Genomic DNA, 88253 nt, shown 5'->3' with positions numbered 1-88253 from the left:
CCGGCGCACCGGCTGGTACTGAGCGCCGACCGGGTGAGCACGGATCCGGCGCGGCAGATCCGGCAGCGGATGGATTACCGGGACGGGCACGACCGGGCGTGGCGGACGGTGCAGCTGGTCGAACCGGGAGACGGCTACCGGCTGAGCGAAAACGGCGACTTTGTCTACGACGAAAGCGGGGAAGCGGTCAGCGGACCACTGACGGTGCGCTGGCAGGTGGCGGCGGGAGACGAGTGCAGCGCGGGCGGACTGGCGCTGCTGCAGTATCCGGGCTACTGCGTGGACCGCAGCCGGCCGGCACGCGAGGCACCGCCGCTGCCGTTTGCGCAGCAGTACCGGGATGCGACATTGAAGCCGGTGCTGACCCAGCGTGGCGACGGCAACTACCGGCTGCAGCGGCCGTGCCCGTGGTATGTGGTCGGGCAGGACGAGAACGACAGTTATCAGGGGGAGAGCGAACCGGAGCCTGAGCCGGAGCCGGATCCTGAGCCCGAACCGGACAGCGACGGCCTGCAGGCGCCGGCGGGGAGTGGCGATACCCGGCCAAAGATCGGCATGCATGGCGAGCGCATTGACTGGATTGGCCCGCGCAGTCAGTTGTACCTGCCGAAGGACGGGACATACAGCTACGCACCGGAAATTCAGCTGTATATGCAATTCATCCCGTTCTGGCACTACATGATGCCCTCCCCGTACAGCAGAAAGCCACTCGCCAGCAACAGCACGGTGGGGGTCATTCTGGGCGCTCTTGGCATCGTGCTCACCCTGCTCACCGTCTGCTTTGCCGCACCATTGACGACTGGCCTGGCCCTGTGTCTCGTCGCAACGGGCACGCTGCTGGGACTGGCGGCCGGATCAACCGCCATCGCCTCTGCGCTCCTGGAAAAGTCGGACCCCGAAACCTCACGCATTCTGGGATGGGTCTCGCTGGGACTGGGTATCGGCGCCACGCTGCTTGGTCTCGGCACCCCGCGCATTCTGGCTGCCTATTCCAGCTCCAGACTCACATGGTCGGTATCGGCAAGCGGAAAGATCTACTTGCTTGGCGATATGACCGTGGACCTCACCGACCCCTTGGTCGCGGCAGTCAACGCACACGGCGCACCAGGTACGACCTTGAGTACCAGACTGATTTCGGGTGGCACACTGGGCAGGCAGTTGCAAAATATTCCGCTTTTGCCCGGGCAGAAAATACGTCTGGTGTCCTGCTACAGTGCAGTGGGCGGAAAAATGGGGGCACAGGCACAGCGCCTTGCCAACACGCTGCAACGGCAGGTGACCGGCTATCACTATCGGGTCGCCGCACAGCCCCTGGGACAGAATGTTGCTCCCGGATCCAGCCTGTCAGTCTTCCAGCCCCAGGCCGGTTTCAAGGCGCTGCGGACCACCATTGCCAACAGTTTCATCTCCAGTGCCATCCGCCCGGCCGTGTATCTGAAGCATCCCCACCTCTACTTTTCCTCGTAAGGCAATGTGACCCGCTCCATTTCCACGCGACTCTCCTGCCAGGCAGGAAGGCATTTTTATATATACATACCAGAACGTATATGAAAGAATGACAATACGGCGCTTGCCCGTAATGAACTATTGGCTCGAAACAGACTCGGACAATATGAAGCCGGTGATCGCAACACTGCCAGCAGTGGCAGTGGCCAGAGAGAACAGGAGACGACACGATGAGCACGACAGACATGCTTCGCGCCACCCAGGCCGCCTCGTACATCAATACGGTGCGCAGCAATCTGGTGGCCAATCAGGACAGTGCCCGCTCGGTGGCCGAGGCACTGAATCAGGCTGAAGTGACGGGCAAGCTGCGGCAGGCTGATCGCAGCGACGCCCTGACCGGCACGATCAAGGCCGCCGCCGCCGAACGGATTGCAGAGACGACCGCAACCAGCGTGACCATCTCGACCGCTGCGCGCCAGCTGGAGGACACGCTGACCAGCGGCCTGTACGGGGTGATGGCCTCGGCCCCGCTGCAGCCGGCCGCGCGTGCGGCCGAGCCGATCCATGCCCAGCGCATCCGGGCGGTCAGCGCCTATCAGGCGGCCAGCCGGGTCGGGGTGGAAGATGATGGCCAGCGGCCACGCGCCTGAGCGACGTCAGTCGTCGATATCCCCATCGACATAGACCCAGCGCCCGTCGACGCGGGTGAAGCGGCTTTTTTCGCGGATCTTGCGCGCCCGCCCGCCCAGCTTGTAGCGGGCAACGTAGGTCACGGTACCTTCGCTGTCGTTTTCGCCACCGGCCTCGGTGGACTCGATCTGCAATCCGGTCCACTTCAGCGGTTCATCAAAGTCCAGCGCATCCGGACGGGTATCCGGGTGCCAGCTCAGCAGCAGGTACTCGGCGTGCTCCAGCACATAGGCGGTATAGCGCGAGCGCATCAGCGCTTCGGCGGTCGGTGCGGGCAGCCGGCCGGCCAGGCGCGGCCAGCAGCATTCGACCAGTGCGGCCGGGTGGCCACACGGGCAAGGCGACTCGGGGTCGAAGCGGGGTTCAGAGCGGTGCTTGGTCATAGATCCTTATCAGGAAACGGGTAAAGGCGGCATTGGGCCGCTGCGGCAAGGGCATGGCATTCCAGTTGCGGCGGGCGCGGTCAATTTCCCTGACCAGTCGCGTGCGCAGGTCGGCCTGGGCAATCTGGCCGCGCTGCAGCAGCACGGTCTGATCGCGATAGGCCTTGAACAGCGCATCGTCGATGGCATTGTGACCCACCAGCGCCAGGCGCTTCTGGTCGAGCCGGTCAGCGGCCTGCAGCCGGGTCAGCTGGCCATTGCCGACCTGCCCGGCCAGGGCATTGGCTTCGGCCAGCAACTGGTCTTCTTCATTGTGTCCCAGCCCGCCGAAGGTCGGCAGCGACCAGCCGTCGCCACTCTTGCCGGTGGGACCGGGAGCCACGCAGGCGGTCAGCGACAGTGCCAGCAACAGCGGGGCGGCGAGGGCCGGACGGAAAACGGATCGATTCATGTGCAGTGACTCCGCAGGACAGCTTGACCGGAGTCGGCATTGTCCGGTGTGGATGCGATACTGACAACCTTGTTGCCGCCCTTCTGCCCGTCCATGTCCCGCCCGATCGACTGCCGCATCATCGAAAACGCCCTCCTCGCCCGTCTCGCCGCCCGGGTGCTGGGCGGCCGGGCGGCGGCGATGGTGATTGGCCGTCGCCTGCTGCTGTGGGGGGTGCCGGCACAGGCGTTCCTGGATGACGTGCGCTGGCGCCGGCACGAAGCCTGCCATGTGCTGCAATACCACCGCTACGGCCTGGCCGGCTTTCTGCTGCGCTATGCATGGCAGACCCTGCGCCACGGCTACCGGCACAACGCGCTGGAGGTCGAGGCGCGCGCCGCCAGCGACCAGCCCGGATTCGATGAGCGGGTGCATTTCCATCCCTGACGCGACACAGCCCGCCAGGGGGCCGGCGGGCTGTCTGCACGGAGGAGAAACGCCGGTTCAGTTCTTTTTCATCCCGGCGGACAGCTGTTCGACATTGTGGCGGAACAGGCTGGTATAGCTGCGGGCAGCGGCGTCACGCGACAGGGCGTCCGAGTACAGCTTGCCATCGACGCTGGCACCGCTTTCGCGCGCAATCTGGTCGACCAGACGCCGGTCGGAAATGTTCTCGACGAACACCGCCTTGATGCCGGAGGCCTTGATCTGGCGGATCAGCCCGGCCACCTGCTTCGCCGAGGCTTCCGATTCGGTCGACAGCCCCTGCGGCGCATGGAAGGTGATCTGGTAACGGCGTGCCAGATAGCCGAACGCATCATGGCCGGTAATGACCTTGCGCTTGGCCACCGGCAGCTGGCCGAAGGTCTGCGCGGCCCAGCGGTCGAGGTCGGCCAGTTGCTTGTCGTAGGCGGCAGCGCGCTGCGCATAGTAGTCGCGCCCTTCCGGGTCGAGCTTGCTCAGCGAGGCGGCAATATTGCGCGTCCACACCCGCACGTTCTGCGGGTTGTTCCAGACATGCGGGTCGAAGTTGCCGTGGTCGTGGCCGGCGTGATCATGATCTTTCTCTTCTTCCTCGCTCTTCAGCGGCTTGATGCCCTCACTGGCTACCAGGGTGGTGCCCTTGTAGCCGGTCGCCTTGCTCATGCGCGGCATCCAGCCCTCGAAGCCGAGCCCGTTGACGACGAACAGGCGGGCAGCCGCAAGCGTCTTCACGTCCTGCGGACGCGGCTGGAATACATGGGCGTCCTGGTCCGGACCGACCAGGGTCCTGACCTCGACCCGGTCGCCGCCGATCTGCTGCACGACGTCGCCGAGGATGCTGAAACTCGCGACCACTGGCAGTTTCTGCGCCGCGTGGGCCAGCATCGGCAGCGTCGCCAGCAGGGCGAAAATAAGCTTTTTTTGCATGATTCCGACTCCATGAGGTTGCACGGACCCGGACGCCATCCCGAAGGACGGAGTCAGGGTCGAATTAAGGCAGAAAGGGAAAGGGGGTCAGCCGCTCAGATGGCGACCGCGGATGAAGCGCGGCAGCACGCCGCCCTGCGGCGCGACAAACAGCGACAGCAGATAGATAAGCCCGGCCGACAGCACGATGGCCGGCCCGGACGGCAGGTCCAGATGATAGGACGCCAGCAGCCCGACGTAGCCGGCCAGCATGGCGACGCCGACTGCCACTGCCAGCATGCGGCCGATGGAATTGGCCCACAGCCGCGCGGTCACTGCCGGAATCATCATCAGGCCGACCGCCATCAGCGTACCCAGCGCCTGGAAGCCGGCGACCAGATTCAGCACCACCAGGACCATGAACAGCAGGTAGTACACATTGCTGCGTGCACCTACTGACTGCAGGAACATCGGATCGAAGCTGTCCAGCAGCAGCGGCCGGTAGATGACCGCCAGGCCGAACATCGACAGCGTGGCGATGGCGGTCACCAGCAGCAGCGCACCGTCGTCGACCGCCAGCACACTGCCGAACAGGATGTGGATCAGGTCGATATTGCTGCCGAAGTGCGATACCAGCAGCACGCCAAGGCCGAGCGACATCAGGTAGAACGCGGCCAGGCTCGCATCCTCCTTGATCGTGGTGTAGCGGGTCACCACGCCGGCGGCGATGACCACCAGCACGCCGGCGGCAAAGCCGCCGATCGACATCGCCGGCAGGCTCAGCCCGGCCAGGATAAAGCCCACCGCCGCCCCGGGCAGCACGGCATGGCTCATGGCATCGCCCATCAGGCTCATGCGGCGCATGACCAGGAACAGACCGATCGGGCCGCAGCCCAGCGCAAGGGCAAAGCAGCCCACCAGCGCCCGGCGCATGAAGCCGAATTCGATGAAAGGTGACAACAACAGGCCGGTGACGGTCATGCGGCCTCCTGTTCCGGCACCACGCACACCGGCGGATGAGCCTGCCAGTGGGTGGCGATATGGTTGGCACGCGCCAGATTGGCTTCGGTCAGCACGGTTTCGGTCGGACCGAAGGCGATGACTTCGCGCGCCAGCAGCAGCGTGGTGTCGAAATAGGCGCGTACCTGCTCGTAGTCGTGCAGCACGGCAATGACGGTGCGCCCTTCCGCTTCCCAGCGCCGCACAAAGGCCAGCAGGTCGAAGGTGGTCTTGGCGTCGACCGAGGCAAACGGCTCGTCGAGCAGGATCAGCGGTGCGTCCTGCATCAGGATGCGGGCGAACAGCACGCGCTGGAACTGGCCGCCGGACAGCTCGCCGATGCTGCGCCGCTCGAAGCCGTGCAGGCCGACGTCGGCCAGCGCCTGCGCCGCGCGCTGCAGGCCGGCGCGGCCGACGCCGCCAAAAGCACCGGTGGTGCACCAGGCACCGGTCAGTACGGTGTCCAGCACCGTGACCGGCAGCGTGCGGTCGATCTGCGCCGCCTGCGGCATGTAGGCGATCTGCGCACGCCGCAGTCCGTCCAGTTCGACGTGACCGGTATCGGGTTTCAGAAACCCCATCAGGGTCTTGAGGATGGTCGACTTGCCGGCGCCATTCGGGCCGAAGATCGCCGTGGCATGGTGGCTGGCGAACTCGGCCGACACGTGATGGATGGCCGGGCGGCGCCGGTAGGAGACGGTAACATTCTTGAGCGCGATGGTCATGCGGACTCCAGCGCCCAGCCGACGGCGAGCCACAGCAGGACGGCGGCGACGGCGGCCAGCGCGAGCCGGTGCCAGACCGAGGCGGCCAGCAGGCTCACGGGAAAAAGACGGGACAAGTTCATGGATTCGGATTCGTTTTCCGTAATGGCAACAGGGATCAGGCGGCGATGATGCAGGCCGCCAGCGCATCGGTCAGGGTGTCGGGCGCATCCTGCGGCGCGATCAGTTCAAAGCGGCTTTCGCGGCGCCAGGCGACGGTCTGCGCGCCCCAGACGCCCTCGACCCAGTTGAACCACGCATAGTCGCGGCCGAGGTTCATCACCGCCTTGGCGCGCACCAGGCCGGGTACCTGTCCGGTGATGCGGTCGAAGACTGCGCACAGCCGGTCGGCATCGAACACGACGTCGGCCGGCCAGGTCACGCCGCTGGTGACGAAGCCGCTGTCCGGCGTATCGCGTCTGACGCGATAGCGGCCGGCCGGCCGGGCCGGCAGATCGAGCAGCGACAGGTCGATGGCGCCATGGTCAGCCTGAACCACGGCGGTCTTCGGCGGGAACAGATCGGCGGTCTGGGCACGGAAGCGGGTCATCACCCCGTCATCGGCCAGATCGCACTTGGTGGCGACCAGCACGTCAGCGCAGGCGACCTGGTCACCGTAGATCGGGTGGTTGCGATAGTTGAGTACAACGAACTGGCGCGGATCGACCAGGGTCAGCGTTGCCTGCACGTCCAGTGCGTCGCCCAGCGGCGCACGGCGCAGGTCGTCGACCAGATTGGATGCATGGGCCAGTCCGCTGGCCTCGATCAGCAGCCGGGCCGGCCGCCGTTCGCGGATCAGCCTGACCACGGTCGTCGTCAGCTGCGGGCCGGTCACGCAGCACAGGCAGCCGCCAGCGATTTCGCGCACGTCCATGCCGTCGCGATCGCCGAGCACGGCGCCATCGATGCCGATGTCGCCGAACTCGTTGACGATCACGCCCCAGATTTCGTCGACCGGCTTCTGTTCAAGCAGTTTCAGGATGGTGCTGGTCTTGCCGGTACCGAGAAAGCCGGTAATCAGGTTGACCGGGGTACGGGTCGGGTTCATGCGCGGCACTCCCGGCAACGACCGGACAGCATCACGTCATCGCGACGCGGGGCAAAACCGGCCTCCGAGGCCGCTGCGCGCAGTGCAACCAGCGCCGGACTGCCATCCAGCTCCGTGACCCCACCACAGGCCTCGCACACCAGCAGCAGGCTCTCGTGCGGGCAGTCGAAGTGATGGCAGACGATGTAACCGTTCAGGGCCTCGACCCGGTGCAGCAGGCCCTGGTCGACCAGAAACTCCAGCGCACGGTAGACCGTCGGCGGCGCGACCTGGCCGCGTTCGGTCTGCAGGTCCGCCAGCAGATCGTAGGCCTTGACCACGCCTTCGCGTGCCAGCGCCAGTTCCAGCACGCGGCGCCGGGTATCGGTCAGGCGGGCACCGTGGGCGACGCAATGGCGGTCGGCAGCCAGCAGAAAATCGGGATGCGGCACGACAACTCCAGCAGCAGGGAAAGTGAAAACCGGACGAATGTTACTTTATAACATCACCATCGGCAATCCCGGGGCTGTGGTAGGGTTTCATTTTTCATGGCATCCCGGAGTTCTCCATGACCGACTTGCAGATTCACCGCCCGGGTGACGACTCGCTGCGCACGCTGACCCTGGTCGTCTACGGCCTGTACGGGTTGTCGCTGTTTATCGGCGTCACCGCCATCGTTGCCATCGTCGTCAATTACATCAAGCGCGAGGATGTCGCCGGCACCCTGTACGAGAGCCACTTCCGCTGGCAGATGCGCACATTCTGGTTTTCCGTACTGTGGGGCGTGCTGGCCGGGCTGACTTTCTGGTTCGGCCTTGGCCTGGTCATCGGCGGCGTGGCCTGGATCTGGTACATCTACCGGGTGGTCAAGGGCTTCCTGTTCCTGAACGACAACAAGCCGATGCCGTACTGAGCCGCTCCCGCCCCATGCGGAATGCGCGTGACCGCGCTCATTCCCATGGCGGGCGCATGGATTTAAGTCAGCGTTAACTCCCCACCCGCTAAATAGCCCGGACACTCTTTTTTTCACGCTTCCAGGAGCTCCTCACATGAACAAGCCGCTTACGCTTGCCGCCATTCTGCTGGCTGGCCTCAGCCTGACCGCCCACGCAGCCACCGCCGCCCCCGCCAAGGACCCGATCCAGGCGCGCAAGCACGTGTTCAAGGAATACAAGAAGTCGTTCGGCGCCATGGGCGACATGGTCAAGGGCAAGACCGCCTGGAACAAGGACGAGTTCGCCAAGTACGCCGCCAATATGGAAACCCTGTCGAGCCAGCCGTGGCAGTACTTCCCGGCCGGCAGCGACAAGGGCAAGACCGAAGCCCGTGCGGAAATCTGGACCAAGCCGGCCGAGTTCAAGAAGCAGGCCGACAGCCATCAGGCCAAGATTGCCGAACTGGCCAAGGTTGCCGCCACCGCCACCACGCTGGCCGACGTGAAGCCGGCCTTCGGCGCCGCAGGCCAGACCTGTAAGGCTTGCCACGACCAGTTCAAGAAGGACTGAGTCTCCGCCCTGCTCACGACAGCGTCGGCACCGGCGCCTCTGCAACTGCCGGCGCCCACCTTGATGAGCAGTCTGATGCCGCCCCACGGGGCGGCATTTCGCTTCCGGGCTCATGGCAGATGAAAAAAGCCGCGACCCGGTCCATAATCCGCCGTCGTTTTGATTCCGCCCTGCGCCGAAGAACTCATGAAGCCGTCCCTGTCTGTCTGCCTTGCCGCCCTTGTCGCCCTGAGCGCCTGTTCCAGTGAAAAACCGCAGGACCCCGAAACCCGCGACCGGGTACAGGCGTTCAAGTCGGTATTGAACACCTTCGAGCCGCTGGGGCTGATGGTCCGCGAGAAGCAGCCGTTCGATCCGATCCGCTTCGCCGAGCTGGCCGCGCAGCTGAAGGACGAATCACGCAAGCCTTTCGCCCACTTCTCCACCGCCCCGACCGGCAGCAGCAAGGCCCGTCCGGAAATCTGGAGCGAGCCGGCCCGTTTCGCCAAAGCCCGCGACACCTTCTACCAGCACGCCGACCAGCTGGCGGCAGTGACCGCCGGCAAGCCGGCACTGAAGCTCGCCGATGTCAGCCCGGCCTATGGCCAGCTGGCGCAAAGCTGCAAGAGCTGCCATGACGCTTTCCGCCGCACCGTGACCGAGTGATCGTCGGGCGCCACCGCGCACGACAACATCCTTTTCACACTCCTGCTTGGCAAGTCACCGCCATGCCATCACCATAGCCCCTCACGACACGACAGCGCCTGCCATGACCCCTCCCCTGAAGCTGGAACTGATTTCCCGTCTGCCGGCAGCCGCCGACACGCGACCGCCGCTGCTGTTCGTTCACGGCGCCTACTCCAGCGCCTGGGTCTGGGACGAGTTCTGGCTGCCCTGGTTTGCCGCCAACGGCTGGAGCGCGCATGCGCTGAGCCTGGAAGGGCATGGCGACAGCGATGGTCACAGCTGGCTCGCCGCCATCGGCATCGACGACTACGTGCGCAATGTGGCGCAGATCGCCACCACGCTGCCGGCACCACCGGTGCTGATCGGCCATTCGATGGGCGGGTATGTGATCCAGCGCTATCTGGAACAGGGCCATCCGGCGGCCGGTGTGGCCATGCTGGCATCGGTACCGCCGACCGGCATGACCCATGCCTCGCTGGCCATGCTGTGGCACACCCCCGACCTGCTGGCTGCCGTGCAGTTGTTCCAGAGCGGCCCTGATTATCATCCGAGCCTCGGCAAGGCAAAGGAATTGCTGTTCAGTGCCGATATGCCGGATGAGCGGCTCGCGCAGTGGCTGGGACGCTTCCAGCCGGAATCGATGCGCGCCGTGTTCGACATGATGCTTGTCGGCATCCTGTCACTGCCGCCGATGCATGACCGCCTGCCGGCGCTTGTGATGGGCGGTGCCGACGACCGCATTATCGGCAGCACCGACCTGCTGGCAACCGCCACCCACTTCGGGGTGGCGGCGGAAATCCTGCCCGGCACCGGCCACATGCTGATGCTGGATACGCGGGAACGCGCAGCGGCCCAGCGCCTGCTGGAGTGGCTGCACACCCGATTCAGTTGAGACCGGCGCCGGCAGCGGGCGCAAATGCGGCAGCGCAACACGGACGATGCTTGGGTCGCGCTCCCGCTTCAAGTAAAATCGCCATGCGCAACTTTTTGATCGAGCGCAAAAAATAAGAGGGCTTGCCAGTCCGCCTGGCCACATCATGATCTGCAATCCGTACGAAATCGTCATCCAGGGCATTACCAACGAGGGCAGGACTTTCCGTCCCAGCGACTGGGCCGAGCGTCTGTCCGGCATTCTGGCCTCGTTCGAATCCGACCAGAAAAAACTCGAATACCATGCTTACGTCCGGCCGCTGCTGCTGGAAAACGTCCGCTGCGTCGCCGTGGACAAGAAGCTGGAGAAAATCGACCCGCGCGTGTTCCAGTTTCTGATGTCGTTCGCCCGCGACAACGATCTGCGGGTGATCGACTGCCGCCAGTTGATCGACGAGGTGTACCCGAGCCGCTTCCTGGCCTGACCCGACTGCGGCGAAAAAACAACACCAGCCGGGCTTTGCCCGGTTTTTTGTTGTTTTATCCGTCGCGCTGCCGGCACCAGGGCTGCGCTCAGGGCGGCATGAAAGCCATGCATGCCGCCCTGCAGAATTTACGCCATCAGCATCCCGCCTTCATGTTGCGCTGCAAGAAAGCAACATAAAACAAACCCATCCTAATTTTCTGTTGTTTTATGACAACATAAATCCCCTGAAACACGCTGCATGCAACAGTTTTGTCATCCGAATGCCATACCCCCACGGTATAGTCACCGGCACGTCGTCAACGAACGATGGACAAGATTCAAGACCCCAGTGGAGTGATGCTTTGATGAACAAGAAACTGATTGCCGCCGCCCTCGCCGGCGCATTTGCTGCCCCGGTCGCCATGGCCGATACGACTATCTACGGCTTCATCAGCGCGGGCGTGGAATACGTTCAGGCTACCGGTGCCAAGAACAACACGACCGGCGCGACCCTGCCGGATGCCCAGCAGTACAAGGGCCGCATTCGCATCCAGAACGAAAACTCCCGCATCGGCTTCAAGGGCGGCGAAGATCTGGGCAACGGTCTCAAGGCGGTATGGCAGGTTGAACAAGGCCTGTCGGTTGATGGTGACACCACCTCGAACTGGGCAACCCGCAACTCGTTCGTTGGCCTGCAAGGTGGCTTCGGCGAAGTACGCCTCGGCCGTCATGATGATGCATACAAGGTTATCGGCGACAGCGTTGGCCTGAACATCATGACCAACACCTCGGCCGACAACGCCTGGAGCAAGGACACCACCTTCGGCCGCGCCGGTGCGCGTCGCGCCAATACCGCCTTGTATCTGTCGCCGGTATTCAGCGGCGTCCAGTTTGCAGCCAGCTACTCGGCAGACGAAGACCGCACCTACGTGGGTGAAGATCGCACGGATGCCAGCGTGTACGGCGCCGCCGTCAAGTACTCGGCAAACGGCCTGACCGCTTCGCTGGGTTACAACCACGCCACCGACCGCAGCAACTTCACCAACTCGCTGACGCCGACGATCATTGTCGACAACAAGCTCGACGGCTACCTGGCCGCGGTCAGCTACAAGTTTGGCAATGCCATGCTCGGCGCCGGCTACGAATATGTCGACTACGATACCTACAATCAGGACAGCTGGACCCTGGTCGGTGGCTACCAGTTCGGCGCCTTTGGCCTGAAGGCTTCGTACACGATGGTCGGCAAGGCTGACGGCAAGACCAACGGTGGCGACTACAAGGCCAACCAGTGGGTGCTGGGTGCAACCTACGACCTGTCCAAGCGTACGCAGATCCTTGCCTACGCCACCCAGATCGACAACAAGAAGGCTGCCACTGCCAACTTCGGCGTGAACAACCCGACGATCGCTGCCGGTGCCGACCCGCAAGCCTACGGCCTGGCGCTGAAGCACTCGTTCTGACCGGACTTTCCGGCCGGTAACGCAAACGGGCAGCTTTCGCTGCCCGTTTTTCATTGCCGCTGTCGCGTCTCGTTCAGAACACCGGACGCGGCGGCGTGCCGGCCGAGACCGTCAGCACCTCATGGCCGTCTTCAGTCACCAGGATCGTGTGTTCCCACTGCGCCGAAAGGCTGCGATCCTTGGTCTCCACGGTCCAGCCGTCCGGCTTGATGCGGATATGGCGCTTGCCGGCGTTCAGCATCGGTTCGATGGTGAAGATCATGCCGGGCAGGATTTCCACGCCGGTACCGGGCTGACCATAATGCAGCACCTGCGGGTCTTCGTGAAACTTCTCGCCGACGCCATGGCCGCAGAACTCCTGGACGATGGTGTAGCCGGCGTTCTCGGCATGACGCTGGATCACATGGCCGATATCGCCAAGGTGAATGCCCGGGCGGACGATGTCGATGCCCTTCCACATGCATTCATAGGTAATGTCGCTGAGCCGTTTCGCCTGCGGCGTGACCTTGTTGCCGATCAGGAACATGCGGCTGGTATCGCCATGCCAGCCATCCTTGATCACGGTGATGTCGATATTCATCACGTCGCCGTTCTTCAGCACCCTGTCTCCGGGGATGCCGTGGCAGATCACCTGGTTGACCGACGTGCAGATCGACTTCGGATACGGCGTGCCGCCGTCCGGCGCGTAGTTCAGCGGCGCCGGAATCGTGCCCTGCACCTGGGTCATGTACTCGTGGCACAGGCGGTCGAGTTCGCCGGTGGTGACACCGGGCTGGACGAACGGGGTGATGTAGTCGAGAACTTCGGACGCGAGTCTGCAGGCGACACGCATCTTGGCGATGTCGTCGCCCTGCTTGATGACAATGCTCATGGCGGAAAACTTGTTCTGTGTCAAACCATGAATGGTATCACGTCCGGCGGCGGTCGGCCGCCGCTCACCCTTCCAGCACGACAAAGGCCGAGCACAGGCTGCGTTCGTCGCTGATCGACAGATGGGTACGGCGGATGCCGCGCGCGGTCAGCCACGCGGCCAGTACCGGCTCGAATGCCAGTTCCGGCTTGCCAAGCGCATCGTGACCGATGCGGATGGCGGTCAGCAGAACCGGCGCACGCACGCCGGTGCCGACGGCTTTGGCAAACGCTTCCTTGGCAGCGAAGCGTTTGGCCAGAAAGCGCGCCGGCAGCGCCGCACGCGCCCATTCGTCGCGTTCCTCCGGTGCGAGGATGCGCTGGCCCGCGCGCGCGCCATGCCGCGCCAGCAGCGCGTCGAAACGGACAATCTCGACCAGGTCGGTCCCGATGCCGACAATCATCGCGCGTCGTGCCGGCCTTCGAGCATCAGCGTCTTCATCTCGCGCACTGCCGGCGCCAGCCCGGTCATCAGCGCCTGGGCAATGATGGCGTGGCCGATATTGAGTTCGCGGATTTCGCGGATGGCCGCGATCGGTTTGACGTTGTGGTAGTTCAGCCCGTGGCCGGCGTTGACCACCAGACCCAGCTCGTCGCCATACAGCGCGGCATGACGGATGCGGACCAGTTCGGCCTGATGGACCGCCTCGCCCTCGGCATCGGCGTAGCGGCCGGTATGCAGCTCGATCACCGTGGCGCCGGTTTCCTGTGCGGCCTTGATCTGTTCGTCGTCGGGATCGATAAACAGCGACACGCGGGTGCCGTTGGCCTGCAGCTGGCGGGTGTAGTGGCGGATGGTCTCGAAGTAGCGGATCACGTCCAGCCCGCCCTCGGTGGTCAGTTCCTCGCGCTTTTCCGGCACCAGACAGACGTCCTGCGGGGCGACCCGCAGTGCGTTGTCGAGCATTTCGTCGGTCAGCGCCATTTCGAGATTCATGCGCGTCTTGATCGAGGCGCGGATCACGGCCAGATCGGCATCGCGGATATGGCGGCGGTCTTCGCGCAGATGCAGGGTGATCAGGTCGGCGCCGGCCGTCTCGGCGACCAGGGCCGCCTCGACCGGACTCGGATAGCGGGTACCGCGGGCGTTGCGAAGCGTGGCGACGTGGTCGATGTTGACACCGAGGAGAAGCATGTTGCGGTCCCGGACAGGATTGGATGACGGCCCCGATTGTACCGAAGCCGGGCGACGTTTTCGATCCACCCGCCGGCTCAGTCGCCGAGCGCGGTGACTTCGTTCAGCAGCAGCCGGGTGGCCAGTTCGGTCTCGCCGAGGATATGGCCCAGCAAATGCCGGTTCAGCTGCCGCGCTTCGCGCAGCACGCGCGGATCGGAGAAGGTTTCCACCGCCAGCGCCAGCAGCGTCGCGCCGCTGATGCGACAACCGGCGTCGCCATCCAGACAGGCGCCCTCGCCGGCCACGAAGCCGTATTCGGCCTCCGGGTCCAGCGGCTGGCCGTCGCGGTCGGCATCCAGCTGCGGCGCATAGCCGAGCGCGGCGATCAGCCGCAGCTCGAAGCGGCGCAGCGCCGGCGCCAGCCGGGCATCGGCAGCGGCCAGTTCGCGTACCGTCGCCGCATAGTCGGCATACACCGTTTCATGCGGGTCCTCGCGCGCCAGCAGCTTCAGCAACAGCTCGTTCAGGTAGAAACCGGCCATCAGCCGGCCGCCCGCCAGTTGCGGCAGCCCGCCCAGCCAGTCGGCGTCGGCCAGGGTCTTGACCTCGCCCTTGCCGAACCAGCCGATTTCCAGCGGTGCAAACGGCAGCAGCACGCCACGGATTGCCGCCCGCGGGCGGCGGGCGCCGCGTGCCACCAGCCCGAGCCGGCCGTAGTCGCGCGTCAGCACTTCGACCAGCAGGCTGGTTTCCTTGTACGGCATGGCATGCAGTACATAGGCCGGCTGGCGGGTGACTTTTCCCGGACTGGACATGGTGTCAGCCACTGACGGAACGGCGGGGCACGATCAGAGTTCGAACTGCTTGAGGAAGCGGACGTCGTCGGCCCAGCCGCCCTTGACCTTGACCCAGACCTGCAGGAACACCTTGCCGTCGAACAGCCGTTCCATGTCCATCCGCGCCTCGGTCGAGATCTTCTTCAGCTTTTCGCCGTTCTTGCCGATGACGATCGCTTTCTGTCCCGGCTTGTCGACCAGCACCTGTACGTGGATGCGACGCATCGCACCGTCAAGCTCGAAGGCCTCGGTCTCGACGTTCATCGCGTACGGCAGTTCCTCGCCGAGGTAGCGGAACAGCTTTTCGCGCACGATTTCGGCGGCGAGGAAGCGTTCGTTCTTGTCGGTGACCATGTCGATCGGGTACAGCGGCACGCCGACCGGCAGGTGCGGCGTGATCAGGTCCATCAGTTCGTCCAGCCGCTGACCATGCTTGGCGCTGACCGGAATGATGTCGACGAACGGATGCGCTTCGCTGATCTTGACCAGGAAGCCGGCCATTTCCGCCTTGTCCTTCAGCTGGTCGGCCTTGTTGATCACGCAGATCACCGGCCGGTGTTTCGGCAGCAGCGCCATGACTTCGAGATCGGCCGGACCGAACTTGCCGGCCTCGAGCACGAACAGCACGCAATCGACGTCGGACAGCGTGCTGCGCACGCTCTGGTTCAGCGCATCGTTCAGCGCATTGCGGTGGCGGGTCTGGAAGCCCGGGGTGTCGACGAAGATGTACTGCACGTCCCGGCGCGTCTCGATGCCGGTCACCCGCAGCCGCGTGGTCTGTGCCTTTTCCGACGTGATCGAGATTTTCTGTCCGATCATGTGGTTCATCAGCGTCGACTTGCCGACGTTCGGGCGGCCGACAATCGCGACGAAACCGCAGCGGAAGTTGTCGGGCAGGTTTTCAGTAAGATCGGTCATGCGGTCACAGTTTGTGTCGGGGTTTGGCGGCATCATCGTGCGCGGCGATCAGGTCGAGCGCACGTTCGGCCGCGAGTTGCTCGGCGGCGCGGCGGCTGGCGCCCTCGCCGCGGCTGGCAATGCCAAGGGCAGGAATGTCGCAGGCCACGTCGAAGTGCGACAGGTGGGCGTCGCCGGTCTGGTTGACGATCCGGTAGGCCGGCAGTGGCAGGCGCCTTGCCTGCAGCACTTCCTGCAGATGGGTCTTGGCATCCTTCGCCTGCCGGTTCAGGTCGATGCCGGCGATGCGCGACGCATACAGCCGGCGGACCACGCCCTCGGCGGCGGCAAAGCCGGCGTCGACGCTGACCGCGGCAAACAGCGCTTCCATCGCGTCGGCGAGAATGGACGGCCGGTCGTGGCCGCCGCTCTTGCGCTCGCCGTCGCCGAGGAACAGGCAGTCGCCCATGTTCAGCTCGCGCGCGATTTCGGCCAGCGTGCTCTGGTTGACCAGATTGGCGCGCAGCCGCGACAGCTTGCCTTCCGGCAGTTCCGGAAAACTGTCGAACAGCATGCGTGCCACGGTGTAGTTGAGGATGCCGTCACCGACGAATTCCAGCCGCTCATTGTTCGGCTGCCCATAGCTGCGATGGGTCAGCGCTTCCTTGAGCGGCGCCGTGTCGGAGAAGTCGTGGCCGATGCGTTGCGTCAGCCTGGTAATGGGTAAAGGTGTTTTCACAGCGTCGCAGAGGCGGCCGCGCAACGCGCGACCGGGGAAAGTCGGAGATCGCGCGGGCCGGGGCCCACGCGAGGAAAGATGGGCGCCGGGCGCCCGCTACGCTTCTATTCTACGCATCCCGGCGCGATACCGCAGTCCGCACGCCGCACGGATCAGTGGATCTTGCTGCCGACCCGGCCGAAATCGCCGAAGTTCATCCAGATCAGGAAGGCCTTGCCGACCAGCATATTGTCCGGCACGAAGCCCCAGTAACGGCTGTCGTCACTGTTGTCGCGGTTGTCGCCCATGGCGAAGTACTGCCCGGCCGGCACCTTGCAGACAAAACCGTCATCGTCGTAGTTGCAGTTCTCGCGCCCCGGGAACGAACGCACGGCCGCCAGGTACAGGGTCGGCGAATTTTCGACCCTGGCCACGTCGTATTCCTTGCTGCCGAAGGTTTCGCGGTAGCGCTGGGTGGCCACGAACTGCAGATTGCTTTCGCTGTACTCGTAGCTGCCGACCGGCTTGTCGGTAACCGGCTTGCCGTTCACCAGCAACTGCTTGTTGCGGTATTCGACGGTATCCCCCGGCAGGCCGATGATGCGCTTGATGAAGTTGACCTGCGGGTTCGGCGGGAAGTTGAACACCACCACGTCACCGTGCTGCACCGTGCCGACCGGCACCAGCACATTGTTGAGCACCGGTGTGCGGATGCCGTAGGCAAACTTGTTGACCAGAATGAAGTCGCCGACCACCAGGCCCGGCCGCATCGACGATGACGGGATCTGGAACGGTTCGACCAGGAAGGAGCGCAGCACGAACACGGCGAGGATGACCGGGAAGAATCCGCGGGCATACTCGATCCAGGACGGTTCCAGCTGTTCGGCCGGGCGCGATTTCACCAGCACGAAGCGGTTCAGTGCGGCAATCAGGCCGGTCACCAGCACGAAGACCAGCATGACCGCGGTAAAGCTCATGAACTGGGCCAGCAGTCCGAACACGCCGATGACCAGCGCCAGGTAGCCAGTCTGGTTCAGGATCGGCTGATCCTTGTCTTCCGGCTTCTTTTTCGGTGCCGCCAGTATCAGCACGATGCCGAGTACGAGCAGCACGGCGAAAATCCACAGCCAGTTCATTGTTTTTCCTTCCGGTTTTTTTATTCGGGGCGACGGGAAGCCGGCCGCGGCCGGCTTCGGGCCTTACTTGTCGCTGACCTGCAGGATGGCGAGGAACGCTTCCTGCGGAATCTCGACATTGCCGACCTGCTTCATGCGCTTCTTGCCGGCCTTCTGCTTCTCCAGCAGCTTCTTCTTGCGGGTGATGTCACCGCCGTAGCACTTGGCCAGCACGTTCTTGCGCAGCGCCTTGACCGTCTCGCGGGCAATGATGTTGTTGCCGATCGCCGCCTGCACCGCAATGTCGAACATCTGGCGCGGAATCAGCTCGCGCATCTTCGACACCAGCTCGCGGCCACGGTAGATCGCGTTCTGGCGGTGGACGATCAGGCTCAGCGCATCGACCTTTTCACCATTGACCATCACGTCGAGCTTGACCAGGTCGGCCGCCTGGAATTCCTTGAACTCGTAGTCCAGCGACGCATAGCCGCGACTGGTCGACTTCAGCTTGTCGAAGAAGTCCATCACCACTTCGTTCATCGGCATTTCGTAGGTCAGCATCACCTGCCGGCCCATATACTGCATGTTGCGTTGCACGCCGCGCTTCTGGTTGCACAGCGTCATCACCGCGCCGACATAGTCCTGCGGCACCAGGATGGTCGAGGTGATGATCGGCTCGCGAATCTCGTCGACCTTGCTCAGGTCGGGCAGCTTGGACGGGTTGGCCACTTCGACCACCGTGCCATCCTTCAGCAGCAGTTCGTACTCCACCGTCGGCGCGGTGGTGATCAGGTCCATGTCGAACTCGCGTTCGAGACGTTCCTGGACGATTTCCAGATGCAGCAGGCCGAGGAAGCCGCAGCGGAAGCCGAAGCCCAGCGCCTGCGAGACTTCCGGCTCGAAGTTCAGCGACGCGTCGTTCAGCTGGAGCTTGTCCAGCGCATCGCGCAGCGACTCGTAGTCATGGCTTTCGACCGGATACAGCCCGGCGAACACCTGCGACTTCACTTCCTTGAAACCCGGCAGCGCGGCGGCGGCCGGACGCGAGGTCAGGGTGATGGTGTCGCCGACCTTGGCCGACTTCAGTTCCTTGATGCCGGCGATGACGAAACCGACCTCACCCGCACTCAGCTGGGTCCGCTGCACCGACTTCGGCGTAAACACGCCGACCTGCTCGCACAGGTGCTCGGCGCCGGTGGCCATGAACCTGATCTTGTCCTTCGGCTTCAGTGCGCCGTCGATCACCCGCACCAGCATGACCACGCCCACGTAGTTGTCGAACCACGAGTCGACGATCAGCGCCTTCAGCGGCGCGGTCGGGTCGCCGGTCGGCGCCGGGATGCGCCGGACCACGACTTCGAGGATGTCCTCGATGCCGATGCCGGACTTGGCCGAGGCGCGCACGGCATCGATCGCCTCGATGCCGATGATGTCCTCGATTTCCTGGCTGACGCGTTCGGGTTCGGCGGCCGGCAGGTCGATCTTGTTCAGCACCGGCACCACTTCGACCCCGAGGTCGATCGCGGTATAGCAGTTGGCGACAGTCTGCGCCTCGACCCCCTGTGACGCGTCGACCACCAGCAGCGCGCCTTCGCAGGCGGACAGCGAGCGCGAGACTTCATAGCTGAAGTCGACGTGCCCCGGGGTGTCGATCAGGTTCAGGTTGTACACCTGGCCGTCACGCGCCTTGTAGGTCAGCGACGCGGTCTGCGCCTTGATGGTGATGCCCCGCTCTTTCTCGATGTCCATCGAGTCGAGCACCTGTGCGGACATCTCCCGCATGTCGAGGCCGCCGCAGAACTGGATGAACCGGTCGGCGAGCGTGGATTTGCCATGGTCGATATGGGCAATGATCGAAAAATTGCGGATGTGCTTCATTCGTTCCTGCAAGCAATAAAGAAGGGCGCACGTCGCGCCCTACTGGAGTTCGGAATATCGCGCGGATTCTACCCGAATTCCGCGAGACAGGCAGCGAGCTTGGCCTGATCGAAATGCCAGTGGCAGACTTCGCGCCCGTCCGGACCGCACAGGACCGGCACCAGCTCGTCATACTTGTCCACCAGCGCCGGGTCGTCATCGACCTCGATCACGGTCAGTTCGACCGCCCCGCGTTCCACATACGGCGCCAGTGCCGCGCGCATGGCGTGGCACAGGCTGCAGTATTCGCGGAAATACAGTGTCAGCCGGGTCACGGCTTGCTGATCGGCAGTGCCAGGAACAGCGTCGCGCCATTGCGCACGATGCGCAGCGGCAGCGCCGAACCGGACGGCGCACTGTCGACGCGGCCCTTCAGCTGCGCGAACGAGGTCAGATTGTCATTGCCGATGCCGACAATGGCATCGCCCGGCACCAGGCCGGCCCGGGCGGCCGCCCCGGTCGCACGCTGGACGACCAGCGCGAAGCGCACGCCGAGATGTCCGAGCAGGGCCGGCGGCGCATCGGCCAGCACCAGTCCGAGCGAGGTGACCGGCTGGCTCTTCGGCGCGGCTTCGCGCGGCCTGGCCGGTGCACGTTCGGCCTGGGTATCGTCGCTTTCCCTCAGCTCGTCCGGCACCACGGTCACGCTCTGCGCACCGCGGTTGCGCCACACCTCGACTGCCGTTGCCTGGCCCGGCTTGATGCTGCCGATCAGCCGCGGCAGGTCCGAGGTCGAATTGATGGCCGAGCCGTTGACCTTCAGGATGATGTCGCCGGCCTTCAGGCCGGCCTTTTCGGCCGGACCGCCGGGCTCGACCGCATTGACCAGGGCGCCGGACGCACGCGGCAGGCCGAACGAGGCCGCCAGTTCCTTGGTCAGTTCCTGGATCTGCACGCCGATGCGGCCGCGACTGACCCGGCCCGAGGCCTTCAGCTGGTCGGAGACCTTGACCGCCACATCGATCGGGATGGCGAAGCTGATGCCCATGAAGCCGCCGGAGCGGCTGTAGATCTGCGAGTTGATGCCGACCACCTGCCCCTGCATGTTGAACAGCGGGCCCCCGGAGTTGCCCGGATTCACCGCCACGTCGGTCTGGATGAACGGCACATAGTTTTCATCCGGCAGCTGGCGGCCCTTGGCCGATACGATGCCGGCGGTCACCGAGTTGTCGAAGCCGAACGGCGAGCCGATCGCCACCACCCACTCACCGACTTCCAGCGACGAGGGGTCGCCAAGATCGATGACCGGCAGGTCCTTGCCGTCGATCTTCAGCAGTGCCACGTCGGTGCGGGCGTCGGCGCCGACCAGCCTGGCCTTGTAGCTGCGCTTGTCGGTCAGCGTGACGGTGATCTCGTCGGCACGGGCCACCACGTGTGCGTTGGTCATGATGTAGCCGTCCGGCGACAGAATGAAGCCCGAGCCGAGCGAGGCGGCCTGGAACTCGCGCTGTTGCGGCGGGGCAAAGCGGCGGAAGAACTCGAAGAACGGGTCGCCTGCCATGTCGTCCGGTATCGGGCTGACATTCTGGCGCACGGTCTGCCTGGTGGAGATGTTGACGACCGCCCTGCCCTCTTTCTTCACCAGCTGGGTGAAGTCCGGCAGGTTGGCGAGCGATGCGGCCAGCACCGGCGCCTGGCCAAGCGCCAGCCCCAGCGCCAGAGAAACGGCGACAATCGATTTTTTCATCGTTAGGAATCCCCCTGAATGCGTAACGGTCGCGCCCGGTCAATGCCCGGCGCGGCAAGAATGCTATGTTTTATTGTGCCCGGAACAGTGGCCGCCGGCACAGGCGGCGCGGCGGCGAACAATGGCCGGCTGGTAGTCGGCCCGTCCGGCGTATCTGGTGGCAAGGCGACGAATGATCAACAGCGACAAGGCAAAAGCCGCCGCGCCGCCGACGACGGACGCGGTCTCGCCCGCCAGCGCCCCCAGCGACGCACCGGCAAACAGGGCCGCCACCGGCACCAGGTACATCAGCAGCGAGCCGTGCAGCAGCGCGCGCTCGGCCACGGCGACGATCACCTTGTCGCCGGCCTGCGCGCCGACCGGGTTCGCGACCCGGTAATGCTGGCGGCCGACGGAAAACAGCCGCGAAATCGACACGGAGTGGCAACCGCCGCTGCCGGCGCACGCGCCGCAACTGCCGTGCGGCCGGGTTTCGACCCACGCATGGGCGCCGTCATGCTCGACGGACAGGACGCTGGCTTCGGTTTCTATCATGGGCGGAGCAGGATGATGGAGTGGGAAACGGACTGGACGGCATTATCCGGCAGATCGCCGACCACGGTCACCAGGATATCGCCCATCTTGCGACTGCGCAGGGTAATGGCGCCGTTCTGCATCGCCGTCGGCTGGACCGCGTCCGGCACCCGCTCGATAAAGACCGACAGCGAGGCGACGCCGTCGCTGTACACCAGGTGCCTGACCGCCTGCTGGCCGGACAGCAGGCGACGGCTGACGTCGCGCTGCAGGGAAAAGCCTTCGGGCAGGCCCGGAATCTGGATGCCGCGACCGCCATCGCCCCGGTCGCCGGCGGCAACCGGCATCCGCCAGACGGCGCCGTCGCGGTATTGCGGCTGCAACTGGCCGAGGTCGCCCAGCTTGCCCAGTTTCAGCTCACTGAAGCTCAGCCGGTCGATGATCTGGCGGTCTGCCGTCAGGATGGCCGATTTCAGGATCAGCGAAGTGCGGATGTCGGCACAGAAACGACGCGGATAGCGCTGCGCATCGCGCGGCGTCAGCTGCCACCAGACACAGTCGCGCCCGGCAGCCCGGTCCTTGCCGATGCGCTCGACCGCATAGTGGCGGGCGATCTCGGCCCGGTTGTCGCCGAACAGCGACGGAAAGGTCTGGAACGCGCCGGTCCGGGCCGCCTTCAGCGCCTGACGGTCCGGTGCGTAGACGGTCAGCGACTGGTTGTCGCGCACCACCTCCCACGGCGGATCATCCAGCGACTCGCGTTTTTCCAGCGGATTGCCCAGGCCGGAAGCGTGGGCCAGCCGATAGGTCATCAGGCTGCGCGCATACTGGTGCTGATAGATGCCGCTGTACGACTGGCGATAGGCAGCAGCGGCCACACGGTCGAGCAGTGCGACCGCCTGCTTTCCGCCCAGCGGTACCGCCGCCGCGCAGACCGGCACCACAAGAACGCACAAAGCGGCACGCCAGCCGCTCATGGCTTCCCCTCCGTCGCCATGGCGACGGTCTGGATACCGGATTCGAATGCAAGCTCATGGTGGGCGGCGATATACGGATTGGCATCGCCAGCGGTCGCCAGCGGTCGCGCCACCGGCATGACCGTCGCCGGCCCGCCGTCAGCCACTTTCAGCGGGATCTTGCCGGTATCCGGGCTATCGGAGTCGAGCGGGCTCCAGCCAATGATGCCGGCCAGGAGCAGGCTGGCGGCCACGGCCCAGCCGGCATAGCGGTGCGAGCGCCGCACCTGCCGGCCCGACACCGGTGCCGCAACCGGCGCGTCCTCTGCCAGTCGCTGACGCACGCGGTCGGCCACGTCGACATCGAGGCAGCGCGATTGGCGCATGGCGTCGCCGATTACATGCCAGCACTGCCAGTCATCACACCGCTCGGATGCGCCGTCCGGGTCATTCCAGGGCACAGTGCCCTTGCCGTCCGGCCATTCTCCATCGAGAAACGCGGATAACTGTTGTTTGTCCATCTTGATTCACCACCTTTTGTTCTTCGGTGTATCCAGTAATGGCTTGAGCTGGGCCGCGATCGCTTCCCGTGCGCGGAAAATGCGGGAACGCACTGTCCCCACCGGGCACTGCATGGCCACGGCAATATCTTCGTACGACAATCCCTCGAGTTCCCGCAAGGTAATGGCCGTCCGCAACTCTTCGGGCAGCGCTTCAACCGCCGCATTGACAGTGGCGATAATCTGCCGCGATGCCATTTCGGTTTCCGGCGTGTTGTTGTCGGCAATCTGTCCGGCCGGATCGTACGGTTCCCCGTCCTCATCGTGATTGTCCGTGTGCAGCACGACGTGCCGGCCACTGACGCTCAGGTGATTCTTGGCGGTATTGATGCCGATACGGTACAGCCAGGTATAGAACGCGCTGTCGCCGCGGAAATTGGCCAGTGCGCGATACGCCTTGACGAAGGCCTCCTGGGTGACATCCTCGATTTCAGCCGGGTCGCGTATGAAGCGCGACAGCAGTCTCGCCAGCCTGCGCTGGTACTTGAGCACGAGCAAGTCGAATGCATGCCGGTCCCCGCGCTGCGCCCGCCGGACCAGCTCCAGATCCGCATCCCTTTCGCTCATGTGTTGAACAACCCCCTGTGCGGCCGCAATGCCACTGTCTGAGTGTAGCTTCCGCCCGGGCCCTGCTCTGCCAGCAGCGACCGGCGGGAGACCCCACCCGTATCAGGGGTACCTGTTGCCATGGACAGGCGACAGGGGCGGAAGTTCGGCAGCAACGGCAGTTTTTTTGTCAGCGCTGCCAGGTCAGGAGCGAACGAACTCGCCCTCGATATTGGCCAGCGTCAGGTTCCAGCTTCGCATCATGTGCTGCAGCAAGGCCACTTCGCCGTCGCCCATCGCCTCGTCCGCCTTGCACAGGTCGATGGCCAGCGCGCACACCAGCACGCGCAGGTGGCGTTCGGTCACATCTTCGAGCAGGCGGTCGACGCGCTGGCGGTCGATCAGGTGGATGGCGCCATCCTGGTCGGCGTCATCGCTGATGTCGTTGCAGTAGGTCCGGAACACGTCAATGAACTGCTTGCGTCCAATGCCGACGAGGTCATAGACATGCAACTGGTCGAGGACGTCGAATTCGTGATCGTGCGCCTCGCCGTCGCCCAGCATGAACATGGTCAGCAGGCGGGCGATGGCCTCCGGGCTATTCGGTGGGTAATCCCTCATGACGTTCTCCATCGGTATCGGTTGTCGGCTGGAAGCGGGAGACGAAGGCGGAGGGGGCGCGGGCAACCTTGCGCGCCTGATAGTCGAAGAACACGATCCCGGTCTTGACCCTGGCGATCTCGGTGCCATCACGCTTGCGCACCATCGCATACAGCAGGTCACAGCCATATTTGTTGAAATCCGCCACGGCCACGCTGACGACGAGTTCGTCACCGTGGAAGGCTTCGGCACGATACACCACTGCGGCATCGCTCATGATGATCCCGCAGCCATGAACGTCCATTTCCGTGTGGCCGAGCGATTTCAGGAAGCGCAGCCGCGCCTCGTGCGCCAGGCGCAGCACGGCATCATTGCCCATGTGGCCACCATAGTTGATGTCGCCGATGCCGATGGTCAGCGTGGTGGAGAACGGGAAATGCGACGGCAATTCGATGGACAGACGCGACATGATGGCCAGATACGCGATAAAGTTCGATCGAGTGTATTCACTACCCTGCGCCAAATCAATCAGTGCCAATGGTGCGGCGCGATACACTGCGCCGGTCATGGCGGCGCCGGTTCGCGGACATTTTTTGCGTTCGCGGCAACGGCAAGCCACTAGCTGCACATTTGGTGACGGCAGAAGTCTATAGTTTAGAAACCCCCGGATAGGAGAGATCATGTACAAGCGACTCTATGTACCGGTCGACGACAGCAATACGGCCCGGCGCGCACTGGAAGAAGCCTCGCGCTTTGCCCGGGAAAGCGGCGCCAGCCTGAAAGTGGTCCATGTGGTCGACCTGGCCCAGTACGGCTGGGGCGGCGCGGAATTTCTTGATGCGACCGAGTTGCAAAAGAATATTCGCGAAGCCGGCGAACATGTACTCAAGGACGCGATCGAGGTGCTGGCCGAACATGGCGCCAGTTGCGAGACGGCAATGCTGGAAAGCTGGGGCGACAAGATCGCCGAAGTGCTGATCGAGGACGCGAAGAAGTGGAACGCCGACCTGATCGTGATGGGCACGCATGGCTGGGGCGAGATCATGACCCTGATCATGGGCAGCGTCGCCGAGGGCGTCATGCGCCGGACCGAGATCCCGGTCATGCTGCTGCGCGGCCGTCCCGAGGACATCAAGAAGGCCTGATGCCGCCGGCCCCGGGACGCGGGGTCGCGCGCGCAATGGCCGGCGTCTGCTAGAATCCGGCCTGATTCCCCTGCCGGCCTCTGCGCCGGCCTTGTCATTTCCGCCGAGAGCCAGTCCTTGAAAGCCACCCCCGATAACGACGACGACCTGATTCCTTCCAAATCGCAGATCAAGCGCGAGATGGACGAATTGCAGGAACTCGGCCAGGCGCTGACGGAGCTGTCGCGCGACACGCTCAAGCACCTGGTGCTGCCCGACGACCTGCGCAGCGCCGTCGTCGAGTACAAACGCCTCAATGCGCACGGCGCCCAGCGCCGCCAGCGCCAGTACATCGGCAGGATCATGCGCAATGTCGATCCCGAGCCGATCCGCATCCAGCTTGCCACCCTGCGCGGTGAAAACACCCATCACAACAACTGGCTGCACGGCATCGAACGCCAGCGCGACCGGCTGCTGGCCGACGACAAGGTGCTGTCCGAACTGGTCGCCGAGCACCCGGGCTGCGATGTACAGCAGTTGCGCACGCTGATCCGCAATGCCCGCCGCGAGCAGGCCGAGAGCCGGCCGCCAAAATCGTTCCGCGAACTGTTCCAGGCGCTGAAGGCGCTGTATCCGGAACCGCCGCTGGTCAACTACAAGCAGGAGCGCGACGGTGACGACGACGAGGACGCCTGAACCGGTCCGCATCGGCCTGGTGTCGGTCAGCGACCGCGCCAGCCAGGGCGTCTACGAAGACAAGGGCATCCCTGCGCTGCGTGACTGGCTCGCCGCCGCGCTGTGCAATCCGGTCGAGTTCGAGACCCGGCTGATTCCCGATGAACAGCCGCTGATCGAGGCCGCGCTGATCGACCTGGTCGACAATGCCGCTTGCGACCTGGTGCTGACCACCGGTGGCACCGGTCCGGCCCCGCGCGATGTGACCCCGGACGCAACGCTGGCCATCGGCGAGCGCGAAATGCCCGGTTTCGGCGAACAGATGCGCCAGATCAGCCTGCGCTTCGTGCCGACGGCGATCCTGTCGCGGCAGACGGCCGTCATCCGCGGCCGCGCGCTGGTCCTGAACCTGCCCGGTCAGCCGAAGTCGATCCGCGAAACGCTGGAAGGCCTGCGCGATGCGGACGGCCACAGCGTGGTGCCCGGCATCTTCGCCGCCATCCCGTACTGCCTCGACCTGATCGGTGGTCCGTACCTGGAAACCCGCGACGATATCGTCAGGGCATTCCGGCCAAAATCGGCCCTCCGCCCGGCCGGCACCGCCTGAACCGGCCCTGTTCCTGCCCTGCCGCATGCCACGCTATCGCCCGCCCCGCTGGTTGCCTGAAGGCCACAGCCAGACCATCTGGCCGGCCCTGGTGCTGAAAGATCGCCATCCGCATTACCGCCGCGAACTGTGGGACACGCCGGACGGCGGTCGCATCGCACTCGATTTTACCGATGCGGCCAGCCCGGACGCTCCGCTGGTCGTGCTGTTCCATGGGCTGGAAGGCTCCAGCGCCAGCCACTACGCCAGCGCGCTGATGCGTCGGGTGCGGGCGCGCGGCTGGCATGGCGTGGTGCCGCATTTCCGCGGCTGCGGTGGCGTGGACAATCCGCTGCCGCGTGCTTATCACGCTGGCGACTCGGCCGAGATCGCCTGGATTCTCGACCGGCTCGCCGCCCGTCACGCCACGGTCTACACCGCTGGCGTCAGCCTCGGCGGCAACATGCTGCTGAAATACCTCGGCGAGGCCGGCCACCACGCCATCCCGGCCGCGGCTGCCGGCATCAGCGTGCCGGTGGACCTGCACGCGGCCAGCGAAAATCTTGACCGCGGTTTTTCCCGCGCCGTGTACACCGGCATGTTCCTGAAGACCCTGAAGCGGACCAGCCGCATCACGCTGGCACGCTATCCGGACCTGTTCGACCGCCAGCGCATGGAACACAGCCGCACCTTCAGCGACTTCGACGATGCGGTCACCGCACCGCTGCACGGCTTTGCCGGCGCCCTCGATTACTGGACCCGTTCCAGCAGCAAGCCGCTGCTGAAGGACATCGGCCGGCCGACCCTGCTGCTGAACGCGCGCAACGATCCGTTCATGCCGGCGCGCGCGCTGCCGGCCGAACACGACGTCAGCCGCTGGGTCTGTCGCGAATTTCCCGAACATGGCGGCCATGTCGGCTTCGTCTGCGGCCGCTTTCCGGGTAACATCGACTGGTTGCCGGAACGGTTACTGGATTTCTTCCAGCAAAACGGCGGGTAAGCCCTACCGCGCGCTCCGGCCAGTCCGCCCACGCCCACGAAACGTTCCCATGTCCGATATCCTCGCCCGCATCCTCGATACCAAACAGACCGAAGTCGCTGCCGCCCGCCAGGCACGCCCGCTCGAATCGCTCCGCCGCGATGCCGAAAGCCGTGGCGACATCCGCGACTTTGTCGATGCGCTGCGCTCGAAGCATGCTGCCGGCGCGGCCGGCGTCATTGCCGAGATCAAGAAGGCCAGCCCGTCCCGGGGCATTATCCGCGCGGATTTCGATCCGGCCGATATCGCCGCCAGCTATGCCGGCCATGGTGCGGCCTGCCTGTCGGTCCTGACCGATCGTGATTATTTCCAGGGCCTGCCGGCCTACCTCGAAGCCGCCCGCGCTGCCTGCTCGCTGCCGGTACTGCGCAAGGACTTCATGGTCGACAGCTACCAGCTGTATGAAGCGCGCGCGATGGGCGCCGATTGCGTGCTGCTGATCGCCGCCGCACTCGACGATGTGCAACTGCGCGACTTCGAAGCCGTGGCCGCCGGCCTCGGCATGGCAGTGCTGGTCGAAGTGCACGACGCGGCCGAACTCGACCGCGCGCTGCGTCTCGACACGCCGCTGATCGGCGTCAACAACCGCAACCTCCATACCTTCGACGTCAGCCTCGATACCACGCTGGCCCTGCTGCCGACCCTGCTGGCGGAACGGCGCATTCCGGTCAGCGAAAGCGGCATTGCCACGGTCGACGACGTACAGCGGCTGCGTGCGGCCCATGTCCAGACCTTCCTGGTCGGCGAAGCCTTCATGCGCGAAGCGTCGCCCGGCGCCGCACTGGCCGGCCTGTTCGCCTGACGACAGCAGGGCCCAGCCCTGCTGCCGGCATCAATGGCCTGCCGCAGCAGGCCTGGCGAGAATTGCGAATTTCAGGAGCTGGGTCTCGCAAATGCGCTGCCCGCGCGCCAGCGAAAATGTCAGACCGTAGGCGTTTTGCCCACTGAACACATAATCATAGTATTTATACGTCAACGTTTTTACGGTGTGCATGTCCGAATAACCGGACTGCACGCTGAAAAATCCCTCCGCAATCTGGTTGCCATTAATATCACACAGGCAGGGGTTGGTGCTGCAACTGCCTTTCGCATTAACATGTGTGATATAGAGGACCTGCCCCTGCACACGCAGGAAAAGCATCAGAGAGGTCTCCCCCCCGGTGCTGTCATTCTGATACTGCTCAACAAGCAGCTCATTCTCAGCATAAATTCTGGCGGTTTTCTGTGACAGCGAAAGCGCTTCGCTCCTTGTCGTGACCCACACATTCCTCATCAAGTCATCATAGTAATAGTCTGCAGTGCGCGTCTCCGGCACACGGCCACTCAATATCGACTCTACCTGTAATCTGGAAAAATTTTCACTTCCGGCATACTGGTAATGAGCAGAGACAACATCAGATCCGGCCGTATAGGTTTTCTCTGTAAAGTTTCCCTCCGGACTCGTTGCAAAGGCCACCGTTGCCACGCTGGTACCTTTTTTTGTTTTCTCAATTTTTTTCAATACACAATTATTGACAAAGCTGTATTTTTCAATAATTTCCCCGCCTTCTGTTTCACTTTTTTTCTCGCTTATATTACCCATGGAATCGATGGAGAATGACTGGGAAATGACCTTGTCTTCATACTCGTTCATATAAACAATGCTCCCTCTTCTCGCCCACTTCGAGGCCAGCCCCCGGTCATTTATTTCAAAATTTTCCCCCCACACAAAATGCTGCCTGCCAGCAAAATAATAATGTGTGTCCCTGACATGGCAATGCGCATCATATGTTACCCTTGATTTTAAAAATTCCCCATTTTTATCAGAGTAGCTGAATTTGTTGACCAGATTATTTTTCCCATAGTGCTTGAAAATGGAGAGAGCCGCAAATTTTTCATCCCACATCAGGCGCCCCCAAAGATGCTGCTGCACCAGATTGCCGGAAGCGCCATCCCACACCATATTGCACTGGCTGACAATGGCATTGTTCAATTCGAGGACGACCGATTTTATCTTTCCGTCCGGGTAATAACGGTAACGTTTCCTTACCACATAACCTGTTCCACCACCAAATTTCATTGTCACTGTCAACGACTCGATATTCCCCGACTTTGTCCTCACAAAAACCGTCTTGTAGCTTCCCATCACCAGGTCTATCCACTGCCCGGTCTCCGTAAGCAAATGCCCGTAGTCATCATAGGAAAAAGTCCTCGAATATGCTTCGGCACTGCTACTGGTCAGCAATCCGGTAGTGGCATCATGATTGAATTTTCGAGCTGAATACGCCTTGCCGCTTGCAAGGTCACATATCTGGAATTGGGAAATATCATCCATTTCTGCCACGTACTCATACTTCCACACCCGCCCCTTGTTGACAGCAGGCTCCGTATCTGCCGCAACCGTGACCTGACTCGGTCGCGTGAGTATCGCACTCCCGGTGTAATCGTAGCGCGTAGCCACGCCAGAAACTTTTGACTCTTTTACACGGCCCAGACCATCGTATGAATAGAGGCTCATCAGCGCTGCATCAATTTGTGTTGACGCTACCAGTTCGTCAGTGCTATGGGGCGCATAGGTCATTTTTACCGTACCACTTGACGTCCCTTTCTTCTCTATCTGCCGGTCAAAATCATCGTAGGAATATACCAGTGCCTCTCTGTCTGTCTCGGTGTGACGTATCAATCGTCCCAAAGCATCGTAGTCAAATGTTTCCTTTATATCTGGCAAGGTATTTGATGAAGGGCTGCGCTGCTCTTTCAGTCTGAGCCGGTTATGATTATCGTAAAACATGATTTCTGCAATATCGCCAGGATATTTGGTCACGGTAATGCTTTTTTTGTACAATGCATTTTCATGAGAATCGTAACCGTATTTTTGCGAGCTTTTATCCCAGTTGGACTGGCTGATCATCTCGTCAAATACATTCCAGACGAAGGTGTTGACCTGCTTGCTGATAATATTTCCATCAGCAGCATAATCATATTTATTCTCGACCACCAACTGGCCAAGGTCATTATATTCCTGCTCAGCCATTACCCAGAGCGTGTTTTCCCCGTCTACGGAAATGGATTCTTTGACAAGGCGACCAAGACCGTCATACAGCGAGATGGATGTCTTTTTGTCCGATGTTTTCTGGCGCGTCACTGTATTTTTGGCAGCATTGAAGACAATCGTTTCCGTTACGGGGAACCGCCCCCCTACTGCATAGTCTGTTTTTATGACTCGCCCCAGAGTGTCGTACTCATAACTGGACACCAGTTTGTTTTTATCCTGAGTCTGCACGATGTCAGCGGTCACATACAGCTGCCGTGTGAGGCTCTGCGAACCGGCACCATCGTAGCCTGCAAGGGTCTCCGTCATGGTCAGCTGTTTATTGCTGTCATCCTCGGCATAGGAAGCGGATTTCGTGGTGGACAAATAACTCACCACCCCATCGTCCCCAATGGTACCAACACTGACCACCGTCGTGCCTGGTCGCCCATTCGGTTCATAACTGTATGCGGTTTTTTGCAACACCGGTGCAGGCGTGGATTGCGACGGCTTCTCGACATGAAAATATTCTGCTGCAATCAGAATCAACTGTGTTTTATCCAGCTGGACGTAGGTGTAGTCCCAGACTTTTCTCGGGTAATTATCCTTTTCCATGCCTGGCGACAATATTTTTCTTTTTAAATAATCGGCCATGCCGGACGGACTTGCCGGGCAAAGCAAATTCCCCGCACTGTCTTTTTCTCCTGCGGCATCATAATATTCACTCCACTCTGTCATGCCTTCTATATTGGTATAGCGAATCAGGTTGGCATAGACATCATACTCATAATTCTCAACATCAGAGTGTTCAATAATTTTCCCACTGGAACCTGGGCTGGATTGTTTGTATTCCTTTTGCACTGGCAGCATGAAAGTGCTTGACTGCCCATCAATATTCGAGCCAGCAACAAGATTGTAATCGTATATTTCAAATATCGTTCTTTCCTGCAATGAATAGAATGGTTTCAGGCTGGTCATTAAATAATATTTATTATATGCAGTCTCTGTGGTTCTTGATGGGTTTTTCGCCGCCCCCACTTTTTCATAGCTGACAAACTGATAGTCATCCGGCAATAGTTCAAGATTATCAGCCTCGTTATTCCAGGCAGCCACATCCGGGTACCCCAGGTAATTTCTTTCCTTGCCGCTGCCAGATTCTTTTTGGTATCCATATGTTTTATGGACAGATTTGATGGTGCCATCTGTGTCGGTCGAGACATAACTGTCCACTGTGGATACGGCTCGCACCGTTGCCGCAAGCCCGGCGGGCGCCGGCAAATCCACATAGCTTATGGACTCTTTTTGATAGAAATCCAGCCACGATTCGCATGACGTCATTTCCAGACACAGCCCGTTATTATGATACACGTAGGAAAATTGATATAATTTTTCTCCGGACGAACTTCCATCAACAGTAATGGAAGCGAGTTCAGACAGATTATCCCCAGCAAAATTGAAAACAAAGGTGGCACGTGGCGTTGTCACCCTGTGCGTTCCGTTTTTGGCCTCGGTCGCAACCATTACGACGCCATCATCATCGGTTATGGTGAATGAACCATCAATATACGAAGCGACCCCGACCCCTTTTCCATTCGGGTACTGGATACGACTCAACCGGCCAAATGTCAGCGTTTCCACAATGCCGTTTTTGTAAGTTACCGTATACTCATTGCCATTTTTCTCAAATTTGAATATGCTGATTTTTTTGCACTTCAGTGTAACCGTCTCTGCCGTTTCACTGTCAATCCGGTACCGGCTGCCATCAGACAGGACCAGCGTCCTGATCTGTGCCCCCTGGTCATATTCGGATTCTATGCGGGTGAGATTGAAATCCCAGCCGATCCCGTAGCCGTAATCATGCACACTGAACTGGTTGAATCGCAAAACCAGCGTTATTTCCGGCCCCTGCAGTTTATTGGCTGAGAACCGGGCCATCTCTATATTCCTGAGATACATCAGCGTGCAGTTATTCACCCCATCGTCCGACCAGTCCATCAGGCTGAAAACATTGGAAAAGAAAAGCATAACGCCTCCTGCACCATCACAAAATCGTATGAGCCAGGGCCGCTGGCAGGCGCGGGCCGCCAGGCACGGAAAGGGGTGTTCGGCTTCATGTATCCATTCGTTATAAGCCTCCGGTACTCCATCGCGGCAAGCGGATGGATGAATGGCAGCTGCTGTCGGCGCATGGGCCAGCCCCGGCTGAAGTGGTACCATTTCCGGCTGTATTGACTCAGCACCAAAGGATCTTCATGTCGTTCCGTCGCCCCGCTCTCCTCGCCGCCCTGATCGCGGCCGTCACCCTCACCGGTTGCGCCACTGACGAATACGGCAATCGCCTGCCAACCAACGACACCACCATGGGCGCCATCATCGGCACCCTCGGCGGTGCCGCTGTCGGTGCCGCCATCAATCACAAGAATCGCGGCAAGGGCGCACTGATTGGTGCGGTCGGCGGCGGGCTGGCCGGTGCCGGGGTCGGCTACTACATGGACCAGCAGGCCAGGGATTTCCAGAAACAGCTCGCCTCGCAGATCCAGGCCGGGGCCATCGACGTGCAGAAGCGTGCCGACAACACCATCATGGTCACCATGACCAGCGCCACCGCCTTCGATACCAATTCGGCGGCACTGAAGCCGGGTTTCATGCCGACGCTGGACACCATCTCGCGCATCGTCAACAAGTACGGCAAGACCACGCTGGTCATCACCGGCCATACCGACTCCAGCGGCAACGACCGCATCAACGTGCCGCTGTCGCAGAACCGTGCCAGATCGGTGTATGACTACTTCCTCGGCAAGCAGGTCAACAGCCAGCGCCTCGGCTACCAGGGTGTCGGCGCCAGCCGCCCGCGCGCCAGCAATGCCACCGAATACGGCAAGCAGATGAACCGCCGGGTGGAAGTGCTGATCGAACCGGTCGTCGCCAACTGAGCTGACGGCAAGCCGGCATCCCCCGGAGCGGCCATGTAAGATGGCCGCTCCGGTCGTTTTTGCCTCCTGCCCATGCTGACGCTCTATCGTTCCAACCGCCTCGAAGTTCTCGCCCAGATCCTGATTGCCCAGTTCGGTCATGGCGACCCGCTGGCGCCCGAGGTCGTGCTGGTGCAGGGGCGCGCGGTCGAGCGCTGGCTGACCCAGCGCATCGCCAGCCAGTGCGGCATCGCCGCCCATTTCCAGTTTCTGTTTCCGGCACGGCTGGCCTGGCAACTGACCCGGCCCGAGCGGCATGCGGCCGAGCCGCTGTCGCCGTATACGCCCGAGGTGCTGAGCTGGCGGGTATTCGACCTGCTGGAGCGCGGGAACGGCGCGGCCGCCGATCCGCTGCTGGCGCATTATCTCGGCCAGGGCGATGCGGTGTTCCGCTTCGATCTGGCCGCGCGCATTGCCGATGTATTCGACCAGTACCTGCTGTACCGGCCACTGTGGGTCGCGGCCTGGGAACGCGGTGAGCGCTGCGACCTCGGCCCGCACGAGGAATGGCAGGCCACGCTGTGGGCCACGCTGGTGGCCGATGAACCGGCGCCGCACCGGGCCGAATCGCTGGGCCTGGCGCTGCAGGCGCTGGAGGCCGGCCAGTTGCCGGAGGATCTGCCGCCCCGGCTGTCGGTGTTCGCCCCGGCCAGCCTGCCGCCGATGTACCAGCGCCTGCTGCAGGCCATCGCCCGCCACCGTACCGTCGATTTCTATTTGCTCGACCCGTCGTCGCAATGGTGGGGCGACGTGCGCGACTACAGTGAGCAACTGCGCGCCGGCATCACCGAAACCGACGACGCCGACACGCTGCACCTCGATGTCGGCCACCCGCTGCTGGCCTCGCTCGGCAAGCAGTGGCGCGATTTTCTCGGCCAGATCCTGACCCTGGAACCAGCCGAATCGACCCCGGTGTTCATCAGCAACCGCCACGCCGACGAGGCACCCCGCCCGCTGCTGCTTGAATTGCAGGACGACCTGCTGCATCTGACCGACCGCAGCCGTGCCCACGACAATACCCTGGTCGTGGCCGACGACGACCGCAGCATCGAATTCCATGCAGCCTCCAGCCCGATGCGCGAGGTCGAGGCCGTCTATGACCGCCTGCTGACCCTGTTCGACGCCGATCCAACCCTGACTGCCAGCGACGTCGCGCTGCTGGCGGCCGATATCGACCGCTATGCACCATGCATCGACGCCGTGTTCGGCACCGATCGCGTCGACGAGCGGCCGCGACTGGCCTACTCGATCGCCGACCGCGCGCTGGCGCGCGAACACCCGCTGTACGCCACCGTACTCGGCCTGATTGCCCTGCCCGGCAGCCGCTTCGAGGTCGAGCGCATCACCGATCTGCTCGCCCTGCCGGCGCTGCGACGCCGTTTCGGTCTGTCCGCCGCCGACGGTGACCGCATCGCCCACTGGCTGGCGACAGCCGGCGTGCGCTGGGGCCGCGATGCCGCGCACCGCGAACGCTTCGGCCAGCCGGCGGAACAGCAGAACACCTGGGCTTTCGGGCTGACCCGGCTGCTGCTCGGCTTCGCCCTGCCGCCGGCCAGCAGCGCAGAGGCCGCGCTGTACACGCCCGACGACGTGGCCTGGCTGCCAAGCCCGGGGCCGGAAGGCGCCGACGGGGAAACCCTGGGCCGCCTGTGCGAACTGTTTGCACGACTGGCGGCATTCGACGATGCCTGCCGCGAAGACCGTCCGGCACCGCAGTGGTTCGCCCTGCTGCAAGCGCTGCTCGACGACCTGCTGCAGGCTGACGACGACGAGGCCCTGCCGTTCGAGCGCGTGCAGGCGGCAGTGGCGGCGTTGCAGGAAGAGAGCCGCGCCGCCGGCGACCGCACCGCCGTGCCGTATGCACTGGCCCGCACCCGGCTGGAAGCGCGGCTGAGCGGTACACCCGAACACAGCCGCCACCTGGCCGGCGGCATGACCGTCGGTGCGCTGGTGCAGTTGCGCGGCGTGCCGTTCCGGGTCATCGTCCTGCTCGGCCTGAACGACGGCGACTTCCCGCGTCAGCCACGCGCGCCCGGTTTCGATCTGATCGCCCGCCACCCGCGTCCTGGCGACCGTTCGCGCCGGCATGATGACCGTTCGCTGTTTGTCGAAACCCTGCTTGCCGCACGCGAACGGCTGCTGATCAGCTATATCGGCCAGAACGAGCGCGATCTGGCCGAGCTGCCGCCATCGCCGGTCGTCGCCGAGCTGATGGATGTCATCGAACGCGGCTACCGGCTGGCGTCCGGCGCACCGCTGCTGCCGGCGCTGTGTGTGCGCCATGCGCTGCAGCCGTTCAGCCCGCGCTATTTTGGCGCCGCCCCGCCACTGCCACCCGGCCATCTGGCCATCCACGCCGAGCTGGCCACCCTGCTGCATGCAGGGCAGGCCGGCCGCCCGGCCGCCGGGCTGTTCGCCAACGGCATCGTGCTGCCGGCGGTCGAAATCCCGGCCCTGCTCGAACTCGACACACTGGTCCGCTTCTGGCGCCACCCGGCCCGCTGGCTGCTGCGCCAGCGTCTCGGCCTGTGGCTGGACCACGACAGCAGCCCGCTGGACGGTCGCGATCCGTTCGCCCTGGACTTCAATGACCGCCAGCAGCTGACCCGCACCCTGTTCGCCGCCATTGCCGATGGCGATGACGGCCACCAGTTGCTCGATCGCGCCCGCGCCGGCGGGCTGCTGCCGCATGGCGAGTACGGCAGCGCGCTGCTGCGCCAGGAACAGCGCGTGGTCGATGTGCTGGAAAGCCGGGCCCGGGAAGTCGCCGGTGGCGACACCGCGCCGTTCGACGTCGATCTGCCGCTGCCTGCCGGCACCGGCCAGACCCTGCGCCTGAGCGGCCGGCTGAGCGATGTCGAACGGCACCCGGACGGCCGCCCCAACCGCACCGTGCTGCGCCCGGGCGGGCTGTTCCCGTCCGACCTGATTGTCTTGTGGATCGAGCATCTGGCGCTGTGCGCCGGCTGGCCGGACACACTGCCGGCACCGGTCACCGGCGTGCTGGCCCGGGGCAAGGACGCGGTCGATGCGCGCCGGTTGCGGCCGCTGGCTGCCGCCGATGCCCGGGCCCGGCTGGGCGAACTGGTCGACGGCTTTCTGCAGGGCCAGCAGTCCGCCCTGCCGTTCTTTCCGCGCACCGCGCTGGCCTGGGGCGAAGCCGTCCGGGGCGACAAGCCCGGCGCGGCAGTCGCGCAGAAGAGCTGGAACAGCGATGGCGACCGGCGCGGCGACGGCGACAACCCGTATGCCCGCGCGGCCTTCGGCGAGCGCGACACGCCACCCGACGGCTTCGAACACTGGGCCGGGCGCATCGTGCTGCCTTTGCTGGACCATCTGGAATCATGGAAATAGGCCCCGACATGTCCGAAGCCCTCGACCTGTTCGCCCTGCAGCCGCAGGGCGTGCAACTGATCGAAGCCAGCGCCGGCACCGGCAAGACCTGGACCCTCAGTTCGCTGGCGGTACGGCTGGTGGCCGAGCACGGCCATGCGGTCAGTGAGCTGCTGATCGTCACCTACACCAAGGCGGCAACGGCCGAGCTGCGCGACCGCATCCGCCAGCGCATGGTCGATGCGCACGCGGTGCTCGGCGGCGAGCGCGAACCCGGCAGCGATGCCTTCCTGTCACGGCTGCCAGCCGCACTGGACACGGCCGGCGTCAGCCGCGAGCGTGCGCTGCGGCGGCTGACCTACGCCATCCGCACCATGGACGAGGCGGCGGTCTACACCATTCACAGCTTCTGCCAGCGCGTGCTGACCGATCGCGCGTTCGAGTGCGCGATGCCGTTCGACGCCGAGCTGGTGCCGGACGAGAATGCGCTGATCGCCGAGCTGGTCGACGATGCGTGGCGGACCACCGTGGTCGACCGCCATCCGCTGATCGCCCGCTACCTGGCTGAACAGGGCGAAAACGCCGATGTCTGGCGGCGGCTGATTGCCCCGGCCGTCGCCCGCCCGGACATGGAGATCCTGCCAGCCGACGGCGAAACCCGGGCACCGGCCAATCGCCAGGCACTGGCCGCGCTGGAAGCCGACTTTGACGCCGCCTGGCAGCTGTGGCATGCCGACGGCACCCGCGACAGCGTGCGCTCGCTGCTGCTCGGCGGCGCGCTGAAAGCCAATATCTACCGCGCCGACTATGTTGAAGCGCGCCTGCTTGCCGTCGACCAGCTGTTCGCCAGCCGCATCGCCCCGACCCGCTCGCCCGGCGACAAACTCGGCTATTTCACGCCGGCGGTGCTGGCGGCCAGCGTCAAGGCCGGCGCTGATGTACCTGCCCATCCATTCTTTGCCGCGGTCGAACGCCTGCTCGGCCACTGGAACTGGCTCGACGACGCACGCACCGGCCTGCTGGCCGCTGCCGCGCGCGAATGCCGCGACCGGCTGCCGGCGCTGAAGGCCGAGCGCCGGCTGCTGTCTTACGATGACCTGCTCGGCAAGCTCGATGCGGCGCTGGCCGATCCGGCCCATGGCGATACGCTGGCGGCACGGCTGGCCGAGCGCTATCCGCTGGCGCTGATCGACGAATTTCAGGACACCGACCCCACCCAGTTCCGCATTTTCCACGCCATCTACGGCCAGCGCGGCGCAGCGTTCTACGTCGGTGACCCGAAGCAGGCGATCTACGGCTTTCGCGGCGCCGACATCCACGCCTATCTGCAGGCGCGCGATACCGCCCGGGCCCGCCATCACCTGGATACCAACTGGCGCTCGGACCGTGCGCTGATCGAAGCCGTCAATGCGCTGTTTGCGCGCACCGGCAACCCGTTCGGTTTTCGCGGCATCCCGTTCGAGCCGGTCCACGCCCGCCCGGGGGCGGATGACGGCATGGCCGGCGATGGCCATGCGGCAATGACGGTCTGGTCGCTGCCGGACGATGCCGCGCTGAACAAGGGTGACGCCACCGCACTGGCGGTGGCCGCCGTCGCCAACGAGATAGCACGCCAGGTCGCCGCCGGTCTCGACGGCCGGTTGACGGTCGGACCGCGGCCACTGCAGGCCGGCGACATCGCCGTGCTGGTCGATACCCACTGGCAGGGCGCCCAGGTCGCCGCCGCCCTGGCCGTGCGCGGCGTGCCCAGCGTGCTGCAGACGCGCGACAGCGTACTGGCCAGCGCCGAGGCCGGTGAACTGCAGCTGCTGCTGGAGGCCGTGGCCGACCCGGCCAATGCCGGCAAGGTGCGTCGCGCCGCCGCGCTGACCGGCTCGGCGCTGGATGCCGGCGGCCTGTACCGCCTGCACGAGGATGGCGAGGCGCTCGATGCCGAACTGGCCCGCTACGCCGACTGGCGCACGCGCTGGCAGGAACAGGGGTTCATGTCGATGTTCCGCGACTGGCTGTTCGCTACCGGCCACGCCGCGCGTCTGGTCGCACTCGGCAATGGCGAACGCCGGCTGACCAACTGGCTGCACCTTGGCGAACTGATTGCCGGCGAAAGCGAACGCCTGCACGGACTGAATGCCGTCATCGACTGGCTGGCGCGCGAACGCGATGCGGCCCGGGGCGGCGAATCAACCCTGCTGCGGCTGGAAAGCGATGCCCAGCGCGTGCGCATCGTCACCGTGCACGCGTCCAAGGGACTGGAATACCCGGTCGTGTTCCTGCCGTTCGCCTGGAATGGCGCGCTGTGGCATGCCCATGCCCGCTCGACCGTGCGCGTCGGCACCCTGTACGACTACGGCAGCGATGCGCTGGCGGAACGGCAGGCGCTGGCCTCGGTCACACTGTTCGCCGAAAAATTGCGCCTGCTGTACGTCGCCCTGACCCGGGCCCGCCATCGCTGTCATCTGGTCTGGGGCAAGGCCGGCAAGCAACCGTCGCTGCTCGACAAGCACGGTACGGCGAAAAACAGCGCCCCGGAAGCCTTCGCGCCGGCCCTGGCCTGGCTGCTGCATCCGCCACCGGCCGGCAGCGATCAGGCCGATCTCGATTTTCCGCGCCTGCTGGACTGGTACGAGACGGTCTGGCGCCCGCTGGAAACCGCCGACCTGGATCAGGCCATCGCCAGCTGGCCTGGCGTCGGCCAGCAGCACATTGATGCCGCACCAGCCCCGGTCGTCGTCGCCCCGCGCACCCGCGACACGACCGTCCCGCTGGCCGCACAGCCGTTCCTGCGCGACCGGGTACGCCCCTCGTGGCGGCGCGCCAGCTTTACCTCTCTGGCACATGCCGGCGAACCGGTCGACGTGGCACCGGAACGCGACCGCAGTGAAGTGGCACCCGCCCCGGCCGACGCGCCGGCTGCGCCCGATCCGCTGTCGCCGGCCGCCTTTCCGCGCGGCGCGCGTGCCGGTGACCTGCTGCATGCGCTGTTCGAGCGCATCGAGTTCAGCGCGCCGGCCAGCGCACACCATGACATCATCGCCACCGAACTGCGCCGCAGCGGACTGTTCAGCGACGACGAGCTGGCGCAGTGGCAGGTGCCGCTGGCCAACTGGCTGGCGCAGATTCTGGCCACGCCGCTGCTGGCCGACGGCCTGACGCTGTCGGCGCTGCCACGCCACAGGCGGCTGGTGGAAATGGGCTTCACTTTCTCCAGCCGCACCTTTGCCGCCCGGGCACTGGCCCGCACCCTGGCCGACCCGGTCCATCAGGTCGACCCGGCCTTCATTGCGGCGGCAGCCCAGCTGGACTTCGGCGTCGTGGACGGTTTCATTACCGGCTTTATCGACCTGGTCTTCGAACATGACGGCCGCTACTGGCTGGCCGACTACAAATCGAACCACCTCGGCCACCAGCCTGCCGACTACGACCACGCCACACTGACCGCGGCCATGACCGGCTCGCACTACTACCTGCAGGCGCTGCTGTACACGCTGGCACTGCATCGCCATCTGCGCGTGCGGCTGGCCGACTATGACTATGACCGCCATATCGGCGGGGTGCTGTACCTGTTCCTGCGTGGCATCGACGGCAGCGGCGAGCACGGCGTCCATCGCTGGCGACCGGCCCGTTCACTGATCGAGGCGCTGGACCGGCTGGCCACCCCGCGAGAGGAGACGCCGGCATGATGACCCCCGACCTGTTCGACGACCTGCCCGACCTGCCGCCCCCGGCAGAACCGGTCGCGCCCCCGCCAGCGATCGCGCCGACCGCCATGCCGCGCCTGCCCGGCCACCTGGCCGCCGCACTCGGCGCGCTGGCGCCACAGCGCGACAGCTGGGTCGAACAACTGCTGGCCGATTGTGTGCGTGCGCTGTACGACGGCGACGTCTGCCTGCATCCCGGTAGCCGTGCCGACCGGCCGGCCGATGCCGAGAGCCGGCTGCGCGCCAGCGCACTGGTCGGGGCACCGGGCGAAGTCGCACCGCTGATCCTCGATCATGGCTGGTTGTACCTGGCCCGCTATCAGCAATTCGAGCAGCGGCTGGCCGAACAGTTGCTGGCCCGCGCCCGGCCGCCGGCCGGCTTCGACCCGCAGCGTGCCCGGGCCGCCATCGACCACGTATTCGGCCCGCCGCCGGCTGCGCACGATGGGCAGCGGCTGGCGGCGGCCAGCGCGCTGGCATCGTCGTTCGCGATCATTTCCGGCGGCCCCGGCACCGGCAAGACCACCACCGTCACCCGGCTGATGGCGGCCCTGGTCGAACTGGGCGGTCAGCCGCCGCTGCGCCTGCGCCTGGCAGCGCCGACCGGCAAGGCCGCCGCGCGGATGAGCGAGTCGATTCGCCAGCAGAAGGCGCGCCTGCCCCTGCCGCCGGCCCTGCTCGCACAACTGCCGGACAGCGCCCAGACCCTGCACCGCCTGCTCGGCGTGCAGCCGAATGGCGGCGGTTTCCGCCACCATGCCGGCCGGCCGCTGGATCTCGACGTGCTGGTGATCGACGAGGCGTCGATGGTCGACCTGGCGCTGCTGGCACGGGTAGTCGATGCGCTGCCGCCAGACGCGCGGCTGATCCTGCTTGGCGACAAGGACCAGCTCGATGCGGTCGAGGCCGGCAGCGTGTTCCCGGCGCTGTGCGCCGGCCGTGGCCTGGAGGCCGACACCCGGGCCATGCTGGCGACGGTCACCGGCCAGACACCGCCGGACGGCCCGCTGCCGGCGTCGCGTCTGGGTCAGGTGGTCGCCGTGCTGACCCACAGCCATCGTTTCGGCGCCGACAGCGCCATCGGCCAGCTGGCGCGCGACATCCATACCGGCAACGGCGAAGCGGTCGCCGGCCGCCTTGCCGCGGCACCGGCGCCCGGTGGCGACGACGCGCTGAGCGCCGGCAATGGCACACCGGCCGCGCTGGAGCGGATCGCCGCCGACGGCTACCGCGCTTATCTGGCCTGCGTGCACCACGGCGACGAGCCGGCCGCGGTACTCGCCGCCTTCGACCGTTTCCGCGTGCTCAGCGCTCACCGCGACGGGCCGGACGGCGTGACCCAGCTGAATGCCCGCATCGAACGCGCACTGCATCTGCCGGCCGACCGGCCACAGTACCCCGGCCGGCCAGTCATCGTGCGCGAGAACGACTATGCCCTCGGGCTGTTCAACGGCGATATCGGCATCCTGCTCGACACCCCGGCCGGCCTGCGCGCCCACTTTGCCGAGGCCGACGGCGGCGTGCGTCACCTGTCTCCGGCCCGCCTGCCGGCGCACGACACCGCCTTCGCGATGACAGTGCACAAGTCACAGGGCTCGGAATTCGACCGTGTGCTGTGCGTGCTGCCACCGGCCGACTCGCCGCTGGCGACCCGCGCGCTGTTCTATACCGCCGTCACCCGCGCCCGCCACGCCGTCTGCGTCTGGGGCGACCCGGCCGCCGCGCGGGCCGCGGTCATGCAGGTACCGACGCGACAGTCCGGGCTGGCGCGCCGCCTGCAGGTCACGCCCGGGCCGGCATGAACCGCCTCCCCCGGCAGGGGGGTCGCGCCGGATAACAGACCGGCTGTCATCCGGCGCTTTTTTCACCTTTACCCTGAAACAGGTACTGCTAGTCTTGGCTCATGATCTATGCCAATGTCGTAACAGGCGGTCATGAAAACCTGTCCGTCACAGCGCAATCCCCTGCCCGTCTTGTCAGGAAATACCACGCGCCCCTTTGACCGGAGGTTCCTCCATGCGTCCGTCCTGTCCCGCGACCCGCAGTGCAGTGATCGTCTCGGCAGTCATTCTGATCACCGCCTGCAGTACGCCATCCCTCACCCAAGTCCGGCAGTTCGGCACGGAAAGCGCCACGCTGTCGGCCAGTGCGAAACATGCCTTCACCTATCTCGACCAGCTCGAAATCCAGCGCAAGCTGTATACGCTGGCGTCCGATCCGAAAGACGGGCCGACCGACAGTACCTTCACCGGTTTCTTTGAAACGCTTCCCGACCGGCAGACCGGGCAGAAAGACCCGCGCAAGCAGGCGCTGGCCCTCCGCCTCGATTTGCTGGCCGGACTGGCCAGCTATGCCAGTGCACTGCAATCGCTGGCTGCCGCGAATTACGCTGCGGACATCGATAGCGCATCCGGAGAACTCAATGGCGCCCTGGTCTCGCTGGGCAAGACCTATCAGGCCGCCACCGGCAACGATATCGGCCTGACGGCGGCGGATTTCGGCCTGATTGCCACCGCGGTCAATGCCGCAGGCAAGGGTTATGCGATGGCCCGGCAGCGCGACGCCATTCGCGCGGTCGTGCGGGCCGCCGACCCGGCCGTCCAGAAAGCGGCCGCCCTGATCGCCACCGATCTGGGGCCGGACTCGGGACTGGCCCAGTATGCGCAGAATGCCGCCGGCCTCTCGCGCGGTGCGCTGCAGATCGCCTACAACCGCGACCGGACCCGCCCCGATTCCACCTTCGACAACCGGCTGGCACGGCTGGAGCAGATCCGGACCCTGTATCGCGCGCAACAGGGCGCCGGGGCCCTGTTCGCCGATGTCAGCAAGGGCACCCGGGCCATGGCGAAGGCCCACGCCGAACTGGTCAGGGCGGTGGACAGCAAGGCCATGAGTTCGGCCGGGCTGGCACAGACGCTGGCCGAACTGCAGGCCTATGTCAAATCGGTTCAGGCGTTTCAGGACAGCGTCGCCCTGGCGGGGAAATAGCGACGCATTCAACGGAGGAAATACAGCATGGCCGACACCACCAACCTGCGCACCGGCATTCGCCAAAGCCGTCGACAAGGTGATCAAGTTCGCCGTGAAACTGCTGGTGCGAAGCGGCGGCATCAGGCTCCCCACCGGCGAAGAACGGACGAAGCGGGGTTTCCCCGGATGCTGGTGTGCACCGACGCCGCTGCGGCCGTCGGTGCACACCTTCATGAGCAGTCCGTAGGCGTTACTGCTTGATCAGTTCCAGCGGTACCGGGATCGCCTTGTCGACCGCCTGACCGTCGATGATCTGCTTGGCGGTCTGCACGGCCGTCTTGCCGATCAGTTCCGGCTTCTGGGCCACGGTTGCGCTCATCTTGCCGGCCTTGACCGCCTTGACCGCGTCATCGGTCGCATCGAAGCCGACCACGACCACATCCTTCAGGCCGGCGGCTTCGAGCGCCTGCACTGCGCCGAGCGCCATTTCGTCGTTATGGGCGAACACCGCCTTCACGTCCTTGTGGCCCTGCAGGATGTTTTCCATCACCGACAGCCCCTTGGCACGATCGAAGTCGGCCGGCTGACGGGCAACGACCTTGACCCCGCCGGCTGCGTCGATCACCGAATGGAAGCCCTGCCCGCGTTCGCGTGCGGCGCTGGCGCCCGGAATGCCTTCCAGCTCGACCACCGCGCCATTGCCGCCGATTTTTTCCAGCACGTACTCGCCGGCCATCTTGCCACCGGCGACATTGTCGCTGGCCACATGGCTGGCGACGGTGCCGCCATCGACCGAGCGGTCGAGGGTGATGACCGGAATGCCGGCCGCATTGGCTTCCTTCACCGCGCTGGCCACGGCGGCCGAGTCGGTCGGGTTGACCAGGATGACCTTGACCTTCTTCTGGATCAGGTCTTCGATGCTGGAGATCTGTCTGGCCGGGTCGTCCTGGGCATCGACGGTAATCAGGGTCATGCCCAGCGCCCGGGCTTCAGCCTCGGCGCCGCTCTTCAGCGAGACGAAGAACGGATTGGACTGGGTCGATACCGCCAGGCCGATGGTCGGGCCGGTACTGGCCGGCGCCGCCGGCTGTTCGGCCTCCGGGCCCTGCTGCGAGCAGGCCGCCACGACCACGGCGAACGCGCCGGCCAGCAGGGATTGCATCAGTTTGCTCATGATGATCTTTCTCGTGTTTGAATAAGGTTCCGGCCGGTGGCTTATTTGTGCCGCCGGTCCAGCAGTACGGCCAGCAGGATGACGGCGCCCTTGATGACCAGTTGATAGAACGACGATACGCCGAGCAGGTTCAGCCCGTTGTTCAGGACGCCGATCAGCAGCGCACCGATCAGCGTGCCGACGATCCAGCCGCGACCACCGGCCAGCGACGTGCCGCCCAGCACCACGGCCGCAATCGCGTCCAGCTCGTAGCCCATGCCGGCGTTCGGCTGGGCCGAATTCAGTCGCGAGGTCAGGATGACGCCGGCCATCGCCGACAGCGCACCGGTCAGCACATAGACCGAGGTCTTGACCGTGGACACGCGGACGCCGGAGATCCGGCTCGCTTCCTCGTTGCCGCCGATGGCATAGACATGGCGGCCGAAGGTGGTCTTGCGCGCAATGAACCACAGCACCGCAAACGACAGCAGCATCCACACCACCGGTACCGGCACCAGATGGGCGACATAGCCGCGTCCGAGCAGATCGAAGAACGGGCTGGAAATGCCGGTGACCGGCGTGCCGTTGGTCTGCGCCAGCGCCAGGCCGCGGAAAATGGTCATGGTCGCCAGCGTGGCGATAAACGGGGCGACACGGCCCTGGCAGATGATCAGGCCATTGGCCAGTCCCATCAGCGCGCCGGCACCGACGCCAAGCAGCGTGGCCAGGATCGGGTCCATGCCGGCCGACATCCAGCCGGCGCCGAGCACGGCCGACAGCGCCAGGATCGAGCCGACCGACAGGTCGATGCCGCCGGTCAGGATGACGAAGGTCATGCCGAAGGCGATCAGCGCATTGATCGACACCTGGCGCATCACATTGAGGATGTTGTTCAGGGTCAGGAAGTTCGGCGACAACGCCGACAGCACCACGCTGATCAGCGCCAGCGCGACCAGCGGCGCCAGTTTCTGCAACAGGTTACGGTTCTTTTCACTCAGCACTGGGTGTCTCCGGTGGCGGCATGCATGATGCGCTCCTGCGTTGCCGTCTGTGCGTCCAGGTCGGCGGCGATCCGCCCCTCGTGCATGACCAGGATGCGGTCGGACATCGACAGCACCTCGGGCAGTTCCGACGAGATCATGACAATGGCCACGCCGTCGGACGCAAGTTGATTGATGATGTGGTAAATCTCGGCCTTGCCGCCGATGTCGACCCCGCGCGTCGGTTCGTCGAGGATCAGCACCCGCGGACGGATCGCCAGCCACTTGGCCAGCACCACCTTCTGCTGGTTGCCGCCCGACAGCGCCCTGACCTCGAGGTCGGCGTCCCGGGTACGGATGTTCAGCCGCTCGATCATCCGCGCGACAAAGGATTTTTCCCTGGCCGCGGTGATCACCCCGCCGCGCGAGAAGCCGGCCAGATGGGTCAGCGTCATGTTTTCCCGCACCGACAGCCCGAGCACCAGGCCCTGGCTCTTGCGGTCCTCGGTCACGTAGCCGATACCGGCCGCGATGGCATCCGCAGGCGAGGCAATGTCGACCGGCTGGCCGTCCAGGTGGATGCGGCCGCCGTTCTTGCGCGTCACGCCGAACAGTGCGCGGACAATTTCGGTCCGGCCCGAGCCCATCAGCCCGGCAATGCCGAGCACCTCGCCGCAACGGACCGAGAAGCTGATGTCGGCAATGGTGCCGCCGTCGGACAGGTGTTCGACCCGCAGCCGCTCTGCGCCATGGCTGACCTCGCGCTTTGGATAGCGCTCACCGATCTCGCGCCCGACCATCATCCGCACCACATGGTCGAGATCGGTATCGGCAATGGCCTCGCAGCCGACAAACTGACCATCGCGCAACACCGAAATGCGGTCGCACAGGGCGAAAATCTCTTCCATCCGGTGCGACACGTAGACGATGCCGACCCCGGACGCGCGCAACTCGCGGATCAGGCGGAACAGCGCATCGATTTCGCGCTCGGTCAGTGCTGCCGTCGGCTCGTCCATGATCAGCACCCGCGCATCGAGCGACAGCGCCCGTGCGATCTCGACCATCTGCTGCTGACCGATGGACAGGCTGCCGGCCTCGCGGTCCGGGTCGATGCCGGTCACGTTCAGCCGTGCCAGCGCCGCGCTCGCCCGGCGGCGCATTTCGCCATGCCGCAGGATGCCGGTACCGGCAAAGGTCAGCTCGCGACCGAGAAACAGGTTCTCGGTCACGCTCAGTTCCGGAATCAGGTTCAGCTCCTGATGGATGATGGCGATGCCGAGCTTCTCGGCCTGGCGGGTGCCGCGCACGACGGCCGGCTGGCCATTGATGCGGATCTCGCCGGCGTCGGCGGCATGGATCCCGGTCAGGATCTTCATCAGCGTGGACTTGCCGGCGCCGTTCTCGCCCATCAGTGCGTGGATCTCGCCCGCATACAGCGAGAACGCCACATCGCGCAGCACCTCGACCGGCCCGAACGACTTGCAGATCCCGCGCATGTCTACCAGCGTTGTACTCACCCGCACTCCTTAGAACGTCGTGCCGGAGTACAGGATCACGTTCGCATACGGCGTGGCTTCGCCGGTGCGGATAATGGCGCGGGCGCCACGGGTGATCTGCTTGAACTCGCCATGCGGGACATGGGCAAGCGGACGGCCCTCCAGCATGGCGGTGGCGGTATGTTCCAGATCCCGGTTGTGCTGGCTGATTTCATTCGCCAGCAGAGCCCGTTCGACCTGCATGTCTTCCAGCACCACGGCCAGCGTGTCGAGAAATCCGGGCATGCCCGGCTTCAGCGCCAGGTCGATGCGCTCGACGCCGGGCGGCACCGGCAGCCCGCAATCGGCAATGACGATGTAGTCGGTATGGCCAAGCTCGGCAATGACCCGAGACAGCGCGGCATTCAGCGTTCCGTGCTTTTTCATCTGTTTCAGCTCCTTGAGGCGAGGAATTGGTCAAGCTCGGCCAGCGTGGGCATGCCGCCCTGCGCGCCGAGACGGGTGACCGACAGGGCCGAGGCAGCGCAGGCGCGACGGGCGGCTTCCCCGATGCCGAGGTGCCAGAACGTTGCCAGCGCCGCGTTGAAGGTATCGCCGGCGCCGGTGCTGTCGACAGCATCGACCTTGAAACTGGGCTGGTGGCGCAACTGGCCGGCCGCATCGCAATAGCTTGCGCCATCGACGCCGCGGGTCATGATCACCCGGCCCGGCAACCGCGTCAGCAGCTCGGCCAGATCGGCCTGTTCCCGGCCCAGCGAGCGGGCCAGCTCGAACTCGTTCGGCGTGATCAGGGTCAGGCAGTCCAGCAATTCGGTGTCGAGCGGCTGCGCCGGTGCCGGATTGAGAATGAACGGCTTGTCGTATTTGCGTGCCATGCGCGCGGCGGCCAGCACGGTGTCCATCGGCACTTCCAGTTGCGACAGCACGACGTCGGCATCACGGATCACCCGCTCGGCAGCGGCGACATGCTCGGGCCGCAGGCGATGGTTGGCGCCCGGCACCACCACAATGGCGTTGTCATGGCCGGCAACGGTAATCACCGCCACGCCGGTCGCCACGTCATCGGCGATGTCGATCCAGGTGGTGTCGACCTTCTCGGCCAGCAGGCGCGCCGACAGCTCGCGGCCGAACGCGTCGTTGCCGACACAGCCGATCAGTGTCACGTCGGCGCCCAGCCGTGCGGCGGCGACCGCCTGGTTGGCACCCTTGCCACCGGCGAAATTGGCGAAGCGTTCGCCGGTCAGCGTTTCCCCGAGCCCGGGGTAGCGCGGCGTCAGCACCACCAGATCCATGTTGATGCTGCCGACGACTACGATTTTCGGCATGTCTGCTCCTGAGTGATCCATCCGGCACCGGGGTCTTTCCCGCCCAGAACATCAAGGGCGCCAGCCATGCAGCTGCGCCCGCGTACCGGAATCAAGGGCGCGATTGTCCACACGGACGTCGCCAACACAATACCATCCGACGCATTGATACATTTTTCGTCGCCTACGCATAAGTTTTGACTCATACAGCAGTCGGGAAATCCCGTACGGATGGGAGGCCACTGGCAGTGTTATATTCCACCATGGCCACGGATGTCTGCCAGCCACAGCATTCCGGGCTCATCGACCCTGCATTCCCTTCCTCATGGAGCTTCTCCGATGATCCTCAGCATGACCGGATTCGCCGCTGCCAGCCGCGAATTTCCCGGTGGCCTGATCGCGCTGGAACTGCGCGCGGTCAACCACCGCTACCTCGACCTGCAGCTGCGCCTGCCCGAAGAACTGCGCGTGATCGAACCGCAGTTGCGCGAACAGATTGCCGCCCGCGTGACCCGGGGCAAGATCGAATGCCGCATCGGCATCAGCCAGGCCGCAAACACCGCGCCGCGAATGGAAATCGACCAGGACGTGCTGACCGGCCTGCTCGATGCCGTCGCCCAGCTGAAGCAGCGTGCACCCGGCATCCGCGACCTGTCCACCGGTGAACTGCTGCGCTGGCCCGGCCTGCTGTCCGCCAACGACATCGACGCCGAAAGCCTGCAGCACCTGGTGCTCGGCGCCGTCGGCCAGTTGCTGGACGACTTCAATGCCACCCGCGCCCGCGAAGGCGAAAAACTGAAGGCGGTGCTGATCGACCGGCTGACCCAGATCGAGGACATCGTCACCCGCATCCGCCCGCGGCTGCCGGAGATCCTCGCCGGCTGGCGCGACAAACTGACCGCCCGACTGGTCGAAGCCATCGGCAGCATCGACGACGACCGCCTGAAGCAGGAGTTCGCGCTGTTCGCACAGAAGATCGACGTCGACGAGGAACTCGCCCGGCTGTCGACCCATGTCAGCGAAGTACGCCGCATCCTCGGCAAGGGCGGCCAGGTCGGCAAGCGACTGGACTTCCTGATGCAGGAACTGAACCGCGAAGCGAACACGCTCGGCTCGAAATCGGTATCGACCGAAACCACTCAGGCCTCGGTCGAGCTGAAGGTGCTGATCGAGCAGATGCGCGAGCAGATTCAGAATATCGAGTAAGGGTTCCGCACGCGTCTCGCCAGACGCGCATGTCCCTCGGTCTGTGACCGCGACCGCCAGCCACACGCATGCTGCGTGAGCTGGCGGAGTGGTGGAATCGGCAGCAAGCCTGCACGACAATACGGCTGGCGCATTCATGACCCGACGTTCAGGTGGCATCGCGAAGGGGCCGGGCGCCAGTGGACGATTCCGTCCGCAGCGAGACCTGCCCAGGGGCAAAGCTCCGTCACAGGTCGATACCACGGAGGCAATCGATGGCCAGCCATTACCCCGGCCTGAATCCTCAAAAAGCGCTGATCTGGCGCATCGTCCACTGCAACAATCTGCCGTGGATTCTGGACAACGGCCTGCACTGCGGCAACAGCGCCATGCAGGCACCAGGGTGGGTGACGATCGGCAACCCGGAACTGAGCGACAGGCGCGCCCGCCATCCGGTGCCCCTGCCGCCCGGCGGCAGACTGAATGACTATATACCGTTCTATTTCACGCCATTCTTGCCCATGCTGCGCAATATCCACACCGGCTGGGGTGGCATCCAGAAACGGGCAAACGAGGAAATCGTGATTCTGGTGTCCAGCCTGCCGCATCTGGCGAATCTGGGCGTGCCGTTTCTGTTCACCGACAGTCATGCCTACTATCAGTGGGCAAACTTCTATTCGGACCTGGCTGATCTCGACCGGATTGACTGGCCGCTGTTGCAGCGACGGGACTTCAAGCGCGATCCGGAAGACCCGGCCAGATTCGAGCGCTACCAGGCCGAAGCGCTGGTTCACCGGCAGTTGCCAGTAGCCGGGCTGCTTGGCATCGTGTGTTACACCGGCACAGTGAAACAACGCATTGAGCAGGAAATTCAGACTCGCCGTCTGAGCCTGCCGGTTCATGCCCGTACAGGGTGGTATTTCTGATGATTACCTACACGCAAGGCAATTTGCTCGAAGCCCGAACCGAAGCACTAGTCAATACCGTCAATACCGTCGGGGTGATGGGCAAGGGCATCGCACTGATGTTCAAGGAACGGTTTGCCGAGAACTTCCGCCTGTACGCCGCTGCCTGCAAGGCCGGTGAAGTGCAGACCGGCAAGATGTTCATCACCGGGGTAAACGAACTGGACGGTCCGCGCTGGATCGTGAACTTCCCGACAAAGCAGCATTGGCGCGCCCCTTCGCAACTGGCCTGGATAACGGAGGGCCTGCAGGACCTGCGCCGTTTTCTGATCGAAAACAAAGTGAAATCGATTGCCGTCCCTCCGCTGGGAGCGGGTAACGGCGGTCTGGCGTGGGCTGCAGTGCGTGAACAGATCGAGGCCATACTGGCGGACCTGGATACCGAGGTACGGGTGTTCCAGCCAACCCTGCAGTACCAGAACGCGGCCAAGCGCGCCGGAGTGGAAAAGCTGACGCCTTCCCGCGCCCTGATTGCCGAGCTGGTGCGCCGCTACTGGGTGCTGGGCATGGAATGCAGCCTGCTGGAGATTCAGAAACTGGCGTGGTTTCTCGAGCGCGCACTCGAGCGCTGCAACCCCGGAGACAACCCGCTGAAACTCCAGTTCGTGGCACACCAGTACGGTCCTTACGCGAACCGGCTGGATCATCTGCTGAACGACCTGGATGGCAGCTATTTGCATTGCGACAAGCGCATCAGCGATGCCGACCCGCTCGACATCATCTGGTTCGATGACACGCGCAAGGACTGTGTGCACAGGTATCTGAGGGAGGACGCCAGGGCCTACACTGCTGCGCTGGAATACACTTCGGCATTGATCGATGGCTTCGAATCGCCGTTCGGCATGGAATTGCTAGCCACCGTTGACTGGTTGTTGACCCGGGAAGCCGCCCCCCCCACGGTGCCGGGCTTGCGGGAAGGCTTGCAGCACTGGCGGAGCAGCGCCAATGCCGCCGAACGCAAGAACCGCCTGTTTACTGACCGGATGCTGGGCATTGCACTGGAGCGGCTGACTCAGCATGCTCCGGTTACGGCATGCACCTGAGTTCTCCATTCCGGCCCCAGTCCCCGGCAATCCCCCTTCAGCCCTGCCCTCCGGTCAGGGCTTTTTTCATGCCGGTACGCAGACGGCGGTATGCACATGCGGCCCGACGAACGCATGTGCGACCGGAAGGCAGCGGCCCTGCGGCCAGTCCGGGCCCCAGTGCTGCGCCAGCCGCAGCGACAGCGCGTGGTCCTGCCAGCCGCTGACACAGGCGGCGGAAAAATCGACGAAGCGCCGCAGTTGCGGATACAGCGCCTTGTACAGTGCCTCCTTGGCCGAAAACAGCAGCGTCAGCGCCTGTGCCGGCGTCAGCCCCGTCAACTGCTCCAGTTCGCCGGGCATTGCCACCAGCGAACGAACCGCTTCCACCTGGTTCGCGCTCATGATCCGCTCGATATCCACGCCGAGCGCCGTGCATGCGCTGCACGGCGCCACGGCGGCCAGCGCGCCGTCCGCGGTATGGCTGATGCTGCCCAGCCAGCCCGCAGGCCAGACCGGCAGACCGTCATCACGCCGCGCCGGCCACGCGGCGTCCATGCAGCCGGCACGGGCCAGGGCACGCACGGCGCAATAGCGGCCGGCCAGGAATTCGTTGCGTCGCCGGGGCACGGCGTCCTGCAGCGCCACCGGCAACCGGGCCGCGAATGCGGCGAACGGCGCCTCGCCGGCAAACGACACCGCGGCCCACGACACGGCCTCGCCGGCCGGCAAGGGCAACAGCGGCACCGCCCGGTCCACGAATCCGCCCGGCGCCGGTTTCACTGTGGCGCGGGGCGGGCCCCGTCGGCTCGCCAGACCTTGAGCGACTGCTGGGCCGCCCACATGGCCGCATAGCGGGCGGAGCGTTTCAGCAGCTCGGCGTGGCGGCCCTGCACCGGCGGCAGGCCGGGGTCCAGCACCAGGATCTGGTCAGCCCCGGCAATGGTGGACAGGCGATGGGCGATGACGATGACGGTCTTGTCCCGCACCAGGGTATCGATGGCATGCTGCACGGCGACCTCGCTTTCCGTATCCAGTGCGGCAGTCGGTTCGTCGAGGATGACGACCGGCGCTTCCTTCAGCAGCGCACGGGCAATGGAGATCCGCTGCCGCTCGCCACCGGACAGGCGACCACCGATATCGCCCAGCCGGGTATGCCAGCCCTGCGGCAGGCGCTCGATGAAGGCCGTGCACTGCGCCTGGTGCAGGGCGGCCTGCACGGCCTCGTCGCTGGCATCCGGACGGGCCATGCGCACATTGGCCAGGATGCTGTCATCGAACAGGTAGACCTCCTGGAACACCACCGAGATCAGGCTGTTCAGTTCTTCTGCCGGGATCTGCCGCAGATCGACCCCGCCGAGGGTAATGCGACCCTGCTGGGGATCGAAATGGCGCATCAGCAGGCGCACGACCGTGCTCTTGCCCGCCCCCGACGGGCCGACAATGGCGGTCAGGCTTCGCGCCGGCACCGTCGCGCTGAAGCGGTCCAGTGTCTTGTCGCCCGCCCGGGGGTACTGGAAGGACACGTCATCGAAGTGCACGTCGAAAGCCCCGGGTCTGGCGACCGGCAACTGCTGCGGCAGCGGTTCGACCGCCAGCAGGGCATCGATCCGTTCCAGCGCCGACTCGATCAGGTCCAGCGCCATGGTGTAACTGACAAAAGTCGCCAGCGGTTCGGAGAAGCGCGCCACGATCACCATGACCGCGGCCAGCACGGCAAGGTCCAGCGTGCCCGTCACCACCCGGCTGACACCGATGGCCACCAGCAGCAGCAGACCGAGTTCAACCACGCTGACGGTCAGCACCTCGGCCTTGCTGCCCCGGCGATGAGCCTCGGTCTGGATCTGCTGCAACTGGCACAAGCCCGCCTGCAGTGTCGCCGCCCGGTCGCCGGCGCTGCAGGCAGCGCGCAGCACCGGCAGCCCCTGGGTGTATTCAACGAGATCGGCGCTGGTGCGCTGGTGCGCTTGCGCCAGTTGCCGCATGTGGCGGCCGGACGCCGGACGGCGCCAGCGGTAGAACGGCACGATGGCCGGGAACACCAGCAGCAGTGCCAGCCCCAGACGCCAGTCGACCAGCAGCGTCGCCAGGGCGGTCACCAGCGGCGTCACCGTGGCCAGCAGGATCAGATTGACCAGCAGCGGGGTGTAATTGAAGTGTTCGTCCACATTGCCGAGCAGCAGTGCGTTCATTTCCCCGGCGCGCCGATCCTGCAGCGACGCCAGCGGCATGCGCCGCAGCTGTTCGCCCAGCCGGCCGCGCAGCTGATGGGTCATGGACGCCAGCCGGCCGTTGTACTCGAAACCCTGCGCATGCCAGCGGAGCACGGTGGCGGCCAGGGCCAGTCCCGACATCAGCCCCAGCCAGAACAGGATGTCACCGGGCTCGCGCAAGTGGAAAACCGCAGCGAACAGCGGAAACAGGCAGGCCAGCGCCAGCCCCTGGACGACAGCGGCAGCGAGCAGGCCGGCCAGGCAGAGGCGCAGGGCCGGCGCCTGCCGGCCGGCGCTGCGCAGCAGCCGGTGATAGCTGTCCCGCCATGCGCCAAGGCGCGGCGAATGCCCGGTATCCGCTTTCATGAGAGGGTCTCCCCGGCCATGCCGGCCGGAAACGCCAGCGGGCTCGCCGGCAAGGTCCACTGGCGGGCCTGCCGGTAATGGCGCCATAGCCGGGCGTAGACACCGTCCTGCGCCATCAGGGCGGCATGGCGACCGGATTCGGCCAGGGTGCCGCGATCGAATACCAGGATCTGGTCGGCATCGCGGATGGTCGACAGGCGGTGCGCCACCATCAGCACGGTCTTGCCGCGCATCAGTGCCGACAGCGCGACGACCAGCGCCGCCTCGTTTTCCGGATCGGCAAACGCCGTTGCCTCGTCAAGTACCAGAATCGGGCGGTTCTGCAGGATGGCACGGGCAATGGTGATGCGCTGGCACTGTCCGCCGGACAGCCGGACCCCGCGCTCACCCGCCGGGGTGTCATAGCCGTGCGGCAGGGCGGAAATGAATTCATGCGCCTGGGCGGCGGTGGCGGCGGCCCGCACCTCGTCCATCGTGGCCTGCGGCAGGCCGAGGCGGATATTGTTGGCAATGGTGTCGGCAAACAGGAAGGTATCCTGAAACACGAAGGCGACCTGCTGCATCAGCACATCGGCGCGGATATCCCGCACATCGACTCCCCCCAGCAGCACACGACCGTCATCGACATCCCAGAAGCGCGGAATCAGCCGCGCCACCGTACTCTTGCCGGCGCCGGACGGGCCCACCAGCGCCGTCACCGTACCCGGCGGCACCCGGAAGCTCACGTCGCGCAATGCCGGTTCGCCGTGACCGGTCCGGTAGGAAAAGCCGACCTGGTCGAAGGTGATGCCGGCATCTGCCGGCTGCCGGCCCCGCGCCGGCTGCGGCTGTACCGGCAAGGCCATGATCTCCCGGATCCGTGCGGCGCTCAGCATCGCGCGGGCCACCATGTGCCGGAGCATCATCATCGGCATGACCGACTCGGCCATGCCGGTGCCCAGCAGCAGCACGGCGACCCAGGTGTCGGGGGCAAGCCGGTCGCCGGCGATCAGCCAGCAGCCCAGCCACAGCAGGACAATCAGCGTCGGCAGCGGGCCAAGGATGGCAAAGGAGAAACGCGCCGGAAATCCGGCCTCGCGGTACCAGCGGGTCAGCACGCCGTAATAGGCATCCAGCGCCCGCTGGAAACGGCCGAAGGCGACGTGGCCGCTGTCGAAGGTACGGACCACCGGCATGGCCTGGACGAATTCGATGATGGCGGCGCTGACCCGCTCGCGAGCCTCGTGGTACTGGCGCCCCATATCGGCGGCATTCCGCGTCGCCAGCATCAGGACCGCCATGCCGGTCAGCAGCACGGCCATCGCCGCCAGCGCCAGCCGCCAGTCCAGCCACAGCAGAGCCAGCGCGGTCATGACCGGCGCCACCTGCGCCCGTGTTCGCAGCGGCGTACTGTCGGCGACAAAGACATGCAGCGCCTTGACATCGTCCTGCATGACCTTGGACAGCGCGCCGGCGCCATGCCGATACACCTCGCCCAGCGGCAGTTGCGCCAGGTGCGCGGCGAGCCGGGCGCGCAGCACGGCTTCCAGCCGGAACGCGGCATAGTGCGACTGGTTGAACGCGTTCAGTCGCAGCAGATAACTGACGACGCCACAGGCAATGGCGCCGGACATCGGCAGCCACGGCCAGGCTTGCGGCTCGCGCAGCAGCGCATGGACCACCAGCGCCAGCAGCGCCAGTGACGCCAGCCCGGACAGCGTGCCCAGCGCGGACAGACCCATGGCCAGGCGGATCTGCCCGCGCACCGGCTGCATGAGGTGCCAGACATCACCGGCAGGAGACAGGCCATCGCCGCCGGCATCGGCGGACAGGGAGGATCGGGACATGGGGATTCCTCGTGCGCCCCGGCCGGCCTGCGGCCGGAGCATCAGGTTCAGAAGTGGTAGTTCAGACCGATACCGGCCGTCCGGCCGCGCACCGGCGAGCCAAAGGTGGCGGTGGCATTGTTGTAATAGCCGTAGAGGTCGTACTGCTCGTCCAGCAGGTTGTTGCCGTACAGATAGATTTCCGCATTGCCCGCCGTCAGCCCGACGCGCAGGTCGACCCGCCGGTAGCTGCCAAGATCGAAGTGGTTCTGCGGATCGGCCGGGCGGGCACCGACATACTGGTAGCCGAGCCGGGCATTGACCGCCGGCGACGGCAGGCCAAGGAAGGACGGCAGGGGTTTGCGGTACGACAGCGCCAGGTTGCCCCCCCAGCGCGGCACGTCCGGCGTGCGGTTGCCCGCCCGGACATCGCCACCGCTGACACCGAGGGCATCGCTGGTGATCGTGGCGTCGATCACACTCAGTCCGCCGGACAGCTCGAAGCCGTCGCCGAAGCGCCAGTACCCCTCGAGCTCGACGCCCTTGCTGTCACTGTCGGCGTTGACGGTATTGGTGGAATAGGTCTTGTAGTCGTAGCCGAGCAGGTGGGCATCCCTGACCCGGGTCGCGAACAGTGCCGCGTTCAGGCTGAAGCGGCGATCTGCCGATTCGGTCTTGAAACCGAGCTCGGCGGTATTCGACCGGGCCGGCTTGTACGGCTCGCCGCCGGCCACCGTCGCCGAGTAATCGCTGAAGCCCCCCGACTGATAGCCCCGTGACAGCACCACATACAGATTGCTCGCCGGCGTCAGCGCATAGGACAGCGCCACGCGACCGGTGGTGTAGTGGTCGTCCAGTTCGCGGTTGTCGCCGCTGCTGCTGCCCTGGGTATAGGTGGCGTCATACGACTTGCGGTCCCACGACTGCCGCAGCCCGCCGGTCAGCTTCAGGGCGTCGGTCAGCGGATAGGTCGCTTCGCCATAGACCGCGGAACTGCGAACGCGATAGCGCCGGTCCTGCCGGTAACCAGGCATATAGTAAGTATCAAAGTGCCGGTCGGCGTGCGACAGGTTCAGGCCGGCCACCCAGAACAGCGGCGCACCGGGCAGTGAGGACCAGCGCAGGTCCTCGCTCACCCCCCGCTGCGCCGACGAATCCTCCTTGACGCTTGCCTCCGGCGTCCCTCCCATCAGCGCCTGCATGATCCGGCGGTCGTAGCCTCCGACGGTAAAGAAATCGGTAGTCGTATAGGCCGTGATCGAGGTGATCCGGCTGGCGCCCAGGTCATGATTGAGCTCCAGCGAATAGCGCGCCATCGTCTTCTTGTCGTCGTCGAACAGATTCGGCGTGAAATCCAGCTTCGGCGGCTCGCCATACGGCCGCAGGATGGTCAGGCTCGGACTGCGCCTGATCTGCTGCCGCTCGGCGATCAGCAGCGCACTGGTGCCGGCGGTCACGTCCCAGAGCAGGCTGCCGCGGAACGCCAGATCACCGGGCTTGCTCAGCGGCTGGCCGGTCTGCGTATTGTCGACCCACAGGTCCGAACCGGTGTTGCGGATGGCGAAGCGACCGCTCAGTTGCCCGGACAGCGGCCCACTGATGACCGCCTCCTCGAGATGCTGCCGCTCCTGCCCGTATTCGACCCGGACATGGCCTTCCATTTCGCGCGTCGGCCGGCGGGTGGTCACATTGACGGCCCCGGCCAGGCTGTTGCCGCCGAACAGCGTGCCCTGCGGCCCCTTCAGCACCTCGACCCGCTCGATGTCCAGTGTGCCGAGCGACATGTTGCGCATCGACATCGTCACGCCGTCGACATTCAGCGCCACCGAGCCGTCGTCCATGCTGACCGCATTCAGCGAACCGACGCCGCGAATCATGACGTTCGCGGAATTGGGTCCGCCATTCGAATTGACATTGACATCCGGCATGCTGCGCAAGGCGTCATCCAGCGTCAGCAGATGGCGAACCTCCAGCTCCCTGCCACTGATGACGCTGAGACCGAAAGGAATGTCCTTCGCCCGCTCCACGCCCTGGCGGGCGGTGACGGTCAGGGCCGGCAGTTCGACCGGGACATCATGGCCCGCTCCGGCGTCGTGAGCGACCGGTTTGCCGCTCCCGTCACGCCCGGCCTGCACCGGAACCGCAACCATGTCCGGGGCCTCGGCCAGGGCAAGCCCGGAGGCCGGCAGCAGGGCCATCGACAGCGCCATGACTAGTGGATTTACACGCCACAATGTGCGCAGCTCCCCTGTTCCGCGGTCTGTTTGGCACAGCATGCAATTCATTCCTTTTGTGGCCGGGTGGCGCAGGCCCTTCCGGCGGAATCCCCGTCGGGAGCGAACTCCGCTCGACTGTCATTGAAAGAGCGCGAATAATAAAAGATTCTCATTTGCATTACCGCCCGGACCGGTCCAACTTGTGCCCGGATCGGTATGCCGCACAGGAGCTGGACACGCATGCCATCGCCGCAACCGCCTTCCACCTCGATATCGGCCCTGCTGGCCGGGCAGCCGGTCGGACACGCCACACCGGACACCGGCTGCCGGCTGCTGCGCATTGCGCTGCAGGACGGCGTCGACGTGCTGGTCTGGAAAGGCGAACTCCGGCAACCGATGACCGTGAACGTCCACGACGACTGGGACAGGATCCACTTCTCGTGCGCGCTTCAGGGCAGCTCCAGCTACTCGTTCCATGGCGGCTGCGGCGAGCTTGAGCACGCGCTGGCCGAAGGCGGCGGCTGCATCAACTACAACCCCGGCTGCCGGGGCCGTGCCAGCCACGCCGCAACGTTCGAGAGCGTGACCGTCTCGGTCCGGCCGGACCTGTTTGCCAGCTGGGCCCCGGAGCTGGAACGCTCGCTGAAGCAGGAACTCGGCAGCGGGCGCTGCTATGCGCCATGCGGCCACAATGCGGAAATGCGGGCGACGGCGCAGGGCTTGAGCCGGGCGCTGCACGTCATGGAACTGGGGGCGGATGACGGCGCCCGGCGCAGCCCGCTGTGGCTGATGGGGCAAAGCCTGACCCTGGTCGATCGCCAGCGCCTGCTGCGCGCAAGGGACCGCCTGCTGGGTGATCTCAGTCAGGCACCCACCATCGCCGCGCTGGCCAGGGAGGCCGACCTCAGTGTCCTCAAGCTGAAGCGCGGCTTTCGTCTGCTGTTCAACAACAGCGTCTACGGGCTGTTCCAGCAGGAGCGCATGCATGAAGCCCGCCGGCGGCTGTCGGCCCGCGACACCCCGGTAATGACGGTTGCATCAGATCTTGGCTACACCAATGCCAGCCATTTCGCAGCCGCATTTCAGAAGCAATTTGGCGTCAACCCGTCAACACTGAAACGGCGCTGACAGCAGACCGTCTGCGCCAGCCGGACGGCCCTTGCGGCCCGTTTCTCCTGCGGACCGATACGGGCCAGGGCAGGCCCGATCCGGGTGGAATCCCGTCAGGGAATAATTATCATTCAGCACCCAGCGCCATGCCAATTGCGTAAGGCGATTCCAGATTCTGCATTCGAGCGGTTCCGCAGCCCCCACAGCGACTGACATTGTCCGGCTGAAACCCGTGGACCATTTTGCCGTGCCCATGGTCCGTGACCTCCGTCCCCGCTCGACTGCCCCCCCTTCATGACCAGAGGCGGCATACCATGTCTGACCCCCGCGCATCCCTGCCGGCCCCGATCCTCCCTCCCTCTTCTGTCGACAGCGACTCGCTGCGGCAGGAACTGGCCCGCGAACTGCGCATGGCACCCGGACAGCTCGACGCCCAGGCCAGTCTGCTGCAGCTGGGGCTGGACTCGATGCACCTGATGGCGTGGCTGAACCGGCTGCGTTCACGCGGCTACCACCTGACGCTGCGCGACCTGTATCGCGAACCGACGCTGGCCGGCTGGAGCCGGCTGTTGCAGGGCGGTGCCCAGCCGCCGGCCATTCTCCCCGTCACGACAGTCTGGCCGGGCATGCGCGACGGCGCGCCGTTTGCACTGACGCCGGTGCAGCACGCCTATCTGGTCGGCCGGTCCTCCCGGCAGCCGCTGGGAGGCGTCGGCTGCCATCTGTACCAGGAGTTTGACGGGGCCGGGCTCGATGCCGGGGCGCTGGAGCGGGCCATCCGGACACTGACGACCCGCCACCCGATGCTGCAGGTCGCCTTCAGCGCCGATGGCCGGCAACACTGGTGCACGGCCCCCGTCTGGCAGGGCGTGACCGTCCATGATCTGCGTACGCGGGATGAGGATGAAGGCGAGCGCACCCTGCTCGAACAGCGCGAACGACTCGGCCACCGGCTGCTGGCGGTCGAACGGGGGGAAACCTTCGACTTCCAGCTGTCGCTGCTGCCACACGGCCGCCACCGGCTGCACGTCAATCTCGATCTGCTGGTGCTCGACGCGGCCAGCTTTACCCTGCTGTTCGAGGAACTGGCCGCGCTGGTCGCAGGGCAGCCGCTGCCGCCGCTTGACGCCGATTATGATTTCCGCAGCTATCTGGCCCAGTTGCAGCATGACACCGCTGCCGCCCGCGAACAGGCGCAACGCTACTGGCGCGACAAGCTGCCCTCGCTGCCGGCCGCCCCGTCCCTGCCGCTGGCACAGGAGCCCGCGCAACTGGCCCGGGTCCGCATCAGCCGCCGCCGCGCCGAACTGCCGCACGCCGACTGGCAGGCGTTCAGACAGCATGCCGGCGCCTGCGGCGTCACCCCGACCCTGGCCCTCGCCACCTGCTTCGCCTCGGTACTGGCGCGCTGGAGCGGACAGTCGCGGCTGCTGCTTAACCTCACCCTGTTCGATCGCCAGCCCCTGCATCCGGCCGTGGAACGCCTGATGGCCGATTTCACCAGCATCCTGCTGCTCGACGTGCAGGGTGAAGGCGCGGCGTTCGACACGCTGGCGCAGGCCAACCAGAACACCTTCGCCGATGCCTGCGAACACCGGCACTGGTCCGGTGTCGAGCTGCTGCGCGAGCTGAAAAAGGAACAGCGCCATCCGCACGGCGCCCCGCTGGTGTTCACCAGCAATCTGGGCCGCCCGCTGTATGGCGACAATACCGCCGCCGCCCTCGGCGAGCCGGGCTGGGGCATCTCGCAGACCCCGCAGGTCTGGATCGATCACCTGGCCTTCGAGCACGGCTCGTCGGTGTGGCTGCAGTGGGACAGCAATGAAGCCCTGTTCCCCGCCGGTCTGGTCGACACCCTGTTCAACGCCTATATCGCGCAGGTCCGTCACCTGGTCAACGATGCCCGCGCCTGGCACGAACCGCTGCCCGATCCGATGCCCGCCGCACAGTGCGAACAGCGGGCACGGGTCAATGCCACGGCCGGCCCGCGGCCGTCCGGCCTGCTGCACGAGGGCGTGATCGAGCGGGCCGCCCGAGCGCCGGGCGCCATTGCCGTCATCCACCGTGACCACCCGCTGCGCTACGACGAGCTGGTCGACATGGCACGACGCTGCGCCGGCGCCCTGGCCGCACACGGCATCCGCGCCGGTGACCGGGTGGCGATCAGCCAGTCAAGGGGGACGGGACAGGTAGTGGCCGTACTGGGCGTGCTGCTCGCCGGGGCGGTCTATGTGCCGGTGCCGCTGGAACAGCCTGCCGCCCGGCGACGGCAGATTCATGCCGATGCCGGCATCACCCTGGTGCTGGCCAGCCGCGATGACGACAGCACGCCCGGTCCCGGGGAGCAGGACCCGGCCCGCCGGCTGTGCTGGCAGGACGCCATCCGCCATGCCCCGATTCCCGCACCGGTCACGGTGGCAGCGGACAGCCCCGCCTATGTGATCTACACCTCCGGCTCCACCGGCACGCCCAAGGGGGTGGTGATTTCCCACCGCGGCGCACTCAATACCTGCGCCGCGCTGAACCGGCGCTACCGGCTGGGCCCCGACGATCGCCTGCTGGCCCTGTCGGCCCTGCATTTCGATCTGTCGGTCTACGATATTTTCGGCCTGCTGACCGCCGGCGGCACTCTGGTACTGGTGGACGAGGGGCAGCGGCGCGATCCGTCAGCCTGGTGCGGGTTGATCGAACGGCACCGGATCAGTGTCTGGAACAGTGTTCCGGCACTGTTCGACATGCTGCTGACCTACAGCGAAGGCTTTGCGCGGCAGGCGCCGGCGCGGCTGCGGCTGGTGATGCTGTCCGGCGACTGGATCGGTCTGGACCTGCCGGCCCGCTATCGCGCTTTCCGCGCCGACGGGCAACTGGTCGCCATGGGCGGCGCTACCGAGGCGTCGATCTGGTCCAACGCGCATGAGGTGGGCGAGGTGCAGCCCCACTGGCGCTCGATTCCGTATGGCTTTCCGCTGCCCAACCAGCGCTACCGCGTGGTCGACGGCAGCGGGCGCGACTGCCCGGACTGGGAGGCGGGCGAGTTGTGGATCGGCGGCGACGGCGTCGCGCTCGGCTATTTCAATGACCGCGAGCGCACGGCGCAGCAGTTTGTCGGCAAGGGCGACGACCGCTGGTATCGCACCGGCGATCTGGGGTGCTACTGGCCCGACGGCACGCTGGAATTCCTCGGCCGGCGCGACAGGCAGGTGAAAATCGGTGGCCATCGCATCGAACTCGGCGAAATCGATGCGGTGCTGAACCGCCTCGATGGCGTACGGGCAGGCATTGCGCTCACCCTTGGCGAGCGTGAAAAATCACTGGCCGCATTCGTGGTCGGCGCCGGCCCGTCACTGTGCAGCCGGCGGGAGGCCGACCCGGCGCTGCCCGGCGACTACGGCAGTCTGTTCACGCCACTGGCCGACGATCCGGCCAACCCCGGTGAGGATGCCATCCGCCGTCTGGTGGCCGATTTCCTGCACGACCATCTGCAGCGCCACGGCGTGGATTTCCGCACCCCGCTCGATCCCGGGCTGGTCGCGATGCACTACGGCGCCAGCGCCGCCTGGTACGGACTGTTCAGCCGCTGGCTGGAACTGCTGTGCGCCGACGGCCGGCTGGTCCGCGATGGCCACGCCTGCCGGCGCGGACCACGCCATGACGCAGCGGGCTGGCAGCCAGCCGGCAGCCCGCTGCAGGCCATGGCCGACGCCCTGGGCGACCACCACGCCACGCTGGCCGACATCCTGCACGGGCGGCAGCCGGCCCACACCCTGCTCGACCATCTGTTCTGGGCACCCGAACGGCGGTTGCTGGACAGCGCCGGCACACGGCGCGCCATCGTGGCCTTCGCCGGTGTGCTGGCCGGGCTGGCGCAGACCCTGCGCCGCCCGCTGCGGCTGATCGAGATCGGCGCACGCAGCGCTCTGGGCGGGCACCTGCTGCTGCAACGGCTGGATGCCGGCCAGCTGAGCTATATCGCACTCGACGACTCCCGGGACCGGGTACGGGGTGCCAGCGCCGGTCTGGCCGCATACCCGCATGCCAGCGCCCGTCACGCCAGCGCCGCCGAACTGGCAGCGCTGGCCCACACCGCCGATGTGGTCTGGGCGAACAACGCCCTGCACCGGCTCGGGGCCGACGGGCTGACGCAACTGGCCGGGCTGGCCGCACCGGGTGCCCTGCTGCTGGTGCTGGAACGACACGCCCCGTCGGCCCTGGCTCTGGTCAGTGCCGATCTGCTGGCGACGGACGGCCTTCCCGCCGCCGCCAGCCTGATGGACGCCGCCGCCTGGCAGGCACACTTCCAGGCCCGGGGCCTGCACGGCGAACGCGCAGACCGGGTGGACGAACTGCAGCGCTTTGTCCTGCGCGCGCCAGCGGCACTGTCACGGCCGGACCCGCGCAAGCTGAGCGCAGCACTGGCGGCGCAACTGCCGGCCTACATGCTGCCGCAGCGGCTGTATTTCCTTGATGCCTTTCCGCTGACCGCGAACGGCAAGATCGATCATCAGGCGCTGATCGCCCGCTGCACTCCGCCGGCGGCGCGCCCGGCCGGACAGGACGCCCCCGGCAGTGCGACCGAACTGACGCTGGCCGCAATCTGGCAGACGCTGCTGGCCGTCCCCGACCTGCAGCGTCACAGCGACTTCTTCCAGCTTGGCGGCGACAGCCTGCTGGCCACACGCCTGATCGGCGAACTGGAACGGGCCGGTTACGAGGCGACACTGGGCGACCTGTTCGCGGCCCCGACGCTGGCCGCCTTCGCCGCCACGCTGCAGCATCGGCCGCCGCCGGCCGCCACGGCGCTGCGTCCCGACCCGGCATCGCGCCACCTGCCGTTCGCCCTGACCGACGTGCAGCAGGCTTATCTGGTCGGCCGCCAGCCGGGGTTTGCCCTCGGTGGCGTGGGATCGCAGTTCTTTGTCGAGTTCGACGCCGGCAAGCTGGATGTCGGCCGTTTCGAGACGGCCTGGAACCGGCTGATCCAGCGCCATGACATGCTGCGCGCCGTGGTGCGCAACGACCAGCTGCAAGTGCTGCCCACGGTGCCGCCGTTCGTACTGCCGCGCCACCGCTTTGCCCGTCTCGACGATGCCGACGATCTGTACCGGCGCCTGTCGCGTCAGGTACTCGACCCTGGCCGCTGGCCGGTGTTCGATCTGCAGGCGGCAGAAGACGCACACGGTCATTTCCGGCTCTATCTGTGCCTGGACAATCTGCTGCTCGACGGCCTGAGCATGCAGATCCTGCTGGCGGAGCTGGAACAGTGCTATCTGCAACCGGCCTGCACCCTGCCACCGCTGGAAATCGGTTTCCGCGACTACCGGGCCCACGTCGCCGGGCAGCAGGCGAGTGAGGCCTCGCTGGCCTACTGGCGCGAGCGCCTGGACCGGCTGCCGCCACCGCCGCAGTTGCCGCTGCGCTGCGATCCGGCCAGCATCGGCGTCCCGGACTTCGTCCGCCTGTCCGACCACTTGCCGGCCGCCGACTGGCAGGCACTGAAAGCACGCGCCAGCGCGGCCCGGCTGACGCCGTCGGCACTGCTGCTGGCCGCCTACGCCGCCGTCCTGTCGGCCTGGAGCGCGCAACGCGCGCTGTGCCTGAACCTGACCCTGTTCGATCGCCAGCCGGTGCATGCGCAGATCGAACACCTGCTCGGCGATTTCACCTCGCTGCTGCTGCTCGCCTGGCAGCCGGCCGGCAACTGGCTGGACAGCGCACAGGGTCTGCAGCGCCAGTTGTGGCAGGACCTGGCGCATCGCGAGGTCTCCGCACTGCAACTGATGCGCGAACTGGCGCAGCGACAGGGCCGGGCCGCCGTCGCCATGCCGGTGGTATTCACCAGCGCGCTCGGCTTCGACCATGGCCGTTTTCTCGCCCATGCGTCGTGGCTGACGCCGCGCCGGGGCATTTCGCAGACGCCACAGGTCTGGCTGGATCACCAGGTCTATGAATCCGAAGGCGAGCTCCGCTTCAACTGGGATGCGGTGGAGGCGCTGTTCGAGCCGGCACAGTTGCGCACCATGTTCCAGCAATACGGCGCCCTGCTGCGCCGGCTGGCAGTCGACGACGACGCCTGGCAGCTGGCGCTGGACACGCTGCTGCCGCGCGCAACGCCGCTGCTGCCGGCCGGCCCGGCCCCTGTGGCAGTGGTCGACCGGCTGCCGGCCGCCCCGTCGGTCGACGACGCGGCACGCGTGGCCCAGCTGTGCGCCCATTTCCGGCAGGTGGTCGGCCAGCCGATCTTGCCACGGCAGAATTTCTTCGATGCCGGTGCGACCTCGCTGAAGCTGGTGCAACTGCATGTCCGGCTGCAACAGGCCGGCCATGGCCAGTTGCAGGTCACAGACCTGTTCGCCCATCCGTCCCCGCAGGCGCTGGCGGCCCGTCTCGGCGGCCAGCCACCGTCCACCGGCACGGAACCGCAGCGGCGCTTGCCGCGCCGCCAGCGCCGGCAGGAGCCCCCCCGATGACACGCTATCTTCCCTACTGGTGCTACTACCTGCACCAGGGCATGGTCACCGCCCTGGTCCTGCAGGGCGTGGTCGGCTATTTCCGCCATGCCGGCCTGGATCTGGCCCAGCTCAGCTGGCTGTCGCTGACCCTGCTGCCGTGGGTCGGCAAATTCCTGTGGGCGCCATGGTGCGAACGCCACGCGCTGTCGCTGCTCGGCAACCGCTATCAGGGCAGTCTGGTCCTGCTGCAGCTGGGCATGGCCGCGCTGCTGGCGACCATCGGCCTGCTGCTGCCGGACCACTCGGTGGTCACGATCGTGCTGGCGCTGACGCTGCTGACCCTGCTGTCGGCCAGCCATGGCATCTACGCCAACGGCATCACCATCTGCACCACCGATGACCGCAGCCGGCCGTTCGCCAATGCCGCCCAGGTTGGCGGCAGCTATCTGGGCATCCCGTTCGGTGCCTTTGCCTTTCTGGCCATCACCCAGCACGCCGGCTGGCAGCGTGGTTTCTTCGCCATGGCAGCGCTGTCGCTGCTGCTGCTGGTGCCGCCCCTGCTGCTGCGGCGCCCGACCCGGCCGATGGCCGGCCAGCGACCGGCCAGGCTCGACCTGCACAGCCTGCGCGCATTGTGGCCGGCACTGGCGCTGACGGCGATCTACTACCTGGCGATGCGCGGCCTGCTGGGCCTGCAGACCGTGCTGCTGGTCGACCAGGGACTGAGCCTGACCGAGCTGGGTGAAGTCATCACCCTGTACAGCACGCTGGCCAGTGGCCTTGGCATCCTGCTCGGCGGGCTGCTGGCCCGGCGCATTGGCGCCTGGCGCAGTCTGCTGCCGGTGATGGTGCTGCATGCCGCGCTGGCCACCCTGCTCGCCCTCGGCTATCCGCACTTCAGGCCATCGGCCTGGCTGCTGCTGTTCGGGCTGGTCAATGTCGCCGCCGCCATCGGTTTCGTCACCCTGTACAACGCGCTGATGGGACTGGTGCGTCCGCACCAGCCCGCGTCGGACTACGCCCTGTTCCAGTCCACCGACATGGCCGTCGCCATGCTTGCCTCGATGGCCTCGCTGCGTCTGGCCCACGACACCGGCTATCGCCCGGTTCTGGCCCTGCTCGCCGCGCTGGCCCTTCTCAGCCTGTGGCCGGCCAGCCGGCTGTGCCGCCGGCTTCGCCGCACCACTTCCGCCACTCCTCCCCTTCAGGATGCCCAACATGGCTAACGCCCTTTCCGTCCCCTGCCCGGCCCCTGATATCGAGACCCTGCTGGAGCAGTACTACCCGGACAGCGAACCGGTTGCCGTCATCGGCCTCGCCTGCCGCTTCCCGGAGGCGGCCGACAGCGAGGCTTTCTGGCAGAACCTGCTCGACGGGCGCGAGTGCAGCCGCCGCTTTTCGCGCCAGGCGCTGCTGGATGCCGGGCTGGATGCCGCCACCGTCGACGCGCCGGATTTCGTCAATGTCGGCACCGTGCTCGACGAGGCCGATGCCTTCGATGCCGCGCTGTTCTCGTACTCGCGGCAGGAGGCCGAGTCGATGGACCCGCAGCAGCGGCTGTTCCTGCAAACCGCCTGGCATGCACTGGAACACGCCGGCTACGCACCACGGGACGTGCCGCACAAGACCGGCGTGTTCGGCTCGGCACGGGTCAGTACCTATCCGGGCCGCGAACCGCTGCGCATTGCCGAGGTGGCACAGGTCAGGGGGCTGCAGTCGCTGATGGGCAACGACAAGGATTACCTCGCCACCCGCGTCGCCTACAAGCTGAATCTCGGCGGCCCGGCGCTGTCGGTGCAGACCGCCTGCTCCAGCTCGCTGGTCGCCGTACATCTGGCCTGCGAAAGCCTGCGCGCCGGCGAATGCGACATGGCCATCGCCGGCGGCGTGGCACTCTCCTTTCCGCAGCAGGCCGGTTATCTCCACCAGCCGGGCATGATTTTCTCGCCGGACGGTCACTGCCGGCCTTTCGATGCCGGGGCACAGGGCACCTTCCCCGGCAATGGCGTCGGTGTGGTGACCCTGCGCCGGCTGGGCGACGCGCTGCGCGACGGCGATCCGGTCATGGCCGTGCTGCGCGGCAGCGCAGTCAACAACGACGGCAACCGCAAGGTCGGCTATACCGCGCCGTCGGTGGCCGGCCAGCGCGAGGTGATCCGCGAAGCCCTGATGCTCGCCCGGGTCGACTGCATGCAGATCGGTCTGATCGAGGCGCACGGCACCGCAACCCCGCTCGGCGATCCGGTCGAACTGGAAGCGCTGCGCGGTGCCTTTGCCGGTCGCCATGGCGGCCCGCGCTGCGCGCTGGGCTCGGTCAAGGGCAACCTCGGCCACCTGGACACGGCGGCCGGCATTGCCAGCCTGATCAAGGTGGTACTGGCGGTGGAACGCGGGATGATTCCGCCCAGCCTGCATTTCCGCCAGGCCAACCCGGCACTGGCCCTGGAAACCAGTCCGTTCCATGTGCCATCCGCCGCCACGCCATGGACCGGTGCCGAACGTCTGGCCGGCGTGTCCTCGTTCGGCATCGGCGGCACCAACTGCCACATGATCGTGGCCGCCCTCCCCGAGGCACTGCGCGCCAACGCTGCGTGTGACGACACACCCAGCGGCCAGGGCACGCTGCTGCTGAGTGCGGCCAGCGACGGCGCCCTGCGACGACTGGCTGCCGCCCATGCCGCAGCCATGCGCCACACCCCGCCCGGCGACCTGGCACATACCGCGCTGCACGGGCGACAACTGGACCTGGCTTTCCGGCTGGCCGTGCCGCTGGGCGAGGAAACCGCTGCCGCGCTGGACGCCCATGCCGCCGGCGAGAGCGACATCCTGCTGCAGACCGGTCACGGCGTCGCCGGCAGGCAGCTCTGGCTGTTCACCGGCCAGGGATCGCACTGGCCCGGCATGGGCAGGGCCATGGCCGAGGGCTCGCCCGCCTTTGCCGCCTGCCTCGAACGCTGCCTTGCCGCCTGCGATGTGCCGCTCGATCCGCCCTTGCGCGAAGTCATGTCCGGCCAGCACGACGCCCTGCTGGAACGCATGGACTACGCCCAGCCGGCCATCGTCGCCTTCGGGCTGGCCATGGCCGCCCACTGGCAGGCGCTGGGTCTCGAACCGGACATGGTGCTCGGTCACTCGGTGGGCGAATATGCGGCAGCGGTAGTCGCCGGTCACTACAGCATCGAGCAGATCATGCCGCTGGTGCAGCGCCGCGGCGCCCTGATGCAGCAATGTGCCGGCGGGGCCATGCTGGCCGTGTTCGCCGACGAGGCGACACTGCTGCCGCTGGCCGGGGAACTGGGGCTGGATCTGGCCGTGTGCAATGGCCCGCGCCATCTGGTGTTCTCCGGTCTGCGCGATGCCATCGACGCGCTGGCCGCTGTCCTCGACACGCGGGAGATCCGCCATCAGCGGCTGAGCGTGGCCGGCGCGGCCCACTCGGCCCTGCTCGACCCGATCCTGGATGCCTACCAGCACGCGACCGCCCCGCTCCACGCTGCGCCCGGCCGACTGCCGCTGATCTCCACCCTGCTCGGCACGGTGGTGGATGCCGACCGGCTGAATGAAGCGGATTACTGGCGCCGGCATCTGCGCGAGCCGGTGCGCCATGACCAGGCAGTGCGCTGCGCACTGGACCACGGCGTCGGCGTGTGCCTGGAACTCGGGCCCGATGCATCGCTGACCGGGATCGGCCGGCGCGAAGCTGCGGATCGCGCCCACTGGATCGCCAGCGCACGGCGGCAGCAACCGGCACCGGCCCTGAGCGGACTGGCGCTGCGGCAGCTGTATGCCGCCGGGGTCGGTCTGCCATGGCAGACCCTGCTGGCCACGGGAGGCCGCAAGGTGCATGCCCCCTGCTATCCGTTCGACCGCACGCGCTACTGGCGCGAAGCCGAACCGGTGGAAACCGGACCCGGCACGGCCGACGACGCGGCCCTCGCCGCCGGCCGCCGCGTCGCCACTCACGCCGCCGCCAGCCTGGATCTGCCACGGCTGCAGGCGCTGTATGACGGCGTGACCCTGCTGCATGCCATCTACGTCGATACCCTGGTGCAGCGCTGCGTCGGCGACGCCTTTGCGCACGGGGTGTCCGCCACCGGCATCCTGCGCAGCGGACGGCTGCTGCCCCGCCACCGGCAGTTGCTGGTCCGCCTGCTCGATGCCTGCGTCGAGGATGGCTATTACCGCCGTGACGGCGAGTGCTACCTGCCGGCGCAACCGGTTCCCCACGCCCGGCGTGACACGCTGCTGCTGGAACTGCGCAGCTACTGCGAAGGACTGGATGTCATTGCCGACACCCTGGCCCGGGCGGGCGACAGCCTGTACGCGATGATGAGTGGTCAGCTCGAACCGGTGGCGGTGATTTTCCCCGACGGCGCATCGAGCGGCGTCGAGGTGCTGTATCAGGAATTCAGCTTCGGCCGCTACTTCAACCAGATTGCCGCTGGCGTGGTGACCGGCCTGATGCGGGAACGGCAGGCCGACCGCCGGCCGCCGCAGCCGTTCCGGATACTGGAGGTCGGCGGCGGCACCGGTGGCACCACGGCCTGGCTGCTGCCGGAACTGGCCGGGCAGCCCGCACTGCATTATGACTTTACCGATATCTCGCCGATCTTCCTGCGCCGCGCCGGGCAGAAATTCAGCGACCATGCCTTTATCGACTATCGCCGCTTCGATCTGCAGCAGGACGCCGGCGCCCAGGGCTTCGCTGCCGGCGACTACGATCTGATCGTCGCCGCCAATGTCATCCACGCCACCCAGCACGTCGGCCGCACCCTGGCGAACCTGCGCCCGCTGCTGAAAGCCGGCGGCCGCCTGCTGATGCGCGAAATCACCCGGCCGATGCGGCTGTTCGATTTCGTGTTCGGCCCGCTGGTCCTGCCACTGCATGACCAGGATGCCCGCGGGGGCGGCCTGTTCCTGTCCACGGCACACTGGGCGGCACAGTGCAGCGCGGCCGGCTTTGCCCGGACCGACTGGCTGCCGGACGACGGCAGCCCGACCGCGCAGATCAGCGAACACATCCTGCTGGCCCGTGTCGCCGGCGGCATGTCTGCCAGACTGGCCGCGCCGGGCGACAGCGACCCGGATGCGCGGCTCGGCCAGGCACTGACCCGCGACGGCTGCTATCTGGCGGACTGGTCCGACTGCGCCGGCCAGCATGATGCCTGGCAGGAACGGCTGCGCCAGGTCAGCGATGTGCTGTCACACCGCCATGGCGATGGCCGGCCCGGCATGCCGGCGGACATGCCGGCCAGCGCGCCGGACTGGCTGTCGCAGGTACGGCTGCACTGGCAGGGGGCGGCCTTTGGCCAGGCCCGGCTTGAAATCGAGGGCTGCGACGCGGCCGGATGCTGGCGTTCCCTGACCGGTACCGCGCCGCAGCCCGGGCTGCCGGGCCCGCAACCGGCGCCGGACACGCATTACGACTGGCAGTGGGTCCCGTCCGGGCTGGCCCCGGTCCCCGATCACGGCGACTTTTCGCTGCCAGACGCCTGCGCGGCGATGACTGACGCGCTGCAACAGGCCGGGTTCACCTTTTCGTCGCAGGCGGCGCGAATCCTGCTGCCGCTGGACCCGGCATCGCCGTCAACGCGGGACATGACCGGTCCGTTGCTGGAAGCGCTGGCCGATCCGGCGCGCCGTCCGCTGTTCGTGATCACCCGGGCCGCCTGGGCACTCCGCGATGGCGACCGGGTCCAGCCGGCACACCGTGCGGCATGGGGCCTGCTGCGCGTGGCGGCGATCGAGCAGCCCGGACGGCAGATCGTGGCAATCGACCTTGCCCTCGACGCAGACTGGGCGGCGCTGCCGGCCGCCGTGGGCGCGGCAGCCGGCTCATGCTGGATCGCCATGCGCGACGGGCAGGCACTGCAGCCCCGCCTGGCGCTGCAGACGCATATGGCGCCGGCCCTGCCGGCCGGCAGCCTGTGCAGCGAGGGCTGGCATCTGGTCACGGGCGCCTTCGGCGGGCTGGGCCGGATCAGCGTCGAATGGCTGGCACGGCAGGGCGCAACGCGCATTGCCCTGCTGGCGCCACACGCTGCCTCTGACTGGCCCGATTTCCGCCATGCCGTCAGCAGCCACCATGCCTGCCAATTGCGCTGGTTGCGCTGCGATGTGGCGGACCCGATGCAACTGGCCGCCGCACTGCACGAGCTGCAGGCCGATGGCGGCATCGACGGGGTCATTCACGCCGCCGGCCGGCTCGACGATGTGCCGCTGGCCCTGCTCACCCCCGAACGACTGGCACCGGTACTGGCACTCAAAGCGGAAGCCGCACACCAGTTGCACGACTGGCTGCTTGCGCATCAGGGACGCTATCTGCTGCTCTATTCCTCCGCTGCCGCCGCGCTGGGCGCGGCTGGCCAGGGCGCGCATGCCCTGGCCAGCGCCTATCTGGACGGACTGGCGCAGTCCGCTCCTGCCGGCAGTGCCCTGACCGTCATTTCCATGGCCTGGGGCGCCTGGGCCGACGTGGGTCATGCCGCCGATGCCGCCCTGCTGGACCGGCTCGCCACCGACGGCATGGGCGCCCTCGGTACGGCCGAGGGCCTGTGGCACCTGGAACAGGCGGTAATGCGCGGAGCGCCCTACCGGCTGGCGATGCGGGTCGTGCCGCAACGACTCGATCCGGTCCGGCGTGAATGGCTGGGCATCGCCACGACGGCCGTATCCCGGCCTCTGCCCCCGGCCAGCGCATCGGCCAGCCTCCCCCCGCCAGCCGGCTGCGATCCGCATGACACCGATGCCCTGATCCGCTGGCTCGGCGCCCATGTTGCAGCCCAGCTGCGTCTCGATGATCCGGCGCAGCTGACGCCGCAACGCGATCTGCTGCAACTGGGTCTCGACTCGCTGCTGTTCCTTGAGCTGGGCAGCGCAGTCCAGCGCCAGTTCGGCATCCGCCTCGATGCCGGCAGCGCCTATCGCGAACTGACGCTGGCCGGGCTGGCGCGCCTGATCGCTGCCTCGGCCCCGCAGGCAGACCTGGCCGCGACCGCCCCGCTGGTTCACGATGCGGCCCGTCGCTTCGATCCCTTCCCGCTGACCCCGATCCAGCATGCGTACTGGCTGGGGCGCACCGACCTGATCGACTATGGCGGGGTGGCCTGCCATGTGGTGTTCGAGTGGGACCTGCAGCACGAGCGCTTCGAACTGCCGCGCTTCGAGCGCGCCTGGAACAGTCTGATTCAGCGCCATGACATGCTGCGCATGGTGATCGATGCCGATGGCCGCCAGCGCATTCTGCCCCGGGTGCCGGACTATCGGCCGCAACGCCACGATCTGCGCGCGCTGACCCCGGCACAGCAGGAAACGGCACTGGCCGAAACCCGGGACGCACTGTCCAGCCGCGTGCTGCCGGCCGACCGCTGGCCGCTGTTCGAGCTGGTCATCAGCGAGATCGACGACCGCCGCTACCGCCTGCACATGAACCTGGACCTGCTGCTGTTCGACGTGCAGAGCTTCAAGGTCATGATGGACGATCTGGCCCATGCCTATCACGGTGACATCCTGCCGCCGCTCGAACTGGGTTTCCGAGACTACGTGCTGGCGGAGCAGGCACGACGCGGGCAACCGGCCTGGCGCGCTTCATGGCGCTACTGGCAGGACCTGCTGCCACAGCTGCCGCCGGCGCCGCGGCTGCCGGCATGCAGGGTGCGCAGCGGCATGCCGCCGACCTTTACCCCTTGCCAGGCCCGTCTGCCGCAGGCGGACTGGCAGCGGCTGAAAACAGAGTGGCAGGCCTGGGGTGTCACGCCGTCGGCCGCGCTGCTGACCCTGTTCGCCCATACGCTGGAGCGCTGGAGCCGGCACCCGCGCTTTACCCTCAATCTGACCTTCTTCAACCGCCGCCCGGACCACCCGCAGGTTCCCGGCCTGATCGGCGATTTCACCTCGGTGCTGCTGATCGACTTCGATCTGGCCCATGCGTCTCCGCTGCAGGACAGCATCCGCCAGACGCAGCAGCGCTTGTGGCAGCACCTGGCGCACAGCCAGGTCAATGGTGTGGAACTGATGCGCGAGCTGGGCCGGGGCCGGGCGCAAAACCGGCAGCCACTGATGCCGGTCGTGTTCACCAGCATGCTCGGCATGTCGCTGGACGGTCAGAGCATCGACCAGGCCATGACCGGCCTGCTCGGCGATCCGGTCCACGTCTTTACCCAGACGCCGCAGGTCTGGCTCGATCACCAGGTCATGGAGATCAACGGCGAACTGGTTTTCAGCTGGTACTGCATGGATGACGTTCTGGCAGACGGCACGGCCGCGGCCATGTTCGACGACTATTGCGCCCTGCTGCGCGGTCTGGTCGCCGAGCCGGCACGCATGACCCGGACAGGACTCGTGCGCCAGCACGAGGATGGCAGTCTGGATGACTTCCCCCGCCAGCGCTGGCCGCTGAGCGAACGGGATGCCGACAGCCCCGACCTGCGCACGCTGGAAGACCTGCTGTGCCGCTGCCCCGGCATTGCCCGGGCAGCGGCCAGACCCGCTGCCGACGGCCGCGCCATCATGCTGGATCTGGTCGCGGACGACAGCGTACCGCTCATCACCCCGGCCTTCTCGCCCCTGACGCCGCTGCTGCTGCCAACGCTGGACCCGGCACAGTCGGCAGAAGTGGATGCCACCTGGACCTGGCTGGAAGCCCGCGCCCGCACCGGCATCACCGGCACACTGCACCGTCACGGTCTGTTCAGCCAGGCCGGCCAGGCCCATGACGTGGCGGAAGTCCACGCCCGCCTGCAGGCACTGCCGCAATATGGCCGGCTGCTGCGGCAGTGGCTGGCCATGCTGTGCGCGCACGGTGACCTGCGGCGCGAGGGCGACACTTTCATCTGCCTGCGCCCGCTGCAGCCGCAGTCCGGGGTCGCCCCGCTGCCGCAGGCCGGCTGGAGTCGCACACTGGGCCGCTATCTGGAAACCTGCATCGCCCGGCACGATGCGCTGCTCACGGGCACACAGTCGCCGCTGGCCCTGCTGTTCGACGATGACGACAAGATCGCACGCTGCCTGTACAGCGACAATCCGGTCAGCGACTGCCTGAACCGGAGCGCGACGCAACTCGCGGCGGCACTGGCCGGCGAACGCGACGATCTGCGGGTGCTGGAAGTCGGCGCCGGCACGGCGGCGACCACCCGTCACCTGCTGCCGGCGCTGGCCGGCCGCCTGCACAGCTATCGCTTCACCGATGTCTCGACCCTGTTTCTGGACAGTGCCAGACAGGCCTTTGCCGACCGGCCCGAAGTCGGCTACGCGCTGTTCGACATCAACCGGCCGGTCGATTACGACGCCCATGCCGACGACGGCTATGACCTGATCGTCGCCGTCAACGTCCTGCACGATGCCAGCCATGTCGTGCATTCGCTGCGTCGCCTCGGACGCCTGCTGAAACCCGGTGGCTGGCTGCTGCTGATCGAGGCAACCGAACGCGACAGCGTGCTGCAGATGGCCAGCATCGGTTTTATCGAAAGTCTCAACGGCTACCAGGATTTCCGCGTCGACGACGACAAGCCGATGCTCGACCTGCCGCAGTGGCGCGATGCCCTGACCGAGGCCGGCTTTGCCCTGAAACTGAACTGGCCCGAGCAGGAACGCTCGCCGATGCGCCAGCATCTGGTGCTGGCCCGGGCCGAACACGTCGCCCGGCTGGACACGCGCCAGGTCGAGCGCTGGCTGCGCGCTCAGCCCGGCATCAGCCTGCCCGCACTGCAACTGCGCCAGTGCGAACAACTGCCGCAGGGCGAAGCGACGGAGGTGGCCGCCCCCGGGCCGGGCCGGGCCACGGCCGTGGCGCAGCCGGCACTGGAGGCGCAGGTTATCGCGGCCTGGCAAAGCCTGCTGTCGCAGGACATCTGCCGCGACAGCGATTTCTTCCTGTGCGGCGGTGACAGCCTGATCGCCACCCGCATGGTCGCGCGACTCCATCTCGACGGGGTGCACGGCGCCAGCCTGCAAAACCTGTTTGCACATCCGCTGCTGGCCGACTTCTGCGCCACGCTGCAGCCACTGCCGGCCAGCGGCAGCGGCGACATGCCGTTGCTGCTGGCATCGGGACGCCATGCCGGGTCGCTGTTCATGTTCCATGCCTCGGATGGCGAAGTCGGCGCCTACCTGCCACTGGCCAGGCGGCTGGACCGGCAGGTGTTCGGCCTGCAGGCGACAGACGCGCCGCGCACGGACACGCTGACGGCACTGGCCGCACACCATGTCGCCGCGATACGCCGCCAGCAGGCGCACGGCCCGTATGCGCTGCTCGGCTGGTCCTACGGCACCTTCGTGGCCGCCGAGGCAGCGCGCCTGCTGCACGAACAGGGAGAAACGGTATCGCTGGTCCTGCTCGACCCGGTCTGCCGCGAGGATTTCCGCTGCCCGGATCGCACGGCCCTGCTGCGCCTGCTGGCGCAGGGGCGCATCGCGGTGTCGCTGCCCGATGACCTGGCGCAGCGGGACCCCGGACAGCAGCTCGCCTGCTTCCTGCACAACGCCACGGCGGCCGGCCTGCTGCCCGCCGCACCGGACCCGGCGCAGACGCACGAGTGGCTGCAGCGCATCGAACACCTGCTGGCGCTGCTGGTCCGCCACCCGCGGCCGGCGCCGCTGCCGATCCCGTGCCTGTGGCTGAGCGCGGCCGACCGCCCGGCCGCGTGGCAACCCGCCGGGCACGACTGGCAGGACTGGGCGGCCGGGGCCGAGCGCCACACGCTGGACGGCGATCACTGGCAACTGGTGATGGACGACCGGCTGGCACAACAGGTCGCCACACTGTTCGGGCAGTGGCGGCAGCACCACGAAATCAGGGAGACCGCATGAGCACCCCGACCACCCGGAACCGGCGGGTACTCGTTGCCGGCGCCAAGTTCGGCGAACTGTACCTGAATGCCTTTATCGAGCCGCAGCCCGGGCTGGAGCTGGCCGGGCTGCTGGCCACCGGCAGCGCCCGGGCCCGGCAACTGGCGCACGCTTTCGGCATTCCGCTGTATACCGCGCCGGAACAGGTACCGGACGATATCGACATGGTCTGCGTGGTGGTGCGATCCACCGTGGCCGGCGGTGCCGGCAGCGCCCTGGCCAGAACCTTCCTGCAACGCGGCATGCATGTGCTGCAGGAGCATCCGCTGCACCCGGACGACATCGCCCCGCTGCAGGCGCTGGCAGCACAGCGCCGCCTGGGCTACTGGGTCAACAGTTTCTATCCGCACACCCCGGCCGGCCGCTGCTGGATCGACCGTGCGCAGCGCGTGCGCCGGCTGCTCGACGGCGAAGCCCCCCGCTTCGCGCATCTCGTCACCAGCCGGCAGCTGCTGTATTCGTCGCTGGACCTGCTGCTGCTGGCGAGCGGCACCGACACCGCCACGGTCGAGCGCCTGCCTGACGGCGACGACCCGGCCTTCCATACCCTGCGCCTGCGCCTGGCCGGCGGCACGGCCACCCTGAGGCTGCAATCCTATCTGGACCCCGATGATCCCGACCTGCACAGCCTGGTCATGCATCAGCTCATGCTGGGCTGGCCGGCCGGCTACCTGTCGCTGGAAGCCAGCCACGGGCCGGTGCTGTGGACCCCGGCGCTGCACGATCCGCAACATCGCGAGGCCAGCCACAGTCTCTACCACGCCGCCGCCGGCCCGGACGGCGCCCATCTTGCCCGCCCGTCCACCCTGATCCTGCATCCGGCACCGGCAGACTGGCGCCAGGCGTTCGAAATCGACGGTCCGGCCGGTGTCGGTACCCTGCTGCAGGCACTGCGCCGGCATCTTGACGGCGAGGCGCTGCCGGCCGGCCTCGATGCCGCCCATCAGCTGGCGCTGGCCCGCCTGTGGCGCCAGGCCCTGCGCTGCGCCGGCCCGGCCCGCGAATGCAACCTGCCGGCGCCCCGGGCGATCGATGACCAGGCCCTGCTTGCCCCGCCCGGTGAAGGCGCCATGGCATGACGGCACCTTCTGCCCTGCTGCGCCCGCTGGTCACCGCCTGCGAGCCTGCTGCCCTGCATCTGCTGATGTGCCCGTTTGCCGGCGCCAGCCGCGGCGCCTTTCGCGACTGGCACCCGCTCGACGATCTGGGGCTGGACGTCACGCTGGTCACCTATCCGGGGCGTGACCACCGCATGGGCGAGCCCTGCGCGGAGCATATCGACCAGCTGGCCGATCAGCTCGCCGACGCCATCCGCACCCTGCCAGACCCACGGCCGCTGCTGCTGGCCGGACACAGCATGGGCGCCCAGGTCGCTTTCGAGACCTGCGCCCGGCTGGAGCAGAACGGTACGCCGCCGGCCGGCCTGGTGTTGTCAGGCTGCCACGCCCCGCATCTCGGGGGCAGGCGGCAACTCAGCCACCTCGGCGATCAGGCGTTTGTCGAACAGCTGGTCGAAATGGGTGGCTGCGGCGCGGAACTGCTCTCCACCCCGGCACTGCGTGCCCTGTTCCTGCCCTTGCTGCGCGCCGATTTTCGCGCCACCGAGCGCTATCGCCATGCTCCGGCCCCGCCGTCGCCGGCTGTGCACACCCCGTCGCTGCTGCTGCATGGCAGCCATGACCGCGAAGCCAGCCGCGACGAGGTGCAGGCATGGCAGGCGTGGCTGCGCCATGCCGGGCCACCGGTGACCGTGGCCGGTAACCACTTCCATGTGACGCAGCGACCGCGCGCCTTTCTCGGCCAGGTCATGCATCACTTTGAATCCCTAACCTTTTATCCAGACAGGTGATCCCATGGAAAAAACACGCTACCCGGTTCCAGACGCCCCGCCCCCGCCACTGGGCGAATGCCTGCCGCTCTGGGCCCGCCGCTATGGCGACCATACGGCGCTGGTCGACGGTGAGCAGCGCCTGTCCTTCGCCGGGCTCGACCACCGGGTTGAACGACTGGCGGCCGGCCTGCACCGGCTCGGCCTGCGCCGTGGCGACCGCGCAATGCTGCAACTGCCGAACGGCATCGGCTTCGTGTCGGTCTGCCTGGCCCTGTTCCGCCTTGGCGTCATCCCGGTACTGGCAATGCCGACCCAGCGCTCGCGCGAGATCGAGGCACTGTGCCGCCTCGCCGAGCCGACGGCCTATTTCATTCCCGCAACGGCACACGGCTTCGACTATCGTCCGCTGGCAGCCAGCATCGCGGCCACCCGCCCGGCGCTGCAGGTGATTGTCGATGGCGATCCCGGCCAGGGCCCGTCATCCTTCCGGGCGCTCGACGACGTCGATGGCGAACCGGCGCGCTGGCCGGCCCCGGCGCCCGGCGAGGTGGCCGTGCTGCTGCTGTCCGGCGGCACGACCGGTACGCCGAAACTGATTCCGCGCACCCACGCCGACTATTTCTACAATTTCACCGCCTCGGCAGCGCTGTGCGCGCTGGGCAGCGACAGCGTGTACCTGGCCGTGCTGCCGGCCGCCCACAATTTCACCCTGGCGTGCCCGGGCGTGTTCGGAACGCTGGCCTGCGGCGGCACGGTCGTGCTTTCGGCCACCGCCAGTTGCGATGTGGCCATGCCGCTGATCGCACGCGAGCGGGTCACCCATCTGGCCCTGGTGCCGCCGCTGGCACAGTTGTGGGCACAGGCACGGGAATGGGAAACCAGCGACCTGTCCAGTCTGCGCGTCCTGCAGGTTGGCGGCTCGCGGCTGGCGCCGGCGCTGGCGCGGCAGCTGTCCGGCCTGTCCGGCGCGTGCCTGCAGCAGGTGTTCGGCATGGCGGAAGGCCTGCTGTGCTTCACCCGGCTGGATGATCCGCTGAATACCATTCTCCATACCCAGGGGCGCCCGCTGTCATCCCGGGACAGGCTGCGCATCGTCGACGAGCAGGGCCGCGAGGTCAACGAGGGCATGGCCGGCGAGCTGCAGACGCGGGGGCCGTATACCATCCGGCACTACTACCGCGCGCCGGAGCAGGATGCACTCAGTTTTACCGCCGATGGCTTCTACCGCACCGGCGATCTGGTGCGCCGGGATGGCGATGGCAACCTGATCGTCGAAGGCCGGCTGAAGGAACAGATCCAGCGCAGCGGCGAAAAAATCGCCATCGCCGACATCGAGTCCCAGTTGTGCGCACTGCCCGGCGTGCAGGCGGCGATCGTGGTCGCGGTTCCCGACCCGCTGCTTGGCGAGCGGATCTGCGCCTTCGTGCAGCCTGCGGGGGAACGGATACCCGACGGTCTGGCGCTGAATCAGGCGCTGAGTGCGCGCGGGCTGGGCCGCCTCATGCTGCCGGACCAGATCGAAACCCTCCACGCCTGGCCGCTGACACCGGTCGGCAAGATCGACCGGCGGCGCCTGGTCGCGCTGGCCATGGCCGCAGACCGCGCGCCCCCTCTCCGCCGCTACGCCGAGCAGCAGATCAGGGTGAACAGCGCGCCGCTGGAGCTGGCCGCACGGCTGGCCGGCAAGCTGTCGACCCGGCACTACACGCTGTACGAGTGTCGCGGCGAGTGGAGTATCGGCATGGATGCGGCACTGAGCCTGGTCGTCGACGCCCGGGGAACGGTGCATCACAGCAACGGCACCTCGCGTGAAGGCAGTCGCCCGTGCGCCGGCATCGCCGAGGCGCTTGCCGACATTCCGTTCACTGACTGGCGGGCCTATGGCCGTGCCACGTTCGAGTTTGCACACCTGGCCTATGGCATTCATGCCACCAGCGACGGCGAGCCGCTGCTGCGCCTGTCCATCCCGCAGAGCGAGATCCGCCTGCGCGACGGGCTGGCCCTGATCCGCAGCCTCGACCCCGCGGCCCTGCCCGGGCTGGCTGCCCTGGTCATGGCCGGGGACATCCCGACCCGGTCCCCCCTGGGCAAGGCGATCGGCGTACTGGAAAACCGCGAGGCCGAAGCCCGCTTCAAACAGCAGGTATCCGCCGCCGTCGGTGAAATGCAGGCCGGTGACTACCAGAAGGTGATCCTGTCGCGCGCAGTCGAAGTGCCGTCATCACTGGATATGGTGTCCAGCTACCTGGCAGGACGCCGCGCCAACACGCCGGCACGCTCGTTCCTGCTGCGCGACGGCGATTTCCAGGCCTATGGTTTCAGCCCGGAAACGGTGGTGGAGGTCGATGCCCGCGGCCAGGTCAGCACCCAGCCGCTGGCCGGCACGCGCGCCCTGGCCGGCGAGACCGGCGAGGACGCACGGCTGCAGGGCGAACTGCTCGGCGATGCCAAGGAGATTGCCGAGCATGCGGTGTCGGTCAAGCTGGCAATGAGCGAGATGTCGGCCTTCTGCGATACCGACTCGCTCGGTGTCAGCGAATTCATGGACGTCTGCCGGCGCGGCAGCGTGCAGCATCTGGCATCGCGGGTGCGTGGCCAGCTTGCCACCGGTTGCCATGCCTGGGATGCGTTCGAGAAACTGTTCCCGGCCGTGACCGCCTCGGGCATTCCCAAGCGCGAGGCACTGGACAGCATTCGCCGCCACGAAGCACAGCCGCGCGGGCTGTACAGCGGCTGCGTGATGATCGTCGACAGCGATGGCGCGCTCGATGCCGCCCTGGTGCTGCGTTCGGTGTACCGCGACGGCAATCGTTGCTGGCTGCAGGCGGGCGCCGGACTGGTGCCGCTGTCCACGCCCGAACGGGAATGGACCGAAACCTGCGAGAAACTGGCCTGCGTGGCGCAGCACCTGCATACGGCCGCCGTCTAGGCAGCACCGCGCGCCCGGCCGGGCGCGCGGAACGCAGCCGTTCGCCGTGGCCAGCGGGCAAACTGGTACAGTGGACGTTTATCCAGGATCTGAACCATGCCGGACACCTTGCGCATCGGCCTTGCCGAATCTTCCCGGGTCGACAGCATCAGCGCGCTGATCCGGTCACTGGCCAGCCATTTTGTCGCCACACCGGATGACGAGCAGGTCGGTCCGTTCCTGTATTCGCTGCATCCGTCCTCGATTGCCGCCCTGATTGCAGACCCGGCTTTCCGCTACTACACCGCCACCCGCGGCGACACCCTGCGCGGCGTGATCGCGCTGCGCGACCGCACTCACGTTCACCACCTGTTCGTGGCCCCCGACGAGCACCGGCGCGGCATCGCCCGTGCCCTGTGGGAGCATGCGCTCGCGGAGGCACGCCGCCCGGGCGAGTACGGCGCCTTCACCGTCAACTCGTCGCTGCATGCGGTGCCGGTCTACGAGCGCTTCGGCTTCTGTGTCAGCGGCCCGGAGACCGAACGCAACGGCGTCCGCTTCGTGCCGATGCGGCGCGACTGAGCCGGAACCAGGTCCTGCCATGCCGCCCCTGCCCGCGACGATCCGCGACTTCATCCTCGGCCACCACGTGCTCAGCCTCGCCACTTGTGACGCCAATGGCCCGTGGGCAGCCAGTTGCTTCTATGCATTCGACCAGGCCGACGTCGCACTGCTGATCCTGAGCAGCGGCGAGACCCGGCATGGCCGTCACATGCGTGACCGGCCGCAGGTGGCCGGCACCATCAGCGGCCAGCCACAGGCCGTGCACGAGATCTGCGGCCTGCAGTTCACCGCCCGCGCCATCCTGCTCGAGCAGGACCTGCGCGACCGGGCGCTGCAGTGCTATATCGGGCGCCATCCCCAGGCCGGACTGCACACCGCGCCGGTCTGGCGCCTGGCGCTCGAACAGCTCAAGTTCACCGACAACCGGCAGCAGTTCGGCCACAAGACCCGCTGGTCGCGCAGCGGCAACTGAGGCCTGATCACGCTTCGGCCTGCACCAGCCGTCCGCCAGTTGACCGGCGTCCCCACGGCATGCTTTCGCTGCCGCGGGGATTTGTGCGCGCACCTCACCCGATGCGGATACCATGCCGGCCGACCCGATCAGGGGAACAGGCCCCGCGGGCTGACCTGCATCAACCCTGCCCCGGCATAAAGCCTTTTCTCCCGCTTCGACCCGTCGATTTGTGAGTATTCGTGAGCATATGTCGTTTTTTATACCGTATAAATATGCGGTACAGATGTAAAACCTCCTGCACGGCAAGGCCCACTCGACAGAAAAATAAATCATGCCCCCACCCAAATATGAATATCTTGATCGTAGAAGACTATAAGGAGTGGCGGCTGGCGCTAATGGATTATCTGGCCGACAGCGGCCACCATGTCGTCGGGCTCGATCGCCTCGCCACGATGCAGGAATATCTGCAGTCACCGGACCAGCACTCGCCCGACATATTGATTCTCGACGTCGGATTGCCTGATGGCGACGGCATGAGCACCCTGCCCGATCTGCGCCGGCGCTGGCCGATGCTGGGCATCGTCATCCTGACCGGCCACGTCGGCCTGCAGGAGCGGATCAGCGGGCTGACCCAGGGGGCCGATTACTTCCTGACCAAGCCGGTCAAGCTGTCCGAACTCGGCGCCACACTGGCTGCGCTGGGGCGGCGGCTGGTTACCCGGGACAAGCATTCCGTCACCGCCGACGAAGACTGGTGCCTGCTGCCCGGCAGCCGGAAAGTCCAGGCGCCGGGGGGACAGCACATCCATCTGACCGAAGCCGAATTCCGCGTGCTGCACCGTCTGGCCTGCAGCCCGCATCTGCCGGTGCCGCGCAAGGACCTGGTGACCTCACTGGGCGGGCACCCCGATCTTTATGACCCGCACCGGCTCGAAGTCCTGATTCATCGACTGCGCTCGAAACTGTCTCCCAGCGGAATCAAACCGCTGTCGATACTGAGCGCCTATGGCATTGGCTATGTGTGTACCACCCCGGTGCATATTTCGGGCGACCCGGTCCTGACCTGAACCGGCAAGCCCCTCATCGAGCAAGGAATCAGATTGGCGTCGGGAGAAATCACTCGGGGAGTCATCACGCAAGTGCCGGTCCCTGCCAGCACCAGGCATTCTGCGCCCCGCGAGGCATTCCGGGACGCCGAATGCCGTTTGCTGCTGCAGTCCGTCAATGCCAGTGGCGCGGCGCTCTGCATCACGGATGGCGAAACGCGCGTGCGCTATGTCAACGAGGCCTTTGCCTGCCTGTCCGGCCATGCTCGCGCGGAGATGCTCGACAGGCCCATCCGCCAGTTCCTGGTATCGGATCGCGTGTCCGAATATCGCTTCCGCAAGGCGGTAAAGAAGATCCGCCTCGGCCAGCGCCATGAAACCGACCTGCTGCTGACCCGGCGCAATGGCCAGCGGCTGTGGGCACACCTGGATTCCAGCCCGGTCTTCGACCCGGACGGCAGCATCCGCCACATGGTCACCGTGCTGACCGACATTACCCGCACCAAGCTGCACGAGGTCCTGCAATGCGTGGTGATGGAAGCGCTGGTTCGCGAACAGCCGCTTGAGCACGTGATGACCCTGCTGTGCCGGGAGATCGAGCGCATGGCCCCCGATGCCATCGCCTCCGTCCTGCGCGTTGACCGGGACGGCATGCTGCATCCCCTGGCGGGCCCCAGCCTGCCGGCATCCTATCTGCGCTCGCTGGACGGCATGCCGTCCGGGCCATCGGCCGGTTCATGCGGCACGGCCGCTTTTCGCGGCGAGGCGGTACTGGTCACCGATGTGGCCCGCGACCCGCTGTGGACCGATTACCGCCAGCAGGCGCTGGCACTGGGGCTGCATGCCTGCTGGTCGGTGCCGGTCCACCACCGCGACGGACGGGTGGTGGCGACGTTCGCCCTGTATTTCCGCGATTGCCGCGGCCCGGACCCGCTGCACAGCCAGCTGGTGGCCATCGGTACCCACTTGTGCCTGCTGGCGATCGAGCGCGACGAGGCGCACCGGCATATCCGCCAGATGGCCTTCTACGATGCCCTGACCGGCCTGCCCAACCGCAGCCAGTTGCTGAGCCGGGCCAGCCAGATGCTGGTGGAAATGGCGCGGGAACAGGCCGGACTGGCCGTACTGTTCGTCGATCTTGACCGTTTCAAGCAGGTCAACGATGCACTCGGTCACGCCTGTGGCGACGAATTGCTGCGGATCGTGGCCGAGCGTCTGCGCAGCGTGGTCCGGGATTCGGACCTGGTGGGCCGCCTGTCCGGCGACGAGTTCGTGCTGGTGCTGCCGCGCTGCAGCGTCAGCCATGTCGCGGCCTTTCTCGAACGGCTGCGCGCGACACTGAGCGTGCCGGCGCGTATCGGCGACACCACCATGGTGCTGTCCGCCAGCGTCGGCGTCAGCCTGTTCCCGCGCGACGGCAGCGACATGACCAGCCTGCTGCGCCATGCCGACACCGCCATGTACCAGGCCAAGCGCGTCGAGCATGGCAGCTTCAGTTTCTTCTCGCCGCCCTGACGGCTACAGGAACATGCCGCCCGATGCTTCGATCCGCTGCCCGTTGATCCAGCGGTTGTCGTCCGACAGCAGCGAGGCGATCACACCGCCGATATCATCCGGCACCCCGACCCGGCCCAGCGCGGTCTGCGCGGCGATCCCGGCATTCATCGCCGCATTGTCGCGCACCACGCCGCCACCAAAGTCGGTCTCGATCGCCCCGGGCGCCACCACATTGACAGCGATGCCGCGCGCCCCCAGCTCTTTGGCCTGGTAACGGGTCAGCACTTCAACCGCCCCCTTCATCGCCGCATAGGCGGCAAAGCCGGGCAAGGCAAAACGGGTCAGGCCGGTGGACACGTTGACGATGCGCCCGCCATCGCGGATCAGTGGCAGCAGCGTCTGGGTCAGGAAAAACACCCCCTTGAACTGGATGTTCACCAACTGGTCGAATTGCGCCTCGGTCGTTTCGGCAAAGGCGGCATGGATGCCGATGCCGGCATTGTTGACCAGATAGTCGAAATCGGTCCGCTGCCAGTGCGTCTGCAACACCGTGTGCAATTGTGCGGCGAAAGCGGCGAATGACGCGCTGTCCGCCACATCCAGCGGCAGCGCAACTGCTCGCCGGCCCAGCTGCCCGATCGCAGCCACCACCTCGTCGGCCTCGGCCTGGCGGCTGCGATACGTCAGCACCACGTCCACGCCCTTTGCCGCCAGTTTCAGCGCGGTATTCTTTCCCAGCCCCCGGCTGCCACCGGTGACGAGTGCGATACGGCTATCCATGTTCATTGCTCCCTTTGCGTTGATGCCTCAGCTGAAATCAGTGTATTGATTGATGCATGCCTGATAAATGCGCATTTTCTGACTAGACTGTTCATTCATGACAAACAGCAAGAGGTGGCAATGAACCTGCTCGATGCCATGCAGATTTACCTTCGCGTCGCGGAGCAGGCCAGCTTTACCCGCGCAGCGGAGAGCATGGGACTGCCCAAGGCCAGCGTGTCCATTGCCATCCAGCAACTGGAAAGCCGGCTTGGCACCCAGCTATTGCATCGCACCACGCGCAAGGTGCAGATGACCCAGGACGGTCAGGCGTTCTATGAACGCAGCAAGGATCTGCTGGCTGATGTCGACGAGCTGCAGGGGCTGTTCCAGAGTGACGCGTCGGTTCTCAGCGGACGGCTGCGCGTGGACATGCCGGCAGGCATCGCCCGCCAGATCGTCATGCCGCAGTTGCCGGACTTTCTGCATGAGCATCCACAACTCGATATCGAGCTCAGCAGTACCGACCGGCGTGTCGATCCGGTGCGCGAAGGGTTCGACTGCGTGCTCCGCGTCGGCACCCTGCGCGACTCCAGCCTGGTTGCCCGCCCGCTGGGGCATGTCCGGCTGCTCAATTGCGCCAGTGCCGACTACCTGGCCCGTACCGGCATGCCCGCCACGCTGGAAGACCTGACCGGCCACCGGCTGATCCACTACGTGTCGACGCTGGGCACCAGGTCTGCCGGTTTCGAGTACGTCGATGCCATCCGCGGCGAAATCCGCCATCTGCCCATGACCGGCGCACTGACCGTCAACAACTCGACCTCCTATCAGGCAGCCTGCCTGGCCGGTCTCGGCCTGATCCAGGCCCCCGCATTCAGCGTGCATGAGCACCTTGCCAGCGGCCGCCTGGTCGAAGTGCTGCCGGACTGGCGTGCGGCACCGATGCCGGTCTCGCTGCTGTATGCGAATCGCCGCCATCTGCCGAGGCGGGTCCATGTCTTCATGAACTGGATCGCCGCACTGATGCAGCCCTGTCTGCTGCCCTGAATCAGACTGGCTGGCACACACCATTCATCAGTTAATGGATGAGCTTGCTGGATTTTCATTCGCCATCATAAATACTTAACAAGACTCCCTCACAGGTGCCGCGGCCAAGCGGCAACCTCGTTTCTTTGCGTGCTCATTACATGATTCCTGTCTTGCCAGGAGATTTTTCATGCTATTTGATTCCAATGTATTCAACATGATCGACTGGTTTGCCGATGGTGTCGAACCGCGCACCGGCATGTATATCCGCACGATCCCGATTGCTACACTGCCCTCAAACAGCATTCAGGGTCCCATCCTGAATTTCATTCTTTATTTCAACCAGTTCAACAATATCGACTATGGGTTTGGCGTTGGCTGGGAGATGAGTCTGGCGCATATCGACAGCAATGCCGATGGCACACGCACTCTGGTATTGTCGAATGGCAACCGCTACAGAATACTGAGCGAAAGTGGCAGCACGGTCACCCTGCAATACAAGGTGACCAGGAATTTTAATTTTGTCAAAGACTCAGCCGACACTTATCGTGTCATCAACAAAGACGGCAGCATCGAAACCATTCAAAACGGGCGTGTCAGCAAAATCACGGCCCCCAACGGCAAGGTGATCCTGTTTGCCTGGAATGCAGACAACGCTTTCACTATTACCGACAGCAGCGGCGCCACGCTGGTCAGCAGCAAATGGGCCAGCAATACCCATATTGTCACTACCCCGCAATGCACGCTGAACCTGCAATTCAGCGACCCTGCCACCAGCCCGGTGCGCGCACTGCTCAAGGTACTGGAAGGCAGTGGCAAGACATTGACGCTCTTGTACGAAATGACATCCCAGATTCACAATACCAGTTATTATTGCCTGTCCGGATTCACTTCCATCCTCAGCTATTATCAAAATGAAACCCTGACCTATACCCTGCTGGCCGGGCCGCCCGGCATCCCGGCCAGCGTCATGGCAGTCAGCGTCCGCGACACCTTCTGGTTCAACCAGAAAACAAAAGACAAAACAGAAAAAATCTCCATCAAAACAAACTATGCCTACATGCTGGCCAATTACCTGGGTTATCCATTGACTGAAGCGTGGACCACAGGTGTTGACAACCTGGAAAAAAACCATTCTTTCGAATTTGAAATCGCCGCCTCCACAGGCGGGACAAGAATCATA

General features: G+C 65.8%; 69 protein-coding genes and 2 pseudogenes (1 of these 71 only partly in view). 36 read left to right on the top strand and 35 right to left on the bottom strand.

The features are described 5' to 3' along the window. Window positions 1-1467 (top strand): annotated as a pseudogene (locus ACYVG8_RS13110) (hypothetical protein); the annotation flags it as partial. Between the two features lie 209 nt (window positions 1468-1676). Then, window positions 1677-2096 (top strand): hypothetical protein, encoded by a 420-nt coding sequence (locus tag ACYVG8_RS13105; protein ID WP_112692702.1) that lies wholly within the window; start codon window positions 1677-1679, stop codon window positions 2094-2096. A 6-nt stretch (window positions 2097-2102) separates the two neighbouring features. Here ACYVG8_RS13105 and ACYVG8_RS13100 read toward each other — a convergent pair whose 3' ends face one another. Continuing rightward, a complete protein-coding gene (locus ACYVG8_RS13100) occupies window positions 2103-2519 on the bottom strand; it encodes a YchJ family protein (protein ID WP_460746004.1) in 417 nt (138 codons plus the stop codon). Further along, complete coding sequence (locus tag ACYVG8_RS13095; protein WP_051528869.1) at window positions 2500-2970, bottom strand: hypothetical protein; 471 nt, start codon at window positions 2968-2970, stop codon at window positions 2500-2502. The genes ACYVG8_RS13100 and ACYVG8_RS13095 overlap by 20 nt, the downstream gene beginning before the upstream one ends. 93 nt (window positions 2971-3063) lie before the next feature. Between ACYVG8_RS13095 and ACYVG8_RS13090 the strand changes: the two genes are divergently transcribed. Beyond that, window positions 3064-3396: a hypothetical protein gene (locus tag ACYVG8_RS13090; RefSeq protein WP_051528870.1), complete on the top strand. Its 333-nt coding sequence runs from the start codon at window positions 3064-3066 to the stop codon at window positions 3394-3396. A gap of 57 nt (window positions 3397-3453) precedes the next feature. Here the strand turns inward: ACYVG8_RS13090 and ACYVG8_RS13085 are convergent, their stop codons facing one another. From ACYVG8_RS13085 to ACYVG8_RS13060, 6 genes are all read right to left on the bottom strand, one after another. Next, window positions 3454-4359 (bottom strand): metal ABC transporter substrate-binding protein, encoded by a 906-nt coding sequence (locus ACYVG8_RS13085; protein WP_028499324.1) that lies wholly within the window; start codon window positions 4357-4359, stop codon window positions 3454-3456. Window positions 4360-4446: 87 nt separating this feature from the next. Next, window positions 4447-5319 carry a metal ABC transporter permease gene (locus tag ACYVG8_RS13080; protein ID WP_028499325.1) on the bottom strand — a complete coding sequence of 291 codons (873 nt, stop codon included), beginning with the start codon at window positions 5317-5319 and terminating at the stop codon, window positions 4447-4449. Beyond that, on the bottom strand, window positions 5316-6062 hold the full coding sequence (locus ACYVG8_RS13075) for a metal ABC transporter ATP-binding protein (protein WP_028499326.1): 747 nt from the start codon (window positions 6060-6062) through the stop codon (window positions 5316-5318). The genes ACYVG8_RS13080 and ACYVG8_RS13075 overlap by 4 nt, the downstream gene beginning before the upstream one ends. Beyond that, window positions 6059-6184 (bottom strand): hypothetical protein, encoded by a 126-nt coding sequence (locus ACYVG8_RS13070; protein ID WP_255420231.1) that lies wholly within the window; start codon window positions 6182-6184, stop codon window positions 6059-6061. Before ACYVG8_RS13070 ends, ACYVG8_RS13075 begins: the two co-directional genes overlap by 4 nt. A 35-nt stretch (window positions 6185-6219) precedes the next feature. Then, entirely contained in the window at window positions 6220-7149 is a 930-nt protein-coding gene (locus ACYVG8_RS13065; protein WP_028499327.1) for a CobW family GTP-binding protein, read from the bottom strand. After that, a complete protein-coding gene (locus ACYVG8_RS13060) occupies window positions 7146-7580 on the bottom strand; it encodes a transcriptional repressor (protein WP_028499328.1) in 435 nt (144 codons plus the stop codon). The genes ACYVG8_RS13065 and ACYVG8_RS13060 overlap by 4 nt, the downstream gene beginning before the upstream one ends. A gap of 116 nt (window positions 7581-7696) precedes the next feature. Between ACYVG8_RS13060 and ACYVG8_RS13055 the strand changes: the two genes are divergently transcribed. From ACYVG8_RS13055 to ACYVG8_RS13030, 6 genes and pseudogenes are all read left to right on the top strand, one after another. Further along, window positions 7697-8041, top strand: coding sequence for a DUF4870 family protein (locus tag ACYVG8_RS13055; RefSeq protein ID WP_051528871.1), 345 nt, complete (start codon window positions 7697-7699; stop codon window positions 8039-8041). Window positions 8042-8177: 136 nt separating this feature from the next. Next, window positions 8178-8633, top strand: coding sequence for a c-type cytochrome (locus ACYVG8_RS13050; RefSeq protein ID WP_028499330.1), 456 nt, complete (start codon window positions 8178-8180; stop codon window positions 8631-8633). Window positions 8634-8819: 186 nt separating this feature from the next. After that, window positions 8820-9278, top strand: a complete 459-nt coding sequence (locus ACYVG8_RS13045) for a c-type cytochrome (RefSeq protein WP_036386015.1) — start codon at window positions 8820-8822, stop codon at window positions 9276-9278. Window positions 9279-9381: 103 nt separating this feature from the next. Further along, on the top strand, window positions 9382-10191 hold the full coding sequence (locus ACYVG8_RS13040) for an alpha/beta hydrolase (protein ID WP_460746002.1): 810 nt from the start codon (window positions 9382-9384) through the stop codon (window positions 10189-10191). A 142-nt stretch (window positions 10192-10333) separates the two neighbouring features. After that, window positions 10334-10627, top strand: a pseudogene (locus ACYVG8_RS13035) (DUF3579 domain-containing protein); the annotation flags it as partial. A 373-nt stretch (window positions 10628-11000) separates the two neighbouring features. After that, the gene (locus ACYVG8_RS13030) at window positions 11001-12095 is read left to right on the top strand and encodes a porin (protein ID WP_028499333.1); all 1095 of its coding nucleotides are present in this window, start codon (window positions 11001-11003) and stop codon (window positions 12093-12095) included. A gap of 73 nt (window positions 12096-12168) precedes the next feature. On the opposite strand, the gene map is transcribed toward ACYVG8_RS13030, so the two are convergent. The 16 genes from map to ACYVG8_RS12950 form a co-directional block, all read right to left on the bottom strand. Further along, window positions 12169-13089 carry a type I methionyl aminopeptidase gene (gene map, locus ACYVG8_RS13025; protein ID WP_373280116.1) on the bottom strand — a complete coding sequence of 307 codons (921 nt, stop codon included), beginning with the start codon at window positions 13087-13089 and terminating at the stop codon, window positions 12169-12171. Beyond that, window positions 13031-13408, bottom strand: coding sequence for a holo-ACP synthase (gene acpS, locus ACYVG8_RS13020; protein ID WP_028499335.1), 378 nt, complete (start codon window positions 13406-13408; stop codon window positions 13031-13033). The genes map and acpS overlap by 59 nt, the downstream gene beginning before the upstream one ends. Next, entirely contained in the window at window positions 13405-14139 is a 735-nt protein-coding gene (gene pdxJ, locus ACYVG8_RS13015; protein WP_028499336.1) for a pyridoxine 5'-phosphate synthase, read from the bottom strand. Before pdxJ ends, acpS begins: the two co-directional genes overlap by 4 nt. A 77-nt stretch (window positions 14140-14216) precedes the next feature. Continuing rightward, window positions 14217-14936, bottom strand: a complete 720-nt coding sequence (gene recO / locus ACYVG8_RS13010; RefSeq protein WP_028499337.1) for a DNA repair protein RecO — start codon at window positions 14934-14936, stop codon at window positions 14217-14219. A gap of 33 nt (window positions 14937-14969) precedes the next feature. Beyond that, a complete protein-coding gene (gene era, locus ACYVG8_RS13005; RefSeq protein ID WP_107889952.1) occupies window positions 14970-15875 on the bottom strand; it encodes a GTPase Era in 906 nt (301 codons plus the stop codon). 4 nt (window positions 15876-15879) lie between these two features. Then, window positions 15880-16593 carry a ribonuclease III gene (gene rnc, locus ACYVG8_RS13000; RefSeq protein WP_051528872.1) on the bottom strand — a complete coding sequence of 238 codons (714 nt, stop codon included), beginning with the start codon at window positions 16591-16593 and terminating at the stop codon, window positions 15880-15882. A gap of 152 nt (window positions 16594-16745) precedes the next feature. Next, window positions 16746-17708: a signal peptidase I gene (gene lepB / locus ACYVG8_RS12995; protein WP_028499340.1), complete on the bottom strand. Its 963-nt coding sequence runs from the start codon at window positions 17706-17708 to the stop codon at window positions 16746-16748. 63 nt (window positions 17709-17771) lie between these two features. Further along, the gene (lepA, locus tag ACYVG8_RS12990; protein ID WP_028499341.1) at window positions 17772-19565 is read right to left on the bottom strand and encodes a translation elongation factor 4; all 1794 of its coding nucleotides are present in this window, start codon (window positions 19563-19565) and stop codon (window positions 17772-17774) included. Window positions 19566-19633: 68 nt separating this feature from the next. Continuing rightward, window positions 19634-19879 carry a glutaredoxin family protein gene (locus tag ACYVG8_RS12985; RefSeq protein WP_028499342.1) on the bottom strand — a complete coding sequence of 82 codons (246 nt, stop codon included), beginning with the start codon at window positions 19877-19879 and terminating at the stop codon, window positions 19634-19636. After that, complete coding sequence (locus tag ACYVG8_RS12980; protein ID WP_460745996.1) at window positions 19876-21291, bottom strand: DegQ family serine endoprotease; 1416 nt, start codon at window positions 21289-21291, stop codon at window positions 19876-19878. Before ACYVG8_RS12980 ends, ACYVG8_RS12985 begins: the two co-directional genes overlap by 4 nt. Before the next feature lie 63 nt (window positions 21292-21354). Further along, window positions 21355-21825, bottom strand: a complete 471-nt coding sequence (locus ACYVG8_RS12975; RefSeq protein WP_028499344.1) for a SoxR reducing system RseC family protein — start codon at window positions 21823-21825, stop codon at window positions 21355-21357. Further along, window positions 21822-22781, bottom strand: a complete 960-nt coding sequence (locus tag ACYVG8_RS12970) for a MucB/RseB C-terminal domain-containing protein (protein ID WP_107889954.1) — start codon at window positions 22779-22781, stop codon at window positions 21822-21824. The genes ACYVG8_RS12975 and ACYVG8_RS12970 overlap by 4 nt, the downstream gene beginning before the upstream one ends. After that, window positions 22778-23281, bottom strand: a complete 504-nt coding sequence (locus ACYVG8_RS12965) for a sigma-E factor negative regulatory protein (RefSeq protein WP_028499346.1) — start codon at window positions 23279-23281, stop codon at window positions 22778-22780. The genes ACYVG8_RS12970 and ACYVG8_RS12965 overlap by 4 nt, the downstream gene beginning before the upstream one ends. 6 nt (window positions 23282-23287) lie before the next feature. After that, on the bottom strand, window positions 23288-23887 hold the full coding sequence (gene rpoE / locus ACYVG8_RS12960) for an RNA polymerase sigma factor RpoE (protein WP_028499347.1): 600 nt from the start codon (window positions 23885-23887) through the stop codon (window positions 23288-23290). Window positions 23888-24070: 183 nt separating this feature from the next. Beyond that, entirely contained in the window at window positions 24071-24487 is a 417-nt protein-coding gene (locus tag ACYVG8_RS12955) for a hypothetical protein (RefSeq protein ID WP_028499348.1), read from the bottom strand. After that, on the bottom strand, window positions 24465-25034 hold the full coding sequence (locus tag ACYVG8_RS12950) for a thioesterase family protein (protein ID WP_308417833.1): 570 nt from the start codon (window positions 25032-25034) through the stop codon (window positions 24465-24467). Before ACYVG8_RS12950 ends, ACYVG8_RS12955 begins: the two co-directional genes overlap by 23 nt. Before the next feature lie 112 nt (window positions 25035-25146). On the opposite strand from ACYVG8_RS12950, the gene ACYVG8_RS12945 reads away from it, so the two are divergent. From ACYVG8_RS12945 to trpC, 5 genes are all read left to right on the top strand, one after another. Continuing rightward, a complete protein-coding gene (locus ACYVG8_RS12945) occupies window positions 25147-25611 on the top strand; it encodes a universal stress protein (RefSeq protein WP_028499349.1) in 465 nt (154 codons plus the stop codon). 117 nt (window positions 25612-25728) lie between these two features. Further along, window positions 25729-26286, top strand: coding sequence for a ribosome biogenesis factor YjgA (gene yjgA / locus ACYVG8_RS12940; protein ID WP_028499350.1), 558 nt, complete (start codon window positions 25729-25731; stop codon window positions 26284-26286). Beyond that, window positions 26264-26872 carry a molybdopterin adenylyltransferase gene (mog, locus tag ACYVG8_RS12935; protein ID WP_028499351.1) on the top strand — a complete coding sequence of 203 codons (609 nt, stop codon included), beginning with the start codon at window positions 26264-26266 and terminating at the stop codon, window positions 26870-26872. The genes yjgA and mog overlap by 23 nt, the downstream gene beginning before the upstream one ends. Window positions 26873-26897: 25 nt before the next feature. Then, complete coding sequence (locus ACYVG8_RS12930; protein ID WP_107889956.1) at window positions 26898-27851, top strand: YheT family hydrolase; 954 nt, start codon at window positions 26898-26900, stop codon at window positions 27849-27851. A 49-nt stretch (window positions 27852-27900) separates the two neighbouring features. Beyond that, on the top strand, window positions 27901-28692 hold the full coding sequence (gene trpC / locus ACYVG8_RS12925) for an indole-3-glycerol phosphate synthase TrpC (protein ID WP_028499353.1): 792 nt from the start codon (window positions 27901-27903) through the stop codon (window positions 28690-28692). Window positions 28693-28722: 30 nt separating this feature from the next. Here trpC and ACYVG8_RS12920 read toward each other — a convergent pair whose 3' ends face one another. Further along, window positions 28723-33117, bottom strand: coding sequence for an RHS repeat domain-containing protein (locus ACYVG8_RS12920; protein ID WP_460745994.1), 4395 nt, complete (start codon window positions 33115-33117; stop codon window positions 28723-28725). 35 nt (window positions 33118-33152) lie between these two features. On the opposite strand from ACYVG8_RS12920, the gene ACYVG8_RS12915 reads away from it, so the two are divergent. The 6 genes from ACYVG8_RS12915 (at window position 33153) to ACYVG8_RS12890 (ending at window position 44134) form a co-directional block, all read left to right on the top strand. Next, window positions 33153-33833 (top strand): OmpA family protein, encoded by a 681-nt coding sequence (locus tag ACYVG8_RS12915; protein ID WP_028499355.1) that lies wholly within the window; start codon window positions 33153-33155, stop codon window positions 33831-33833. Between the two features lie 72 nt (window positions 33834-33905). Continuing rightward, window positions 33906-37226 (top strand): exodeoxyribonuclease V subunit gamma, encoded by a 3321-nt coding sequence (gene recC / locus ACYVG8_RS12910; protein ID WP_460745992.1) that lies wholly within the window; start codon window positions 33906-33908, stop codon window positions 37224-37226. Window positions 37227-37234: 8 nt separating this feature from the next. After that, window positions 37235-40885, top strand: coding sequence for a UvrD-helicase domain-containing protein (locus ACYVG8_RS12905; RefSeq protein ID WP_460745991.1), 3651 nt, complete (start codon window positions 37235-37237; stop codon window positions 40883-40885). Next, window positions 40882-42705 carry an exodeoxyribonuclease V subunit alpha gene (recD, locus tag ACYVG8_RS12900; protein ID WP_460745990.1) on the top strand — a complete coding sequence of 608 codons (1824 nt, stop codon included), beginning with the start codon at window positions 40882-40884 and terminating at the stop codon, window positions 42703-42705. The genes ACYVG8_RS12905 and recD overlap by 4 nt, the downstream gene beginning before the upstream one ends. Window positions 42706-42919: 214 nt before the next feature. Then, the gene (locus ACYVG8_RS12895; RefSeq protein ID WP_028499357.1) at window positions 42920-43891 is read left to right on the top strand and encodes a hypothetical protein; all 972 of its coding nucleotides are present in this window, start codon (window positions 42920-42922) and stop codon (window positions 43889-43891) included. A gap of 27 nt (window positions 43892-43918) precedes the next feature. Continuing rightward, a complete protein-coding gene (locus tag ACYVG8_RS12890; RefSeq protein WP_146745091.1) occupies window positions 43919-44134 on the top strand; it encodes a hypothetical protein in 216 nt (71 codons plus the stop codon). Here ACYVG8_RS12890 and rbsB read toward each other — a convergent pair. The 5 genes from rbsB to rbsK are packed head-to-tail and all read right to left on the bottom strand — an operon-like array spanning window position 44124 to window position 48827. Next, a complete protein-coding gene (gene rbsB, locus ACYVG8_RS12885) occupies window positions 44124-45047 on the bottom strand; it encodes a ribose ABC transporter substrate-binding protein RbsB (RefSeq protein WP_028499358.1) in 924 nt (307 codons plus the stop codon). The genes ACYVG8_RS12890 and rbsB overlap by 11 nt on opposite strands. Before the next feature lie 41 nt (window positions 45048-45088). Continuing rightward, on the bottom strand, window positions 45089-46027 hold the full coding sequence (locus ACYVG8_RS12880; protein ID WP_233495262.1) for an ABC transporter permease: 939 nt from the start codon (window positions 46025-46027) through the stop codon (window positions 45089-45091). Next, window positions 46021-47523 carry a sugar ABC transporter ATP-binding protein gene (locus ACYVG8_RS12875; RefSeq protein WP_460745988.1) on the bottom strand — a complete coding sequence of 501 codons (1503 nt, stop codon included), beginning with the start codon at window positions 47521-47523 and terminating at the stop codon, window positions 46021-46023. Before ACYVG8_RS12875 ends, ACYVG8_RS12880 begins: the two co-directional genes overlap by 7 nt. A 9-nt stretch (window positions 47524-47532) precedes the next feature. Further along, window positions 47533-47928, bottom strand: a complete 396-nt coding sequence (rbsD, locus tag ACYVG8_RS12870) for a D-ribose pyranase (RefSeq protein WP_028499361.1) — start codon at window positions 47926-47928, stop codon at window positions 47533-47535. Between the two features lie 5 nt (window positions 47929-47933). After that, window positions 47934-48827 (bottom strand): ribokinase, encoded by an 894-nt coding sequence (gene rbsK / locus ACYVG8_RS12865; RefSeq protein ID WP_028499362.1) that lies wholly within the window; start codon window positions 48825-48827, stop codon window positions 47934-47936. Window positions 48828-49145: 318 nt separating this feature from the next. On the opposite strand from rbsK, the gene ACYVG8_RS12860 reads away from it, so the two are divergent. From ACYVG8_RS12860 to darG, 3 genes are all read left to right on the top strand, one after another. Next, window positions 49146-50012: a YicC/YloC family endoribonuclease gene (locus ACYVG8_RS12860; RefSeq protein ID WP_028499363.1), complete on the top strand. Its 867-nt coding sequence runs from the start codon at window positions 49146-49148 to the stop codon at window positions 50010-50012. 254 nt (window positions 50013-50266) lie between these two features. Then, a complete protein-coding gene (darT, locus tag ACYVG8_RS12855) occupies window positions 50267-50917 on the top strand; it encodes a type II toxin-antitoxin system toxin DNA ADP-ribosyl transferase DarT (RefSeq protein WP_460745987.1) in 651 nt (216 codons plus the stop codon). Beyond that, a complete protein-coding gene (gene darG / locus ACYVG8_RS12850; RefSeq protein WP_460745985.1) occupies window positions 50917-51999 on the top strand; it encodes a type II toxin-antitoxin system antitoxin DNA ADP-ribosyl glycohydrolase DarG in 1083 nt (360 codons plus the stop codon). Before darT ends, darG begins: the two co-directional genes overlap by 1 nt. Window positions 52000-52065: 66 nt before the next feature. Here the strand turns inward: darG and ACYVG8_RS12845 are convergent, their stop codons facing one another. Genes ACYVG8_RS12845 through ACYVG8_RS12830 form a run of 4 tightly spaced genes read right to left on the bottom strand, consistent with a single transcriptional unit; the run spans window position 52066 to window position 58638 of the window. Beyond that, a complete protein-coding gene (locus ACYVG8_RS12845) occupies window positions 52066-52725 on the bottom strand; it encodes a 4'-phosphopantetheinyl transferase family protein (RefSeq protein WP_460745984.1) in 660 nt (219 codons plus the stop codon). Between the two features lie 32 nt (window positions 52726-52757). After that, window positions 52758-54557, bottom strand: a complete 1800-nt coding sequence (locus ACYVG8_RS12840; protein WP_460745983.1) for an ABC transporter ATP-binding protein — start codon at window positions 54555-54557, stop codon at window positions 52758-52760. Next, window positions 54554-56383, bottom strand: a complete 1830-nt coding sequence (locus ACYVG8_RS12835; RefSeq protein WP_460745981.1) for an ABC transporter ATP-binding protein — start codon at window positions 56381-56383, stop codon at window positions 54554-54556. The genes ACYVG8_RS12840 and ACYVG8_RS12835 overlap by 4 nt, the downstream gene beginning before the upstream one ends. A 47-nt stretch (window positions 56384-56430) precedes the next feature. Beyond that, a complete protein-coding gene (locus ACYVG8_RS12830) occupies window positions 56431-58638 on the bottom strand; it encodes a TonB-dependent receptor (protein WP_460745979.1) in 2208 nt (735 codons plus the stop codon). Window positions 58639-58818: 180 nt separating this feature from the next. Between ACYVG8_RS12830 and ACYVG8_RS12825 the strand changes: the two genes are divergently transcribed. The 11 genes from ACYVG8_RS12825 to ACYVG8_RS12775 all read left to right on the top strand — a co-directional run bounded on the left by ACYVG8_RS12825 (window position 58819) and on the right by ACYVG8_RS12775 (window position 85300). After that, a complete protein-coding gene (locus ACYVG8_RS12825; protein ID WP_460745978.1) occupies window positions 58819-59706 on the top strand; it encodes a helix-turn-helix transcriptional regulator in 888 nt (295 codons plus the stop codon). Window positions 59707-60002: 296 nt separating this feature from the next. Further along, entirely contained in the window at window positions 60003-66155 is a 6153-nt protein-coding gene (locus tag ACYVG8_RS12820) for an amino acid adenylation domain-containing protein (RefSeq protein WP_460745976.1), read from the top strand. After that, entirely contained in the window at window positions 66152-67363 is a 1212-nt protein-coding gene (locus ACYVG8_RS12815) for an MFS transporter (protein ID WP_460745974.1), read from the top strand. The genes ACYVG8_RS12820 and ACYVG8_RS12815 overlap by 4 nt, the downstream gene beginning before the upstream one ends. Further along, window positions 67356-76943 (top strand): beta-ketoacyl synthase N-terminal-like domain-containing protein, encoded by a 9588-nt coding sequence (locus tag ACYVG8_RS12810; protein ID WP_460745972.1) that lies wholly within the window; start codon window positions 67356-67358, stop codon window positions 76941-76943. The genes ACYVG8_RS12815 and ACYVG8_RS12810 overlap by 8 nt, the downstream gene beginning before the upstream one ends. Continuing rightward, window positions 76940-78061 (top strand): Gfo/Idh/MocA family oxidoreductase, encoded by a 1122-nt coding sequence (locus ACYVG8_RS12805; protein ID WP_460745970.1) that lies wholly within the window; start codon window positions 76940-76942, stop codon window positions 78059-78061. The genes ACYVG8_RS12810 and ACYVG8_RS12805 overlap by 4 nt, the downstream gene beginning before the upstream one ends. After that, window positions 78058-78831 (top strand): thioesterase II family protein, encoded by a 774-nt coding sequence (locus tag ACYVG8_RS12800; protein ID WP_460745969.1) that lies wholly within the window; start codon window positions 78058-78060, stop codon window positions 78829-78831. Before ACYVG8_RS12805 ends, ACYVG8_RS12800 begins: the two co-directional genes overlap by 4 nt. Window positions 78832-78835: 4 nt before the next feature. After that, window positions 78836-81742, top strand: coding sequence for a salicylate synthase (locus ACYVG8_RS12795; RefSeq protein ID WP_460745967.1), 2907 nt, complete (start codon window positions 78836-78838; stop codon window positions 81740-81742). 96 nt (window positions 81743-81838) lie between these two features. Continuing rightward, window positions 81839-82303 (top strand): GNAT family N-acetyltransferase, encoded by a 465-nt coding sequence (locus ACYVG8_RS12790; protein ID WP_460745966.1) that lies wholly within the window; start codon window positions 81839-81841, stop codon window positions 82301-82303. 19 nt (window positions 82304-82322) lie between these two features. Next, entirely contained in the window at window positions 82323-82757 is a 435-nt protein-coding gene (locus tag ACYVG8_RS12785) for a pyridoxamine 5'-phosphate oxidase family protein (RefSeq protein WP_158537461.1), read from the top strand. A 329-nt stretch (window positions 82758-83086) separates the two neighbouring features. Beyond that, window positions 83087-83806 (top strand): response regulator transcription factor, encoded by a 720-nt coding sequence (locus tag ACYVG8_RS12780; protein WP_158537460.1) that lies wholly within the window; start codon window positions 83087-83089, stop codon window positions 83804-83806. 138 nt (window positions 83807-83944) lie between these two features. Beyond that, on the top strand, window positions 83945-85300 hold the full coding sequence (locus ACYVG8_RS12775) for a diguanylate cyclase domain-containing protein (RefSeq protein ID WP_146745088.1): 1356 nt from the start codon (window positions 83945-83947) through the stop codon (window positions 85298-85300). Between the two features lie 3 nt (window positions 85301-85303). Here ACYVG8_RS12775 and ACYVG8_RS12770 read toward each other — a convergent pair whose 3' ends face one another. Continuing rightward, a complete protein-coding gene (locus ACYVG8_RS12770) occupies window positions 85304-86062 on the bottom strand; it encodes an SDR family oxidoreductase (RefSeq protein ID WP_460745964.1) in 759 nt (252 codons plus the stop codon). Window positions 86063-86182: 120 nt separating this feature from the next. Here ACYVG8_RS12770 and ACYVG8_RS12765 point away from each other — a divergent pair, with 120 nt between their 5' ends. Then, window positions 86183-87091 (top strand): LysR family transcriptional regulator, encoded by a 909-nt coding sequence (locus ACYVG8_RS12765; RefSeq protein ID WP_460745963.1) that lies wholly within the window; start codon window positions 86183-86185, stop codon window positions 87089-87091. Between the two features lie 169 nt (window positions 87092-87260). Next, a protein-coding gene (locus ACYVG8_RS12760) for an RHS repeat domain-containing protein (protein ID WP_460745962.1) crosses the window boundary here: on the top strand, window positions 87261-88253 show its start. The gene runs 3417 nt beyond the window's last position; only the first 993 of its 4410 coding nucleotides appear in the window; the start codon lies at window positions 87261-87263; its stop codon lies off the right edge, out of view.

This window comes from Microvirgula curvata (genome assembly GCF_054781615.1).
The sequence above is the reverse complement of the archived record's forward strand: the minus strand, read 5'-3'. Positions and strand labels throughout refer to the sequence as shown.

Coding starts and splice junctions, on each gene's coding strand:
- ACYVG8_RS13085 (WP_028499324.1), bottom strand. CDS start 4,359: ATGCAAAAAAAGCTTATTTTCGCCCTGCTGGCGACGCTGCCGATGCTG.
- ACYVG8_RS13090 (WP_051528870.1), top strand. CDS start 3,064: ATGTCCCGCCCGATCGACTGCCGCATCATCGAAAACGCCCTCCTCGCC.
- ACYVG8_RS12825 (WP_460745978.1), top strand. CDS start 58,819: ATGCCATCGCCGCAACCGCCTTCCACCTCGATATCGGCCCTGCTGGCC.
- ACYVG8_RS12955 (WP_028499348.1), bottom strand. CDS start 24,487: ATGAGGGATTACCCACCGAATAGCCCGGAGGCCATCGCCCGCCTGCTG.
- ACYVG8_RS12785 (WP_158537461.1), top strand. CDS start 82,323: ATGCCGCCCCTGCCCGCGACGATCCGCGACTTCATCCTCGGCCACCAC.
- darT (WP_460745987.1), top strand. CDS start 50,267: ATGGCCAGCCATTACCCCGGCCTGAATCCTCAAAAAGCGCTGATCTGG.
- ACYVG8_RS12800 (WP_460745969.1), top strand. CDS start 78,058: ATGACGGCACCTTCTGCCCTGCTGCGCCCGCTGGTCACCGCCTGCGAG.
- ACYVG8_RS12795 (WP_460745967.1), top strand. CDS start 78,836: ATGGAAAAAACACGCTACCCGGTTCCAGACGCCCCGCCCCCGCCACTG.
- ACYVG8_RS13050 (WP_028499330.1), top strand. CDS start 8,178: ATGAACAAGCCGCTTACGCTTGCCGCCATTCTGCTGGCTGGCCTCAGC.
- ACYVG8_RS12790 (WP_460745966.1), top strand. CDS start 81,839: ATGCCGGACACCTTGCGCATCGGCCTTGCCGAATCTTCCCGGGTCGAC.
- ACYVG8_RS12835 (WP_460745981.1), bottom strand. CDS start 56,383: ATGTCCCGATCCTCCCTGTCCGCCGATGCCGGCGGCGATGGCCTGTCT.
- ACYVG8_RS12945 (WP_028499349.1), top strand. CDS start 25,147: ATGTACAAGCGACTCTATGTACCGGTCGACGACAGCAATACGGCCCGG.
- ACYVG8_RS13080 (WP_028499325.1), bottom strand. CDS start 5,319: ATGACCGTCACCGGCCTGTTGTTGTCACCTTTCATCGAATTCGGCTTC.
- ACYVG8_RS13030 (WP_028499333.1), top strand. CDS start 11,001: ATGAACAAGAAACTGATTGCCGCCGCCCTCGCCGGCGCATTTGCTGCC.
- rpoE (WP_028499347.1), bottom strand. CDS start 23,887: ATGAGCGAAAGGGATGCGGATCTGGAGCTGGTCCGGCGGGCGCAGCGC.
- rbsB (WP_028499358.1), bottom strand. CDS start 45,047: ATGAGCAAACTGATGCAATCCCTGCTGGCCGGCGCGTTCGCCGTGGTC.
- ACYVG8_RS12890 (WP_146745091.1), top strand. CDS start 43,919: ATGGCCGACACCACCAACCTGCGCACCGGCATTCGCCAAAGCCGTCGA.
- lepB (WP_028499340.1), bottom strand. CDS start 17,708: ATGAACTGGCTGTGGATTTTCGCCGTGCTGCTCGTACTCGGCATCGTG.
- ACYVG8_RS13105 (WP_112692702.1), top strand. CDS start 1,677: ATGAGCACGACAGACATGCTTCGCGCCACCCAGGCCGCCTCGTACATC.
- ACYVG8_RS12815 (WP_460745974.1), top strand. CDS start 66,152: ATGACACGCTATCTTCCCTACTGGTGCTACTACCTGCACCAGGGCATG.
- ACYVG8_RS12770 (WP_460745964.1), bottom strand. CDS start 86,062: ATGGATAGCCGTATCGCACTCGTCACCGGTGGCAGCCGGGGGCTGGGA.
- ACYVG8_RS12840 (WP_460745983.1), bottom strand. CDS start 54,557: ATGAAAGCGGATACCGGGCATTCGCCGCGCCTTGGCGCATGGCGGGAC.
- ACYVG8_RS13045 (WP_036386015.1), top strand. CDS start 8,820: ATGAAGCCGTCCCTGTCTGTCTGCCTTGCCGCCCTTGTCGCCCTGAGC.
- lepA (WP_028499341.1), bottom strand. CDS start 19,565: ATGAAGCACATCCGCAATTTTTCGATCATTGCCCATATCGACCATGGC.
- ACYVG8_RS13100 (WP_460746004.1), bottom strand. CDS start 2,519: ATGACCAAGCACCGCTCTGAACCCCGCTTCGACCCCGAGTCGCCTTGC.
- ACYVG8_RS12805 (WP_460745970.1), top strand. CDS start 76,940: ATGAGCACCCCGACCACCCGGAACCGGCGGGTACTCGTTGCCGGCGCC.
- darG (WP_460745985.1), top strand. CDS start 50,917: ATGATTACCTACACGCAAGGCAATTTGCTCGAAGCCCGAACCGAAGCA.
- ACYVG8_RS12930 (WP_107889956.1), top strand. CDS start 26,898: ATGCCACGCTATCGCCCGCCCCGCTGGTTGCCTGAAGGCCACAGCCAG.
- ACYVG8_RS12905 (WP_460745991.1), top strand. CDS start 37,235: ATGTCCGAAGCCCTCGACCTGTTCGCCCTGCAGCCGCAGGGCGTGCAA.
- ACYVG8_RS12820 (WP_460745976.1), top strand. CDS start 60,003: ATGTCTGACCCCCGCGCATCCCTGCCGGCCCCGATCCTCCCTCCCTCT.
- recO (WP_028499337.1), bottom strand. CDS start 14,936: ATGTCCAGTCCGGGAAAAGTCACCCGCCAGCCGGCCTATGTACTGCAT.
- ACYVG8_RS13065 (WP_028499327.1), bottom strand. CDS start 7,149: ATGAACCCGACCCGTACCCCGGTCAACCTGATTACCGGCTTTCTCGGT.
- ACYVG8_RS12765 (WP_460745963.1), top strand. CDS start 86,183: ATGAACCTGCTCGATGCCATGCAGATTTACCTTCGCGTCGCGGAGCAG.
- recD (WP_460745990.1), top strand. CDS start 40,882: ATGATGACCCCCGACCTGTTCGACGACCTGCCCGACCTGCCGCCCCCG.
- trpC (WP_028499353.1), top strand. CDS start 27,901: ATGTCCGATATCCTCGCCCGCATCCTCGATACCAAACAGACCGAAGTC.
- ACYVG8_RS12895 (WP_028499357.1), top strand. CDS start 42,920: ATGCGTCCGTCCTGTCCCGCGACCCGCAGTGCAGTGATCGTCTCGGCA.
- ACYVG8_RS12980 (WP_460745996.1), bottom strand. CDS start 21,291: ATGAAAAAATCGATTGTCGCCGTTTCTCTGGCGCTGGGGCTGGCGCTT.
- ACYVG8_RS13070 (WP_255420231.1), bottom strand. CDS start 6,184: ATGAACTTGTCCCGTCTTTTTCCCGTGAGCCTGCTGGCCGCCTCGGTC.
- ACYVG8_RS13095 (WP_051528869.1), bottom strand. CDS start 2,970: ATGAATCGATCCGTTTTCCGTCCGGCCCTCGCCGCCCCGCTGTTGCTG.
- ACYVG8_RS12830 (WP_460745979.1), bottom strand. CDS start 58,638: ATGCTGTGCCAAACAGACCGCGGAACAGGGGAGCTGCGCACATTGTGG.
- ACYVG8_RS12860 (WP_028499363.1), top strand. CDS start 49,146: ATGATCCTCAGCATGACCGGATTCGCCGCTGCCAGCCGCGAATTTCCC.
- rbsK (WP_028499362.1), bottom strand. CDS start 48,827: ATGCCGAAAATCGTAGTCGTCGGCAGCATCAACATGGATCTGGTGGTG.
- ACYVG8_RS12915 (WP_028499355.1), top strand. CDS start 33,153: ATGTCGTTCCGTCGCCCCGCTCTCCTCGCCGCCCTGATCGCGGCCGTC.
- recC (WP_460745992.1), top strand. CDS start 33,906: ATGCTGACGCTCTATCGTTCCAACCGCCTCGAAGTTCTCGCCCAGATC.
- ACYVG8_RS12810 (WP_460745972.1), top strand. CDS start 67,356: ATGGCTAACGCCCTTTCCGTCCCCTGCCCGGCCCCTGATATCGAGACC.
- ACYVG8_RS12970 (WP_107889954.1), bottom strand. CDS start 22,781: ATGAGCGGCTGGCGTGCCGCTTTGTGCGTTCTTGTGGTGCCGGTCTGC.
- ACYVG8_RS12965 (WP_028499346.1), bottom strand. CDS start 23,281: ATGGACAAACAACAGTTATCCGCGTTTCTCGATGGAGAATGGCCGGAC.
- rbsD (WP_028499361.1), bottom strand. CDS start 47,928: ATGAAAAAGCACGGAACGCTGAATGCCGCGCTGTCTCGGGTCATTGCC.
- era (WP_107889952.1), bottom strand. CDS start 15,875: ATGACCGATCTTACTGAAAACCTGCCCGACAACTTCCGCTGCGGTTTC.
- ACYVG8_RS13040 (WP_460746002.1), top strand. CDS start 9,382: ATGACCCCTCCCCTGAAGCTGGAACTGATTTCCCGTCTGCCGGCAGCC.
- ACYVG8_RS13055 (WP_051528871.1), top strand. CDS start 7,697: ATGACCGACTTGCAGATTCACCGCCCGGGTGACGACTCGCTGCGCACG.
- ACYVG8_RS12950 (WP_308417833.1), bottom strand. CDS start 25,034: ATGACCGGCGCAGTGTATCGCGCCGCACCATTGGCACTGATTGATTTG.
- ACYVG8_RS12975 (WP_028499344.1), bottom strand. CDS start 21,825: ATGATAGAAACCGAAGCCAGCGTCCTGTCCGTCGAGCATGACGGCGCC.
- ACYVG8_RS13075 (WP_028499326.1), bottom strand. CDS start 6,062: ATGACCATCGCGCTCAAGAATGTTACCGTCTCCTACCGGCGCCGCCCG.
- ACYVG8_RS12780 (WP_158537460.1), top strand. CDS start 83,087: ATGAATATCTTGATCGTAGAAGACTATAAGGAGTGGCGGCTGGCGCTA.
- pdxJ (WP_028499336.1), bottom strand. CDS start 14,139: ATGCTTCTCCTCGGTGTCAACATCGACCACGTCGCCACGCTTCGCAAC.
- acpS (WP_028499335.1), bottom strand. CDS start 13,408: ATGATTGTCGGCATCGGGACCGACCTGGTCGAGATTGTCCGTTTCGAC.
- ACYVG8_RS12920 (WP_460745994.1), bottom strand. CDS start 33,117: ATGGTACCACTTCAGCCGGGGCTGGCCCATGCGCCGACAGCAGCTGCC.